The 115,343-nt window shown below is 37.8% G+C and carries 98 protein-coding genes (1 of these 98 running past the window's edge); 56 read left to right on the top strand and 42 right to left on the bottom strand.

The window, feature by feature from the left end; translation table 11 throughout:
- Nucleotides 1-243: 243 nt before the first annotated feature.
- Both ACN0TV_RS10210 and ACN0TV_RS10215 read right to left on the bottom strand, forming a co-directional pair.
- Nucleotides 244-1,623: a RagB/SusD family nutrient uptake outer membrane protein gene (locus ACN0TV_RS10210; protein ID WP_417362705.1), complete on the bottom strand. Its 1,380-nt coding sequence runs from the start codon at nt 1,621-1,623 to the stop codon at nt 244-246.
- Nucleotides 1,624-1,629: 6 nt separating this feature from the next.
- Nucleotides 1,630-4,677 (bottom strand): SusC/RagA family TonB-linked outer membrane protein, encoded by a 3,048-nt coding sequence (locus tag ACN0TV_RS10215; protein WP_417362707.1) that lies wholly within the window; start codon nt 4,675-4,677, stop codon nt 1,630-1,632.
- A gap of 472 nt (nt 4,678-5,149) precedes the next feature.
- Between ACN0TV_RS10215 and ACN0TV_RS10220 the strand changes: the two genes are divergently transcribed.
- The 5 genes from ACN0TV_RS10220 to ACN0TV_RS10240 all read left to right on the top strand — a co-directional run bounded on the left by ACN0TV_RS10220 (nt 5,150) and on the right by ACN0TV_RS10240 (nt 12,175).
- Nucleotides 5,150-6,427, top strand: coding sequence for a serine hydrolase domain-containing protein (locus ACN0TV_RS10220; RefSeq protein WP_417362709.1), 1,278 nt, complete (start codon nt 5,150-5,152; stop codon nt 6,425-6,427).
- A 294-nt stretch (nt 6,428-6,721) separates the two neighbouring features.
- Nucleotides 6,722-7,180, top strand: a complete 459-nt coding sequence (locus ACN0TV_RS10225; RefSeq protein ID WP_417362711.1) for a (2Fe-2S)-binding protein — start codon at nt 6,722-6,724, stop codon at nt 7,178-7,180.
- A 36-nt stretch (nt 7,181-7,216) separates the two neighbouring features.
- On the top strand, nt 7,217-9,475 hold the full coding sequence (locus ACN0TV_RS10230; RefSeq protein WP_417362713.1) for a molybdopterin cofactor-binding domain-containing protein: 2,259 nt from the start codon (nt 7,217-7,219) through the stop codon (nt 9,473-9,475).
- A 276-nt stretch (nt 9,476-9,751) separates the two neighbouring features.
- On the top strand, nt 9,752-10,741 hold the full coding sequence (locus ACN0TV_RS10235) for a formylglycine-generating enzyme family protein (protein ID WP_417362715.1): 990 nt from the start codon (nt 9,752-9,754) through the stop codon (nt 10,739-10,741).
- A gap of 90 nt (nt 10,742-10,831) precedes the next feature.
- On the top strand, nt 10,832-12,175 hold the full coding sequence (locus tag ACN0TV_RS10240; RefSeq protein ID WP_417362716.1) for a Gfo/Idh/MocA family protein: 1,344 nt from the start codon (nt 10,832-10,834) through the stop codon (nt 12,173-12,175).
- 163 nt (nt 12,176-12,338) lie between these two features.
- Here the strand turns inward: ACN0TV_RS10240 and ACN0TV_RS10245 are convergent, their stop codons facing one another.
- Nucleotides 12,339-13,286 (bottom strand): aldo/keto reductase, encoded by a 948-nt coding sequence (locus tag ACN0TV_RS10245; RefSeq protein WP_417362718.1) that lies wholly within the window; start codon nt 13,284-13,286, stop codon nt 12,339-12,341.
- 400 nt (nt 13,287-13,686) lie between these two features.
- Between ACN0TV_RS10245 and ACN0TV_RS10250 the strand changes: the two genes are divergently transcribed.
- Nucleotides 13,687-14,994 carry a dipeptidase gene (locus ACN0TV_RS10250; RefSeq protein ID WP_417362720.1) on the top strand — a complete coding sequence of 436 codons (1,308 nt, stop codon included), beginning with the start codon at nt 13,687-13,689 and terminating at the stop codon, nt 14,992-14,994.
- 14 nt (nt 14,995-15,008) lie between these two features.
- Here the strand turns inward: ACN0TV_RS10250 and ACN0TV_RS10255 are convergent, their stop codons facing one another.
- The 8 genes from ACN0TV_RS10255 to aroC all read right to left on the bottom strand — a co-directional run bounded on the left by ACN0TV_RS10255 (nt 15,009) and on the right by aroC (nt 22,896).
- Nucleotides 15,009-15,467, bottom strand: a complete 459-nt coding sequence (locus tag ACN0TV_RS10255; protein WP_417362722.1) for a universal stress protein — start codon at nt 15,465-15,467, stop codon at nt 15,009-15,011.
- A gap of 132 nt (nt 15,468-15,599) precedes the next feature.
- The gene (locus tag ACN0TV_RS10260) at nt 15,600-16,292 is read right to left on the bottom strand and encodes a hypothetical protein (RefSeq protein ID WP_417362723.1); all 693 of its coding nucleotides are present in this window, start codon (nt 16,290-16,292) and stop codon (nt 15,600-15,602) included.
- Between the two features lie 165 nt (nt 16,293-16,457).
- Nucleotides 16,458-17,756, bottom strand: coding sequence for a carboxypeptidase-like regulatory domain-containing protein (locus ACN0TV_RS10265; protein WP_417362724.1), 1,299 nt, complete (start codon nt 17,754-17,756; stop codon nt 16,458-16,460).
- A gap of 436 nt (nt 17,757-18,192) precedes the next feature.
- Nucleotides 18,193-18,576, bottom strand: a complete 384-nt coding sequence (locus ACN0TV_RS10270) for a hypothetical protein (protein WP_417362726.1) — start codon at nt 18,574-18,576, stop codon at nt 18,193-18,195.
- The gene (locus tag ACN0TV_RS10275) at nt 18,569-18,964 is read right to left on the bottom strand and encodes a hypothetical protein (RefSeq protein ID WP_417362728.1); all 396 of its coding nucleotides are present in this window, start codon (nt 18,962-18,964) and stop codon (nt 18,569-18,571) included. Before ACN0TV_RS10275 ends, ACN0TV_RS10270 begins: the two co-directional genes overlap by 8 nt.
- Before the next feature lie 196 nt (nt 18,965-19,160).
- Nucleotides 19,161-20,312 (bottom strand): flavohemoglobin expression-modulating QEGLA motif protein, encoded by a 1,152-nt coding sequence (locus ACN0TV_RS10280; protein ID WP_417362730.1) that lies wholly within the window; start codon nt 20,310-20,312, stop codon nt 19,161-19,163.
- A gap of 14 nt (nt 20,313-20,326) precedes the next feature.
- Entirely contained in the window at nt 20,327-21,763 is a 1,437-nt protein-coding gene (locus ACN0TV_RS10285; protein ID WP_417362732.1) for a dicarboxylate/amino acid:cation symporter, read from the bottom strand.
- A gap of 59 nt (nt 21,764-21,822) precedes the next feature.
- The gene (aroC, locus tag ACN0TV_RS10290; protein WP_417362734.1) at nt 21,823-22,896 is read right to left on the bottom strand and encodes a chorismate synthase; all 1,074 of its coding nucleotides are present in this window, start codon (nt 22,894-22,896) and stop codon (nt 21,823-21,825) included.
- A gap of 361 nt (nt 22,897-23,257) precedes the next feature.
- On the opposite strand from aroC, the gene ACN0TV_RS10295 reads away from it, so the two are divergent.
- Nucleotides 23,258-24,091 carry a UDP-2,3-diacylglucosamine diphosphatase gene (locus tag ACN0TV_RS10295; RefSeq protein ID WP_417362736.1) on the top strand — a complete coding sequence of 278 codons (834 nt, stop codon included), beginning with the start codon at nt 23,258-23,260 and terminating at the stop codon, nt 24,089-24,091.
- A gap of 122 nt (nt 24,092-24,213) precedes the next feature.
- Nucleotides 24,214-24,516: a ribosome hibernation-promoting factor, HPF/YfiA family gene (gene hpf, locus ACN0TV_RS10300; protein WP_417362737.1), complete on the top strand. Its 303-nt coding sequence runs from the start codon at nt 24,214-24,216 to the stop codon at nt 24,514-24,516.
- Nucleotides 24,517-24,610: 94 nt separating this feature from the next.
- Here the strand turns inward: hpf and ACN0TV_RS10305 are convergent, their stop codons facing one another.
- The 3 genes from ACN0TV_RS10305 to ACN0TV_RS10315 all read right to left on the bottom strand — a co-directional run bounded on the left by ACN0TV_RS10305 (nt 24,611) and on the right by ACN0TV_RS10315 (nt 27,905).
- Complete coding sequence (locus tag ACN0TV_RS10305) at nt 24,611-25,300, bottom strand: OmpA family protein (RefSeq protein ID WP_417362739.1); 690 nt, start codon at nt 25,298-25,300, stop codon at nt 24,611-24,613.
- 31 nt (nt 25,301-25,331) lie between these two features.
- Nucleotides 25,332-25,823 carry a lipocalin family protein gene (locus tag ACN0TV_RS10310; RefSeq protein WP_417362741.1) on the bottom strand — a complete coding sequence of 164 codons (492 nt, stop codon included), beginning with the start codon at nt 25,821-25,823 and terminating at the stop codon, nt 25,332-25,334.
- Between the two features lie 108 nt (nt 25,824-25,931).
- Complete coding sequence (locus ACN0TV_RS10315; RefSeq protein ID WP_417362987.1) at nt 25,932-27,905, bottom strand: alpha-ketoacid dehydrogenase subunit alpha/beta; 1,974 nt, start codon at nt 27,903-27,905, stop codon at nt 25,932-25,934.
- Between the two features lie 170 nt (nt 27,906-28,075).
- Here ACN0TV_RS10315 and ACN0TV_RS10320 point away from each other — a divergent pair, with 170 nt between their 5' ends.
- The 5 genes from ACN0TV_RS10320 to ACN0TV_RS10340 all read left to right on the top strand — a co-directional run bounded on the left by ACN0TV_RS10320 (nt 28,076) and on the right by ACN0TV_RS10340 (nt 32,237).
- Nucleotides 28,076-29,026, top strand: a complete 951-nt coding sequence (locus tag ACN0TV_RS10320; protein ID WP_417362742.1) for an isopenicillin N synthase family dioxygenase — start codon at nt 28,076-28,078, stop codon at nt 29,024-29,026.
- Between the two features lie 39 nt (nt 29,027-29,065).
- A complete protein-coding gene (locus ACN0TV_RS10325) occupies nt 29,066-29,395 on the top strand; it encodes a translation initiation factor (protein WP_417362744.1) in 330 nt (109 codons plus the stop codon).
- A gap of 112 nt (nt 29,396-29,507) precedes the next feature.
- A complete protein-coding gene (locus ACN0TV_RS10330) occupies nt 29,508-30,440 on the top strand; it encodes a DUF1835 domain-containing protein (RefSeq protein ID WP_417362746.1) in 933 nt (310 codons plus the stop codon).
- Complete coding sequence (locus ACN0TV_RS10335) at nt 30,441-31,316, top strand: nucleoside phosphorylase (protein WP_417362748.1); 876 nt, start codon at nt 30,441-30,443, stop codon at nt 31,314-31,316.
- Nucleotides 31,317-31,385: 69 nt separating this feature from the next.
- Nucleotides 31,386-32,237, top strand: coding sequence for a substrate-binding domain-containing protein (locus tag ACN0TV_RS10340; protein WP_417362750.1), 852 nt, complete (start codon nt 31,386-31,388; stop codon nt 32,235-32,237).
- Here the strand turns inward: ACN0TV_RS10340 and ACN0TV_RS10345 are convergent.
- The 4 genes from ACN0TV_RS10345 to ACN0TV_RS10360 all read right to left on the bottom strand — a co-directional run bounded on the left by ACN0TV_RS10345 (nt 32,224) and on the right by ACN0TV_RS10360 (nt 36,098).
- Nucleotides 32,224-32,889 carry a uracil-DNA glycosylase gene (locus ACN0TV_RS10345; protein ID WP_417362752.1) on the bottom strand — a complete coding sequence of 222 codons (666 nt, stop codon included), beginning with the start codon at nt 32,887-32,889 and terminating at the stop codon, nt 32,224-32,226. The two genes, ACN0TV_RS10340 and ACN0TV_RS10345, sit on opposite strands and share 14 nt — an antisense overlap.
- 33 nt (nt 32,890-32,922) lie before the next feature.
- A complete protein-coding gene (locus ACN0TV_RS10350; protein WP_417362754.1) occupies nt 32,923-33,750 on the bottom strand; it encodes a lysophospholipase in 828 nt (275 codons plus the stop codon).
- Between the two features lie 72 nt (nt 33,751-33,822).
- The gene (locus tag ACN0TV_RS10355; RefSeq protein ID WP_417362756.1) at nt 33,823-34,782 is read right to left on the bottom strand and encodes a glycoside hydrolase family 43 protein; all 960 of its coding nucleotides are present in this window, start codon (nt 34,780-34,782) and stop codon (nt 33,823-33,825) included.
- A 17-nt stretch (nt 34,783-34,799) separates the two neighbouring features.
- Nucleotides 34,800-36,098: an anthranilate synthase component I family protein gene (locus tag ACN0TV_RS10360; RefSeq protein WP_417362758.1), complete on the bottom strand. Its 1,299-nt coding sequence runs from the start codon at nt 36,096-36,098 to the stop codon at nt 34,800-34,802.
- A 328-nt stretch (nt 36,099-36,426) separates the two neighbouring features.
- Between ACN0TV_RS10360 and ACN0TV_RS10365 the strand changes: the two genes are divergently transcribed.
- The 12 genes from ACN0TV_RS10365 (at nt 36,427) to argH (ending at nt 48,466) form a co-directional block, all read left to right on the top strand.
- Nucleotides 36,427-37,083 carry a GNAT family N-acetyltransferase gene (locus tag ACN0TV_RS10365; protein WP_417362760.1) on the top strand — a complete coding sequence of 219 codons (657 nt, stop codon included), beginning with the start codon at nt 36,427-36,429 and terminating at the stop codon, nt 37,081-37,083.
- Entirely contained in the window at nt 37,080-38,267 is a 1,188-nt protein-coding gene (argG, locus tag ACN0TV_RS10370; RefSeq protein WP_417362762.1) for an argininosuccinate synthase, read from the top strand. The genes ACN0TV_RS10365 and argG overlap by 4 nt, the downstream gene beginning before the upstream one ends.
- On the top strand, nt 38,264-39,238 hold the full coding sequence (argC, locus tag ACN0TV_RS10375; RefSeq protein ID WP_417362764.1) for an N-acetyl-gamma-glutamyl-phosphate reductase: 975 nt from the start codon (nt 38,264-38,266) through the stop codon (nt 39,236-39,238). The genes argG and argC overlap by 4 nt, the downstream gene beginning before the upstream one ends.
- Nucleotides 39,239-39,256: 18 nt before the next feature.
- Entirely contained in the window at nt 39,257-40,045 is a 789-nt protein-coding gene (proC, locus tag ACN0TV_RS10380) for a pyrroline-5-carboxylate reductase (protein WP_417362766.1), read from the top strand.
- A gap of 66 nt (nt 40,046-40,111) precedes the next feature.
- Complete coding sequence (locus tag ACN0TV_RS10385; RefSeq protein ID WP_417362768.1) at nt 40,112-41,260, top strand: aspartate aminotransferase family protein; 1,149 nt, start codon at nt 40,112-40,114, stop codon at nt 41,258-41,260.
- Entirely contained in the window at nt 41,253-42,449 is a 1,197-nt protein-coding gene (locus ACN0TV_RS10390; protein ID WP_417362769.1) for a glutamate-5-semialdehyde dehydrogenase, read from the top strand. The genes ACN0TV_RS10385 and ACN0TV_RS10390 overlap by 8 nt, the downstream gene beginning before the upstream one ends.
- Nucleotides 42,450-42,529: 80 nt before the next feature.
- The gene (gene proB, locus ACN0TV_RS10395; RefSeq protein ID WP_417362771.1) at nt 42,530-43,312 is read left to right on the top strand and encodes a glutamate 5-kinase; all 783 of its coding nucleotides are present in this window, start codon (nt 42,530-42,532) and stop codon (nt 43,310-43,312) included.
- 116 nt (nt 43,313-43,428) lie between these two features.
- Entirely contained in the window at nt 43,429-44,214 is a 786-nt protein-coding gene (gene proB, locus ACN0TV_RS10400) for a glutamate 5-kinase (RefSeq protein ID WP_417362773.1), read from the top strand.
- A gap of 70 nt (nt 44,215-44,284) precedes the next feature.
- The gene (locus tag ACN0TV_RS10405) at nt 44,285-45,223 is read left to right on the top strand and encodes an N-acetylornithine carbamoyltransferase (RefSeq protein ID WP_417362775.1); all 939 of its coding nucleotides are present in this window, start codon (nt 44,285-44,287) and stop codon (nt 45,221-45,223) included.
- 15 nt (nt 45,224-45,238) lie between these two features.
- Nucleotides 45,239-46,024, top strand: coding sequence for an acetylglutamate kinase (gene argB / locus ACN0TV_RS10410; protein WP_417362777.1), 786 nt, complete (start codon nt 45,239-45,241; stop codon nt 46,022-46,024).
- A 6-nt stretch (nt 46,025-46,030) separates the two neighbouring features.
- Nucleotides 46,031-47,095, top strand: coding sequence for a M20 family metallo-hydrolase (locus ACN0TV_RS10415; protein ID WP_417362779.1), 1,065 nt, complete (start codon nt 46,031-46,033; stop codon nt 47,093-47,095).
- Between the two features lie 90 nt (nt 47,096-47,185).
- Nucleotides 47,186-48,466, top strand: a complete 1,281-nt coding sequence (gene argH / locus ACN0TV_RS10420; protein ID WP_417362781.1) for an argininosuccinate lyase — start codon at nt 47,186-47,188, stop codon at nt 48,464-48,466.
- Between the two features lie 80 nt (nt 48,467-48,546).
- Here the strand turns inward: argH and ACN0TV_RS10425 are convergent, their stop codons facing one another.
- Nucleotides 48,547-49,086 carry an NADPH-dependent FMN reductase gene (locus ACN0TV_RS10425; protein WP_417362783.1) on the bottom strand — a complete coding sequence of 180 codons (540 nt, stop codon included), beginning with the start codon at nt 49,084-49,086 and terminating at the stop codon, nt 48,547-48,549.
- A 110-nt stretch (nt 49,087-49,196) separates the two neighbouring features.
- On the opposite strand from ACN0TV_RS10425, the gene ACN0TV_RS10430 reads away from it, so the two are divergent.
- Nucleotides 49,197-50,081: an aldose 1-epimerase family protein gene (locus ACN0TV_RS10430; RefSeq protein ID WP_417362785.1), complete on the top strand. Its 885-nt coding sequence runs from the start codon at nt 49,197-49,199 to the stop codon at nt 50,079-50,081.
- A 169-nt stretch (nt 50,082-50,250) separates the two neighbouring features.
- Here the strand turns inward: ACN0TV_RS10430 and lpdA are convergent, their stop codons facing one another.
- Nucleotides 50,251-51,654: a dihydrolipoyl dehydrogenase gene (lpdA, locus tag ACN0TV_RS10435; RefSeq protein WP_417362787.1), complete on the bottom strand. Its 1,404-nt coding sequence runs from the start codon at nt 51,652-51,654 to the stop codon at nt 50,251-50,253.
- Between the two features lie 364 nt (nt 51,655-52,018).
- On the opposite strand from lpdA, the gene ACN0TV_RS10440 reads away from it, so the two are divergent.
- Nucleotides 52,019-53,443, top strand: coding sequence for an L-serine ammonia-lyase (locus ACN0TV_RS10440; RefSeq protein WP_417362789.1), 1,425 nt, complete (start codon nt 52,019-52,021; stop codon nt 53,441-53,443).
- 23 nt (nt 53,444-53,466) lie between these two features.
- On the opposite strand, the gene ACN0TV_RS10445 is transcribed toward ACN0TV_RS10440, so the two are convergent.
- The 4 genes from ACN0TV_RS10445 to ACN0TV_RS10460 all read right to left on the bottom strand — a co-directional run bounded on the left by ACN0TV_RS10445 (nt 53,467) and on the right by ACN0TV_RS10460 (nt 56,312).
- A complete protein-coding gene (locus ACN0TV_RS10445; RefSeq protein ID WP_417362791.1) occupies nt 53,467-54,222 on the bottom strand; it encodes a LytR/AlgR family response regulator transcription factor in 756 nt (251 codons plus the stop codon).
- A gap of 53 nt (nt 54,223-54,275) precedes the next feature.
- A complete protein-coding gene (locus ACN0TV_RS10450) occupies nt 54,276-54,590 on the bottom strand; it encodes a 2TM domain-containing protein (protein ID WP_417362793.1) in 315 nt (104 codons plus the stop codon).
- 1 nt (nt 54,591) lies between these two features.
- Nucleotides 54,592-56,025, bottom strand: coding sequence for a 2TM domain-containing protein (locus ACN0TV_RS10455; protein ID WP_417362795.1), 1,434 nt, complete (start codon nt 56,023-56,025; stop codon nt 54,592-54,594).
- A gap of 110 nt (nt 56,026-56,135) precedes the next feature.
- Nucleotides 56,136-56,312, bottom strand: a complete 177-nt coding sequence (locus ACN0TV_RS10460) for a hypothetical protein (RefSeq protein WP_417362797.1) — start codon at nt 56,310-56,312, stop codon at nt 56,136-56,138.
- A gap of 154 nt (nt 56,313-56,466) precedes the next feature.
- Between ACN0TV_RS10460 and recG the strand changes: the two genes are divergently transcribed.
- The 4 genes from recG (at nt 56,467) to ACN0TV_RS10480 (ending at nt 62,325) form a co-directional block, all read left to right on the top strand.
- Nucleotides 56,467-58,569, top strand: coding sequence for an ATP-dependent DNA helicase RecG (gene recG / locus ACN0TV_RS10465; RefSeq protein WP_417362798.1), 2,103 nt, complete (start codon nt 56,467-56,469; stop codon nt 58,567-58,569).
- Between the two features lie 234 nt (nt 58,570-58,803).
- Entirely contained in the window at nt 58,804-61,230 is a 2,427-nt protein-coding gene (pheT, locus tag ACN0TV_RS10470; protein WP_417362800.1) for a phenylalanine--tRNA ligase subunit beta, read from the top strand.
- A 150-nt stretch (nt 61,231-61,380) separates the two neighbouring features.
- Nucleotides 61,381-62,082 (top strand): hypothetical protein, encoded by a 702-nt coding sequence (locus ACN0TV_RS10475; RefSeq protein ID WP_417362802.1) that lies wholly within the window; start codon nt 61,381-61,383, stop codon nt 62,080-62,082.
- Between the two features lie 21 nt (nt 62,083-62,103).
- On the top strand, nt 62,104-62,325 hold the full coding sequence (locus tag ACN0TV_RS10480; RefSeq protein WP_417362804.1) for a putative signal transducing protein: 222 nt from the start codon (nt 62,104-62,106) through the stop codon (nt 62,323-62,325).
- Between the two features lie 49 nt (nt 62,326-62,374).
- Here ACN0TV_RS10480 and ACN0TV_RS10485 read toward each other — a convergent pair whose 3' ends face one another.
- Nucleotides 62,375-65,263 carry an FAD-binding and (Fe-S)-binding domain-containing protein gene (locus ACN0TV_RS10485; protein WP_417362806.1) on the bottom strand — a complete coding sequence of 963 codons (2,889 nt, stop codon included), beginning with the start codon at nt 65,261-65,263 and terminating at the stop codon, nt 62,375-62,377.
- A gap of 80 nt (nt 65,264-65,343) precedes the next feature.
- On the opposite strand from ACN0TV_RS10485, the gene ACN0TV_RS10490 reads away from it, so the two are divergent.
- Together ACN0TV_RS10490 and ACN0TV_RS10495 are read left to right on the top strand one after the other, a co-directional pair.
- A complete protein-coding gene (locus ACN0TV_RS10490) occupies nt 65,344-65,838 on the top strand; it encodes a hypothetical protein (RefSeq protein WP_417362808.1) in 495 nt (164 codons plus the stop codon).
- A gap of 129 nt (nt 65,839-65,967) precedes the next feature.
- Nucleotides 65,968-67,071 carry a redoxin domain-containing protein gene (locus tag ACN0TV_RS10495; protein WP_417362810.1) on the top strand — a complete coding sequence of 368 codons (1,104 nt, stop codon included), beginning with the start codon at nt 65,968-65,970 and terminating at the stop codon, nt 67,069-67,071.
- Between the two features lie 375 nt (nt 67,072-67,446).
- Here ACN0TV_RS10495 and ACN0TV_RS10500 read toward each other — a convergent pair whose 3' ends face one another.
- Together ACN0TV_RS10500 and ACN0TV_RS10505 are read right to left on the bottom strand one after the other, a co-directional pair.
- Nucleotides 67,447-68,133, bottom strand: a complete 687-nt coding sequence (locus ACN0TV_RS10500) for an SIMPL domain-containing protein (RefSeq protein WP_417362812.1) — start codon at nt 68,131-68,133, stop codon at nt 67,447-67,449.
- Nucleotides 68,134-68,187: 54 nt separating this feature from the next.
- Nucleotides 68,188-68,835, bottom strand: a complete 648-nt coding sequence (locus tag ACN0TV_RS10505; RefSeq protein ID WP_417362814.1) for a rhomboid family intramembrane serine protease — start codon at nt 68,833-68,835, stop codon at nt 68,188-68,190.
- Between the two features lie 278 nt (nt 68,836-69,113).
- Between ACN0TV_RS10505 and ACN0TV_RS10510 the strand changes: the two genes are divergently transcribed.
- On the top strand, nt 69,114-70,001 hold the full coding sequence (locus ACN0TV_RS10510; protein ID WP_417362816.1) for a lysophospholipid acyltransferase family protein: 888 nt from the start codon (nt 69,114-69,116) through the stop codon (nt 69,999-70,001).
- An 11-nt stretch (nt 70,002-70,012) separates the two neighbouring features.
- Here the strand turns inward: ACN0TV_RS10510 and glmM are convergent, their stop codons facing one another.
- Together glmM and ACN0TV_RS10520 are read right to left on the bottom strand one after the other, a co-directional pair.
- On the bottom strand, nt 70,013-71,401 hold the full coding sequence (glmM, locus tag ACN0TV_RS10515) for a phosphoglucosamine mutase (protein WP_417362818.1): 1,389 nt from the start codon (nt 71,399-71,401) through the stop codon (nt 70,013-70,015).
- A 152-nt stretch (nt 71,402-71,553) separates the two neighbouring features.
- Nucleotides 71,554-72,195 carry a protein-L-isoaspartate(D-aspartate) O-methyltransferase gene (locus ACN0TV_RS10520; RefSeq protein ID WP_417362820.1) on the bottom strand — a complete coding sequence of 214 codons (642 nt, stop codon included), beginning with the start codon at nt 72,193-72,195 and terminating at the stop codon, nt 71,554-71,556.
- Nucleotides 72,196-72,429: 234 nt separating this feature from the next.
- Between ACN0TV_RS10520 and ACN0TV_RS10525 the strand changes: the two genes are divergently transcribed.
- From ACN0TV_RS10525 to ACN0TV_RS10545, 5 genes are all read left to right on the top strand, one after another.
- Nucleotides 72,430-73,395 carry a Gfo/Idh/MocA family protein gene (locus tag ACN0TV_RS10525; RefSeq protein ID WP_417362822.1) on the top strand — a complete coding sequence of 322 codons (966 nt, stop codon included), beginning with the start codon at nt 72,430-72,432 and terminating at the stop codon, nt 73,393-73,395.
- A 33-nt stretch (nt 73,396-73,428) separates the two neighbouring features.
- Nucleotides 73,429-74,316 carry a 3-hydroxyacyl-CoA dehydrogenase family protein gene (locus ACN0TV_RS10530; RefSeq protein WP_417362988.1) on the top strand — a complete coding sequence of 296 codons (888 nt, stop codon included), beginning with the start codon at nt 73,429-73,431 and terminating at the stop codon, nt 74,314-74,316.
- 108 nt (nt 74,317-74,424) lie between these two features.
- Nucleotides 74,425-75,042: an ACP phosphodiesterase gene (locus tag ACN0TV_RS10535; RefSeq protein WP_417362824.1), complete on the top strand. Its 618-nt coding sequence runs from the start codon at nt 74,425-74,427 to the stop codon at nt 75,040-75,042.
- A 24-nt stretch (nt 75,043-75,066) separates the two neighbouring features.
- Nucleotides 75,067-76,749, top strand: a complete 1,683-nt coding sequence (gene ggt / locus ACN0TV_RS10540) for a gamma-glutamyltransferase (protein ID WP_417362826.1) — start codon at nt 75,067-75,069, stop codon at nt 76,747-76,749.
- Nucleotides 76,750-76,766: 17 nt separating this feature from the next.
- Nucleotides 76,767-77,468 carry a hypothetical protein gene (locus ACN0TV_RS10545; protein WP_417362828.1) on the top strand — a complete coding sequence of 234 codons (702 nt, stop codon included), beginning with the start codon at nt 76,767-76,769 and terminating at the stop codon, nt 77,466-77,468.
- A 73-nt stretch (nt 77,469-77,541) separates the two neighbouring features.
- Here the strand turns inward: ACN0TV_RS10545 and ACN0TV_RS10550 are convergent, their stop codons facing one another.
- The 8 genes from ACN0TV_RS10550 to ACN0TV_RS10585 all read right to left on the bottom strand — a co-directional run bounded on the left by ACN0TV_RS10550 (nt 77,542) and on the right by ACN0TV_RS10585 (nt 87,069).
- The gene (locus tag ACN0TV_RS10550) at nt 77,542-78,390 is read right to left on the bottom strand and encodes a DUF2911 domain-containing protein (RefSeq protein WP_417362830.1); all 849 of its coding nucleotides are present in this window, start codon (nt 78,388-78,390) and stop codon (nt 77,542-77,544) included.
- A 186-nt stretch (nt 78,391-78,576) separates the two neighbouring features.
- Nucleotides 78,577-80,400 (bottom strand): 30S ribosomal protein S1, encoded by a 1,824-nt coding sequence (gene rpsA, locus ACN0TV_RS10555; RefSeq protein WP_417362832.1) that lies wholly within the window; start codon nt 80,398-80,400, stop codon nt 78,577-78,579.
- 192 nt (nt 80,401-80,592) lie between these two features.
- Nucleotides 80,593-81,288 carry a (d)CMP kinase gene (gene cmk, locus ACN0TV_RS10560; protein ID WP_417362834.1) on the bottom strand — a complete coding sequence of 232 codons (696 nt, stop codon included), beginning with the start codon at nt 81,286-81,288 and terminating at the stop codon, nt 80,593-80,595.
- A 65-nt stretch (nt 81,289-81,353) separates the two neighbouring features.
- Entirely contained in the window at nt 81,354-83,804 is a 2,451-nt protein-coding gene (lon, locus tag ACN0TV_RS10565; protein ID WP_417362836.1) for an endopeptidase La, read from the bottom strand.
- A gap of 310 nt (nt 83,805-84,114) precedes the next feature.
- Entirely contained in the window at nt 84,115-84,768 is a 654-nt protein-coding gene (locus ACN0TV_RS10570) for a response regulator (RefSeq protein WP_417362989.1), read from the bottom strand.
- A gap of 2 nt (nt 84,769-84,770) precedes the next feature.
- The gene (locus ACN0TV_RS10575; RefSeq protein ID WP_417362838.1) at nt 84,771-85,553 is read right to left on the bottom strand and encodes a sensor histidine kinase; all 783 of its coding nucleotides are present in this window, start codon (nt 85,551-85,553) and stop codon (nt 84,771-84,773) included.
- A gap of 111 nt (nt 85,554-85,664) precedes the next feature.
- On the bottom strand, nt 85,665-86,402 hold the full coding sequence (locus tag ACN0TV_RS10580; protein ID WP_417362840.1) for a hypothetical protein: 738 nt from the start codon (nt 86,400-86,402) through the stop codon (nt 85,665-85,667).
- A 16-nt stretch (nt 86,403-86,418) separates the two neighbouring features.
- Complete coding sequence (locus tag ACN0TV_RS10585) at nt 86,419-87,069, bottom strand: hypothetical protein (RefSeq protein ID WP_417362842.1); 651 nt, start codon at nt 87,067-87,069, stop codon at nt 86,419-86,421.
- Between the two features lie 341 nt (nt 87,070-87,410).
- On the opposite strand from ACN0TV_RS10585, the gene ACN0TV_RS10590 reads away from it, so the two are divergent.
- Both ACN0TV_RS10590 and ACN0TV_RS10595 read left to right on the top strand, forming a co-directional pair.
- On the top strand, nt 87,411-88,478 hold the full coding sequence (locus tag ACN0TV_RS10590; RefSeq protein ID WP_417362844.1) for a S66 peptidase family protein: 1,068 nt from the start codon (nt 87,411-87,413) through the stop codon (nt 88,476-88,478).
- 40 nt (nt 88,479-88,518) lie between these two features.
- Nucleotides 88,519-89,019, top strand: coding sequence for a GNAT family N-acetyltransferase (locus tag ACN0TV_RS10595; protein WP_417362846.1), 501 nt, complete (start codon nt 88,519-88,521; stop codon nt 89,017-89,019).
- Between the two features lie 31 nt (nt 89,020-89,050).
- Here the strand turns inward: ACN0TV_RS10595 and recQ are convergent, their stop codons facing one another.
- Nucleotides 89,051-91,252, bottom strand: coding sequence for a DNA helicase RecQ (gene recQ / locus ACN0TV_RS10600; RefSeq protein ID WP_417362848.1), 2,202 nt, complete (start codon nt 91,250-91,252; stop codon nt 89,051-89,053).
- An 86-nt stretch (nt 91,253-91,338) separates the two neighbouring features.
- Between recQ and ACN0TV_RS10605 the strand changes: the two genes are divergently transcribed.
- The 5 genes from ACN0TV_RS10605 (at nt 91,339) to ACN0TV_RS10625 (ending at nt 94,841) form a co-directional block, all read left to right on the top strand.
- Nucleotides 91,339-92,304, top strand: a complete 966-nt coding sequence (locus ACN0TV_RS10605; RefSeq protein WP_417362850.1) for a KpsF/GutQ family sugar-phosphate isomerase — start codon at nt 91,339-91,341, stop codon at nt 92,302-92,304.
- Nucleotides 92,304-93,149 (top strand): twin-arginine translocase subunit TatC, encoded by an 846-nt coding sequence (gene tatC / locus ACN0TV_RS10610; RefSeq protein WP_417362852.1) that lies wholly within the window; start codon nt 92,304-92,306, stop codon nt 93,147-93,149. The genes ACN0TV_RS10605 and tatC overlap by 1 nt, the downstream gene beginning before the upstream one ends.
- Before the next feature lies 1 nt (nt 93,150).
- Nucleotides 93,151-93,501: a carboxymuconolactone decarboxylase family protein gene (locus ACN0TV_RS10615; RefSeq protein ID WP_417362854.1), complete on the top strand. Its 351-nt coding sequence runs from the start codon at nt 93,151-93,153 to the stop codon at nt 93,499-93,501.
- An 83-nt stretch (nt 93,502-93,584) separates the two neighbouring features.
- Entirely contained in the window at nt 93,585-94,331 is a 747-nt protein-coding gene (lptB, locus tag ACN0TV_RS10620) for an LPS export ABC transporter ATP-binding protein (RefSeq protein WP_417362856.1), read from the top strand.
- Nucleotides 94,332-94,349: 18 nt separating this feature from the next.
- A complete protein-coding gene (locus ACN0TV_RS10625; protein WP_417362857.1) occupies nt 94,350-94,841 on the top strand; it encodes an META domain-containing protein in 492 nt (163 codons plus the stop codon).
- A gap of 53 nt (nt 94,842-94,894) precedes the next feature.
- On the opposite strand, the gene ACN0TV_RS10630 is transcribed toward ACN0TV_RS10625, so the two are convergent.
- On the bottom strand, nt 94,895-95,644 hold the full coding sequence (locus ACN0TV_RS10630; RefSeq protein ID WP_417362859.1) for a CDP-alcohol phosphatidyltransferase family protein: 750 nt from the start codon (nt 95,642-95,644) through the stop codon (nt 94,895-94,897).
- A gap of 303 nt (nt 95,645-95,947) precedes the next feature.
- Between ACN0TV_RS10630 and lnt the strand changes: the two genes are divergently transcribed.
- Complete coding sequence (gene lnt / locus ACN0TV_RS10635; protein ID WP_417362861.1) at nt 95,948-97,531, top strand: apolipoprotein N-acyltransferase; 1,584 nt, start codon at nt 95,948-95,950, stop codon at nt 97,529-97,531.
- Between the two features lie 22 nt (nt 97,532-97,553).
- On the opposite strand, the gene ACN0TV_RS10640 is transcribed toward lnt, so the two are convergent.
- Nucleotides 97,554-98,591, bottom strand: coding sequence for a VPS10 domain-containing protein (locus ACN0TV_RS10640; RefSeq protein ID WP_417362863.1), 1,038 nt, complete (start codon nt 98,589-98,591; stop codon nt 97,554-97,556).
- 112 nt (nt 98,592-98,703) lie between these two features.
- Here ACN0TV_RS10640 and ACN0TV_RS10645 point away from each other — a divergent pair, with 112 nt between their 5' ends.
- From ACN0TV_RS10645 to ACN0TV_RS10685, 9 genes are all read left to right on the top strand, one after another.
- Nucleotides 98,704-99,918: an RsmB/NOP family class I SAM-dependent RNA methyltransferase gene (locus ACN0TV_RS10645; protein ID WP_417362865.1), complete on the top strand. Its 1,215-nt coding sequence runs from the start codon at nt 98,704-98,706 to the stop codon at nt 99,916-99,918.
- Nucleotides 99,919-99,934: 16 nt separating this feature from the next.
- On the top strand, nt 99,935-100,747 hold the full coding sequence (locus tag ACN0TV_RS10650) for an endonuclease I family protein (protein WP_417362990.1): 813 nt from the start codon (nt 99,935-99,937) through the stop codon (nt 100,745-100,747).
- A 236-nt stretch (nt 100,748-100,983) separates the two neighbouring features.
- Nucleotides 100,984-101,670 carry an SGNH/GDSL hydrolase family protein gene (locus ACN0TV_RS10655; RefSeq protein ID WP_417362867.1) on the top strand — a complete coding sequence of 229 codons (687 nt, stop codon included), beginning with the start codon at nt 100,984-100,986 and terminating at the stop codon, nt 101,668-101,670.
- A 206-nt stretch (nt 101,671-101,876) separates the two neighbouring features.
- The gene (gene purL / locus ACN0TV_RS10660; RefSeq protein ID WP_417362869.1) at nt 101,877-105,557 is read left to right on the top strand and encodes a phosphoribosylformylglycinamidine synthase; all 3,681 of its coding nucleotides are present in this window, start codon (nt 101,877-101,879) and stop codon (nt 105,555-105,557) included.
- A gap of 127 nt (nt 105,558-105,684) precedes the next feature.
- Nucleotides 105,685-107,457 carry an AMP-dependent synthetase/ligase gene (locus ACN0TV_RS10665; RefSeq protein WP_417362871.1) on the top strand — a complete coding sequence of 591 codons (1,773 nt, stop codon included), beginning with the start codon at nt 105,685-105,687 and terminating at the stop codon, nt 107,455-107,457.
- A 153-nt stretch (nt 107,458-107,610) separates the two neighbouring features.
- A complete protein-coding gene (locus tag ACN0TV_RS10670; protein ID WP_417362991.1) occupies nt 107,611-108,048 on the top strand; it encodes a MarR family winged helix-turn-helix transcriptional regulator in 438 nt (145 codons plus the stop codon).
- 54 nt (nt 108,049-108,102) lie between these two features.
- The gene (locus ACN0TV_RS10675) at nt 108,103-110,508 is read left to right on the top strand and encodes a 3-hydroxyacyl-CoA dehydrogenase/enoyl-CoA hydratase family protein (RefSeq protein ID WP_417362873.1); all 2,406 of its coding nucleotides are present in this window, start codon (nt 108,103-108,105) and stop codon (nt 110,506-110,508) included.
- A gap of 25 nt (nt 110,509-110,533) precedes the next feature.
- Nucleotides 110,534-111,721 (top strand): acetyl-CoA C-acyltransferase, encoded by a 1,188-nt coding sequence (locus ACN0TV_RS10680; protein WP_417362875.1) that lies wholly within the window; start codon nt 110,534-110,536, stop codon nt 111,719-111,721.
- Nucleotides 111,722-111,736: 15 nt separating this feature from the next.
- Entirely contained in the window at nt 111,737-113,536 is a 1,800-nt protein-coding gene (locus tag ACN0TV_RS10685) for an acyl-CoA dehydrogenase family protein (RefSeq protein ID WP_417362877.1), read from the top strand.
- A 456-nt stretch (nt 113,537-113,992) separates the two neighbouring features.
- Here the strand turns inward: ACN0TV_RS10685 and ACN0TV_RS10690 are convergent, their stop codons facing one another.
- Both ACN0TV_RS10690 and mnmA read right to left on the bottom strand, forming a co-directional pair.
- Nucleotides 113,993-114,967 carry an NAD(P)H-dependent flavin oxidoreductase gene (locus ACN0TV_RS10690; protein ID WP_417362879.1) on the bottom strand — a complete coding sequence of 325 codons (975 nt, stop codon included), beginning with the start codon at nt 114,965-114,967 and terminating at the stop codon, nt 113,993-113,995.
- Between the two features lie 69 nt (nt 114,968-115,036).
- Nucleotides 115,037-115,343 carry the end of a tRNA 2-thiouridine(34) synthase MnmA gene (gene mnmA / locus ACN0TV_RS10695; protein WP_417362881.1) on the bottom strand. Its footprint extends 881 nt past the window's final position, so 307 of the gene's 1,188 nt are visible here — the last part of the coding sequence; the start codon falls outside the window, past its right edge; the stop codon is at nt 115,037-115,039.

Below are 115,343 nucleotides of genomic sequence, written 5' to 3' on the forward strand. Positions count from 1 at the left end.
CGCGCCGTAAACCGTGTTGAAAAATCGAATGCTATGTGTTGCGCTATTGCTCATCTAGCTTCAGGTTTAAAACCCAACCCATCGCTATGCGTGGTTGGGTAGTTTATAAGCAGTCATAACATGTTAATACAAAGAAAGAGAACTACAAGTATGCTCAATAAGGTAGTACGCAATCAAAAGAGCGCTCGATTTAATTAATGGAGCGCTCTTTCATTGCTAATTCAAATAAATATAATTCAAATTTTAAGGGTTAGGTTCCATATTGGAGTTGGCATCAAGTTCTGCATTTGGAATTGGATGAATTCTACGCTTGTCTCCATAAGGAATGGTAGCATTAATATTTTGTTCCGCATCTACTTCAACGATATCATATCCCATCCGTTGTAAATCCCAATAGTAATGGCCTTCAAAAAGGAACTCCTTTCTTCGCTCTTCAAGGATGTTTTCTTGGGTTACTACAGTATACAACGTAGCTCCTCTGTTTTCAGGGATGGAATTTAACCATGTTAAACTTTGCGCATCCCCGAGTTCGAATAAAGCCTCGGCGTAATTTAGAATGACTTCCTCATATCGAATGAGAACAATATTGGAGGATCTCGATGGATATTTACCCATATTTCTCAATCGGGTATTAGAACCAACAACTTCAGTTCCAAGAATATCGGCTCTAACATCACCATCTTCGTACAGTTCGTAAAATACAGTAGGGGTCACAGAAATATCCCCATAAGAAGTTCCACGATAGATATATTCCAATCCATTAATACCCTCATTATCCGTGTCGTCATACGCCAGTTCAAATATGGAATTGCTTGGGTTGTCAACACCAAAAGATGAAACAAAAGTCGACTGATCTATAATACCATATACCTGAGCGTCAATTACTATTTTCGCGGCATCTCTAGCATCTTCCCAACGTTCAAACCAGATGGCCATTCTCGATTCGAATGCTTTCGCAGCATATTTTGAAATAAAAGTCTTTGAATTGGCATCGAAGAAATCAGTACTCATCATAGTATAAGCGGTCCGAATATCATTCATTATGCTCTCTTGATTTTCCTGAATCGAGGCTCTTGCTGGAATTTCATTCTCTCCTTTAAATTCGGAGATATACGGAACTCCTAGTGTTCCACCAATGTGTTTCTGACCAAACGTCTTTAGGAGATCAAAATGAGCCAAAGCTCTCAAAGCATAGGCCTGTCCTTGTAGGTGCTTTGCATAAGCTGCGTTTTCAGCATTATCCTCGAGCATACCAATATCCGCACCAATTATAATATTGGCACTCGCAATCAATGCATACGCATTGTCCCAAATATAGAGACTGTTGGCGTTGTATGCGAATCCGGCTTCAGTGGTGAAGCGGCCTGAATTTCCATTTGCCCACGTATTTGGCGTGCGTACCTCATTGGTGATGATGTAATCTCTTCCGTAATACTCAGAGGTCGTGATCCGGTTGTAGGCACCTTTTAAAATACCCTCTATATCGGCCGAGGTCTTAATAGCCTCGCTAGCTTCTTTGTTTTGTTCCAATGATGGATCGAGATCATGCGTTGAACAAGAGCCCAAACCAAGAATAAGTATAAAGAAAAAGAAGGAATAAAACGTTCTATTTATTTTTAGCATAATTACTTAAATTTTAAAATTAACACCTAATACAACAGATTTGGTTGGAGGGGTAAATATCTCAAGAAACCCACTAGCATCTACTTCAGGATCCCAAACCAAATTATCATCTTTTACCCAAGTCGCAAGGTTAGTACCTTTAAGATAGATCCTACCATTGATGATATTGAGTATTTTATTTACGCTCTCTGGTAAATTATATCCAATGGTGACATTCCTTAGTCTTGCAAAATCTCCATCAAAAAGATATTTGGAATTTAACTCCCAAGGTTCGAAGGCAGAAGTAACTTTTGCCTCTCTAGTAATATCTCCTGGATTCTGCCATCTGTCGAGAACAGTATTTATCCCTTGATATGCATTAAAGGAATAGGCGTTACCTTGACTTGTATATAAATGCCATCCTTCGTATATCTTATGTCCGCCTTGATAGAAAACATCAGCGTCTATATAGAAACCTTTATAATCGATATGAAAATTGATCCCACCTGAAATGGTTGGTAGCGCACTTGCTCCTTGCCAATCTTTTTCTGCGTCATTGTAAACGGTGGTGGTTTCTCCTTCAGAACCACTGATGTAATATGTATTGACTCCTGTATCAGGGTCAACTCCGGCCCAAGTAGGTAAATACCACTCATAAGCTGCGTGTCCAGATTCCACCCTTTGAGATCCGGATGTAATATTAATTTCCTTCCCAGCACCATCTTTGGCTAGTTCTAAGACCTCGTTATCATTGGTAGCGAAATTTCCACCGATTCTCAGGTTGAAATCATCTGATCTTACAATATCAAACTCAAGCTCAACTTCAAATCCTTTGTTTTCCATACGTCCAACATTCTTAGTCTGACTGCTGAAGCCTGTAGTACGAGAGAGAGGAACATTAAGCAAAAGATCTTCTGATTCTCGGGTGTAGTATCCAACTGATCCACTGATGCGGTTTTGAAATAAGCCAAAATCTAATCCGAGATCTAGGGTACGGTTCGTTTCCCATGTCAGATCATCATTTCCATAAGTAGATGGGAATGCCGCTGCAGTACCTGCGTAATTGGTGCTGTACTGGAATAGCACTTGATAAGTGTTAAGATCTATATTAGCATTTCCAGTAACTCCATAAGAAGCTCTTAATTTCAACAAGTTGATATTATCACTTGAGAGAAAATCTTCACGGTGAAGATTCCAAGCTGCACCTACTGACCAAAAGTTCCCCCAACGGTTTTCAGAGCTGAACCTAGAGTTTCCTTCCCTTCGATAGGTTCCGTTAAATACGTATTTATCATCAAACGAATAAGAGACGGTTCCCATATAGGAAGCAACAGCCCAATCCGTAAATGATGAAGAGGCAGATAGGGGACTTCCTGCTGAGCTAAGGTTGGTTAATCCATCTGTTCCAAACTCATTAGCCTCGGCTAATAAAAAATAGTTACGATTCTCTTGAAATTCCTGTAAGGCTTTCAAATCGATCTTATGTCTGTCAAACTCCATGGTGTAATCCAAGGAATTCTGGAAGACATAACTAACTGAGCTATTATGAGTCTGCCATCCATTTCCATTGGTAGCAGCTCCATCTCCGGAAATTCTGTTTCGATAGTTCTTATAGTTGATAACTTGATAATCTATGGAAGCCGAGGTCGTGAAAATAAGATTTTCAATCGGGGTATCCCAGGTCAAAGAATTATTAGACAATATCCTATTAAACTTGTTGTCGTCGATTTCCTCTTTAGCTATCCAAAGTGGGTTAGGAAGTCTGGTACCTAAGTTTATAGTACCATCTTCATTATAAGGCTGGTAAATGGCCGGCATAAAGAATTCTGCTGCCCTAGGAGCAGAGAAGTAGGCGCTTCCTTCCAACATTCCATCTTGGAAAGTATGGGAAACGTTATTGATGGTATTAAAGGTTAGTTTATCGCTAAAATTCTTGGAGAAATTCAAGGAACCGGAAATTCGCTCATACCTTGAACCTATAGCAGTTGCCTCTTGTTTGTAATATCCAAGTGAAGCATAAAAATTATGATCGACCCCACCGCCATTAGCAGAAATATTGTACTGCTGTATGGGAGCGTTTTTGTTCTTAACAACGTTTTGCCAATCTGCCTCTGGGCGTCCAGCAGCATTCCATTGGGTGTAATCACTTCCAAAACTACTAGGGTAGGTTTGATAAAAATCTTTGGCCTCGCCTAAGCTAAATTCATAATCTTCCCCATAATCATTATAGAGCGCTTCATAGAATAACATTTCCTGTTCGGCTGCAGTGAGTACGATTGGACCGTCGACTGCATTGTTTGCAAATCCATAGGAAGTACTAACATCAAATACCGTTTTACCAGCACGTCCAGATTTGGTAGTAATCACAATTACACCATTGGCACCTCGAGCACCATATGCAGCAGTAGAAGAAGCATCCTTAAGCACAGTGATGCTTTCAATATCACTACTATTAAGACTTGAAAGTGCAGTAAGGGATGAACCTGAGGAAGATCCACTTACATTGGGATTGACAACTGCCACCCCATCAATTACATATAAAGGTTCGTTCCCGGCTGTGATGGAACTCCGACCACGAATTCTGATATTAGAAACAGCGCCCGGTGTACCTGACGCAGAACTAATATTTAAACCAGCCACCTTTCCTTGTAGCGCCTGATCGACCGAAACAGTAGTGGCTGCCACTAATCTTTCAGAATCAAGTTGTACAACGGATCCTGTAATATCTTCCTTTTTCTTGGAAACATACCCCATAACGATGACTTCTTCTAATTCCGAAGCATCTAGGGAGAGCTTAACATTCATTTGGGTAGCATTTCCAACTGTTCGGGTTTCAGTTTTGAACCCAATATAGGAGAAGGTCAAAACATCGGCGCTTACTACATCGATTGCGTATTGTCCTTCAAAATCAGTTTGGGTTCCTTGATTGGTGCCTTGAACTAGAATGTTTACACCGGGAAGTGCAAATCCATCCTCATCAACAACAGTCCCTGTCAATTGCTTAACTTGAGCAAAAGAGACCTGCACCAGTAACGCTAAAAACAGCACTAAAAAAGTTTGTGATTTTTTTTTCATTTAAATAAGGTTTTAAGTGTTAGAAGATTATTAACTACAACCTATAAATGGCTATATGTTAATAAAACCTTAAAATTAATAGTATTATGTATGATTTCAATAACGTTTATTAACCCTTTATGGTACTAAATTACCATTTATAAGGAAGAATTTTCTGATAATAGTACATTATACTATCACAAATAAAACTTAAAAAATAAATTAATCTCACAGATAAAAACCTCCTACATAAAGGCTTGTATATTATTAGCTAAGATTTAAAGCAAATCTAATTCAACAAACCTCACAGTAAAGTAAGTAGGGGCGAGGTAGAATTTTTATTGTCAGTGAAGAAAAAACAAATTGACAAGCACTTCATTAATAGTGATTGATTTTATTTAAAGAGGTAATCAATATAAATAAAGACAATCCCTTTTATAACAATTACAAAACCATTTAATTTGTATTTACTAACTATTAACTTTAATTAAAAATGACTCTCCAAAAGAAACTTTCCACTGCATTATTAATTTTGGCTGTTCTAGTCCAAAGCAGTATTTATGCCCAGTCCTTTACCGAAACACAAGCAGAAGATGTGGGCTTTTCCAATCAAAGACTTGAGTACCTAACAAAAACTTTTGAGGGGTTTGTTCAAGATGACGCTCTTCCTGGGTCCGTACTTCTGGTAGCACGAAATGGAGAAATTGCATATTATAAGGCCTTTGGTAAAAGGGATATTGAAGCCAATGAGCACATGGAAAAAACGGATATTTTTCGTATCGCATCGCAAACCAAAGCAACGGTAAGTGTCGGAATTATGATCCTACAAGAAAGAGGTCTCTTAACTATTACTGATCCAGTTGGGAAGTATATCCCTGAATTTAAGAAAACAACTGTCGCAGTTTCTAATGAGGATGGTGGTTACACCGTTGTAGATGCCAAGCGACAAATTACCATCCGTGATTTACTCACTCACTCCGCTGGTGTTGGCTATGGGAATGGTATCGCTGCTGATAAATGGAAGGAAGCAGGAATTCAAGGTTGGTACTTTGCAGACCGTAAGGAGCCTATTTTGGAAACTGTAAAAAGGATGGCAAAACTTCCTTTTGATGCGCAGCCAGGAGAAAAATTTGTTTATGGGTATTCTACTGATATCCTTGGTGCTCTTATCGAGGTGGTTTCAGGTGAGAGTTTAAAAGATTTTTTAACTAAAAACTTGTTCGAACCACTTCAAATGAATGACACGCACTTTTATCTACCAAAAGACAAGAAAGATAGACTTGCTGTAGTGTATTCAGCAACGGAAACTGGAATTGAAAAGGCTCCTAATCCAGGTACAATGGCAGGGCAGGGAGCTTACCTTAAAGGACCTCGTGTAAGCTATTCAGGAGGAGCCGGCCTTTTGAGTACCGCATATGATTATGGACGCTTTCTTCAAATGATGTTAAACCAAGGAATACTCGATGGCGAAAGAATCCTGTCTCGAAAATCCGTGGAACTCATGACCGTGGATCATATTTCTAATATCAAGTATCCTTTAAATAATGGAACTGGTTTTGGATTAGGGTTTTCTATTATAAAAGATCTAGGTGTTAAAGGCACTATGGGCTCTGTTGGTCAATTTGGTTGGGGAGGTGCATATCATTCAACCTATTGGGTTGATCCTTCTGAGAATATGGTTGTAGTATATATGACTCAAGTGATTCCATCAAAAACCCCAGAGGACCATCAAAAATTACCATCGTTAATATATCAGGCTATTGTTGATTAATTCAACGCATCCATTCTAAAAAATAATTTGGCTTCTTATTTTCAAACCAATATCTCATGGTTATTGAAAATGAGGAGCCATTTTCGTATTGGTATTTGATTCCCATAATGTACGGCTTGCCAAAAAGACTCAGATGAGATGGCATCAGTTGACTTCAATTCTCATTTCACCTACAAATAATTAACCTCGATTCTTGGCAATCATTGATTGATTTAAATGTAAAATAATTGCTAATTTTTTACATTTCATTTCAATATTTAATACAATCTCAGTACCTTTTACAAAAATAACATTATGGCTACATTTAATCTAACAATCAATGGGGAGTCACGTCAGGTCGATGTGGATCCTACAACGCCTATGCTATGGGTGCTCCGAGATCACTTTAATCTTGTAGGAACTAAATTTGGATGCGGTATTGCACAATGTGGTGCATGCACAATTCATATTTCTGATGTTGCAGTTCGATCATGTCAGTTACCCGTATCAGCCGTAGGAGATCAAAAAATAACAACCATTGAAGGCTTGTCTGAAAATGGAGATCATCCAGTTCAGAAAGCATGGTTAGAGCAAGATGTCCCGCAATGCGGGTACTGTCAAGCAGGACAAATAATGTCTGCATCTGCATTGTTGAAATCCAATCCTAATCCAAGTGATGAGGAAATTGATCAAGCTATGAATGGCAATATATGCCGTTGTGGAACCTATATCAGAATCAAGAAAGCAATCAAGACGGCTTCGTCTTCAATGTAAATCGGCATTACTACTTAATTACTAAAATCAAGAACTGTGACTTTAATCAAAACATCATACGGAAGAAGATCATTTCTCAAGACATCAGCACTAGCTGGTGGTGGGCTCGTTGTAGGTTTCAGCTGGCTAGCGTCTTGCAACCCATCTACTAAGGAAGTTGCAAAGATGCCAAAAGAGTGGTTTGAAATAAACGGTTATTTAAAGATCGGAGATAATGGACTTGCAACAATAATGTCTCCAAACCCCGAAATAGGTCAAAATGTTAAAACCTCTATGCCGATGATCGTAGCTGAAGAGCTCGATATCGATTGGGATAATGTTATTGTGGAGCAGGCTCCTTTAAACACAGCCATTTTCACACGACAACTTGCAGGTGGGAGCCAATCTATCCGACAAGGATGGGATGGACTTCGTATGGCTGGAGCAACAGCAAGGCATATGCTTAAGCAAGCAGCAGCACAGCAATGGGAAGTTCCCATTACTGAAGTAACAACGGAAAAAGGGGTTATAAGCCATAAGGCCAGCAACCGAACTGTTGGATATGGTGAGGTTGCTTCATTAGCAGGGACATTAACTGCTCCAAAAGAAGTTGAACTCAAAAATTATGATGAATTCAAAATAATAGGGACGCCAACAAGAAACGTCGATGGTTTAAAATTGGTAACAGGTAAACCTTTATTCGGTATAGATCAATACCAAGATGGAATGCTTACGGCAATGATCGTAGCTCCACCAGCATTTGGATTAAAGCTCAAATCCTATGATGACTCAAAAGCACGAGCAATGGCTGGTATTAAGGATGTTTTTACCATAAACACCTATGAAAATGTAGAAGCTAAAAGTATGTTTGATGTCGATGCTTTTCCAGAATTAATCGTGGTCGTCGGAAATTCGACATGGGAAGTAATGCAGGCTAAAAAAGAAATCGTAGCGGAGTGGGAGCCCTTTGAAGAATACCAGGAAAACTTCGCTGATTTTTCAGGCGAAAATATAATTTCTCAAAAGGTACCTGCTGGAAGAGAAAATAGTGAAGATCACTATAAGATAATGGAGGCCATGTCTCTAAAAGCTTCTAAAATTGCGCGAAAAGATGGTGACCCGGAATCTGCCTTTAAAGAGGCAGCTAAAATTATTGAACGTAGTTATACAGCACCGTTCTTATCTCACAGCACCATGGAACCTATGAATTTCTTTGCCGACGTAAGGGCCGATAAAGCAATTCTTAGCGGGCCAACGCAAACACCAGAGTATATGGAAAAATCCGCTGCTGCAAGATTAGGACTTCCATTAGATAAAGTGGAACTTAAAATGACCCGACAGGGTGGTGGTTTTGGGCGAAGACTATATGGCCATTTTGTGGTTGAAGCCGGTGTGATTTCTCAAAAAATGCAAACACCTATAAAGCTTGTATACACCCGTGAAGATGATATGGCCTTTGGAACCTATCGTCCCACATATCATGCACGATATCGCGCAGCGTTGGATAAAGACAATAACCTTATCGGATTTCACGTAAGGGCAGGAGGTATACCAGAGAGTCCACTATTCGCTAATAGATTCCCAGCAGGTGCTGTGGATAATTATCTCGCTGAATCTTGGGAAGTGCCTTCTAATATTACCGTAGGGGCATTTAGAGCTCCTCGTTCGAATTTTATCGCTGGTGTAGAACAAGCCTTTTTAGACGAAGTCGCTGAAGAAGCTGGAAAAGATCCAATTGAATTTAGATTGGAATTATTTGAAAAAGCTAAAAACAGTCCAGTAGGAGAGAACAATGATTATGATCCGGATCGTTATGCAGGCGTTCTAAAATTAGCTCGTGAGAAGTCAGGATGGAATAAAAATTCTGACGAAGGAGTATATAGAGGTGTTTCTGCTTATTACTGTCATAATTCGTATGTAGCTAATATTTTGGACATGGTTGTTGAGAATGAGCAACCTGTGGTCAAAAAAGTGTATGCCATTGTCGATTGTGGAATCGTTGTCAATCCAATTGCTGCCACCAATATGGTAGAAGGTGGAACTGTTGATGGGATTGGGAATGCCATGTATGGTGGACTAATCTTTAAAGATGGAGCACCATTTCAGCATAATTTTGATCGATATCGTTTAATAAGACATAAAGAGAGCCCTAAAGAAGTAGAAGTTCACTTTGTTGAAAATAAGGAGCATCCAACAGGTTTAGGTGAGCCACCATTTCCACCCGTGATGGGAGCACTGGCAAATGCACTATACAGGGCTACCGGTAAGCGGCATTACGATCAACCATTCATCACCAATAAAAAAATTGTAGGATAGCAAATAAAACGATATAAATTGTATCGTAAAACATAAAAGTGTAAAGGAATAAGGGGCAATGAAATTAAGATTTGATGTCCCTATTTCTTTTTTTAGGGGTTATAACAAAATTCAACCAAAATGTTCGTTTGCTAAAAATTAACATATAAACTTTCGGGTTTGCATATGCCTAGATTCAATTTTTTGTTACCTTGTTATTTAATAGCTAAAACGGCTAAATTGTAGGAAAAAAGTTCAAAAAACTAACAAAACGTAAATATTATACATAAAACACGAATGAAAATTACCTTCAGATTACTACTATCATCACTTGCGCTATATTCTGTTAATAGCTATTCACAAAAACAAAAACCACAAGATTACACTCAAAAAATCGCTGGAAGCGAATTAACAATACATATGATCGGAATTCCTGCTGGAGAATTTCTAATGGGGAGTCCTGAATCGGAAGATAAAAGATTAGAAGATGAAGGCCCACAACACAAGGTTAAATTAGATGCCTTTTGGATAGCATCTCATGAAATTACTTGGGAGCTTTATGACCTTTATTTACAACGAGCTCTTGATGATGTTGATAATCCTGATAAGTCCAAGGATGTCGACCTCGACATTGATGCCGTTGCTGGTGCAACCATACCATATGTAGACATGAGTTTAGGAATGGGTAAAAGTGAAGGTCTTCCTATTGGAAATGTTACGCCTTTAGCTGCTTCTAAATTTTGCGAATGGCTGTCCGCAAAAACTGGCCATTTTTACAGGCTTCCAACGGAAGCAGAATGGGAGTATGCCGCTAGAGCAGGTTCTCAAACTGCTTATCATTTTGGAGACGATCCGTCACAGTTAGCGGACTATGCCTGGTTTATGGATAATAGTGATGATCATTATCACGAAATAGGACAAAAGAAACCGAATCCATGGGGATTGTATGACATGTACGGAAACGTAGCTGAATGGACCTTGGATCAATATCTTCCAAAAGCGTATAAAGACAGAAAGAAAGTCACTAAAAATCCACATGAAGTCGCAACTGATCCATATCCATGGTCACTTAGAGGCGGGTCATACTACGATCAGGCTGAGTATTTGAGAAGTGCATCACGTTACGGTTCTACAGAAAACTGGAGAATGAGAGATCCACAATTCCCAAAAAGCTTATGGTGGAATACAGATGCGCCGTTTGTTGGGTTTAGAATTGTCAGAGATCCAAATCCACCTGCAAAAGAAGATTATGAAATATATTGGGGGGAAAGTAATCCTTCAAAATAGAACTTAAAATATTTTAAATAATAAAGAGAATTATTAACCTAAATAGCTAAGATCGTTTAGCGATTAAAAAACTATACTAATTATTTAATTATGGGAAATTCGAATAAAAAACCACTCCTTAATATAAGTGGTTCTAGAAGGAGTTTTGTCAAAAGCACGGCATTATTTTCAGCTGGAATGATGTTACCGGCAACAGAGATGAATGCAATGTTTAATACTTTAAATGACAAAACCTTAAAAATTGCTTTAGTAGGTTGTGGTGGTAGAGGTACTGGTGCAGCAAATCAAGCACTCAAAGCAGATGAGAATGTTCAACTCGTCGCTATGGCTGATGCTTTCGAAGATAGACTTAATGGAAGTTTACAGCACCTTGAAAAGGAATTTGAAGGCACTAAAAAGGTTAAGGTTAAGGACAAAAATAAATTCACAGGATTTGACGCTTACAAAAAGGCAATAGATCTAGCAGACGTAGTTATTCTAACAACGCCTCCCGGATTTAGACCTTATCATTTTGAATATGCTGTAAATGCAGGCAAGCATGTTTTCATGGAAAAACCATTAGCAGTAGATGTTCCGGGTATACGAAAAGTTCTGGAAATGGCTAAGGTTGCTAAGGCTAAAAAATTAAATGTAGTTGTTGGTTTACAACGTCGCTATCAAAAGAATTATATTGAAATAGAAAAACAAATCCGTTCAGGAGCTGTTGGAAAAATCACTTCCGGTCAAGTATACTGGAACAGTAGTGGAGTATGGGTACACCCTAGAAAACTTGGACAGTCTGAACTTGATTATCAAATGAGAAACTGGTATTACTTCAACTGGCTTTGTGGAGACCACATCTTAGAACAGCACATTCACAATATCGATGTGGCTAACTGGTTCATCGGTGAACACCCAATCTCTGCACAAGGAATGGGGGGACGCTTAGTGAGGACAGGACCTGAGCACGGTGAAATATTCGATCACCATTTTGTAGAATTCAAATACCCAAGTGGTGCCATTATTTCCAGTCAGTGTAGACACCAACCTGGAACGTGGTCTAAAGTTGGTGAAGATTTCCAAGGTACTAAAGGTATCGTAGACACCAATGATGCTGGTGCTGCCAGAATATTGGGTTATGATAACGAAGATATTTTCTCTTATAGAAGTAGAAATGATCCAAATCCTTATCAACAAGAGCACGATGAGCTTTTCAAATCTATTCGTGACAATGGTGTCATTAACAATACAGAATATGGCGCTCATAGTACCATGAGTGCTATCATTGGACGAATGGCTACTTATTCAGGGCAAGTTATCAACTGGGATGAAGCTATGAAATCAGAACTTCAAATTATGCCTGCAGAGGTTACTTGGGATTCCACACCACCTTCATTACCAGGAGCAGATGGAAATTATCCAATTCCAATGCCAGGAAAAACAAAAGTGATGTAGGGAGGGACTTATTCCAATTCCAATTGCTTAAGGTAATACATTATACTAAAAAAGGGCTTCAAGTTTTAAGTAATTTGAAGCCCTTTTTACAAGGGGTGAAGTGGCCAAATTTCTTAAGAGAGATCATTATGCACCCAGAATATTCTATAAAATGCTTTCGAGATTACTTGCTTACGCTATCCAACAAAGTCAAGTCTGCATCATCTAAACTCAATGATACACTGGACAAAACTTCACTTAACTGTGCTTTGGAAGTAGCACTGGCAACTGGTCCACCGATATTTGGTTGAGCAGATAACCAAGCTAGGGAAACTGCAGCTGGAACGGTATTGTGTTTTTTTGCAATATCATCTAAAGCATACAAAATATTATGTCCCTTGTCGTTCAAATACTTTGCAACTCCTTGTCCTCGAGGACTTTTTTTAAAATCATCCTCTGAGCGGTATTTTCCAGTCAAAAACCCTGATGCTAAAGCATAATATGGGAAAACCGTCAACTTATGTTCAGCTACAATAGGTGCATAATCTGTTTCATAACCTTTGCGTTCTACCAAATTGTACAACGGTTGTAACGCTTGGTATTTTGCTAAATTATTTTTATCTGAAAACTCCAAGGATTCTATCAAACGCTCAGGCGAAATATTAGAAGCTGCAATATGTTTTATCTTTCCAGCTTTTATCAATTCATCAAAGGTTGTTAATATATCTTCGACAGGCGTTTTTCCGTCATCATAATGCAGGTAATACAGATCGATATAATCGGTTTGCAATCTTTCCAATGATTTTTCAACGGTCTCTAAAATATGCTTTCGGCTGTTATCAATCCCATGTACACCAGTTGGACCACCCACTTTGGTGGCGATAATCAAATCGTGCCGATTACCTCGAGCTTTCATCCATTTCCCGATAACAGTTTCGGACTGTCCACCTGGACCTCCGTCAATCCAGTACGAATACATATCAGCTGTGTCGATAAAGTTGAAGCCAGCCTCTACAAAAGCATCTAATATTTCAAAAGATTTTTCCTTGTTTAATGTCCATCCAAAAACATTTCCTCCAAAGTTAAATGGACTAATTTCCAAATCAGTTTCTCCGATTCTAATTTTTTTCATATTCATCTTTATTTATTAATAATACTAACTCAAACTGCACTACAATGTCTTTAATATCACAAATTTATCAATAAAAGAATCAGCGTTGGTAGTATTATATATTAATTGTATTGTACTGGGGAGCGATATTAATTAAAACACGCAAAATTCTGTAGATCTTCAATTTCGTTTATATATTAAATGAACCATAATTTATATTATGTAAAATAGGAAATGTAAGAACCCTCCTTGACTACAAAATTCTCAGAATTTATATAAAATTGATGGCTTGCAAGAATTACATAATTCTTACAGTGAACGACTTCTCCTCTAAATCTTTTAATATAGAGGGAGAATTTCGCAATTTTTAGTTAAATTATTATATTTACTATTGATCAATCTTATTTAATGCAACGATTTTATGAATATTACTAAATTCTTTAGCCTAATTATTTTATTGTCAACTATTGTTATTTATGGACAAACTGAGCTAACCAAATACACTGATACCGAGTTAACGCAAAAAGCAAAAGAAATTCAAGATCAAATCATAACTATAGATACACACTGTGATTTTGACCTAAATAATTTCACTTCTCAGGTCAATTATACGCAAGACATTAATTCACAGGTGAATTTACCAAAAATGAGAGAAGGCGGATTAGACGTTGCCTGGTTGATCGTTTATACCGGGCAGGACTCTCTTAATGCCAATGGCTATAAAGTTGCTTACGAAAATGCCATGAATAAATTCAACGCAATTCATCGTCTTTGTGAACAATACGCACCTGATGAAATAGGTCTCGCTTTAAATTCAGATGATGTAAGACGCATTCATAATCAAGGCAAACTAGTAGCTATGATCGGTATTGAAAATGGATATTCTATAGGAACAGATATCAATAACGTAAAGGAATTTTATGATTTAGGCGGCCGTTATATGTCCTTAGCACATCAAGGCCATAGTCAACTCTCAGATTCCAATACCGGAGAATCTGATGGTACCTGGTTACATAATGGCCTAAGTCCTTTAGGAAAACAAGTTATAGCAGAAATGAATAAATACGGGATGATGATAGATATTTCACATCCTTCTAAAGAAGCTATGCGTCAAATCATTGCACTAAGTAAGGCACCTATTATTGCTTCCCATTCCTCTGCCCGAGCCCTGAGTAATCACAGCAGAAACCTCGATGACGAGCAATTAGAATGGATTAAAGAAAATGGCGGAGTAGTCCAGACCGTGGCCTTTGCAGGCTATGTTGATGTCGAAAAAAATGCGAAATTTCAAGAACTTGCAAACGAAATATTCTACAAACAAGCTGAAAAAGAAGACTTTAAGGTACTTAATAATGAAGAGTACAAAAAGCTAGGCACCACTGAAGCTGAACTTTACTATAAAAACTTTAAAAGAATACGCCAGACCATTAAACCTCAAATAGATGAACTCCAAAAAACTGCGGATCCAGTGAATGTAGCTGATTTTGTGAATCACATTGACTATATGGTAGATAAAATAGGAATTGATCACGTAGGAATTAGCTCTGATTTCGATGGCGGTGGTGGTATATATGGTTGGGAAGATGCTTCTGAAACTTTAAATGTCACCAAAGAATTGGTAAAACGAGGCTACTCAAAAGAAGAAATAGAAAAATTATGGGGTGGCAACCTATTGACTGTTATGGATAAAGTACAAGCAGTTGCCAAAAAAATACAGTCTGGGAAGTAAGACGTAAAATTTTCTTATTCAATTTTTACAGGAATCATGTGAACTGGAATTGTCGTTTTTTCAAGCACTCCGTTTGCTACTGTGCCAATTAAGAACTTTTCTAGCGCACTATGACTATGAGTTCCCATGACAATGAGATCTGCTCCCCACGCTTTAGCGTAGTCCAATATTGCTTTTGCAGTATCTCCCTCAGCAACATGAGTCTTTAATGTTTCATCTCCAATATGTGAAGCCACAGTTGAAACATACTCTCTGGCTATGTTTTTCATTTCATCATGAATCTTGGGATCATAAGAAAGATTCATAGATTCAAAGCCCATAAAAGCTGGATATTGTGATCCATAATACTGCAAATTCGTAATCACATGCAGTAAACAAACTTCTGCGCCCATACTTTTGGCGAGTTTATATCCATCCATAACCACTTTTTCGGAAGATGGATTGTAATCTAAAGCAATCAATACTTTTTTCATTGGACCATTTTTTAAAATTCTTATTGCTTATTATTAGTGTTCAACAATATAACAATCAGCTTCTTAAAGATACCTAATTTTTCAGAATAAGTAAAGATTTTAAGTTAGAATTAATGTTCGATAATGGTCTAGCTATTCTTCTTTAATGACCATCAAAGAGGCCTTGACATTGGTGGATAAATTCCATTCATTCGATGAAATTATATTTCCCTGATCGTCAAATACAGCGAACTGAGCCGTATTTGGTGTATATGCACCTTCATTTAAGGCTCTAAATTCAATTTTATTGAATCCTTTCTCAAGTTCAAAATAGAAACCTCTAAAGGTTCCTGTCAGTAAAACATTAGGTACCACTACTCTATCATTAATTATAATATTAACGCGGTCACCATCCACGCTTCCGTGGTCCCTGCACATTATTTTTACGTTTTTAGATTTGGTTCGAAATTCACCGAAATACTGTGTTGTTGTAGCCCCAACCTTTTCGCTGTCACGAACTCTAAAGTCTTTGTTCATTCTTTTGACGAAACTGTCCCCAGCGTTTAAAAATGCCTCATTGCTTTCCATTAGGTTGACATCTTTATTAGCCATCTCTAAGGCAGATTTATTTGGTGACTCAGGTGTCTTTGGAGCTTTAATATCCGGAGCAGCCTCAATATCTAGTGGTATGGGATCTTCAGCCTCAGGGCTTTCTATAATAATCGGGTCGAGTCCTTCTAATTCTATAGGAGTATTGGGCAGTTCACCTTGTGCATAACCTATCGAGCCAATTAATAAAATAAACAGAGAACTGTAAAATTGTATTAGTTGTTTTCTCTCAATCATATAATTCAATCATTTGCTGGTAAAAATACAAACCAAAAGCATGCCAAATCATTTCAAAAAAGTTAATTTATATTCTAATATCAAAAAATAAAGCCAATTTTTTAAACATTTGTGCATTTAAAAAATTGGCTTCCTTGGTTGGTCAATCAAGTAATCATGTAAAAATTAACTTTTATCTCTTTCCAACTGTCTTTGAATTTTGCTGATCGCGGATTTAATAGACTTTTCAGGTTCAATCACATTATAAGCTCCCCAAAATTCCGGGTCCGAAAACCCTGATGCCTCGTCAGCTATAATAATTGACGGTTTCATACGGTCACGCCATCGGACATTACTCCCGGAACCATTCTGATGCCAGTCTGTGATGGCCATTTCACTACTGACATAATATTTTGAATTGAATAACTTCCCTTTTCTATTTACAACAAATGCTAGTTGCACATTTCCATAGCCATAATACCACTTTCCGTTCTGTATACGATAGTCAACCCTATAAGACGCATCGGTTGGATATACTTCAATATCATGAGGCTTATGTCTTACCAATAAATTGCTGGCGCGATCACGATCTTCTACATTTAGATTAAATACAGCACTCGCAAGGGCTTTAGTGGCCGAGTCAATATATAGCTTTCCATAGAACAGTGGTTCTTCTACTTCTTCTTTCTGTTTAAAACTAATCACATAAACCGGTTTGCCGTTAATGGTAGACCCTTTAAGAAAGGAAAAGTCGTAATATGAAATCAAATCTTCACCAAATATATATTCAGGATACTTCATAACGTCAACAAAGAGAGGTGTAAAGGGACCGCCTTGTAATTTTAAAGCCACAGTATCCAGTCTTGAATAATTACTGCTCTTCCTTGATTTATATAAGTCTATAATGTCTTTTCTCCCTGAACTATTTGGCTGCTTGTATATATAAGCTACAGCTTCAGCCAACGAGGCATTTTTACTCCGCTTTTTAATCGTCTCTCTGTAAAATGCAGTCATTTTAACTGGATTCTCTAGATAATTTTCACCCTTGTTGTTAAGCATCTGCTTTACCAGTTCCAAGGCGTCCTTGGGAACGACCAAGTCTATTTGTTTTAAGTTAATAGAAATTGGTTCTAAGCTGATGATATTATTACGGCTCTTTAGGGATCTGATAGGTATAATTTTTTTCTGATAGCCTAAAAAGGATACCGCGATGTCCTTGTTGATTAGAGAGTCAGGAATCTTTATTGTAAATTCACCTTCAGTATTGGTAACAGAACTAATATTGGTGTTGTCCACAGTTATGGTTGCAAATACAAGTTCACCATTAGTTTCGGCATCCACAACCAATCCGTGATACTCTTCAAATTGGATTGTATCTTGAATCTGAGGCAATACAATACCGGATGTGCCCGCCTGAACATCCAAGGACAATAAATTCAAAAGTAAACCTAAAACTAACACTATTTTAGTGGCATATTGTCTCATAGCTACTTTTATTTTCGTTTAAAACCTACAAAAGTTACAATTTTTTTAGCAATTATAAGTACAAGAAAAACTATTTAACACAGAAAATCCCTTTGTTTTGTAAATAGACTTAGCTGGAATTGGTTGTTCGCAATCTTGCTTCTACCCTGCTCTATTGCAATCTATAAAATATGGGCACAACTAATTGAGTATGCCGCCAAAGAACAAGATCCAAAAAAAATCTCCCATCATAAGCATCAGGGAGATTTAAGTACAAAGTAGGATTCAGGTAAGACTTGAGGCAAACCCTTCAAACATTGTTGAACCTATAGAATTTGGGGCTCTCTATAATTTCAAATTAAAAGTAACCCAATTCTCTGGGGTTAAAAACTTTTTGTTGTCAATTACAATTTTTTGTATGTGAAAATGTAAGTAATAATCTATTGGTATTTTACGATTATTCTTTATTAACACACTCCTTCTTATTTATGAGCTCAACAACGATATTCTCCAAATCAGATAAACTGACTGGACTTGATAGATACCCTTCAACTTGTATATTGTTATTGTCAATGACCAGTTGTTGCCTTTTGTTTGAAAGTATTGCAACCATAGGTGTTTTAATTCCGATAATAGCTCTTATTTCAGAAAGAATTCCAATGGTATTTAGGTTATTGGAATGCAAACCTATAAGAACTATATCTGCACCAAGTGTTCGCAACCCTTGGAAATTAGAATTACTTAGATGGTGGACATCAAACTGAAGTTTTCTCAATCGGAATCGAACTAAAGATGCTACCATCTTGTCCTCTTCAATGAGCGCACATTTATATTTAGTCATCGAGACATTCGATTTGATTATACAAGCTTGTTAGCACTAATTTATACTCCGTTTTAAATTGATTCAAAATATCTTGAATTTTCCAATATGTATCCAAATGCTGACATTCCTTTTGAATTAAATCCACATAATGAAGTAAAACAGGAGCTTGAACCATCTCTAAACCATTTTTTATTTTGTGTGCTCCTCGAGAAATAGAGAACCTGTCTTTGGCTTTAATACATACCTCAGTAGTATCGTAAAACTCTTCGATATTATCGTTTAGAAGTACAATGATTTCATTGAGATACTCTTTGTCTCCTAGACACTCAGTAACGAGTTTTGAAATATCGACGTTTTTTGTATTTGATTCTTTCTTCACTGTAAATAAATTAATATGACTCTTCATTGCTTAACTTTTAAATCAATGCATTTGAGAAAGTTCTACATGTATTACTACTGTGATTTGGCGCATTAGAGTCTTTTAGCGGTACTTCCACTTAAACTCTAATACAAACATATTTGTAAAGTATTTGAAAGAAAACTTTTTGTTGTGTAAGGATGGTTTTTGTATGTGAAACCAGCTCAAAAATTTAAGTCGAGAATTACCTTAAATTTTCTAGAATAAAGTCAATAGTTTTATTAGTGTTGTAATTGTGATTATAGGACTGGGTAAGATGAATTGGATTATGAACCAACCCTAAATCTAGCATCCGCATTATACTGCTCTGGTGTTCCAAAGAAACCTTGCCGGTTAAAAACACGGATAGGTCTTGGTGCTTTATATAATAGTCATACACCTTTTTAAGCCCGGTCAAGTACAGAAAATCTTTGGTGAATCCTCCTCCTCTATGGACGCGTAGGGTAATGATATAGGCTTTATCTCTATCGAGTTTATATTGGTTGTGTAATAAATCAAAGGTATCTGCGAAGTCGTAACCATCTGTCAGCGAATCTGCTGCAATAACCCTATACGCCAATGTCTTTAAACGATCAAGTGTCAATGCCCCACTCATATACTCGCTAAATACTGCCAAACCCTCCTGAGTTTCAACATTTTTAGGAAATCCATTGGAGAAAATCTTCAATGGTTGGTTTATTCCGTTAAAAGTTGTCACCATATGAACCCCAATTTCATGGTTTGCAAGGGTTTTAAGTTGGTTCGAACTAAATCGAGCATTCTTTTTAACAAAAAGTGTCTGTAATTTATTGGAAACCATCGCATCGGCGGCGATACTGTTTGACAACTTAATGTTCATCTGAAAATCATAACCCTTGACGAATTTTTCAAAATAAGCAATGGCATCATTAGCTGAGTATATTTTTGGATCCTCCTGGTGATGATTTTTAAAGTGTATAATAAACTTTGCGTTCTGGACATCCCTTTCCTTGGGTGCGCCATAAAGCCGAAGGCTATTGTAAAAGAATTTCCTTTTCTCCCCTATAACATCTGAACACTGTAACACATTAGAATAATAATAGATTATGCTTTGGTACAGCGCCCTTATATCGTCATCTTGAATTTCTTCAAGATTGTTTAAAAACAGTCCTTGCTGTAATTTAAAGGCATTAAAATTGCGTTTCGGATATCTGAACTTCGGACCTTCTGTAAACTTTGAAGCATAAAACTTCTGCTTCTCTTTCTCTGAGTTTAACGGATTCAGATAGGTGAGTAATTCAATGCCCTTATTTAAGCGATCTAAATTCCTATCAATAGCAAACAATCCCTTATATTGATCTATTAATGCATTCTTCATTTGCACTAATTTAACTAAGATTCAACAACTTCTTTAGGTTCCTCCTGATCATAATACATCATTTTCTCACTTTTCGCAATAACTGAACACACCGTAACATCCCCTGTCACATTTACGACAGTTCTCATCATATCTAAAATTCGATCCACAGGTATAATAATAGCAATCCACGCTGGATTTAAACCAACGGATTGCAGTACAATGATAAGCATGACTAGACCTGCACTAGGCACCGCAGCAGATCCTATAGAGGCTAAAGTTGCCGTAAGCACAATGGTTAATTGTTGCCCTAAAGTAAGATCTATCATGTGAAGTTGAGCCAAAAACACCACTGCAACACTTTGATAAAGACAGGTACCATCCATATTTACCGTGGCACCTATTGGCAATACAAAGCTTGTTATTTTTTTGTCTACTTTTAAATTATCTTCAACACATTCCAAAGTTACAGGCAAAGTGGCTGCACTACTTGAGGTTGAAAATGCCAGGGTTTGTGCAGGTCCAATAGCTTTAAATAAATCAAAATATGGTACAACTTTAACGAAAAGCTTCATAAAGAGAGGATACACCACGAGAATCATCAGCATCAAACCTAAAGCTACCGTAAGAGAGTACCAGCTCAACCCTTTAAATATCTCAACAACTTTACCGACATCATTCCCTGCCATTGTACTTACTACTCCTGCAAGTAACGCAAAAACAAAAAACGGCGCAGCCTTCATAATCAGATCGACCATCTTTAAAAAAACCTCCATTACGCCATCAACAAATTTTGTAACCGGTTCTGATTTTTCATTTGGAATAAACAGAAGTGCTATACCAAAGAATATTGCAAAGAAAATTACCTGAAGCATCAGTCCATTATCACCTAAGGACTTAAAAATATTAGATGGTATAATATCAACTAACGGCTTTAATGGTCCAGCTCCTTTAGTTTTATCAGCCTCTTGCATTTTTTCACTAACCGTGGCATCTTCTAATTCTGATTTGGTAAGATTTGTAATCTCTAAAGCGCGTTCCTTAAATTTCGGATCATGTAAGTAGTTAATACCATCTTTGATTTGTAAATCTTCACCTTCTGCCCACAACTCATAGGCAATCCGATTATCAATTCTACTTTGTTGATCTATGAGCTCTCCTGGTTTAATAATATTCACCAGCAAAAGCCCTAATCCAACCGCAAAAATTGTTGTTAGCAAATAAGCCAAAAGTGTTTTTGCACCCATCCTTCCCAAGTTGGCAGGATCTCCAATCCCAGCGACACCATTTATAATTGAAAATAGCACCAATGGCACTGCAATGAGTTTTAGTAGGTTTATAAAAATGGTACCAAATGGAGCAATCCAATCAATGGTGAATTGGCTCCAACCCAGTGTGCTAGAGAGAAGAGCCCAAACGATACCCAGTACTAATCCTATGACGATTTGCCAGTGTAGTGCGATTTTTTTCACTTAAAATGTGTTTAGTTAGATAAATTAGCTGTTGTAATAATAAATGTTTTTATAGATCCTTAAATTTCATTGTGATTTCTTGCTTGATTTATGAGTTTGTAGTCTGCTAATACTAGTGCTGCCATTGCTTCCACTATAGGCACCGCTCTTGGTACTACACAAGGGTCGTGCCTTCCTTTACCATGCATTTCCACAGCATTTCCTTCATTATCAATAGTGGGTTGCGCTTTCATGATAGTTGCAACGGGCTTAAAGGCTACTTTGAAATAAATGTCCATTCCGTTACTGATACCACCCTGAATTCCTCCAGAATTATTGGTTATAGTCGTCCCATCAGGATTGTAAAGATCATTATGCTCACTACCTCTCATGACGGTACCGGAAAATCCACTGCCGTATTCAAATCCTTTTACCGCATTGATGGAAAGCATCGCCTTACCTAATTCGGCATGTAGTTTTTCAAATGCAGGTTCACCAAGGCCGACAGGCACATTTTCAATAACACAAGTAACTGTTCCTCCGACGGTATCCCCGTCTTTCCTAACCTCTTTGATAAAGGCCTCCATTTGTTTTGCTTTTTGAGGATCAGGACAACGAACAATATTCTGTTCTGCCAAATCGATATCTAAGGAAGTATACGGCTTGTCCAAAGTAATATGTCCTACAGAAGAAACAAAGGCTCGTATTTTTATATCTTTTAGGAACTGTTTGGCGATTGCTCCAGCCACTACTCTACTAGCAGTTTCTCTTGCAGAACTACGTCCTCCTCCTCTATAATCCCTAAAACCGTATTTTTGATTGTATACATAATCCGCATGAGAAGGTCGGAAACTATCCTTGATATGAGAGTAATCATGCGATTTTTGGTCTGTATTCTCTATTATAAAACCAATGGGCGTACCTGTAGTTTTACCTTCGAACAGACCCGATAGAAATCGGACTTCATCTGGCTCTTTCCGCTGTGTCACTATAGCTGATTGCCCAGGTTTTCTTCTATCCAAATCTAATTGGATTTTATCGAGATCAAGTTGAATACCCGCTGGGCATCCATCAATTACACCACCTAATGCTGGCCCGTGTGATTCACCAAATGTGGTTAAACTAAAAAGATTTCCGAAGGAATTTCCTGCCATGAATTTTATGATTTTGACAAATGTAATTTTTAATAAAGAGATACAAAAATTAATTTTCTCATTCCCCAGTAGTTAATCCTATAAAAATCACTAACACCTATGAATTAAAATTCCGATACTCGGTTCAATTACGACATTAATATCTCCAACACAGGAGGCAGCCTATATACAGCATAATAAACTTAACTCATTTTGTTATAGACCTTTAGTATACAAACAAATTATTTTGATCGTAGTAAAAGTAAAAGTCACCTTAAATAAGGTACCCTAACTGGCTTAACAATAATATGATGTATACTTAATTTTTTAAAAATATACTTCTGAGTTTTAGTTCTTTCATTTACACTATAAAAATTATCTTTTGAGAAAACGTAAATTAGAAGTCGTAGTCATTTCAGATGTCCATTTGGGAACCTTTGGTTGCCATGCAGGGGAACTACTCTCCTATCTGAATAGCATCTCGCCAGAAAAATTAATTCTAAATGGTGATATCATCGATATTTGGCATTTTAGAAAACGTTACTTTCCAAAGACACATCTTCAAGTTATCAAAAAGATTATTGATTTGTCCACCAAAGGGACAGAGGTATATTACATAACTGGAAACCATGATGAAATGCTCCGAAAATTTAGCGACGTGAGCATGGGGAACATACATATCCTCAATAAGTTGATCATGAACCTAGATGGGAAGAAGGCATGGATATTTCATGGAGATGTCTTCGATGTTTCTATTCAACACACCAAGTGGATCGCCAAATTGGGAGGCTGGGGATACGATTTCTTGATACTACTCAATAGAGTGATCAATTGGGTATTAATCAAAATGGGAAGGGAAAAATATTCCCTTTCCAAACAAATAAAGAACGGCGTAAAAAAGGCGATAAAGTATATTGATGATTTTGAAAGCGTCGCTGCAGACCTTGCTATTGAAAATGGCTATAAATATGTAATATGCGGCCATATACATCAACCACAGATGCTTAGAAAGGTAAATAAGAATGGGACCTGTTTGTATTTAAATTCCGGAGATTGGATCGAAAATTTAACCGCTTTGGAGTACCATAACAAACGTTGGGATCTTTATCATTTTAACGAGGATAAACTTAGCTCATTTTATGCCGATGAGGATCTAAAATCCATGAATTATAAAGAATTGCTTGCTGCTATTACCATAACCTCTAAAAAAATATAACTCCAGAGCTCTTAGCTGAATCCTAAACGAACTTAACCGAGTTCTTAAATTGCTATTAAAACTAACGCAGTTTCATAGATCATACAGAAAATTTTCATATTTTTAGTACAAACATATGTACTATGCAAATAAACTTTGAATACGATGGTGTTTCCGCTAGTTCCCGTCTGGAACAACTGGTTAAGAAAAGATTAGACAAACTGGAAGATAAGTATGATTTTATCGTCCGTTTCGATGTTTTTTTTCAAAATGAACGAAGCTCCACCAGAGAGGATGGAAAAATTTGTAAAATAAAATTACGAGTTCCCGGCTCACTATTATTTTCGGAAGCTTCACATGAAAAATTCGAGATGTCTATCCAAGAAGCCGCAAATGATTTAGAACGTCAGTTAGAAAAAAAGAAAGGCAAGCTAAAGGCTAATTAGTCATCTAGTACCCAAAAAAATAAGGTCTGATTTTTAAGTCAGACCTTATTTTTTAGCATTTAGAAATACTAAAAACAATACTTTTTAACCAAGCTTATTGTTGTGCTTTAGCATCTTGTATCATTTCTTGATTGGCTACAATTCCGAGCTCAACCCTTCTGTTTTTAATACGACCATCAGCTGTCGCGTTATCATATTTTGGTTGTGTTTCACCGTACCATTTGGTAGTCATTCTAGAAGTAGACACACCATTAACAGATAAGAAATCACGAACAGATTTAGCTCTTTTTTCAGATAATGAATAGTTGTAATCATCAGCACCTGATGTATCTGTATGCCCTTCAATTAGAACATTGGTATCCTCATATTCTCTAAATACTTCTGCCATTTTGGTTAAGGTTGCCTTACCTTCAGGAGAGATTTCAGCGGAATTGATTTTAAATTTAACACCACTATTCTCATCAAAGGTTACATTGATACCTTCACCAATTCTTGTAACTTCCGCACCTGGAACTGCCTCTTCAATTGCCTCAGCATTACGATCCATTTTATTACCAATTCTATTTCCAACAACCCCACCTACAGCGGCACCAATAATAGCTCCAAGAACGGTATTGTTTCCATCACCGACATTGTTTCCGATCACTCCACCAATTACGGCTCCGGATCCAGCACCAATAGCGGTACCTCTTTGACTACTATTTGAGTTTTTTATTGCTTCACAACTGAACATTAATAATACAGATGCGAAGATTAAACTTCCCTTATACACTGTTCTTTTCATAAGATTCTTATTTAATTGTATTTATTTTAATTTACATACTAATTCTGTTGAACTGATATACTACTGTGATACTTTCACCGTCTACATCCGCTACAGAACTTATTACCATTTGGTTTTCGCTTAAACTTCTTATATCAAAGACATAGCCAAAGCCTCCGCTAATATCCTTTTTCTTTTCATCAATAAATTTAAATTGAAATTTATATGGATTCCCATTAGCATCATCTTGAACTGACCAACGAATAAATCGTTGACCTGGTGCACAATCACCCGGATCAATGATGTTATAATAGCCAGTGCTATTATTAGAGCGGAAGAACCATTCGCTTCCTCTGAAACATTTTGAGGCTACATCATTAAATAATAATGATTTGAAGTACCCTTCATTGTTCTGATAATCAATATGGCTTAATTCCCAAGTCCCGTTTAATGTTTTTCGAGAATCCCTATTGGCTTTACTTAACCCACAGGATGACGCTACCACTGCAACTACCAATAATAACAAATATGCTTTTTTCTTCATAATTAAATAGTTTTAATTAAACTGATTTTTGGGGTCAAAATTACTAAATATTCCAAGTAAATCAAGAGCCACCTTTTAAATTAATAATAATTTTATTACAATAAACTGTTAATATTCTATTAGTTTTAACAATTCCTCTCTAAGCCTGGTTTTAGGCAGGTAATTTTTTTCTAGGGATTTAGCGAAAGGTATGGGGGTTTCGATGCTGCCCACTCGAATTACTGGGGCATCTAAGTACTCAAAACAATGTTCCATGACTAAGGCAGCTATCTCGCTTGCCAGTCCACAGAACAGCGTATCCTCATGCAAGATAAGTAATTTTCCTGTCTTTTTCACAGAGCTATATATAGTTTGTTCATCAAGCGGCATAAGAGTCCTTAAATCAATAAGTTCGGCATCGATATGAAGCTCATCGATTACTTCGACCGCCCAGTGGACGGCAGCTCCATAAGTAACAATACTAACTGTATCACCTGATTTTAATAGGGCTGCTTCGCCAATTGGTGTATTGTAATATCCTAATGGAACGTCTTGATATTGCGTTCTATATAAGGCTTTATGTTCGAAAAATAATACAGGATTCGGATCTTCTATAGCACTGATTAACAGCCCCTTGGCGTCCATGGGGAAAGCCGGATATAGAACCTTTAATCCAGGGGTTTTTAAAAACCAAGCTTCGTTTGTTTGTGAATGAAATGGTCCGGCACCCACACCAGCTCCGCATGGCATTCGAATAACCACATCGGCTTGCTGCCCCCAGCGATAATGTGACTTGGCCAGATAGTTTACAATAGGATTAAATCCACTACTGACAAAGTCTGCAAATTGCATTTCTACAACGGTTTTGAAATTTTGTATGGCAAGCCCCATTGCTGTTGAAACAATTCCAGACTCACATATTGGCGTGTTGCGAACACGCTTTTTGGAGAATTCCTCTACAAAGCCTTGCGTAACCTTAAACACACCACCGTATTCTGCGACATCCTGTCCCATAATTACTAGATCTTCAAATTTCCGCATACCTTCTCTTAAACCATCAGAAATCGCATCCACCAGACGCATATTCTCTGTTTCTTCTCCTGGAAGCACCTCGGAATGTTGATGTCCTTTATATACGTCCTGAAGCTCTTCTTGGATGCTACTCTCTAATTCCTGCTCGCTGAATGCTCTATTTAGACCCTGCTCAATCTCTCTAGTAATATTTTCTTTTATGATATTCACCTGTTGGGATCCGAGAACTCCTTCGTCATTTAAAAATGCTTCGAAGTTTAGTACCGGATCCTTTCTTTTCCATTGTTCTAACAAGGCCTTAGGAACATACTTGGTTCCGCTTGCCTCCTCATGCCCTCGCATTCGGAAGGTTTTAAACTCTAAAAGTACAGGTCGTGGATTTTCACGTACACTCTTGGCTATACTGCTTACTTTAGAATACACTTCAAGGATGTTATTCCCATCAATAATATGTGATTCCATACCATACCCCTTCCCTTTATCTGCAATATGTTCACAGTTGAATTGTTCTTCAGTTGGGGTAGACAATCCATAACCGTTATTTTCAATACAAAACAACACAGGTAAGGACCAAACTGAGGCTATGTTTAATGCCTCGTGAAAATCACCTTCACTAGTCCCTCCTTCTCCACTAAAAACGGCACAAACCTTGGACTCTCTCTTTAATAAATAACCTAAACCGATTCCATCGGCTACTCCCAGTTGTGGTCCCAGATGTGAAATCATTCCGACAATATGGTGTTGGTGGGTTCCAAAATGAAAACTTCGATCCCTTCCCTTAGTAAAGCCGATACCTTTACCTTGCCATTGTCCAAAGAGTCTATAAAGCGGAATTTTTCTAGTGGTAAATACACCTAAATTGCGGTGCATGGGAAGTATATACTCATCTTGTTCTAGGGCAGCTGTAACCCCTACTGAGATTGCTTCCTGACCAATACCACTAAACCATTTTGAAATTTTACCCTGTCTTAGTAGGACTAACATCTTTTCCTCAATCATCCTAGAGGTGAGCATGTTCTTATACAACTCCAATTGTGTTTCACTAGAAATAAGGCGGTTATCAAAAACCATCACATTGGAAATTAATGGGTGTTCCATGGATTGCATTTTCATCAAATGTAGAAAAAATAATAGAATTTTGATTTTTTTTACATAAAAACAAAGCAATTAAAAAGTTACCCTTTCCTTTTCAGAAATCCTTACATTTGTTAGATGTAACCATTAGTGTAAAATACGAAAAGATGAACAAGATACCTAGTGTTGATCTTACTGATTTTATATCAGAGGATCCGAAGAGAAAGCAAAAATTTATTGATGAAATTGGTAAAGCATACGAAGAGATCGGTTTTGTAGCATTAAAAGGGCATTTTTTATCTGATAGCTTAATCAAGAATTTATACGGAGCAATAAAAGATTTCTTTGACCAACCACAGAAGGTTAAAGATCAATATGAAATTCCAGGAATTGGGGGCCAAAGAGGCTATACCTCCTTTGGGAAAGAACATGCTAAAGGTAGAAAGGAAGGAGACTTAAAGGAATTCTGGCATTTTGGACAATATGTGGAGAACAATACAAAATTAGAAGCAGAGTATCCAGACAATGTCATGGTTAAAGAGGTTCCAGAATTTAACACCTCTGGAAAGGAAGCATATAAACAATTGGAAAAGACAGCCAAATATGTACTTAGAGCATTGGCTTTACATTTAGACCTTGAAGAGACTTACTTTGATAAATTCATCACTAATGGTAATTCCATTTTAAGACCTATTCACTACCCACCAATTAAGGAAGAGCCAAAGGCAGCAGTTAGAGCAGCGGCACATGGGGACATTAACCTTATTACCTTGCTCATGGGAGCCCAAGGGAAAGGCTTACAAGTTCAAAATCATGATGGACAGTGGATCGATGCAATAGCACAAGATGATGAACTCATGATTAATGTAGGTGACATGTTATCGCGTTTAACGAATAACAAATTAAAATCAACCATTCATCAGGTAATCAACCCTCCAAGAGAATTGTGGAACACCTCACGTTATTCCATTCCTTTTTTCATGCACCCGATAAGTAATATGCCACTTAATGTACTAGAAAACTGTGTGGATGAAAACCATCCAAAATTATACGAAGATATTACAGCAGGTGAGTTTTTACATCAGCGATTAATAGAACTTGGACTTATTAAGGCCTAAAACAAAATAGCATAATAGAAATAGCTGAAATTAGTAACAATGGACTTACAAGATCAATTAAAGAATTTATTTCCTGAGCATGAATTTGAACAAGAACCTCAAGTAGAACCATCGGAGGATTCGATTTGGCTTCAAGAAGAACCCCTACTCTGTAAGTACGAAAAGAGAAAAGGAAAACCTATTACCATTATTGATGGTTATAATGGTGCCGATAAAGATTTTAAAATCCTCGCAAAAGAGCTAAAAACTAAACTGAGTGTTGGCGGGTCATTTAAGAAGGAATCTATAATAATTCAAGGAGATTATCGTGATCAAATCATGGCGATCCTACAAGAAAAAGGGTTCAAAGTCAAACGTGTAGGGGGTTAGTTGTTAATTTCTTTCAGATTTAAATTAACATCAAAAATTATGGTAATTCATTACATAATTTATACATTTACCCTTTAATAAACCAATTGTTTCTTCCAAATCTATAAATTAAATGGCTAAAACACTGCATATTACAAACGGAGACGGCTTTACCGAGGTTTTGAGGACGCTAGGCATTCCCGGCGACATCATTACCTGGCGTGAGATGCTTTGCGAAGGTAAAACCACCCACGAGGTCGGTAGTGAAACCTTTTGGCGACAACGGTATGAATACTTAAACCGAGCCTATAAGGTAACAAAAGATACTTTTATTAATAAAACACTAAAGGAGTATCGAAATCTGTGTAATCAAAAATCCCAAGAAGATATTGTGCTTTGGTTTAACAAAGATCTTTTTTGTCAGATTAACATGATTGCTGTGCTGAGTTGGATAAAGAAAAACAGAACTAATGCAAATATATATTTTATAGGTTCTGCCAATGAAAATGAAACGCACCACACTGCTCCTCTATCGACTTTAGACAAACCAGCACTTGAAGCGCTATATCAAAATAAACTTCTACTGAATAAGGACGATATTGAATTTGGAGATTATATTTGGCAACTATACTGCGAAAACAGTCCCATCCGCATACAGGCTGCTATCAAACAAAACAATAGTCAACTGCAATACCTCTCCAAAGTTATTCAAACACACCTACACCGATTCCCAAGTTTAAAAAATGGCCTGAACGAATTGGAAAACAAAATGCTTAACAAGGCATTACACCAAAATATAAAAAACAAAGACTTATTGGTTGAAGCTATGCTTGAAGATCCTGGATTTTATGGATTCGGAGACATACAGTATTATAAAATAGCTTCTAAACTAAGACCCTTATTTCGTTCATTTACACCAACTAAACTTACTAAAACTGGTGTAGCAGTGGCAGAAAAACTTGAGAATTACTATCCGCATATAAGAAACGAAAATGAATTTTTGGGAGGAACTCCTAAATACTCGTACTTATTCGTTGAAGATTCTGCACAATTGCTTAAATTATAAATGACAACCCTTGATGCATCTGAGCTTATCCTTAACGGAGACGGCAGTATTTATCATTTAAATTTAGTCCCTGAAGAACTAGCACCTACGGTTATTACTGTAGGTGACCCAGATCGTGTATCAGAGGTTTCTAAACATTTTGAAAGCGTAGAAGTTCGAAAAGGGAAACGCGAGTTCATTACCCACACTGGATGGTGCAATGGTAAACGACTTAGTGTAATCTCTACGGGTATTGGTACTGATAATATCGATATCGTACTCAATGAACTGGATGCCTTGGTCAATATTGATTTTAATACACGAACTGTAAAGAAGAATAAGACTTCCTTAAACATAATTCGTATAGGCACCACTGGATCCATTCAAAATGAATTAAAGGTCGATAGTATGTTGGCCAATAATTACGCCATAGGCTTAGACGGTTTATTACACTATTATCAGAGTGAAGCAGTACAAGAGCATGACTTTCAAGATGCATTCTCTGCACAAATAAACTGGCCTTCTACTCATCCTAAGCCCTACATAATTACTGCCGACAAGGAGTTATTAGCGATTTTTAAGGATGCTGATTTACACCTAGGCATCACAGCCACAAATGTTGGATTTTACGGGCCGCAATCTAGGGTTTTACGTCTGCCGTTAAATAACTCAGCACTAATTGACAGTCTTAGTTCATTTCATCATAAGGGTCAAAAAATTACAAATTTAGAAATGGAAACTTCTGGAATCTATGGCCTTTCAAAGCTATTGGGGCATAAGGCAGTTTCTCTAAACAGTGTCGTAGCCAATAGAGCCAATGGCACTGTGTCTGAAGATCCAAAATTAGCCATGAAAAAATTGATTGTTTTCGCCTTGCATAAAATTTCTAAAATTTAATACCACCACAGCCAACCGACTTTAATTAATTGTCTATTTTTATTTTCAAATATTCTTTGAACACGAACTATGAAAAAAATAAGAATTTCTGGAGTCCCTGAACATTTTAACCTGCCTTGGCATTTGGCTATTGACGATAATGCCTTTGAAGATAGGGGTATTGAATTACAATGGACTGACGTTCCTGAGGGCACCGGTAAAATGTGTCAACTTCTTCGCGATGATGAAACAGATCTTGCAGTACTACTTACTGAAGGTATTGTAAAAGACATTGTTGCTGGAAATAACGTAAAAATAGTTCAAAAGTTTGTAGATTCTCCTTTGTATTGGGGAATACACGTGGATGCGAGTTCTTCTTTTATGGGACTTCAAGACCTAAAAGGAGCCAAAGCCGCTATTTCTAGATTTGGAAGTGGTAGCCATCTAATGGCCTACATCAACGCCAATGAACAAGGATGGGACACTAAAGATCTAAGTTTTGAGGTTGTCAATGACATCAATGGTGCTGTAACCGCTCTCGGTAATGGTTCGGCTGATTATTTTATGTGGGAACATTTTATGACTAAACCACTAGTGGACCAGGGCGTTTTTAGAAGAATATCAGATTGCCCTACCCCATGGCCATGTTTTGTAATAGCTGCAAGTGATGCTGCCATTAAAAAACATTCAAATCTCATAAAACATATACTAGAGGTCATCAACATCTACACCACAGATTTTAAGGACATTCCAAGTATTGATCGAATGTTGTCTAATCGCTATGGTCTAAAAATAGATGATGTTCAAGAATGGATGTCAATCACTCGTTGGAGTCAGGAAAATATTACACCTATGATGATCAAAAACGTTCAGCAACAATTGTTAGCATTAAACATCATAGATCAAACGATTCCTTTTGATGAGCTTGTCACCAATCTATAGGCTTTAATTTTCTGGAACTCAAGATTTCATTACAGCGACTAAAATGTTTATTCCCAAACCAATACCCTCTATTAGCGCTTAAAGGAGAAGGATGGCCGGAAGTCAGAATGTGATGCTTTCCGGCATCTATAAGTTTCACTTTGCGCTTGGCATAACCACCCCAAAGCATAAAAACCACATCGGATTTGCCTTTGGAAATGGTTTTGATAAGGTGGTCTGTAAAAGTCTCCCAACCTTTGTTTTGATGACTCCCAGCTTGACTTGCTCGAACGGTTAAGGTAGCATTAAGTAGCAACACTCCTTGTTTAGCCCAATGTTCCAGATTTCCACTCAAAGGATAGGTTTTATCAACGTCTGTACCTAACTCTTTGAAAATATTGATCAGTGAAGGAGGATGCGATGTTCCATCGGAAACTGAAAAGCAAAGTCCGTTTGCTTGAGTGGGGCCATGATAAGGATCTTGACCTAAAATAACGACCTTACACTGATCAAAGCTGCAATGATCCAATGCAGAAAATATGAGCTCCTCAGGTGGGTAACAAGTGTTGCTTTCATATTCTTTTTCTACAAATTGTTGTAACTGCTTGAAATAGTTCTTTTTAAATTCACCTTTTAAATGAACCTTCCAATCTGAATTAAGATTTAATTCCATGGTCCTATCGCTTTTTAGTTGATCGCCTTATTTCTACCCGATTTGATCATTTAACCAATCAATCACAGTTTTGTACAGATCTTCTCGTTCTAGGTCATTGTGCAATTCATGATAGCCCCCATCATATAACCTTAAATCAATCAGAGTTGACTGTTTAGCAAAAGCTTTACTTGCCCAGTGGCTAGTTATATAATCTCCAGTTCCGTGAAACATCAGGGTTTTTATCGTAAGCTTTTCAGGATTTTGCATAATCCAATGGCCACTTTCCATAACTGGAAACGTATAGACCGGGCTTACTTTATTGTGTACCAGTGGATCATCTTTATACTTCACCACTTCCTCTTCGAGTCTAGAGATGAGCTTTGGGTCTATACCACTGGGAAGGGTTATCGTAGGATATAAATAATGACACAGTCGTCCTAAATATAATTTCCAAGCTGGTGGATCAAAAGCTAATTTTAAGTATGGGCTTGAAATAATCAAGCCTTTACATGGGAGCGATCTAGTCATGGTAAAGTTCAATACCACATTTCCTCCTAGACTATGACCATATAAAAACAAGTCCAGTTCCGGAAAGATCTCCGCCTTTTTGCGACATACTACCTCAAGACTGTTTAGCACGGCTTTGTAACTTGGACAGCAGCCTCTTTTGCCCTCACTGTGTCCATGACCAAATAGATCGTATCCAAACACTGCAAACCCAGCATCTACTAACTCAGGAACCAATGATCCTGAATAGCGTCCACTGTGTTCTCCCATACCGTGTACTAAAACTATAGCCGCTTTAGGATTTTCGTTATACCAATACTGGCCGAAAAGTCGTCTATTATGACAAAAAAAATGATATCCTTGATATTCCATTTCACAAAATAAAGAGATCGTTCACTGCTCTAAAATCGCAAACCATAAGTAGATGCCCTACCGAATTGTGTATTATTTTATCAGAGGATGTGCTTTAACTCCTTCTGTAGTGATCTCTACAGGTTTAATAAAACCATTTTCATCGAATTCCATTTTTTCGATACAAGTTTCTCGAGAATCCCTTGCAGTAATCCCATTTGGTCTTCTGTGATAAACGATATAGTATTGTTCAGCGTTTGGATATTTAATAACCGAGTGATGACCAGCACCTGTGGCAATCTCTGGTGTAAATTCAAGTATTTTATCAATTCGTTTAAAAGGCCCCATTGGTGAATCCGCGATAGCATATGCCACGTTATAATCTGGACCTGTCCATCCCCCTTCAGACCACATAAAATAGTATTTACCATCTTTAATAAACATAAATGGTCCTTCTGTATAGCCCTCAGGAGTAATTTCCTTAAACACAGTTCCATCCTCATAAGGCACAAAGCCAGTAAAATCATCCTTGAGTTTGGCGATGTTGCAGTGGCCCCAACCACCATAGATCAAATAGTATTGGCCATCTTTGTCATGAAATACAAATTGGTCAATAGGTTGAGCACCATTGTGAAATTTCCCAACCAATGGCTTACCTATTAAATCTTTAAAAGGGCCAGATGGTTTATCAGCAATAGCAACACCTATACCTCCTATTTCTTGATCACTCTGAATATCATTCGCACCAAAAAAGAGGTAATATTTCTTATCTTTTTTAACAATTGCAGGTGCCCATACTGCCCGATTTGCCCATTTAACACTAGAGGTATCTAATACCTTTGGGTGCTTTGTCCAATTCACCAAATCCGGTGAAGAAAATGCGTCAAAAAAGACCTGGTCCTCATAGGCGGCTGAATAGGTTGGATATATCCAATAGGTGTCATCAAAAACAATACCTTCGGGGTCCGCATACCAACCCGGAAACACTGGGTTGTTTTGTGCAGAAATAGTTAGGCAAGCCCAGAGGGAAAAGAATAATAACGTAGGTTTCATAAAATTTGGATTTCAGTTTAATGTTCAAGAACATCCCGCATAGCTTTCGCCTTAACAAGACATTCCTCATATTCATTTTCAGGGATTGATTTTGCTGTAATAGCGCTCCCGACGGAGAAAGATACATATCTTTTTTCAGAATTATATAAAATGCTTCTAATGATTACATTGAAATCAAAATCTCCTTGGGGAGTGATATACCCCACGGCACCACTGTACAAGCCTCTTTTGAATGTTTCTTGTTCTTCTATAATTTTCATAGCAGTGTACTTCGGTGCGCCAGTCATACTCCCCATAGGGAAAGTACTTTTTATTAAATCCACTGAATTGGTTTGCTCAGGCACCTGTGCGACAATGGTGGAAATCATCTGATGTACTTGTAAAAAACTGTAGACCTTACATAATTCCTCAACTTCAACGCTACCCTTTACTGCAATTTTCGAAAGGTCGTTTCTAACAAGATCAACAATCATAACATTCTCCGACAACTCTTTAGGATCGTTTTTCAAATGTTCGATTAACATAGCATCCTCAGCTATATCCTTTGATCTTTTGGAAGTCCCTTTAATGGGTTGTGAGATGACGCTATTGCCCTGTCTTTGCAAAAACCGTTCAGGAGAGGCACATAACAAATGATACGCATCGAATTTGAAGTAACTCGCAAACGGGGGTTTGGATATGGTATTGAGATTTACGAATGTTTTTAATGGATCTATAGTCGAATCTTCGGCATAAAATTCTTGACAAAAATTAACCTCGTATATATCACCTCGATGTATGTGGTCAATGATTTTTTGGAAATGCTCGAAGTACTGATCTTTTTGCATCCGAAGTTTTATCTTAAGTGGATTCCCCTGATACGCTTGTTGATAAGAAATCTCTTGGGATTCAATATCTTGAAAATCTAGATCAAGTTCATCATCTACCATAGCCAGGTAGTGGAATTCCACAACAGTTCCATTTATTAAAAACAACTTTTTAGGTTGAAAGAAATAAAGGTCAGGCAAATTCAAGCCATCAAAATTTTTTGAACTTAGATCCTCAACTGCATTCTTTAGGTCATAAGTAAGAAAGCCGAATATCCAGTCTTTCATGGCAATTTGGTACTCCTTCAGTTCGTTAAAGGCATGAAAATAATCAGTCCTTATGCTTGTAAATGCATCTACAGCAAGTATGGCCTCATAATTGCTTTTAGTGTCTTGGTGCTGGTTGCTATCCAACCAGGCCACCTCTTGAAATTGCTCCGACCATTTTAAAAGCTGGGTTTTAAACAGCTCAACATTGGAAATATTGAATTGTTTAACAGTTCTACGCATATTGTGGTTAGGCTTAAGATTAGTATGTTACAAATTTAACAAAGAATACACATTTTAATCTAATAATAATTCCTAATATTGCAGTGTAGAATTAATACAACACGAATTTTTGCACAATGCAAACAGAACAACAAAAATATAGTTCCACTTCAAAAGCGTCGTTAAGCACAACAACGCCGTTATTTGCTTTGGTACCTGTTCGTCAAGTTCGCTTTCCACGTCGTCGTCGCCCGTAAGGGTGCGATCATATTATTGGAGTTAGGTGTGTCCGACTCCCCTTCAAAGAATCCATTTTTATATTTTCATTAATTTTTAATCAGGTAATTGAATGCAAATACTAATTGCAAACGATAAGCATATTCATTATGCTAAGGAGATATGTAATACCATAGACGAGTCCGCTAAGCAAAGAGGGACCGGTATTGCTAAAAGAACTCCTGAATACATTACCACCAAAATTCAAAATGGGAATGCGGTAATTGCCATCGAAGGCAATAAATTCGCCGGATTTTGCTATATCGAAACTTGGGGGCATGGGAAATTTGTCGCGAATTCTGGCCTAATTGTCCATCCTGATTTTAGAGGACAAGGTTTAGCCACTGAAATCAAAAAGAAAGTATTTCAGCACAGTCGAACAAAGTTTCCGGACGCTAAAATTTTTGGGATTACTACGGGACTCGCAGTAATGAAAATCAATTATGATTTGGGTTATGAGCCTGTAACTTTTTCTGAACTTACAGATGATCCAAGTTTTTGGAACGGATGTAAAACCTGTAGAAATTACGACATATTAATGCGTAATGAAGGAAAAATGTGCTTGTGCACAGGGATGCTGTATGATCCTGTTGAAAAGGAAAAGAACAAAAAATCACAGCATAAACACACTTATGACTCTAAAGTCTTTAAACGGTTAAAAAGTATTAAAGAATCCTTATTTCTATCAAAGGACAAACTAGACAAACTAGATAAAATATTCAAAAAATGAAAAAATTAGTATTAGCTTACAGCGGAGGGCTCGATACTTCCTATTGCGCAAAATCACTTTCTGAACAAGGATATGAAGTTCACGCGGTTAGTGTTAACACTGGAGGTTTTTCTAAAGAAGAAATTGCAGAAATTAAAGAAAAGGCTCTTGCTTTAGGAGCCAAAAATTACGTGTCCATTGATGCCGTAGAGAACTTTTACAACAAGGTTGTGAAATATCTAATCTTCGGAAATGTACTTAAAAACAATACCTACCCGCTTTCAGTAAGTGCTGAACGAATCGTCCAGGCTATTGAAATCGTAAATTACGCCAAAGAAAATGGCGCTAGCTACATTGCACATGGTAGTACAGGAGCCGGAAATGATCAAGTTCGATTCGATATGATCTTCCAAATTCTAGCACCGGAAATTGAAATCATCACGCCTATTCGTGATCAACAACTCTCAAGACAACAAGAGATTGATTATCTAAAGAGTAAAGGCATCCATATGTCTTGGGAAAAAGCTAAATATTCCGTGAACAAAGGACTCTGGGGTACTAGTGTTGGTGGGGACGAAACCCTTACCTCTCACCTACCTCTTCCTAGCGAAGCCTATCCTAGCCAGCTGACGAACATGGGAACTCAAAGGCTAAAACTAAGCTTCACCAAGGGTGAGCTAACCGCCATTGATGGAAAAAGCGATTCTCCTGTAGCATTAATCGAAAAACTTAATTCAATAGCTTCGCAATTTGCCATAGGTCGTGACATCCATGTGGGTGACACCATTATTGGGATTAAAGGAAGAGTTGGATTTGAAGCCGCTGCTCCACTAATCATTATCAAGGCGCATCATACCCTTGAAAAACATGCGTTGACCAAATGGCAACAACAACATAAAGAATACCTTTCGAATTGGTACGGAATGTTACTTCACGAGGGGAACTACCTAGATGAGGTCATGCGAAATATTGAAACTTTTCTAACTGACACTCAAAAAAATGTAACCGGAGATGTTTTTGTGAGCCTTCACCCTTACCGTTTTATTATAGAAGGAATACAATCAGCTCATGATTTAATGAACGCAAAATTCGGTAGCTACGGTGAGATGAATAAAGGGTGGACCGCCGAACAGGCCAAAGGCTTTATCAAGCTCAGCGCAAATGCCGTTAGAATCCATCAATCCGTAAACAATTCAGAAAAATGATCAAAGCAGGAATTATAGGAGGTTCAGGTTATACAGGAGGCGAATTAATTCGTCTTCTGCTAAACCACCCCAAAGTAGAGATCGATTTTGTATACAGCACAACCAAAGCTGATCAACCTATTGTACTCACACATGAGGATCTGTTAGGAAGTTGTGACCTTAAATTTGTCGGATCCATAAACACTGATATCGATGTCCTTTTCTTATGTCTTGGGCATGGGAATTCAAAGAAATTCTTGGATACCCATGAGTTCTCAGCAAAAACAAAAATTATAGACCTTAGTAATGATTTCAGATTAACACCTGATAAAAGTTATGGTGGAAGAACCTTCGAATACGGACTTCCGGAATTGCAAAAAGAGACCATTAAAAATGCCCAAAACATTGCGAATCCAGGATGTTTTGCGACAGCTATACAACTTGGTCTATTGCCTTTGGCTAAGGCTGGACTTTTAACGGAATCTATTCATACTAATGCTACAACAGGAAGTACCGGTGCTGGTGTAGTCCCATCACCTTCTACACATTTTAGTTGGAGGAACGATAATTTATCTTGGTACAAACCATTTACACACCAACATTTAGGAGAAATCAATCAAAGTATTGAGAGTCTTCAGAACAACCAACCAAACATTTTTTTATTGCCACAGCGCGGTGATTTTGCAAAAGGTATTTTTGTAACATCCTATATGAAATTTGAAAAAGGTTTGGAAGAAACTTGGAATTTGTTTCAAGATTATTATGTTATGGAACCGTTCACGCATGTTTCAACCAAAGAAGTCCACTTAAAGCAGGTTATTAACACCAATCATTGTTTTATTCACCTTCATAAGCATAATGACGTATTGCTTATCACTAGTATCGTTGATAATTTAATCAAGGGTGCTTCTGGTCAAGCCGTGCAAAATATGAACTTACTCTTTGGTTTTACAGAAACGGACGGACTAAATTTAAAAGGAAGTTATTTCTAAAAACTAAAAACAAAACACATGAAAGTTACCGTTATTGGATCAGGAAACCTTGGAAAATCTATAATTGCAGGACTAGCGTCCAGCTCGTTATTTGATCCAAAGAACATTTTAGTAGCCGACAAGTCAAACGAAAATTTGCAATTCATTAAAGAGTCATCTGGAGTCTCCGTGACCCCTGATAACAATATTGCCGTTAAAGACGCCAAGTGGATTATCCTTTGCGTCCAACCAAGGGTATTAAAATTGGTTTTGGATGAGATTAAAGATCAACTCAATCCGGATCAGATTTTAATCTCTACTGTCACCGGAGTGTCCATCGAAGAAATTAATAAAACTGTTCCTCAAAACAAGATCATAAGGGCAATGCCTAATACGGCAGCCATAAAACAACAATCCATGTCTTTTATCACCTCGTTAGACAATGAGCACGAGGATGTAAGCTTTGTTGAAAAAATGTTTGGCACTATTGGAAAGACCATGATTATTGAAGAACATCTCATGCAAGCAGCAACTGTTTTAGGGGCTAGTAGCACTGCATTTTTCTTACGTTTTTTACGTGCCTTAACTCAAGGGGGAGTTCAAATGGGGTTTCACCCTCATGAGGCTCAAGAGATTTCAGCGCAAGTAGCCATCGGGGCAGCTGCATTAATCGAAGATGGAACACATGCAGAGGTCGAGGTGGATAATGTCACCACACCACGAGGTTGTACTATTGAAGGTTTAAATGCCATGGAACACAACGGACTTAGTTCCGCTGTTATTAAAGGTGTTATGGCAGCATACCAACGAATAAATAACATAAACTAGGGTATTTTGTTGTATTTCTTAAGAATTCCATTAAAATACCAAAATAATAAACTCTGTACACAATAAATGAAACTGTTCGATGTTTATCCATTATACGACGTTACTCCGCAGCGAGGGAACGATGTATTTGTTTACGATACTAACGGCGATGAATATTTAGATCTCTATGGAGGTCACGCTGTAATTTCAATTGGTCACGCCCACCCTACATACGTAGAAAGCTTGACTGAGCAGATTAAAAAACTAGGCTTTTACTCCAATGCTGTTCAAAATCCACTTCAGGTGGAACTGGCAGAAAGGTTAGGAAGACTTTCTAATTGTGAAGATTATCATTTATTTCTTTGCAATTCAGGAGCAGAAGCTAATGAAAATGCACTTAAGCTAGCCTCATTTCATACCAATAAATCACGGGTAATTGCTTTTAAAAATGCATTTCATGGAAGAACATCAGCAGCAGTTGCAGCAACAGATAATAGGGCTATCAATGCGCCTATTAATAACCAGCACAGCGTCACCACTTTCCTTCCTTTAAACCAACTTCACTCTTTAGATTATGAATTAGCGTTCGGTGACGTTTGTGCGGTTATATTAGAACCCATCCAGGGTGTCGGCGGATTAGACCAACCGACCACAGAATTTTTACAAGGAGTGGCTCAATTGTGTAAAAAACACAATGCAGTCCTCATAATGGATGAAATTCAATCCGGGTACGGAAGAAGCGGTAAATTCTTCGCCTTCCAACATCACAATATAGAACCTGACATAATTACAGTCGCCAAAGGTATGGGGAATGGATTCCCTATGGGAGGAGTTTTGATCCATCCTAAATTTCAGGCAAAACACGGTATGCTCGGTACTACTTTTGGTGGGAATCATCTGGCATGTGCTGCAGGCCTTGCGGTACTGGAGGTTATAGAAAAGGAAAACTTAATAGAAAACGCGGCAAAAATTGCTACATATTTCAAGGAAAAAGCCAAGGGAATCAACTCTTTACAACAAATAAAAGGTAGAGGACTCATGCTTGGAATGGAGTTTGAGCAAGCTATATCAGAAATACGAAAAGCACTTATTTACGAGAAACACATTTTTACTGGCGGCTCGGCAAATAAGAACTTATTAAGAATTTTACCGCCGTTAACGATTAAAAAACATCACATAGATCAGTTTTTCACTGCACTAACTGATGTTTTAAAAAATCAAAAACATAATGAATAAATTATTAACAATTACAGAACGAAACAATGTATTAACCACTATGGCCGAACTGATTCGAAAGGAAAAGGACGCCATAATAAAAGAAAACCAGAAGGATCTAGATGCCTATGATGGGGGTGACCTCGCTATGGAGGATCGCTTGAAGGTCGATGAAGAGAAAATCCAAGTGATGATCACATCACTAAACGAACTTACTGCCAAGGAAGATCCTCTTGGAGTGGAACGTTTCCATTTTCAACATGACAACGGTATGCATGTTTATAACAAAACCGCACCATTCGGAACCGTAATGATCATTTATGAGTCACGCCCGGATGTTACCGTTGAGGCTGCCGGAATTGCTTTTAAGTCTGGAAATAAGATTGTTCTAAAAGGTGGGAAAGAATCAATTAATTCAAATCTGAAAATTGTAGAATTATGGGATCGTGCTTTAAAACAACACGGTATCAATGAGCAATGGGTAGAGTATCTGAAATTTGACAGAAAACAAACCCAGGCCTTTTTAGAAAAACCAACACAACCAATTGATTTAATAGTGCCTCGAGGGGGCGAACGCTTAATTGAGTTTGTTAAACAAAATGCCAGCTGCCCGGTTATTGTCAGCGGAAGGGGAAACAATTTTGTCTATGCACACAAGGATGCTGATCTCGATCTGGCGCTTAATGTTATTATAAATGCTAAGACAGCTAAAATTTCAGCCTGTAATGCCTTGGATAAAGTTTTGATCGATAAAAACTTACCCAACTACAATGCTTTTGTAAAAAGACTATTAGAAAGACTTTCTGAGTTCAATGTTGAAGTTTTTGTCGATAAAGAGCTGAGTGATTTTGATGGTGTCAAAAGCATTACCGATCAGGATATCTGGTACGAAGAGTTTTTAGATTATAAAATTGTAGTTGGATTGGTTGACTCTGTAGAGCAAGCTATTTCAAAAATTAATAAATATTCTGGAGGTCACTCCTCCTCTATCATAACTAGAGACCAACAAACCGCAGATCAATTTATGACCACAGTAGATACAGCAGCAGTATATCATAATGCTTCTACTCGATTTACAGATGGTGGGCAATTAGGTCTTGGCGGTGAATTGGCCATTAGTACAGATAAATTACATCAACGTGGTCCCATTGGACTTGAACACCTAGTCACCAATAAATGGTATATCCACGGAGATGGACAGATCAGATAACTCAAGTATAATTAATTAAATTTTATAGTCCGTATTTCGAAGAATTCGAAATAAATAGAGAAACAAATAAAAACAAAAAAATGAGTAAGCCAAAAAAGAAGAAAAAAAGAATTCTATTAAAAATAGGTTCCAATACGCTTACAAAAGAATCCGATCAAATATCAAGAGGTAAAATTGAAGATATAGGTCGACAAATCGCAGTGCTCCAAGACGAGTATGAATTTGTGATTGTCAGTTCCGGAGCGAAAGTTGTTGCAAAGCAATTTGTCAATTTGGAAAGTACTTATAGCGAAGAGATAAATGTAAAACAAGCATTAACCTCAATAGGTCAACCCCATCTCATTAGAATTTTTCAAGAGAATTTCAGGGAATTGGGCCTCCTAGCCTCACAATGTCTACTTTCTTATTCCGATTTTGAAAAAGAAGAATCTAAGAAAAACATTGTGAACACCATTAACATTCTTGTAGATAACGGATACATTCCAATTATCAATGAAAATGATACGGTAGCCACGGACGAAATTCAGTTCGGGGATAATGATAAACTCGCAGCACTAACTGCCGAACTATTAAAAGTTGATCTTTTAATAATAGCCACAAATACCTATGGGATTTACACTGCTAAGTCTTTTAAAAATGGACATCCGGAAACAATAACTGACGTTCAAAATTTTTCAGACTTAAAGAAGGAAGTTGTAGATAGCGATAAGTCCAAACATGGTACCGGAGGTATGAGTTCTAAAGTAGTAGCATTAGAAATAGCCAATAAGGCAAATATAGAAACATGGATTGTCAATGGATTAAAAGACAATTTTATTATAAATGCGATCAATCAAAAAACACCATTTACAAAAATTGAATAAAGCGTAAGATAATCCTGAAAGTATCAGCACCCAAAATGACTTTTAAGCAAAGTAAACACAGCGAAAAGTTGTACATTTTGGGTGTTTTTAGTCGTATATATCATCCTTGAAAATAAATGAATGCAACCAACAAAAAAAGAATTGTTCTTAAAATAGGGTCTAATACCCTAACAAAAGAATCCGATCATATTTCCCGAGGGAAGATTGAGGATATCGCCAACCAGGTAGCCTCTCTTAAAGATCAATATGAGTTCATAATTGTAAGCTCAGGCGCTATTGCTGCAGCAAAACAATTTGTAAGGCTAGAGGGCAACGGAAAAGAAATTAATGTAAAACAAGCACTTGCTTCTATAGGTCAATTGCATTTGATGCGAATTTATCAAGAGAACTTTAGAGAGCTGGGACTTTTTATATCGCAATGCCTTTTGTCCTACTCTGATTTTAAAAGTGATTCTACTAGGGAGAATATCGTAAATACGATAAACATTCTGTGCGAGAATGACTATATACCGATTATCAACGAAAATGACACCGTGGCCACAGATGAAATTCAATTTGGGGATAACGATATGCTAGCCGCCATGACAGCTGTATTACTCGATGCTGACCTATTGATCATCGCCACCAATACCAACGGAATTTATACCAGAGACTCTATCAAAAACAAACAACTAAGAACCATTACCAATGTGGCTAGCATAGAAGAGCTAACAAGTGAAGTAGTAGATGGAAAATCATCACACGGTACCGGCGGTATGCTCTCTAAGGTAGAAGCCGTAAAAATTGCCAACCAAGCAAATATTGAAACTTGGATTCTTAATGGTTTAGAAGATGACTTTATTGTCAAAGCGGTTAATGAATCTAGCGTTTTTACCAAGATTTTAAAAACAGTAACACATTAATATCGTGTAATATACTATAGCTTAGTGAGATTATAAGTTTATATGTAGCGGTAAATTAAACGATCAACACATGAAACAGTATTTAGATTTAGAGGACATCAATGATTTAGATGGTCTGATCCAAAAAGCCATCGCTTTAAAAAGCAACCCGTTTAACCATCAGGACTTAGGTAGGAATAAGACAATTGGGTTGTTGTTTTTTAACTCCAGTCTTAGAACGCGTCTAAGTACTCAAAAAGCAGCACAAAACCTCGGGATGAACGTGATGACTTTAGATCTTAAGACTGATAGCTGGCAACTGGAATTTGAAGATGGAAGCATTATGGATGCCAATACAGCAGAACACATTAAGGAGGCGGCTGCGGTAATTTCACAGTATGTCGATATTATGGCACTAAGAGCTTTTCCTACCCTGACTGACAAGGCGCAAGATCAAAAAGAAACAATCTTAAAAAGCTTTCAAAAATACGCTAGTGTACCGGTGGTAAACATGGAGAGTGCTACCGCACATCCACTACAGGCACTAACTGATGCCATTACCATTGTTGAACACAGTACCATCAAAAGACCAAAAGTTGTCTTGACTTGGGCACCTCACCCTAGAGCACTACCTCATGCTGTTCCAAATTCATTTGCTAAAGCAATGCAAATGATGGATGTGGATTTTTGTATCACTCATCCAAAAGGTTATCAGCTCAATCCGGAGATCACTAGAAATACACGGATCATTTACGATCAGGACGAAGCTTTAATGAATGCTGATTTTGTTTATGCTAAAAACTGGAGCAGCTATGCTGACTACGGAAAAGTTTTGTGCAACGATCAGAGCTGGATGATAACTTCAAAGAAATTAAACAATGCTAAGTTTATGCATTGTCTTCCTGTTCGTCGAAACGTAATCGTTTCAGACCAAGTATTAGACAGTGATCAATCTTTAGTTATCCAACAAGCCAATAATCGAACATACGCCGCTCAAGCTGTTTTAAAAGAACTACTTGAAAGTATGTAATGTAATTAATTAAGAATGAAAGTATCCGTAGTTAAAATAGGTGGAAACCTTATTGAAGATGAGGCTGATTTAGAGCAAGCCCTAAATAATTTTGCTCAAATAGAAGGATTGAAAATTCTGGTTCACGGAGGTGGTAAATTAGCAACTCAGTTAGCGCAAAAACTAGGAATCGAAACCAAAATGGTCGATGGGCGAAGAGTTACCGATGCGCAAACCCTGGAAATAATCACCATGGTATATGGAGGATTGGTTGGTAAAACCATCGTCTCTAAACTCCAAGCAAAGCAATGTAACGCTGTTAGTTTATCGGGTGCCGATCTAAACAGTATACAATCGGTAAAACGCCCTGTTAAAGACCATGACTTTGGCTTTGTGGGAGATATCAAAAAGGTGAATGCAGAGAGTTTTAGTACACTTCTAAAAGCACAGATCACTCCTGTTTGCTGTGCAATTACCCACGATGGAAATGGACAGCTACTCAATACCAATGCTGACACTATTGCCTCAGAGATCGCTATAGCTCTCTCCGAGAAGTATGAAGTATCTCTCTACTACTGCTTTGAGAAGAAAGGAGTACTTCGAAGTATTTCCGATAAGAATTCTGTAATTACAGACATCGATCGCACCTCTTATGATAAATTGATTGAAGAAGGTATCATCGCTGATGGTATGTTGCCTAAGTTGCACAACTGTTTTCACGCACTTGAAAATAAAGTACAACATGTCTATGTCGGAAGTATTTCGATGCTTGCAAACCCGAACGAACAAAAAACAACCCTACATTTAAACGAATTCAACTAGAATATAATGACCATAGAATCCCTAAAAAAAGAGGCTCTCGAACTCTTAAAATTACTTATAAGGACACAATCCTTTTCATCAGAGGAGGACAAAACTGCGCTTTTAATTACCGAGTGGTTCACTCGTTACAACATACCTTTTAAAAGACAAGGCAATAACATCTGGGCATTTAATAAAGATTTTCAATCAGGCAAACCTTTGATGTTGCTCAATTCACATCATGATACTGTAAAGCCAAACAGTGCTTATACAAAGGATCCTTTTGATGCTCATATTGAAGATGGCAAACTTTATGGCCTGGGAAGTAATGATGCCGGAGGATGTTTAGTCTCGTTGATTGCGACTTTCACCTACTTCTACCAGAAGACCAATTTAAATTACAATCTAGTGATTGTAGCCTCTGCAGAAGAAGAAAGTTCAGGTCCTAATGGACTTAAATCAGTATTAAGCGAACTTCCAAATTTGGATGTTGCTATTGTAGGAGAACCTACACTTATGAATCTCGCTATTGCAGAAAAAGGCTTAGTGGTTTTTGACGCTGTTGTAAAAGGAACACCTAGTCACGCAGCACATCCAAATGATGACAATGCCATTTATAAAACCATTAATGTTCTAGAGTGGTTCAGAGATTATAAATTTGAAAAAGTATCTGAGGTATTAGGTCCCGTGAAATTAACAGTCACTCAAATAGAGGCTGGGAACCAACACAATGTGGTACCTGCTGATGTTCGTATGGTTATTGATGTCAGAGTGAATGACAAGTACAGCAATCAAGAGATTTACGACACCTTAAAAAACGAAGCACCATGTGAGCTAACTCCTAGGTCCCTTGGATTAAACTCTTCTGCAATTCCTGCAGATCATCCTTTAGTCAAAGCAGGCCTTGAACTCGGTAGAACAACCTATGGTTCTCCTACTCTTTCGGATCAAGCCAATTTGTATTGTCCTTCCCTTAAACTGGGACCAGGTGACTCAACACGTTCGCATTCGGCAAATGAATTTATTTATGTGACCGAAATAGAACAAGGAATCGAATTATACATTGAACTATTGACTAAAGTCCTAGGTTAGATTCAACTAAAATAATTTTTTAATATCATAAAGCAATTAACAAAACAACCGCTAATTTTACTGCGTTAGAATTCAAAAAATAAGATCGCTATGAAACTATGGGATAAAGGTTTTTCAACAGATAAGAAAATTGATGTTTTTACCGTTGGTTCTGATAGAGAATTGGACCTGGTAATTGCAAAATACGATGTACTTGCATCCAAAGCTCATGCAAAAATGCTCAGTAAAATCGGACTAATTTCCAAGGAGGAAGCCCAACAATTGACTGCTGCATTAGATACTATAGGAGAGGATATTCAAGAGGGTAACTTTACCATAGAAGACAGTTTCGAAGATGTTCACTCTAAAATAGAATTTTTGTTAACTGAGAAACTTGGAGATACCGGTAAGCGTATACATACTGCACGTTCTAGAAATGATCAAGTTTTAGTCGCCGTTAATCTCTACCTCAAAAGTGAACTCGCACAAATTAAACACAGTACCAAAGAATTATTTGACGACTTAATCAATTTGGCGGATCAATATAAAGATGTTTTACTTCCCGGTTATACGCATTTACAAATCGCGATGCCGTCTTCATTTGGATTGTGGTTCTCTGCTTATGCAGAAAGCCTCATTGACGATATGTACTTTGTGGAAGCAGCATATAAAACAGTAGATCAAAATCCGCTTGGAAGTGCTGCCGGCTACGGAAGCTCATTCCCAATTGATAGAGACTTCACCACAGCGGAGTTAGATTTTAAAGATCTTAAGTATAATGTGGTGGCTGCACAAATGAGTCGTGGAAAATCTGAAAAGTCTACGGCATTTGCCCTAAGTAGTGTTGCTGCGACCTTATCGAAATTCGCCATGGATATATGCCTTTACATGAGCCAGAATTTTGAGTTCATCACCTTTCCCAATGAGCTTACCACAGGATCGAGTATCATGCCACATAAAAAGAATCCTGATGTGTTTGAACTCATTCGAGGAAAATGTAATAAAATCCAAGCCGTTCCAAATCAATTGGCCATGCTGACCACTAACCTTCCTAGTGGATATCACAGGGATTTGCAATTGACTAAGGAGATCATTGTTCCAGCAATTCAGGAGCTAAAATCTTGCTTGGAAATGATGAGCTTTTCCATCAAAAACGTCATTGTCAACGAAAGTATTTTAGATGATACTAAATACGACTACTTATTCAGTGTAGACACATTAAATGACCTAGTTCTAAACGGAATGCCATTTAGGGATGCTTATAAACAAATGGGGCAGGCTATTGAAAATGGTGATTACAAACCCAAGAAAGATATTAAACATACGCACAAAGGCAGTTTAGGCAATTTGTGCTTAGATGAAATCAAGGCCAAAATGGATCAAATTCATTAAGGCTAAAATCTGGACAAACATAAAAACAAGGTGCTCACAACAATGGGGTACCTTGCTTTTTTTAAGAGTGTTAGTTTATTTTAATAAATCTTCTTCAAAAAGTTTTGCAATGCCTCCTGGTGTTTTTCTATCAACTCAGTATTGGTCATAACACCCTTTTTAACTGAAAAGTTCTCCTTAAAATTAGGCAAGGAAAAAATATCTTCTACTTGAGCGCCAAAACGTGGCAGTAATTTTTCGGTAACTCCAATGGATCCCGTTGCACCTCTGGCTCCGTTAGAAGTTCCTAAAACAAAAACATATTTTTCGTTCAAAAATTTACGATCTACTCTGGATAACCAATCAATTAGGTTCTTAAAGTATGCTGAGGGATTTCCATTGTGTTCATTAACGCTTATAATGACTCCATCAGCCTCTACAATGTCGTCTTTTAATGCTACCAAAGAATCTTGATAACCCTTTGCCCGCTCCAGGTCTTCACTGAACATTGGGAACTCAACCTTGGCCATATTTAATAATTGAATATCGAAATCATCGATTAAAGAAACGGTATATTTAACCAGTTCATAGTTTATTGAGGTACTTGAATTACTTCCGGCAAAAGCGATGAGTTTTTTCATAAATAAGACGCTAATAAATTTTGCAATTATCGTTAAATATAAGTAACTTTTTTTAATTAAATTATTCAAATCCTTACTTTTACAAATCAATTATTTATAGCTATTTTTCCATGTTAAAACCTAGTGAATTCACAATAAACAACGAGCATTTAACGGTAATTATTCAAGGTACAGGAGCAGAAATTTCCAGTATCAAAGACAGCAATTCTCAAGAGTATATTTGGCAAGCCGATCCAAAGATTTGGGGAAGTCATGCGCCTGTACTTTTCCCGATAATTGGAGCCTTAAAGAATGGTTCGTTTAGTTATAAAGGCAAGCAATATAGTGTGCCGAAACATGGGTTGATTCGCTATAATGAAAATCTAAAGGTTCTCAAACACTCTACAAGCGAACTAAAGCTTCATTATACCTTTAATGATGAGACCCTAAAAGATTATCCATTTAAATTTGAGTTTATCATTGGCTTTTCATTAAAAAACAAAAGCCTAGAGGTTCAACACCAGGTTTTAAATCACGGTGATGACCAAATGTTGTTTTCCTTAGGTGGCCACCCCGCATTTAAATGCCCACTGACAGACCAGGACAACTACCAAGACTATGTTTTAAAATTTAAACACAAGGAGACTTGCAAACGTCATATGATCGATGAGAATGGTTTGCAAAATGGGGAGTCTATTCCTTTTTTTAATGATGAAGATACCATAGAATTAAAGCACTCTTTATTTAGGGATGATGCATTAATTTTCAAGAACTTAAAATCCAGACTAGTTAGTTTAGAGCACAAGACCAAAGGAAAAGTGCTCAGTGTAGCTTTTAAAGATTTTAATTACCTAGGTATTTGGGCAAAAACTAACGGGAATTTTGTTTGCATTGAACCTTGGCTTGGTATAACTGATCATATTGATACCAGCGGTGATTTCACCAAAAAAGAAGGGGTTTTAACGCTTGGGCCAGGAGAGAATTTTAATGCTTCCTTTACTATTGAAATCCATTAAATCGTCTTGAATTAAATAATCCCTTATCTAACTTCCACAGTTATCATAAAAATAAAAGGGGCTGACTTTTATAAAAAATCAACCCCTTAAAATTTGGCCGCACTTTTAAGTTATAGTGCATATATCATTCTCTCAGATTGTCGATACTTAAGTTGACAAACTATTCCTTTTACACATGTAAAGCTCTATCATCTGTAGCGGCAAGTGCTGCTTCTTTAACAGCTTCCGCATATGTAGGGTGTGCATGACTCATTCTTGAAATGTCTTCTGCACTAGCTCTGAATTCCATAGCCGTAACAGCTTCAGCAATTAAATCAGCAGTTCTTGCTCCGATCATGTGGATACCAAGAACCTCATCTGTTGTCTGATCAGCGAGTATTTTTACAAAACCATCTATATCCATACTAGCACGAGCTCTTCCTAGAGCACGCATGGGGAACTGTCCGGTTTTATACTTCACCCCCTCTTGCTTGAGTTGTTCTTCAGTTTTTCCAACTGCTGCAACTTCTGGCCAAGTGTATACAACACCGGGGATAAGGTTGTAATTTATATGTGGTTTTTGACCCGCCAAAGTTTCAGCAACAAACACCCCTTCTTCTTCTGCCTTATGTGCAAGCATAGCACCTTTAATGACATCACCAATGGCATAGATGTTTGAGACATTGGTTTGCAAGTGTTCATTTACCTCAACCTGTCCTTTTTCATTTAGCTTAATTCCGGTCTTATCGAGATTTAGTCCCTCTGTGTAAGGTCTACGACCGACACAAACTAAACAGTAATCACCTTCAAAGCTAACTTCTTTGCCTTTTTTATCATCCGCTTTCACGGTAATCTTGTCCCCTTTACGGGTAACTTCTTTTACCTTATGCGAAGTGTAGAATTTCATACCGCCTTTTTTCAAGGAACGCTGTAACTCTTTAGAAAGACCGCCATCCATTGTTGGAATAATACGATCCATATATTCTACCACACTTACTTGAGCACCTAAACGGTTGTATACTTGTCCTAATTCCAATCCGATAACTCCACCCCCAATGATGACAAGATGTTTTGGAATTTCTTTTAGAGATAAGGCTTCAGTAGAAGTAATTATACGCTCTTTATCCAATTTAATAAAAGGTAATGTAGAAGGCTTGGAACCTGTAGCAATAAGACTCTGCTTAGCTTCTATTTCTTCAGTTTTACCGTCTTTTTCTATAAGGATATGAGTAGCATCTTTAAAACTTCCGAAACCGTGGTATACATCAATTTTATTTTTATCCATCAAAAACTCAATCCCTTTGGTAGTCTGATCCACTACTCCTTGCTTACGAGAAATCATTTTTTCGATGTTGACCTTTACTTCTCCTGGAATTTCAATACCATGGGCTTCAAAGTTTTTTACAGCCTCCTCATAGTGATGCGAAGAATCTAAAAGTGCCTTCGACGGAATACAACCAACATTTAAACAGGTTCCACCTAAAGTGTCATACTTTTCAATAATTGCAGTTTTCATTCCGAGTTGAGCACATCGAATTGCAGCCACATAGCCACCTGGTCCTGAGCCGATAACGGCTACGTCATATGTATTCATATAATTTTATTTGCGATGAATATTATAGTTAGATAACAAAAATACAAATGTTTTATGGTACTAGGGCTACGAAATAATTGAAAAAACGATGCTTTTAGGAAGCTCATAATTAAAGGTACATCGAATTATTTATTATCCTAAAAATTGCGGTCTATTTTCAGTATGTGCGACAATGCAATCTCGCCCTTCAAATCTTTCCGTAGAGATTTAAATTTTAGCATCCATAGACTTTTCTATAAACGCGGGGAAATCCATTAAAAATGGTGAAAACGCTAGGATTTCCTATACGAAAATATTTTAAATCTATTAACTTTTACCTTGTGGAACTATCCGTATCTTTGCAGTTACTTTAACGTTTTCGTCTATGGAGTGTATCAGTGTTTTTGACATGCTAAAAATTGGCGTTGGCCCATCTAGTTCTCACACCTTAGGACCCTGGCGTGCAGCTCAGCGGTGGATAGAAGAACTCAATGATGATCAATTATTCCACAGGGTGGAAAGCATCCAGGTTCACATGTATGGTTCCTTATCTCTAACAGGTAAAGGTCACGCCACCGATTTGGCTGTTTTACTTGGGCTCTCAGGAACTGATCCAGAATATGTTCCCATAGATCATATCAATTCCATAGTAAATAAAATAAAGGAAGAATTAGTATTGAACTTTAACAACCAAAGGAAAGTTGAGTTCAATCCTGAAAAAGACTTGATTTTTCACAGGGACTTTCTTCCATTCCATGCTAATGGTATGCGATTCACCGGTATTTTAGATAATGGATCTACCTATGAACAAACCTATTATTCTATAGGGGGTGGTTTTGTTGTGAAAGAAGAACTCTATCATCCTAAGGATAACCTTGATATTATAAAGCAGTTTCCTTTTCCAATTCAAAAGGGAACAGAACTTCTAAACTTCTGTCATGCAGAGCAAAAAACGATATCTGAAATTGTTTTAGAGAACGAACTTTCACTTCGAAGTGCAGAGAAAATTGATACGGAATTAAAACGCATCTGGGATACCATGCTTGAATGCATGTATTTAGGCTGTCATACCGAGGGTAATTTACCGGGTGGACTGAATGTACGAAGAAGAGCCTTTGACACACATCAACGTTTAAAAGGAGATCTAGAATATAATAGCCCTACAGAGTGGATTGGTGTGATTCGAAAAACAGAGGTAAAATTCAGACAAATTCTAAAATGGGTTAGCTGTTTTGCTATAGCCGTTAATGAAGTAAATGCCTCTTTAGGAAGAGTAGTCACCGCACCAACCAATGGAAGCGCTGGTGTTATACCTTCTGTTTTAATGTATTATTTAGTCATCGAAAATCATAATGCTGGATTTGAAGAAATTAAAAAATTCCTATTAGTGGCAGGAGAAATTGGTAGTATCTTTAAAAAAGGAGCTACGATCTCTGCAGCCATGGGTGGTTGTCAAGCTGAAATTGGAGTCTCTTCTGCCATGGCTGCCGGTGCTTTAACAGAACTTCTTGGAGGTAGTCCGGATCAAGTATTGATTGCAGCTGAAATAGCCATGGAACACCATTTAGGACTCACTTGTGACCCTATTGGAGGTCTTGTTCAAATACCTTGTATCGAGCGTAACTCCATGGGTGCTATAAAAGCAATAAATGCAGCTGAACTTGCTTTGGAAACTGATCCTAAGAACGTAAAAGTTCCATTGGATATGGTGGTTAACACCATGTGGGAAACCGCTAAGGATATGAACTCTAAATATAAAGAAACCTCAGAGGGAGGTCTAGCCGTTGGTGTTAACTTAAGTGATTGTTAAATACCTGGAAAACATTTAGTTACCTATCCTAACCAATCCTTAAAAGCTTTGACCCTTTGGCGGCTAACAATAACCTCTGCATCCTCTAAATGATTCATCTTAAGTCGCAGACGGTTATTGGTATAATTGAGTATATCTCCAATTTGATTGATATTTATAATGTAGCCCCTGCTAATTCTAAAAAACAAATCAGGTTGTAGTTCCTCGTAGATGCCGTCCATTGTGGTGTCCATTACATAACTTCGATTCTCCAGGGTGTGTAGAAAGGTGCCTTTATCTTTACTATAGAAGCAAACGACGTCTTCCATAGCAATCAATTTGATTCGCTGGCCCACGCTTACGCTAATTCGTTTTTTATAGCCCCGATCCACAGGGTTGATGAGTAATTTTTTGACCTCTTCAAAGTTTAAAGAAACCTGTCCGATTTCAGGTTTAAAATGGCGATACTTTGCAATAGCATTTTCAAGCTCCTGGTCACAAATGGGTTTTAAGAGATAATCAATACTATTGAGTTTAAAGGCCTTTAAAGCATATTCATCATAAGCCGTAGTAATGATTATAGCACTCTTGATTTCTACAGCTTCAAAAATTTCGAAGGACAAACCATCAGAGAGTTGAATATCTAAAAAAATAAGATCAGGATGTTGATGGGTTTCAAACCACTTAATGGATTGTTTTACATCGTGAAGCAACTGGTCAACCTCGACTCCGAGTTTGTGTAACATCCTTCCTAATCTCCTAGCAGAGGCCGCTTCATCCTCTATGACAATTACTTTCATGAAAAGTTATTCGTTTTTAATTGGTTGGTTTAAATCTCGTAAAATTTATGTTACTATTCCCATTTATGGCCAGTTTCTTTAGTGTAAGAGCCCTTTTCCCTTTCCATATATTCTCTAATTTTGCGCTGTTCCCAATCTTTGGTGAAGATTAAATTAAACCCAAAAACCTTCAAGGCATGGAAGACTATTCCAACGCCCCACCATATTGTTATCCACCAAAACCACGCATATTCAAATCCGTTGGTCATAAAGTTAATTAGTATAAAAAATAGGTTAACTATGATAAAGGTGGTCAATGAATTGTAAAACTTTTTCAATTCTGCAACTCGTTCTTTGGCATTGATGTATTTGTTGTCGTTAGATTCCATGCTATAGTTTATTAGGATTGTCTTTTTTCATGAGTTCTTTCAATTTTCGCTCCTCCCAATCTTTTCCTAGAATTGGGTGGTAATTGTAAGCTTCCATACCGTGAATTATCACCCCAATCCCCCATCCAACTACCGGGAATACTATCCATGGAAAACCTGCAGAGGTCGTATAGTTGATCCATGCTAAAAATGGTATCACTAAAATATAGGCCGTAAGATTTGCATAGAAATCTCTTATTTTTTTTGCCTTGGCCCTATCTAAGTTTTTACTCATAAACGGATGGTAGTCATATACTGACATGCCATGCATGACAACTCCTATCCCCCATCCAACGACTGGGAATACTATCCATGGAAAACCTGAGTTTGTGATATAATATATCCACACTAAAAAAGGTATCACTACTATATAGGCGGTAAGGTTTCCGTAGAATCCCTTCAAGTCTTCAACTCTTTTTTTAGCCTTAGCATAACGTTTGTTATCTATGTAATCTTCTTGAATCTGTTCCATTTTAATACGTTTTGTCAAAAGTGGTATTTTAACACTGAATTTAGCTTCCGTTTTTTCTACCTCAACCTTTCTCTCGGTGAGTAATGCATAGCGCTGTTTGATATTTACCAGTCCTACTCCAGTACTGTGTTTAATTACGGCTTTAGGCTTAAAATTATTGGTGACAACCAGGTTGTTTCCTTGTTGGAAAATCTTCACAGTTAAAGGTGAGTCTTGGGTTATTTGATTGTGTTTTATTGCATTTTCTAACAAGAGTTGTAATGAACAAGGCACCACTTTGGCTTCAAAATTAATATCCTGGGCTACTTCAAAAATTATACTGTTTTCAAAGCGCATACGCACTAGAGACATATAAATTTTAGCGTAATCCAACTCCTCTTCCACGCTGACTAATTCTTTGGATTTTTGTTCCAATACATAGCGATAGACCTTTGAAAGCAAGGTGGTGAACTTTTGAGCAGCTTCTGGATTTTCCTCAATCAGACTATTGAGCACATTCAAACTATTGAATAAAAAATGAGGATCCAGCTGACTCTTTAAAGCATCAAATTGGGCTGTCGCAGCTCCGGCGATGACTTTCTGCTCCTTAACCTTAGTTTCTTGCCTAGATTTATACAAATGGAAACCGCTAAATGCAGCGCCAAATAAAAAGCTGATGGCCAAAGGTACAGCGTAGTCCTCTATACTTTCATGGACTAAGAACCCTTTTACAGTCGCTCCCTCTATGGTCAAATAGGCTCCAAAATTTAAGAAAAATAAACAAACAAAACTCAACAACACCGCTCCTATGGTGCTTATAAGAAAGAGTACTTTGCCCTTTGCATTATATCTATTCTGCTTACGTGTCCATCTAAAGAAATTGGCATTGACAATAAACAAAACAATGGTGTATATCAAGGTTAAAATCAATCTATTTCTCAGCATATGGTTTAGAACAATCTGTTCCCCATTGCTATAATTGACTATCATAATAATCAAAAAGACAAGGATTCCTAAAATGAACCCTCTGATTATATCCCTTGTTAAATTAAGAATCATCCAAAAAGTAAATTATGATTCATAAAAGTAGTAAAAGTTTGGCAGACAGCTTCCTGAGTGATGCCAAACATTTCGAAATCTGAACCTAACTCTGCCCCGTGGATTCCTAAAATATTGGCTGAAAAAATTCCCTCAATAAAGTAATACGATAAATAATAAATTAACTGCATCATTATTTGATTGGTTTAAGATTTGATTCAAAAGTGTGACATAATAGCCTTTTATTAAAATATAAATTACCGAACTGTTGTATTTGATGGATGAATTGTTGATTATTAGTTTAAATGTCGCTTTTAAACTTTACCACGAACTGTTATCTTCGTAACCATGAATCCAAGTATACTACAAACACCTATAGAATATTTAAAGGGAGTGGGTGCCACCCGTGCGGATATTTTGCGCAAGGAATTAGGCATTCACAAGTATCAGGATCTTATTCAACTCTTCCCAAATCGCTATATTGATAAAACGCGATACTACAAGATCAATGAGCTTCAACAAAACGGAGCTGAAGTTCAGCTCATAGGGTACATCTCAAATTTCCGTATAGTAGAACAAAAAAAAGGTAAGCGATTGGTGGCTACTTTTAGAGATGACACCGGTGAGATTGAACTTGTTTGGTTTAGAGGACAAAAATGGATCTCCGAAAACACTAAGCGCGATCAACCCTATGTGATCTTCGGTAAATTAAATTGGTATGCTGGATTTTCCATGGCACACCCTGAGATGGAGCTATTCTCAGAACATGAAAAGAGCATACGTTCTGCTATGCAAGCCATTTACCCTTCCACTGAAAAGCTCGCCCAAAGAGGGATCAGCAATCGTGTGATTATTAAACTGATGGAGCAGCTTTTTATTACCACCAATGGACGTTTTGCAGAGTCACTACCCTTTGGGTTATCACAGGAGCTCAAACTCCTTTCTAAGAGTAAGGCCATGTTCAATATTCATTTCCCACAAAGTCAAGAATATTTGGCCAGAGCGCAGTATCGGTTAAAATTTGAAGAGTTGTTTTATATCCAGCTCCAATTGATATCGAAAAACCTCAGCCGAAAAACTAAAATTAAAGGCTATAAATTTGAAAAGGTTGGTGCTAACTTTACAACCTTCTACGAGAAACACCTTCCCTTTGAACTTACCTCTGCTCAAAAACGAGTTATTAAAGAAATCAGAAATGACTTGGGTACTAGCGCTCAAATGAATCGTCTTTTACAAGGAGATGTAGGGTCAGGAAAAACCATCGTAGCACTGATGAGTATACTTTTGGCTCTCGATAATGGATTTCAAGCTTGTTTGGTGGCCCCTACTGAGATTTTAGCCACCCAACACTACAATGGTATTGTAGATTTGGTTAAAGAAATGGAGATCGAAGTACGACTGCTTACAGGCTCAACCAAGACCTCTGCTCGAAAAGAAATACACCAACAACTTGAAAGCGGAGAACTTCATATCCTCATAGGCACTCACGCTGTTTTGGAAGATAAGGTCACCTTTCAAAATCTAGGACTAGCCATTGTTGACGAACAGCACCGATTTGGCGTTGCACAACGGGCGAAATTGTGGCGTAAAAACGATATACCACCTCATATTTTAGTGATGACTGCTACCCCCATACCAAGGACACTAGCTATGAGTCTATACGGTGATTTAGACATCTCTGTTATTGATGAACTTCCTCCTGGAAGAAAACCTATCAATACGGTGCATCGGTATGATAGTAACAGACTCAAGGTATTTCGTTTCATAAGGGATGAAATTCAAAAAGGAAGACAGATCTATATCGTATACCCACTAATCCAAGAATCTGAAAAATTAGATTACAAGGATCTGATGGATGGCTACGAAAGTATCGCACGAGAATTTCCTGCACCAGATTTTCAAATATCCATTGTTCACGGACAAATGAAACCTGCAGATAAAGACTATGAAATGGATCGCTTTATTAAAGGTGAAACTCAGATTATGGTGGCTACCACTGTAATTGAAGTTGGTGTAAATGTACCCAATGCCTCGGTAATGATTATCGAAAGCGCAGAGCGCTTTGGACTCTCCCAACTGCATCAGTTAAGAGGAAGAGTAGGTCGAGGTGCAGAACAGAGCTATTGTATCCTAATGACCAGCCACAAATTATCTGCAGACTCAAAAACCCGATTACAAACCATGGTATCTACCAATGATGGCTTTGAAATTGCAGAAGTAGACTTAAAACTCCGAGGCCCTGGAGACCTTATGGGAACACAGCAAAGCGGTATTCTAAACCTAAAGATAGCAGATATTGTAAAAGACAATGATATCTTAAAGGCTGCACGATACTACGCCACGGCTATTTTGAAGAAAGATCCTGGTTTAACCATGGAGGAACATCAGGTAATTCGTCAAAACTATCTTCAGCTTAACAAGGACAAAAAAATATGGAATTACATCAGTTAATCCCCTACATAGTTAGAATAAATCAAAAGCATACTTGATTTGTTCACTCCTACTAACCTTAGATAAACCTGAGATACCCCCTTTAGCGCATACCCAAATCAAACTCCAAATAACGGCCACTTTAAAATCACTGTGAAAAATGAAGAATTTCCCATGTGATTCTACATGGTAATATTTCCTATTTTCCATTGTGGATTACTATATTTGCAGTTCAATTCAAATTATTACGCACAGGTGAAAATATCATATAACTGGTTAAAGCAATTTATTCAACTTGATTGGGATGCTGAAAAAACATCAGCCTTATTGACTGATTTAGGATTAGAAGTAGAAGGAGTTGAAGAATTTGAGTCGGTAAAAGGTTCTTTAAAGGGTATTGTAGTAGGACACGTGCTCTCATGTGAGCAACATCCGAATGCTGATCGATTAAAACTTACAAAAGTGGATATCGGGTCACAAGAGCCTCTTCAGATTGTATGTGGAGCACCTAATGTAGCGACCGGTCAAAAGGTGCCTGTGGCTACCATTGGAACTACCCTTTATACAGAAAACGGAGAATCCTGGGTCATTAAGAAAGGGAAAATTAGAGGAGAGGAATCCTTTGGGATGATCTGTGCTGAGGATGAATTAGGTTTGGGTAAGGGGCATGAAGGTATCATGGTCTTGGATGAAAGCTTAACTCCTGGTACTCCATGTGCTGAATTATTTGAAATAGTTTCAGATACTGTTTTTGAAATTGGTCTAACGCCTAACCGAGCAGATGCCATGAGTCACTATGGTGTCGCACGTGATTTAAAAGCAGGACTGATACAAAATGATATACATTTAGAGTTCATCACACCTTCAGTTAGTAGTTTTCACGTAGACAACAGAACACTACGAATTGATGTGGATGTGAAAAATAAAGAGCTATGTCCTCGGTATTGCGGTATAACCATCTCCGGGATTAAAGTAGGAGAGTCTCCTTCATGGATTAAAAATCGCCTAGAAGCCATTGGAATCACTCCAAAGAATAATGTGGTGGATATTACCAACTATGTGTTGCACGAATTAGGGCAACCTCTACATGCCTTTGATGCCAATATGATAGCATCTAAAAAAATTGTAGTAAAAACTGCAGAACCGGGATCGAAGTTTACCACCCTTGATGGTGTAGAACGAGAACTCCATGCAGAGGATCTTATGATTTGTGATAGTGAAAAACCACTGTGTATCGCAGGAGTTCTAGGGGGAGTGAATTCGGGAGTTACTGAGCGAACCACAGCCGTGTTTTTAGAAAGTGCTTATTTTAACCCTGTTTCGGTTAGAAAAACAGCTAAAAGACACGCAATAAATACAGATGCTTCTTTCCGCTTTGAAAGAGGTATTGACATCAATAGTACAAAGTATGCCTTACTAAGGGCTGCTTTATTAATTAGAGAAATCGCTGGCGGAACCTTATCAAGTGATGCCGAGGATTTCTACCCTAAAAAGTTTGAGGATTTCCAAGTGTTTTTAACCTTCGAAAAGGTTAACTCACTTATTGGGCAAAACCTCTCCACAGACACCATAAAGTCCATTTTGAGCTCACTTGACATTAAGATTAACAATGTCACTGAAACAGGAATTGGACTTACCATTCCATCTTTTAGAGTGGATGTACAACGCGAGGTGGATGTCATTGAAGAGATCTTGCGTATTTATGGTTATAACAATATAGAGTTCACCAAAAAATTAAATGCCTCTATTGCCCCTACTTCTAAGTTTGAGGATTACAAAATCCAAAACGCTATTGCAAACCAATTAGCTTCTAATGGTTTTTATGAGATTATGACAAACTCACTTACTTCCCCAGCTTATGTGGAATTAACGGAGGATTTCAAAGAGGAGCACAATATTAATATCCTTAACCCTTTGAGTAGAGAACTCTCTGTCATGAGACAATCGATGCTCTTTAGTGGTCTAGAGGCTATTCACCATAACATCAACCGCAAGAGTAACGACCTAAAGTTTTTTGAATTTGGAAAAACCTATCATCAGTACGCTGACCAAAGAGAAGAACATAAACACTTAAGTTTGTTAATCACCGGTAATATTCACAAGGAGAACTGGAATACTTCAGAACATAAAAGTGATTTTTTCATTCTAAAAGGAGTACTTGATTCCATTATAGAGCGTCTAGGGCTTAAAGAGCCTAAAGCCAGTGCGGCAAAAGGCTCCATTTTCTCGGAAGGATTGCTATATAAGATCGGAGAAGAAAACATTGTATCCTTTGGTGTTGTGGACCCAAAGATTCTAAAACATTTTGATATTAAACAAGAAGTTTTGTATGCTGATTTCTATTGGGGCAATGTCATAGAACTCGTGAAAGAACAGGATATCAACTTTACATCATTCTCAAAATATCCTGGGGTGCGAAGGGATTTAGCTCTGCTTATTGATCAAAATATCAATTTTGATACCATCGCAGATATCGCTTACAATTGTGAAAAGGATCTATTGAAGGATGTGAATCTCTTTGATGTATATCAAGGTGATAAATTACCTGATGGTAAAAAATCATACGCTGTTAGTTTTACATTGCAGGATACAAACAAGACCCTAACGGACAAACAGATTGATAAAGTAATGCGCAAATTACAGGATAGTTTCGAGAAACAAATCAACGCGCAATTGCGATAATTGAATTTGGTTTTAAACTAAATTCACACATAGTCTAACAAGATATCCCAAACATTTTAGGGTGTTTAACTTTAACACCTTCATAGTTATGATTTGGGATAATTTGTTTAATTTTATAAAGACCTTATTTTAATTTAAGTGTTTTAGTCTATGTGGAACCGGGTTAACATTGAGGAAAAACTTAAAACATTCAGGGATAAAAACCATGAAGGGGAGCAACTATTAAATGAGGTATATGCGATTTTAAATCGAAAAGCCGACATTCAAAAAGAACTTCAATCCCCATCTGATGGTCATAATGAATTTCAATTTGACCTTTTAGACAGTGATAGAATCTATCACATTGACCATATCAAAGAAATATGTATTCAATATCGTTTACGTTTTTTAAGTTCAAAATATTTCAAAGGAAAATATCCCAAATCCGCAATTGAAGCTATAGAAAAACTGGAAGATGCGCATCGAGTTCAAATACAAGGATTTAAAATTGTTGCTCCTTCCAAACTTTTTAAGCTGGAAAATCCTGATGACCCTTTATTGTTTGCCCCAATGGGAAATGGTTATTTCTATCTCGTACACAAATGGGGAAAAGACTTGCATCCACTACGAAAATATTTAGTATTGCCGTTTAAAAGTTTTTTACACCTAGCAATTACTGTTATTGCTTTGAGTTGGATCGTTGCCAATATCATCCCTTTGGATCTTTTTACGCCAAAAGAGGATCGTATCTATTTTTGGATTATCTTTCTCTTTGTTTTTAAAATGATTGGAACAATCACAATATTTTATGGCGTGGCATTGGGTAAAAATTTTAACCCAGCTATATGGAACAATAAATACAACAAAAGTTAAACACTAATTCAGATTATAATAATGGAAGATCAAAACTATATTCGAATTTTCACCGGTAGCATTGTAATGAGTAAACAACTGGAGTATCGGCTTAAGGAAGCTGGTATTAATCCTGTTATCAAAAATGAAACCGAATCCGGAAGATTGGCTGGTTTTGGACCGGCCATTATAGATCAGGTGCAGGTATTCGTGCATAAAGACGAGTATGAACATGCTTTAAAAATTCAACAAGATATTAGCTGAAAGAAAAAGTTAAACGACCAAATCAATCCATAATCATACAGTTGTAACACTACACCAAGGCTTGTTTTAAAAGGCTTATAGGATGTATGGCACCTACTCCTGTCCCATCATTGATTTGATGTCGACAACTGGTTCCATTGGCCACAATGGTACACTGATCGGCAGCTTTTCTAATGGAAGGGAATAGGCGTAATTCTCCCATTTGCATACTCACATGATAGTGTTCCTTTTCATAACCAAAAGAACCAGCCATACCACAGCAACCTGAATTGATCAAAGTCACCTTGTAATTGGTTGGCAAATTCAGAATATCAAAACTTACCTTGGTATCTGATTGCGACTTTTGGTGACAGTGAACGTGATACTTTATGGTACGCTTCTCTTGGGTAAACTGATCTGAGGTAATCAAGCCTTTTTTAATTTCACTCGCTAAGAACTCCTCTATTATAAAACTACCCTTGGCAAGCTTGGCTGCAGTTACCTGATCATCAACCATCCTTACATACTCATCCCTAAAACTGAGTATTGCAGAAGGCTCTATACCTACTATTGGAATTTGTTCATCCAGATAGCCAATTAAGGCCTTTGTATTTTGATTGGCATACTTTTGAGCCTGCGCTAAAAATCCTTTGGAAATAAAACTCCGGCCACTTTCACCATAATACAGTATAGGACTATAACCCAGCCCAAGAAGTAAATCAATAGCATCCTTACCTATGGTAACATCCATATACTTAGTAAACTCATCGATAAACAGGACCACTTCTTTACCCCTATTCGGGGTCGGATACTTTAGCAGTGCCTTTTTTAGATAGGTATCAAAATTAAAACGCTGTACTTGTGGCAATCTTCTCTTGTCGGCAATATTCAGTGTTTTTTTTATAACATATCCCATTATTTTACTATTGGTTACCCAGGGTAAAATGCTTCCCATTTTATTGAGTTGAGCATTATAGGCAAAAACGCGATCTCGCAAAGTAGGTTTGTTACTCTTGTAATACTGATACAGAAATTCAGCTTTTAAGGTGGCTACATCGACGTTACTTGGACATTCACTGCTACAGGCCTTACAACTTACGCAAAGATCAAAGACCTCCTTGAGTTCCTTTTGATCAAACTTATTAGGTTTCTCAGATTGGGTTAAATATTCTCGTAAAGCATTGGCTCTGGCGCGTGTGGTATCTTTTTCGTCTTTTGTAGCATGGTAACTCGGGCACATTGAGCCACTGGAATGATGTGTTTTTCGACAGTCCCCACTTCCATTACATTTCTCTGATGCCCTTAGAATTCCCAGTGAATCTGAAAAGTCCAGAAGGGTGTTAATTTCAGGTTCCTTTCTATCAACTTCATATCGTAGATTGGTATCCATGGGATCTGCATCTATAATCTTTCCCGGATTAAAAATACCTTTGGCATCAAAGACTTGTTTGATACGTTTTAAAATTTGGTAGTTGGCATCTCCAATCATTAGCTTAATATACTCTGCCCTTACCCTTCCATCACCGTGTTCTCCACTCATAGATCCACCGTATTTTTTAACCAAATGAGCTACCTCGGTAGTTATTTGACGAAATAGCTTTACGTCTTCAGATTTTTTTAAATCTAAGATTGGGCGTAGATGCAGCTCCCCTGCACCAGCATGCGCATAATAAACTGCCGCCTGATTGTATTTTTTCATTATTTCAGAGAACTCGGCTATATAGGCACTCAGGTCTTCAATTGTTACTGCCGTGTCTTCTATACAAGCTACAGCCTTCTTATCCCCTACAATATTACCCAATAATCCTAAACCAGCTTTTCTAAGTTCAAGAGCCTGATCAATTTGCGAACCGTATAGGGACGGGTGAGCATAGCTTAGACTTTGATCCAAGGCTGCTATTAATTTCAGGCGCATCTCCTCTAATATGTCCTTATCATCTGCCCTGAGCTCTAACATCAGAATAGCTTTAGGATCACCTTCTATAAAAAATCGATTGGGCAATTGAGATTTGTTGTTTTTAGTACAATCCAATATCACCTTATCCATCATCTCACAGGTAAACAAATCATGCTGCATCACATTGTATACAGTGTCACAGCAGTCCGATACGCTGTTGAAATGCGCAGCAACCATGACGCCCGACTCAGGCATCAAGGTATCGAGTTGAAGAACTAGTTTAGTCATAAAGACCAAGGTTCCTTCACTACCAGCAATTAATTTACATAAATTGAATTTTCCTCCTTCTGTATCAAAGGGTTGAAACTTAAGGAGCTCATCTAATGCATAACCAGTATTTCTTCTATGAATTTCCGGTTTAGGAAAGTTATCGCGGATTTGTGATGCGATTCCCTCTGTTGTCAGTTCTTCAAAAATGGATCGGTATATATCACCCTCAAGCGTTTTTAATGTCAACTTTTGCTGAAATTCTTCGGCAGTTAGATCTCTAAATACGGCTGTGGACCCATCACTTAATATCGCGTGGATTTCGATGATCTTATCTCGAGTGACCCCGTACTTTATGGAAGTTGTTCCACTGGAATTGTTTCCGACCATCCCTCCAATCATACATCTGTTGGAAGTCGATGTATTGGGTCCGAAAAATAGACCATGTGGCTGTAGATATGCATTGAGCTCATCTCGAATTACTCCGGGCTCAACAGTAACTGTTTGTTTGTCGGCGTCTAATTTTAAAATACTTGTCAAGTGTTTTGACACATCTACTACCAAGCCTTCTCCTACACATTGACCTGCCAAAGAGGTTCCTGCAGTCCTTGGAATTATAGGTACATTATGGTGATGACAAAAGCGAATAACCTGAGTTATATCTTCTATATCTTTAGGATAACAAACCCCTAAAGGAAGCTGTCGATACACCGAGGCATCTGTAGCGTAAATGGTACGATGAAGATCATCCAAAAATAGCTCTCCCTTAATAGTTGAGGACAAGGCCTTTAACATGTTTTTAGAATTTTTTAACAATAGAACATAAACTTTTAGTTAATTTTCTACCGTATATAAGACAAACAAAAACCAAATTTATGAAAAAGCTACTATTATTTAGTGTTTTAGTTATTGGATTTGCATCGACTGCCGCTGCGCAGGAAATTTCTAAAAATGCATTAGGACTACGTCTTGGAGATGGTAATGGATTCGGAGCAGAAATATCATATCAAAGAGGCCTTTCTTCTAATAATCGTCTTGAATTTGACCTTGGTTGGAGAGATGAAGATCATTTTGATGCTTTTAAACTTACCGGACTTTATCAATGGGTGTTCCCTATAGAAGGTGGATTTAATTGGTATGTAGGTGCTGGTGGTGGTTTAGGAAGTTACGACGGCGACAAGGATTGGTTCGATAACAATAATTATGACCATAGCGGCACATTTTTATTCGTAGCAGGTGATATTGGGATCGAATATAACTTTGATATTCCTTTATTGCTATCTCTGGACTTTAGACCAGAATTAGGATTTAATGACTTCGATGACGATTTAGGCTTCGATATCGGTTTAGGAATCCGATACCAATTCTAAAATAACATTAGAAATTATATATAAAAGCCTTGAAACTATATTTTCAAGGCTTTTATTTGTTAATTCCCTTTTGGAATTGAACTGAAATTTTAACTTTGTAATTAGCAAAAATCAAATAAAAATAACTTAATGAAAAAAATTGGATTAATTATTGTCCTACTTGTAGGTCTAGTAGCGTGTGAAAAGGTTGCTGAGAATGCCTATAAAGTAACAGTTAATGCAGCAGGAGTAGAAGATGGGAAACTTGTGTATTTGCAAAAACCACAGACTGGATTACCACCCAGCATAATAGATACTTTAGAAATTAAGAACGGAATGGTAGAGTTCGCCGGAACTGCAGATAGTCCTCAGTTGCATTACTTACTTTTTGATGGAAACCGCGGAATTCTTCCAATAATCCTTGAAGAAGGTAACATTACCGTTACTGCTCATGTTGATAGTTTGAATACCTCTAAGGTTGTTGGTACGCCTTCTAACGACGATTTTAACTCGTTTATAGACGGAACTAAAAGCATAAGAGAAAAAATGGCTAGCATCCAAAAACAAGGGATGGAAGCCCAACAAAAAGGGGATACCGTTTCATTAAATATGCTTACTGAAACTTTTAGTGAAGTTCAACAAGAGGCCAGAGAGTATGAGCAGAATTTCGTAAAAAACAATCCTGAATCATACATTTCTTTAATGGTATTGCAGCAGATGGCCAACAGCCCTCATGCAGACAAAGCAGCAGAACTTTTCGAAGGACTGTCTGACGCTTTGAAAAACGATGAGATCGGTAAAGCACTAGCAAAGCAGTTTGAAGGCGTTAAGAAATTATCTATAGGTTCAATAGCTCCTGATTTTTCTGCTCCTACACCAGAGGGAGAGGTCATCTCGTTAAAATCTTCTTTAGGTAAAGTTACCATCCTAGACTTTTGGGCTGCATGGTGTAAACCTTGTAGAGTAGAAAACCCTAATTTAGTAGAACTATACAAAGATTACCACGAGAAAGGATTAAACGTAGTAGGTGTTTCTTTGGATAGAAAAGCTGAAGATTGGATTAAAGCTATTGAAGAAGATCAATTGCCTTGGCACCATATGTCGAACCTTAAATTCTGGCAAGATCCTATCGCAGAATTGTACAATATAAAGTCAATACCTGCAACCTACATCTTGGATGCTGAAGGTAAGATTATTGCAAAGGACCTTCGTGGCGAAGAGCTTTATGCAAAAATAGCTACGCTATTACCTTAAGAAATACGATTCGTATTAAACCATAGGCATTATTTCAGATTATACCATTTGAAAATGCTTAAGATATAGACCCAGGCGATTTTAAATAAATTTCCTGGGTTTTTTGTATCCATTTACCAAACGAATAAGACATATACCTTTTGCCCAGAAAACGATAAGGTACAATCCTAATATAGGTGAAGTCGATAGACAAATGTAAAGTAAAGGATTGTCAAATCTGATCAGGCCAATGATATCATCATGGAAATTACAATTACCAGAAAGAGAGCGTAAAACAATGGTATTAGATCAGTTTACCCCATAAAAAAAAGGGGCATCCGAATTGGACAACCCCTAACGATTATTAATAGAGCTTGGTAAAGACCTACACTTCAATTATTTTAGCTCAAATCTAATTGAAACTTCTGCCTTAATAGCCATTTCACCAACTGCGATAGTTTCCATACTACCTGAGTCACTAAAGCTGGCTTTAGCCATTTCCATTCTATAAACAGGCTGTGGAGCACTTACTCCTCCAGCTTCATTTATAAACAAAGCTTTACCTACACTCATTCCCAACGCAGAGGCAAACTCATCAGCTTTTTTCTTAGCGTCCTTAACAGCAGCAATGCGAGCCTGTGTTTTGTATTTCTCGATCTCAGTAGATCTAAATTCAACACCATCAATTCTGTTGATTCCCGCATTTAATAGTCCTTGCGTAAATTCAGTATAGTTGTCCAAATCCTTTAATAGAATAGAAATAGACTGATTGGCTACGTAATGGTATTCTTTAGTCTGATAATCGTAGTTTTTATTTAAATTGATGTACTCAGTATTGATATCTTTTTTAGCGACATCCATCGATTTGGCATATTTAAGAACCTGGTCAATGGCTTTATCATTAAGTTGTTTGACTTCCTGAGCAGACTTGCCTTGATTTTCGACTCTAACTTTGATAAATACCTGGTCCGGAACAACTTTAACAATACCTTCTCCACTGACTGATACATATGGTGATGTTTCTTGTGCTGTTAAACTCATGGTTGTAAATAATACGGTTAATACTAAAATTGCTTTTTTCATCTTGCTTTAATAAATTGGTTTTATAGTTGTATGTATAACAAACCTAGTGCCAAACTATAATTTGTTAGATTTTTCGAGTATAAATAAAATCACAATAGGAAGAGCTAATAGACCTACCATTAGGGGTTGTACCCAAATAAGTGACGGGAAGAACAACAGTGTGATCACATATCCTCCAATGGCTCCGCCAAAGTGAGCTGAATGCCCAATATTACCTACTCTGTTACGCATTCCGTAAATAGAGTACAGCAAATACCCAATTCCAAAAATATAAGCTGGAATTGGAATTGGTATAAAAAAGAACCCAAGTCTCATATCGGGTTGTAACAAAATTGCAGCATACAGAATACCTGTAACGGCACCGCTGGCTCCTACTGCACTATAGTGGTATTCACCTTTGTGAAAGTTCAAGGATAACAGGTTACCAGCTATTAGGCTAATTAAATAAACGATCAGAAACTTAACACTTCCAAAATAAGCCACCACAATGGGAGCAAAGAAATAGAGCGTTAGCATATTAAAAAGCAAATGCGTTACATCTACATGTAAAAAACCAGAGGTTAGAATTCTAATTCGTTCTCCCTTCTTAATAGATCCGATATGAAACTTATAACGCTCAAAAAAGCTGTAATCTTTAAATCCTATAAAGGATGGTATAACATTGGCTAAAATAACCACAATGGTAACGATATTTATATTCATAGTGCGACTTGAAAAATTCTAGTTCAAATATATGGCATTCCATTTTTATATGGTCAGAGTATTACTCCAAATTCACTAAAACACAATTTTTTCCTATATCGAATTCTAATTGGTTTTGAATCCAAATACAGCTAATGCCTGAACTGTTGCTCATACAAAATCACGATATACTAATTAATCACAACTATTATTTTCAATTGCAGGGATTGAAAGTATAGCCAACAAATGAAACAAAAATCCTGTTTATTTTTGTGTACATTTGCCAAAATTGATACTGAATGCAGTTACTCGTTTATTTGTTAAGCTATCCAGTACTTTGGATTATTTCCAAATTACCATTTGTGCTATTGTACAAAGTTTCAGATTTCTTACATATCATTCTTTTTCATGTGGTAGGCTACAGAAAAAAATTAGTCCTTCAAAATCTCCAACTTTGCTTTCCTGAGAAAAGTCATCAAGAATTATTGACCATTCGCAAGAATTTCTATCTCCACATGTGCGATCTATTTTTGGAAATGATCAAATCCATGACCATGACCAACGAGCAGATGAAAAAACATGCCGTATTTCATAATACAGAACTCCTGGACAAGTATGCTGAGCAAAACAAAAGCGTCGTACTACTTTGTGGCCATTACGCTAATTACGAATGGGTATTATCACTTGCTTCGCACATCAAACACGAAGGTTTCGGCATCTACTCCCCTCTTTCTAATAAATATTTTGATCGTCTGATAAAAAAAATAAGAAAGAAAAACGGCGGAGAATTGGTATCCAGATATCAAACTGCCAGAAAAGTACTTAAGAATCATCGAGACAACCGATTGTCATTATACGGCTTTGTAAACGATCAATCCCCACAATTAACGCATGCAGATTATTGGCGGGAGTTTTTCGGTGTTAAGGTCCCTGTTTTTACCGCTGCAGAAACCCTGGCCAAAAAGTTCGATATGGCCGTTGTATTCTTTTGTGTAAAAAAAGTAAAACGGGGATATTATGAAACCACCATTGTTGACATAACTTCAAACTCAGCAAAATACCCTGATTATGAAATCACTGATATTTATTGGGAACACCTAGAGCGAGAAATCAGAAATAAACCAGAGTATTACCTCTGGACTCACAACAGATTCAAGCACAAGGACAAGGCTCCAAAAGAGGATTAACACCTATCCAATTACACCAGTGCTATAGCTTTTAATTCAGCAATAAATTTATTCGCCAAGTCATCAGCATTTTGCTGCGTGGTTGCCTCAGTATAAATACGAATTATAGGTTCGGTATTGGACTTGCGAAGATGTACCCAACTGTCAGCAAAGTCAATTTTAACGCCGTCAATGGTTGTGATCTCCTCACCACTATAGGTTTCAACCACGTTTTCTAAAATACGATCGACATCTAAATCTGGAGTCAATTCAATTTTCTTTTTACTCATAAAGTAAGATGGATAGCTCTCTCTAAGCTCCTTTACAGTCATTTGCTTTTCTGCCAAATGGGTTAAAAACAGTGCTACTCCAACTAGAGAATCTCTTCCGTAATGACTCTCAGGATAAATAATTCCTCCATTACCCTCTCCTCCAATTATGGCTTGGGTTTTCTTCATAAGTGACACCACATTAACCTCTCCTACGGCTGATGCTTGATAGTTTCCTCCGTGTCTCTCGGTAATATCTCTTAGTGCTCTAGATGATGAAAGGTTCGACACCGTATTCCCTTTAGATTTACCCAAGACAAAATCAGCGCAGGCTACTAAAGTGTATTCTTCGCCAAACATTTCTCCTTCATTAGTGATAAAGGCCAATCGATCAACATCTGGATCGACTACAATACCCATGTCGGCTTTTTCCTCAACCACGAGTTTACAAATATCTGTAAGGTGTTCTTTTAAAGGTTCTGGATTGTGAGGAAAGTCACCCGTAGGGTCACAATACAATTCAATAACGGCTACGCCAAGCTCTTTTAGTAGCTTCGGTATAATGATCCCCCCACTAGAATTGACACCATCCACAACCACTTTAAAATTGGCTGCTTTTATTTTATCAACATCCACAAGTGATAATTCCAGTACCTCATCAATATGAATATCCATATAAGAATCATTGACCGTAATTTTACCTAGATCATCAACCTGTGCAAAATTAAAATCTTCATCTTCGGCAATTTTTAAAATTGCCAAACCATCTTGACCACTGATAAATTCACCTTTGTTATTGAGTAATTTTAAAGCGTTCCATTGTTTTGGATTATGGCTAGCGGTTAGAATGATTCCTCCATCAGCTTTTTCCATAGGTACTGCGATCTCAACGGTAGGCGTTGTGGACAAACCTAAATTTATAACATCAATTCCAAGTCCTACCAATGTAGAAACTACTAACTTTTCAATCATTTCTCCAGAGAGCCGAGCATCTCGACCAACAACCACCGTTAACTTATCTTTTGAAGATTGTCCTTGAAGCCAACTACCATACGCCGCGGCAAATTTCACAGTATCCAAGGGTGTTAGGTTATCTGCTGTTTTTCCTCCAATGGTACCTCGTATTCCAGAAATTGATTTTATAAGTGTCATATAATGATGCTGTTAAATTAATTTGTACTTAATTTTAATTGGTCTTGGACCATCAAAATAGCCCCTTGACAGACAAATATAACGCAAACCGATAGCGTATATTTGTATTATACTATAAATTTTTCGTTAAATCCGTTTAACGGAATTATTACTTAATTTTTGTCCTCTAACATGGGGACAAAACGAAATTCGCCATATTCAAACATCTCGAATTCCTTGGGAGATTTACGCGTATAGAGCGTCATCACTTGGACATCCTCCCCTACAGGAATCACTAACCTACCTCCTACTTTGAGTTGGGCCATCAATGGTTTGGGAACAAAAGGGGCTCCTGCGGTAACAATAATGCTGTCAAATGGTGCTTGAGCAACTAATCCCTTATAACCATCACCAAAGATCATTTGCTTGGGCTTGTAGCCAAGTTTGGGAAGGAACAAATTTGTCTTTTTAAACAATTCCTTTTGTCTTTCAATAGTATATACCTGGGCTCCTAATTCGAGAAGTACAGCAGTTTGATAACCACTTCCAGTTCCAATCTCAAGAACCTTATCTCCTTTTTTCACTTTCAACAATTCACTCTGAAAGGCAACCGTAAAGGGCTGGGAAATGGTTTGGCTCGCTCCAATAGGGAATGCCTTATCTTGGTAAGCATGCTCCTCAAAGCTGCTTTCCATAAATAAATGTCGTGGTATTTTTTTTATAGCGTTGAGTACCCTTTTATCTGAAACTCCTTTTTGTTCAACGATTTCAGCTAATTTTTTACGCATGCCCTGATGTCGGAAGGTATCTTTCAAAACTCTTGGAATATTAGGATGGTTTAGTTTTTTACAAAACTAGACAATTTCAACGTAATAAAGTAGTCGCAATATACCCCTAATTGACCTTATTGCTGATAACCAAAACATTGCTGTGCTTAATATTTTTCTAAAAACGACAGCCAAAAAATAATTCCTTAGATTACAGTCTTTTAAAAATTAAGGTTGAAAGAATGCTTCAATAATCTTATTTTTGTTTAAAAACATACTTATATGCTTAAAGCAGGAGTTCTAGGTGCTGGACACCTTGGGAAAATTCATTTGAAATTAATCAATCAATCTGATAAATATACACTCGTTGGATTTTACGATCCAGATGAAAAAACAGCCAAAAAGATCGTTGCAGAATTTGGGTATCATTACTTCGATACCATTGAAGCTCTTGTCGATGCCGTAGATGTCGTAGATATTGTTACACCTACTCTATCTCATTACAACTGTGCAGTACAAGCTATTAAAAAGGGAAAACATGTCTTTTTAGAAAAGCCAATCACCAACACTGTTGAGGAAGCTGACCATCTGATTGCACTGGCCAAAGAGCATGGCGTAAAAGGCCAGGTCGGGCATGTAGAACGTTTTAATCCTGCTTTTTTATCGGTAAAAGATAAGATAGAAAACCCAATGTTTATCGAGGCCCACCGTCTGGCAGAGTTTAATCCAAGAGGAACCGATGTTCCTGTTGTTCTGGATTTAATGATTCACGATATCGATGCCATTCTCAGTGTGGTAAATTCTCCTGTCAAGGAAATTCACGCCAGTGGAACCTCTGTAATTAGTCAGTCACCAGATATTGCCAATGCTAGAATTGAATTTGAAAATGGCTGTGTGGCTAATTTAACAGCAAGTAGAATCTCTTTAAAAAACATGCGTAAATCAAGGTTTTTTCAAAAAGACGCTTATATCTCGGTCGATTTTCTTGATAAAAAGGTAGAGGTGGTCAAAATGAAAAATGCCCCTAAGGATCCCGATCAGTATGCTCTAATCCTGCAAAATGCAGAAGGAGAGAAAAAACAAATATATTTTGAAAACCCCAAGGTTCAACAAAACAATGCCATCCTTGAAGAATTAGAAACCTTTGCGGAGGCCATTGAAAATGACAGTGTTCCTGCAGTTAGCCTAGAACAAGGTGCAGCTGCTTTAAAGGTAGCACTTAAAGTTGTTGAACTAGTCGGAAACTAATGAATTAGCGCTAAATTAACTTAAATGAAAAACATCCAAAACATTACAGTCATCGGAGCTGGTACCATGGGCAATGGAATCGCACACACCTTTGCGCAACACGGGTATAAAGTGTTTTTAAATGACATTTCCGGTTCAGCCCTAGACAAGGCTATAACAACCATAGAAACCAACCTAGATCGCTTGGTTGCTAAAGAAAAAATCACTCCTGAAATCAAAGCAAGTACCCTAGAGAACATTGTGACTACTGTTGATCTAGAACAAGCAGTTCAAAGTGCTGATTTAGTTGTTGAGGCCGCAACAGAAAACTTAGATCTTAAACTAAAAATATTTAAGTCTCTGGATGACTATTGCAAGGATACAACCATTTTAGCTACCAATACCTCTTCGATTTCCATTACTAAGATTGCGACGGCTTTATCAAGTCCCGATCGCCTAATTGGAATGCACTTTATGAATCCTGTTCCCATTATGCCTCTAGTGGAGGTCATCAAAGGTTATAATACCAGTGAATCGGTCTTAAAACAAATCATGGCGCTTTGTCAATCCATAACTAAAATACCCGTAGAAGTTAATGACTACCCCGGTTTTATCGCCAACAGAATTCTAATGCCGATGATTAACGAAGCAGTTGAATCCTTGTTTCAAGGTGTGGCAGGCGTCAAAGAAATCGATGGAGTTATGAAACTTGGAATGGCACATCCGATGGGTCCCTTACAATTAGCTGATTTTATCGGTTTGGATGTGTGTCTATTTATTATGAATGTTCTTTATGATGGATTTAAAAATCCTAAGTACGCCCCTTGCCCTTTACTAGTTAATATGGTTACAGCTGGCAAGTTGGGTGTCAAATCCGGAGAAGGATTTTACAATTACAGCACCACAAAGAAAGCAGAACATGTTGCAAAACAATTCAGTTGATCAAAAAAATGAGTATTTTACTGGCATCATCATCCCCAATTAGGATTGCCTTGGAATCACATTGAGTTCCGTTTTGATCCATTAATGTAGTTAAACCCCATAATAGGCATGAACTTTTTAGCACATATTTATTTATCAGGAGACAATCCTAAAGTTAAGGTGGGCAATTTTATGGCCGATAGCATTCGTGGTAAAAAATACCAGGAATATCCCCAAGAATACAAAAACGGAATCCTTTTACATAGAGCCATAGATACATATACGGATGCTCATCCTACGGTTCGAAAAAGCACCAGAAAACTCCATGCCAATTACAGTCATTATAGCGGTGTGATTGTGGATATCTTTTACGATCATTTTTTAGCAAAGAATTGGGAACGTTATTGTGATGTTCCTCTTGCTAATTATGTGGATGAATTTTATGACCTACTCCAAGACCATTATCATATTCTTCCTATTAATATCAAAAGAATGATGCCTTACATGATTGCTGATAATTGGTTGTTGAGCTATGCCAAACTTGAGGGGATTTCAAAGGTTTTAAACGGGATGAACCGCAGGACACAAAACAGATCAAAAATGAATTATGCCACCGAGGAGCTACAAGAACATTATGCTGAGTTTGAATCAGAATTCACTTCGTTCTTTGAAGAACTAAAGGAGTTTTCGTCAGATCAACTACAAAAGCTTAAACTCCTAAAACCAAAAGGTCCCCTAGACCTCTAAAAGATAAAAAAACGTAGCTATCATATGAAAAAAGCACTACTCTATTCTCTATTATTAGTTTCTTTTATAGCTTGCAAAACAAAGAATGTTACCACAGGTGTCACAGCAGATCATGCCATGGTGGTCTCGGCTAGAGTTGAGGCTTCTGAAATTGGTCTTGATATCCTAAAAAAAGGGGGGAACGCTTTTGATGCGATGATTGCGACAAAATTTGCACTTGCTGTAGCCTATCCCGTTGCGGGTAATATCGGTGGTGGCGGATTTATGGTATACCGTCTGAATGATGGTACAACAGGTTCATTGGACTTTAGAGAAAAAGCACCGCTTGCGGCATCCAAACAAATGTATCTCGATTCTTTAGGGAATGTTATTGAAGGGAAAAGCACCACTGGTGCATCGGCCGTCGGTATTCCGGGCAGTGTTGCCGGTATGTTTGCAGCCCATAAGAAGTTTGGCAGTCTCCCTATGGAAACCCTTATTCAGCCCGCAATTGATCTGGCTAAAAAAGGTGTTGTAGTAACTCAAAAACAGGCCAATTCATTAAATTATTTTCGAAAGAAAATCGTTGAAGTCAGCGGTGATACCATCTTATTTGCTAAACAATTTAATGCCAATGACACCATCAAGTATCAGGCTTTGGCCAAAACCTTAGAACACATAAGAGATCAAGGTGCTGCAGGATTTTATCAAGGTGAAGTTGCTCAGAAAATTGTAGATTTCATTCAGCTTAATGGAGGTATTATTAGTCTCGAAGACTTAAAACAATACCAAGCGATTTGGAGAGACCCCGTCGAGTTTCAATACCATAATTTAAAAATCATTGCCATGGGGCCACCTAGTAGTGGTGGAATTACTCTGGCACAAATCATGGAAATGGTTGAACCCTACTCCATTGGCAACTATACCCATAATGCCATTGAGCACATACAATTAATGACTGAGGCTGAAAGAAGAGCCTATGCCGATCGCGCTTATTTTTTAGGAGATCCTGATTTTGTCAACGTACCACAGAAAGAACTTTTAGATCAGGCGTATCTCAACAAACGAATGGAATCCTTCTCCTTTGACAGGGCAAGCAGTTCTGCAGATGTTGGCCATGGAGCCATAAAAGTGCTGGAACACGATCAAACCACTCATTACTCTATTGTCGATGCTATGGGCAATGCTATTGCAGTTACTACGACAATTAACGGTGCATTTGGCTCCAAGCTTTATAGCGAAGAACTCGGATTTTTCTTCAATAATGAAATGGATGATTTTAGTGTAAAACCGGGTACGCCAAATATGTTCGGGCTTACCGGTGGACAGGCCAACAGCATCGTGGCCGAAAAGAGAATGCTCAGCAGCATGACACCGACCATTGTAGAAAAAGACGGGGCCCTATCCATGACCTTGGGAACCCCAGGTGGTTCTACAATCATAACTTCTGTTGCACAGACCTTACTTAATGTATACGACTTCGGTATGGGAATGCAACAAGCGGTAGATGCTCCGAGATTTCATCACCAGTGGCTTCCTGATGAAATTTTAATGGAACCAGAAGGCTTTGATACCATAACCATCGAAACACTCAAAGGGAAAGGTTATAAGATCCAGCAAGGACGTTCTAGAATTATCGGTAAAGTGGATGGCATTTATATATTACCAGACGGTCGATTAGAGGGTGGTGCAGACCATCGAGGGGATGACACTGCAGTAGGTTTTTAACAATCTAAAACTAAGTTATGTTTGCTAAACTATTTAAATTTTTAATTGTAACGTTTATTGTGATCCTTTTGTTAGGTGCGGGCGTTTATTTCAGCTTTCACCAGCCTATTCCAGCTTCTAAAGCGGGACCTCAGGCTGAAGAATTAGCACAGAAAATGCTAAAAGCAATAAATGCTGTCAATTACCAAAAGGTAAGATATCTCGAATGGACTTACAATGATACACACCATTATAAATGGGACAAACTAAAGGATCATGTCCATGTAAAATGGGATGATATCTCAGTAGATTTAAACCTAAATAACTACGCATTAAGTGAGGTTTCTATGGGCGGCGTTAAAATGCATACAGACCCCAAGGAGGAACTTATTGAAAAAGCGACTTCCTTTTTTGAAAATGATTCCTTTTGGTTGGTAGCTCCTTTTCAAATTATGGATCCAAATGTTAAGCGTTATAGTGTAGAATTGGAAGATGGTAGTTATGGCTTGCTTGTCACCTATTTTGATAGTGATAAGCAACCAAAGGATTCCTATCTATGGCTTTTAAACCAAGATGGATTTCCAAACAGCTTTAAGATGTGGACCCAGGACAACCCTATAGGAGGATTACAGGCAAGCTGGGATGAATGGAAAGTCACTGACGGTAACATATTTTTACCTTCCAAACACAAGCTACTACTGAGAACCATAAGTTTAAGCAACCTCAAGGCCTACAAGTAAAACTTAAAAAACCACAACACCAAAAGAGATTATGCTTTGGTGTTGCGGTTTTTAAATTATAATAGGCTGTTGACTATCTACTAGCCTCCCATTTTTGAATAGAATTCTGGTTTAAACGAACATAGTCAGGATTTCCTGCTGCTTCTGCTGCTTTCATAGCCTGTTTTGCAGTCGCTATAGCCTTCTTTGTATTACCATTGGCTTGTTGAATAAGAGACTGCTGATAAAGCATCCAGTATGCTGGTTGTTCTTGCTCGGCAACCGCTTTATCCATCCACTGCTCAGCAGTTTTAAGATCTTTCCCATTTTCAAAGTAATACACTGCAGCTGCGAAGTAATCGGTAGCTGTTGGACCATTAAAAGTATCCTCGATACTCGCCATAGCCTTTTCTTCAGTAGGAACTTCAAAAGGAATACCCACATAGGTGTTCTCCCAAAGGATCCCTAAAACTGCTCCGGTATTATTTAGGTTGTCTAGAGAAAGGGTAAATGTCTCAATTTTAAAAGGAAAGCTAACAGGTGTTACCTTAAGTTGTGCAGCAACCTTAGAAGTATCCCAATTCTCTGGATTACCCCAATTGTCGGTAGTGGTATAAAAGTATACCACCCAACTGTCTTTTCCTGGTTGAGAGTATAAGGAGTAACTCCCTTTTGGCAAAGTTTGACCACCGATGATTACAGCATCACTGAAAGAGATCACCGTATTCTCGTTAGCTCCCGTTCTCCAAATCTCATCATAGGGTACCAACGCTCCAAATATCGCTCTTCCACGTAAGGATGGTCGCGAATACTCAATAGATACTTCTGTAAGACCGACAGTTTGCACAATGGTAGCACTAGGGCTTGGTTGTGGAGTTTGGACTTGAGCATTGATTTGAAATGCTCCAAAGACCATAAATACACCTAAAATAAATTTTTGCATGGTTGTTATTTTAAATAAGTTACGCTAGGGCAATTTACACAAAATCTCCATATCAAACCTACAACTAACCTAGCTTGTTTAGATCCTCATAAGAAAGATAAGACTCCACCCTAGAGCGTAAATTGATTCCAATAAAAAACCCTCCACAAAGGAGGGTCTTTATCATAAATTTCAGAAAAGTTTCAATTAAGCCTTCCCTTCCATTTTATCTTTCAATGCTTGAAGCTCTGCATTCGCATCACCAAGGGTAGTTTTTTCCGCTTGGTTACTACGTTTTGCTGCAGCTTTAACATTTTTCTCTTCTTCTTCTTTGAAGATAGCTGTATGAGAAGCAACAACTCTTTTGAATTCTTTGTTAAACTCGATAACTTTAAATTCAGCTGTTTCTCCTTTTTTCAGTTTCTTACCATCTTCTTTCTCTAAGTGTCTAGAAGGAACGAATGCTACGATATCCTCGTTGAGTTCAATAGTAGCTCCTTTGTCAACAATCTCAGAAATTTCAGCGGTATGAATGGTACCTTCTCCAAACTCACTTTCGTATTTATCCCAAGGATTTTCAGTAGTTTGTTTGTGACCTAGACTTAGTTTACGTCCTTCAACATCAAGTTCAAGAACTTCAACTTCTAATTTATCACCAACATTTACAAATTCAGATGGGTGTTTGATTTTCTTAGTCCAAGAAAGATCAGAAATATAGATTAATCCGTCAATTCCTTCTTCTAATTCTACAAATACTCCGAAGTTAGTAAAGTTACGTACGATACCTGAGTGTTTAGATCCAACAGGATATTTAGAAGTAATATCTGTCCAAGGATCTGGAGTCAATTGTTTAATACCCAATGACATTTTACGTTCTTCACGATCCAATGTAAGGATAACTGCTTCAACCTCATCACCAACATTTACGAAATCTTGTGCAGATCTCAAGTGAGTTGACCATGACATTTCAGAAACGTGAATTAGACCTTCAACACCTTCAGCAACTTCGATAAATGCACCGTAGTCAGCAATAACTACTACTTTGCCTTTAACTTTGTCACCAACTTTTACTTCTTCTCCAAGAGCTTCCCAAGGATGTTTCTGTAATTGTTTAAGACCTAATTGGATTCTAGATTTATTATCATCAAAATCAAGGATAACAACATTTAGTTTTTGATCCAATTCTACCACCTCGTTTGGATGGTTGATACGTGACCAAGAAAGATCTGTGATATGGATAAGACCATCCACGCCTCCAAGGTCGATAAATACACCGTAAGAAGTGATGTTTTTAACTGTACCTTCAAGAACTTGACCTTTTTCAAGTTGTCCGATGATTTCTTTTTTCTGTTCTTCGATATCAGCCTCGATAAGAGCTTTGTGAGAAACAACAACGTTTTTGAATTCGTGATTAATTTTAACCACTTTGAATTCCATTGTTTTACCAACATAAGCATCGTAATCACGGATTGGCTTAACATCAATTTGAGAACCTGGTAAGAAGGCTTCGATTCCGAAAACATCGACAATCATACCACCTTTAGTTCTACACTTAACGAAACCGTTAACAATCTCACCTTTATCATGAGCAGCATTAACGCGATCCCAAGCTTTGATTGTTCTCGCCTTACGGTGAGACAATACTAGTTGTCCTGATTTATCTTCGCGAACATCGATTAATACTTCAACCTTGTCCCCTACACTTAAATTAGGATTGTAACGAAACTCGTTTAAAGAAATAACACCTTCAGATTTGGCGTTAATATCGATGATTGCTTCTCTGTCAGTAAGGTGAACTACAGTTCCCTCAACAACTTCTTCATCAGCTGTATCAACGAAATTCTCTTCAACTAAGTTTTCGAATTCTTTTAATTTTTCGTCTTCAACTTGGTCAATTCCTTCTTCGTAATTGTGCCAGTTAAAGCTTTGAAGAAACTCCTCTGGAGATACAGTTTCTTTCACTTCGGTTTGTGCTTGAGCAGAAGTTGCTTCTGCTGCTTGTTCTTTTTGTGTTTCTTTAGCTTCAGCCATTTTGCTGAGAATAATTTGTATTCTGCATTAAATCAGGAGGTTAACAATATTTAATCACAGAAGATGTTGTTATTAATTTTTAGACATTCCCTTCTCCCTCCTGGGATAGTAAAAAGGAGTGCAAATTTACAATTATATTAATTGATTTACAAACAATTATAGAAATATTCATCTGGCAACCTCCAGGATAAACTACGCCAGAGCCTTTAATGTCTTCTGGACAAGTTCTAAACAGCGGGCAAAAGTTTCTTCTAAACTTAGTGTAGTACTGTCAATTTCAATAGCCTCAGCTGCTTTTATTAATGGTGAGTCTTTACGTGTGGTGTCAATTAAATCGCGCTTTTGAACATTATCCAATACATCTTGATAAGTTACCTGGTCACCTCGTTCACTGAGCTCCAAAAAACGCCTTTGTGCTCGGACATCTGCAGAGGCTGTCATAAAGAGTTTTAATTCAGCATCCGGAAAAATCACAGTTCCCACATCCCTTCCATCCATTACCACGGCTTTGTTTTTCCCCATGGCCTGTTGTTGTTCTACAAGTTTCTGGCGAACTTCAGAAATGGTAGCCACCTCGCTCACCACATTAGACACCTCAAGAGTTCGAATTTCCTTTTCTACAAGCACCCCATTGAGGTACATCTCTGGATCTCCTGTGGACTTGTTTAATTGAAATTTTAAATGTATATCATCTAAAGCCTGTATCAATAATTCCTTTTGGAGTTCTTGATTGCGATAAAAATCATGTGATAACGCGTAATAGGATACTGCCCTATACATCGCTCCTGTATCAACATATACATACCCCAAGGATTTAGCCAATCGTTTTGCTATTGTACTTTTTCCTGTTGAGGAATACCCATCAATGGCTATGGTGATTTTTTGCATGCTATTAGTTTTCAAATAACTCCACGTATTACAAGACTGCACTACGTGGAGTATAATTTAAATTATTATAATTTTTTGGCATTCTTCACCTTGACATTAGTGATGGCCAGATCAATGACCTCACTCATTTCCTTAACATAGTGGAATGTCAATCCTTTTAAGTATTCTTCCTTAATCACTTCAATATCTCGTCTGTTTTCTTCACACAAAATAATTTCCTTAATTCGTGCTCTTTTTGCAGCGAGGATCTTCTCCTTGATTCCACCTACTGGTAATACCTTCCCTCTTAGTGTAATCTCCCCGGTCATCGCTAAGCTCTTTTTCACTTTGCGTTGGCTAAACAACGACACTAAAGAAGTTAACATGGTAATCCCAGCACTAGGCCCATCCTTCGGAGTTGCGCCTTCAGGAACGTGTATATGAACGTTATACTTGTCAAAAATATTGGGATTAATCCCCAAAGACGATGCATTCGACTTAATATATTCCATGGCGATGGTAGCCGATTCTTTCATCACCTTACCTAAGTTTCCTGTAATTGTCAAGGCTCCTTTACCTTTAGATAATATGGATTCAATAAACAAAATATCACCTCCTACACTGGTCCATGCAAGTCCTGTAACTACTCCCGCTACATCATTGTTTTCATATTTATCGCGCTCCAATCGTGCTGGCCCAAGCACATCTTCTACGTCTTTCAAACTAACCTTAACATTATACTCCTGTTCCATTGCAATGGATTTTGCAGCATAACGAACCATTTTGGCGATTTGTTTTTCTAATCCCCGAACACCAGACTCACGTGTATAGCCTTCTACGATTTTTTCCATTTCCTTTTTGCCAACTTTTAATTGACTAGGTGTCATACCATGCTCTTCCAATTGTTTTGGTAACAGGTGTCGTTTTGCGATCTCTACCTTTTCTTCAATGGTATAACCTGAGACATTAATGATTTCCATACGATCTCGCAAAGCTGGCTGAATTGGCCCTATGTTATTAGCCGTAGCAATAAACATCACTTTGGAAAGGTCATATCCCATTTCTAGGAAGTTATCATAAAACTCACTGTTTTGCTCAGGGTCCAATACCTCTAGCATTGCTGAAGAAGGATCTCCACTGTGACTTACCGTAAGTTTGTCAATTTCATCCAAGATAAATACGGGATTCGAGGTCCCTGCTTTTTTCAAAGATTGAATGATACGTCCAGGCATAGCTCCGATGTAGGTTTTACGGTGACCTCGAATCTCAGCCTCATCACGTAAACCTCCTAGAGATATTCTAACATATTCACGACCAAGTGCCTCTGCAACAGATTTCCCCAAAGAGGTCTTTCCAACACCCGGAGGTCCGTAAAGACATAATATTGGAGATTTCATATCATTTCTAAGTTTAAGAACTGCCAAATATTCGATGATTCTCTTTTTGACATCTTCCAACCCATAGTGGTCTCTATCTAAAATTTTCTGGGCGCGTTTTAAATCAAATTTATCTTTAGAAAATTTATTCCAAGGTAAATCCAACAACAAATCTAGGTAGTTTCTCTGAATGGAATATTCAGCAACTTGCGGATTCATTCGTTGCAATTTCGCTAATTCTTTTTCAAAGTGTTCTTTAACATTAGCATCCCATTTTTTCCCTTTGGCTTTAAGGTGCATTTGTTCAACCTCTTCTTCATACGAACCGCCGCCTAGCTCCTCTTGAATGGTTTTCATCTGTTGATGTAAGAAGTACTCACGTTGCTGCTGATCCATATCAGATCGCACTCGGGACTGAATATCATTTCTGAGCGCCAATTTCTGCAGCTCTATGTTCATGTATTTCAATGTTGCCAAAGCGCGCTCCATCAGCTTGGAATTCTCAAGCAACTTTTGTTTGTCAATAACCTCCAAATTTAGATTGGAAGAAATAAAATTCACCAAAAATGAATTACTCTCTATATTCTTAATGGCAAAAGATGCTTCAGAAGGGATGTTTGGGCTCTCTTTTATGATTTGAAGAGCCAATTCTTTTACTGATTCAATCACAGTGCTGAACTCCTCATTTTCAATGTCTGGCTTTTCTTCAGGCAATCCTTTGATGGTTGCAGTGATATAAGGCTCTGTTTCTAAAATTCTATCAATTTCAAAGCGTTTTTTACCTTGAATGATTACCGTGGTATTCCCATCAGGCATCTTTAGAACTCTTAAAATTCTAGCGATAGTTCCAACTTTATTTAAATCCTTTACCTCTGGATCCTCAATAGATTCATCTTTTTGAGATACTACCCCAATAACCTTACTACTGTTAGAGGCATCCTTAATCAGTTTTATCGATTTATCTCTACCTGCTGTAATGGGTATTACCACTCCTGGAAATAAAACGGTATTTCGAAGCGGTAAAATTGGAAGACTTTCTGGTAAGGATTCATTGTTAATTTCCTCCTCATCTTCAGGGGTCATCAAGGGAATCAATTCAGCGTCGTCATCAATATGCTGCAGTGACAAATTGTCAATATTAAAAAAATTATTACTACTCATAGTTTTACGTGGGTCATTCTGTCATTAAAACAGTGGACATTTGACTTTTAATAATGTTATAAAGCGTTCTATTATTGCTTCCTAGCTATTATATCCAGAATAGCTTTTTTTCATTTAACTATATAGGCAATTGCTATGCCATTTTCACCCAAACAGGTAAAATAAAAGTCAGTCGTGTTGATTTAGATACTTTAAAAGATGTACGATAGCGCCATTAATTCCCTGGAGGAGATTTGAATATTTTTAACTGCTAGTGTAGGCAGTTTATGACAGCAGCTCAATTCGTAATACTAGTGTAACTATGCTATAGTTACACTTCAATATATTTGTGTTTTATTCCGTATAGCACAAGCCCTATTCTGCTTCTAACTTCCAGTTTATCGAATAGGCTCTCCCTATAGCCATCAACAGTTTTAGGTGATAGAAACATTTGAGTAGCAATTTCTTTATAGGTCATCTCAGTACAAGCCAATTTTAGAAACTCAATCTCTCTATCTTTTAATTTGATGCCGCTATTGGTATCGCCTTGTTCCTTACGATCTATGGTTTCGAGAAGTTTGTTGGTTATCTTGTCCGAATAATAAAAACCTTTATAGATGACATCATTTAAGGCGCCTTCAAATATTTTAGGGTGAATGTCTTTGAGTAAGTAACCCTTAGCACCTAATCGGAGCATTTTGATAATCGTCTCTTCACTATCATCCATCGAGAGTGCGATGGCCTTTTGCTCTGGAAAGTTGTCGTTTAACCACTCCATGGTTTCTATTCCAGTCATTATAGGCATATTGATGTCTAGTAGGACAATATCAGGTGCCCCGTATTCTTCCATGCATTCAATAAAATGTTGACCGTTTGTCGCGTGAAAGCTAACTTGATATCCTTTAAAGGATTCTATTAACGAAGTCAAGGACTTGGCAAACAACAAATGATCATCTACAACAGCTATGGTGTGTTTTTTATCCATCATCAGATTGGCTTGGTTGGATAGTTCAAAGTTACTGAAACTCCTTTATTTTTTCCAGTTTTGATTGAAAAATCTGCACCGATAAGTTCTGACCTGCGTTGCATGTTCATTATACCTGTCCCTTTTCGCTCGGATTCTAGATCAAATCCTACCCCATTATCAGTGGCATTAACATATAATTCCTCTGGAAGATAATTCAAATGGATGGTCAGTAATGAGGCCTTGGAATACTTAACCACATTAGAGAAGCATTCCTGAAATATTCTAAAGATAATGATCTCATCTTTTTTATTGATGTGATAGGGTTCACCCTGTACATTGTATTCAATGCGCAGGAAATTTAAGCGTTTAAAACGGTTGATTTCAAGTTCAAGAGATTCTTGCAATCCCATACTGGATACAAAATCATTATTCAAGGTGTGAGATAGCTGTCTGAGCTCCTTTAACCCTTGTCCCAACACGTCAGAGGCCTCCTTAAAGGATTTCATTTTATCCTCCGGAACCTCGTTCTGTAGCATATTCAATTGCAACTTTGCCACGGAAAGTAACTGACCAATATTATCGTGTAATTCCCAGCTGATATTCTTAAAGGTCTGTTCTTGAATTTCAGTTTGGGCCTTTGCCAACTCCTGCTCAAATTTTTGTTTCTCCTCAGCATTCTCGATGAGTAATTGTGTTTTTCTTCTTTGATAGGCTAAAAAAAAGCTTATAAAAAATGCCAGCAAAACTACAATTAGTATACTTACATATATAATTAGACTTATAATTTCCTTTTGGTTTTCCATAGGAGTGTAGGGAGCTGTTGAGTATTACTAATTAATTTAACAAATTAAGTACTCAAGTTAATAATTATGCAAAATTACGCCTTATGCTAATTTCTAAAAGGGTGTTTTTCCCTATTTTACACCATAAATGTTATAATTTTCCTCTGGTTCATAATATTTAACACTCACTATAAATCCTATTGCAAAACATCCATACATCACATAATTTGATATCACTAGTATATAAACATAGATAGAGGCTGAAAAGCTTAGTTGTTTGGCAAAAATGAAAATGGGCATGGTTACCAGATTAAAGAAAAGGATTCCTATGGTAATCCAAAACGGCAATGTCTTATAAAAACTTAGAATCTTATCGCTCTTGAGAATTGTCATAAAATAAAAACATATTGCCACCACAGTAAATACAACCCCTGCGAACATATGAGGCTGTAGCCAGGAGGTCAAAAGGTCCTGATAATGTAATAAACTGTGAATCACCAAAATCGAATAAATGACAATACAAGCATTCACAGCCTTAGCTGCTTTTCTATACCGCAATATCGATCGGTAATACCATAGATACACATAAAACGAGATTATGGAATACAAACTCCCAACCCAGATACTAGACGTTATTAGATTCTCGGGAAGGAGGTATCTCATCAATTTGAGAAAATTCCACTGTGGATAAAAGAGTGTCGCTGTAGGAAGTAGGTTAAGCAATTCTATTAAAAAAGTAAACCATAGAAAAGGCATAAAGATCCACGATTGTGAATCTTTATATTTTTTATAGGTAATCGTTGCAATTATCGCTGTTAAAAAGACAGCAAAAATTATGGTCTTCTTTAATAAAAATTCAAAACTAAGCATCAATTTACAAAATCAATTATTGAGGATAACTCGCAGCTGGCGGATTGCCATCGCTACCATACTCCAATGGATCTACTGCGGTGATATCATGTGAACTAGCATATAGTGGTAAACTTAATGGCAATATATTTCCTTTTTGTTTGGCATCACCCATTCTTCCTGTTGGAGTGATAAAGGTGGTCAAATAATTGTCCTTTTCGCCATGACCTTTTTTTGGAAAGACTCCTATATATACTCTGAAGCCATCTACCTCGCCTCCACTTGCTTCAACCTTTTCAACAGAGCTATCGATATAGGTTAACAATTGATCTACAGAATACCAATCGGAGACAGCAAGTTCAAATTTTGGCTTTTTAGGTTTAATGACCATTGGTGTTTTCAACTCCTCAACTTCTTTGAGGCTTGTTTTATTTTCCAAGGCTGCCATTAATTTAGCATTGAGGTCTTTGTAATAAGCTAAAGAATCAGATTGAGCAAATAAAATCTCCATATCACGGACATAGCGTTTGCTCATATTCTCAGCAGTTGTTGGCGGTAATTTGTGTTTTGACAGCTCTACAGGTTGATAGTTTAATACGCCTCCTTGTGTTTTTGTACAAGATGTACTAAATAAAGATCCGACAACGATAAGCGATGTCAGAAGTAGTTTCAGTTGGTTGGTTTCCATTTTAAATAAATTTAGTTATTAAGTTGGTTATACATTTTTGTCATGCAATATTTAAAACTTGGAACGAAGATACTCCAAAAAAACCGAGCATGCGCTTTCCCTTGCAGACAGAACTCAAATGTAAACATTTCAAAACTAATATATTAGGTTGATTTCACGGTAATTAGAAAGGGATTTTCCCTTATTAATTTCGATTAAAAGTAATAATTCAACGGTGTAATGTATTACTGATAATCAGGGAATTGCAATTGCACCTAATCGCAATTATTTCAAATTATTGCATTCAATAATTTTTAATTCGACGCCGCGTTCAGTAGATTTGAGTTCTAAATCCGAATTAAATGAATAGACGATCCTTTCTTTCAAAAGGTGCACAGGCTTCAATGTTATCTGTACTACCTGCAGCCAGTTTGACGGCTTCCACCCACAGAACTGAGCCACAAAAAACAGAGGAGCTACAGACCGTACTGCCTAAAAAATTAAAGGAAGGAGCTACGGTTGGCTTAATTGCTCCAGGTTATGCGCTATCAGCCAAGGCTTTAGAAAATGCGATAAGTAATGTTAAGTCTATGAGATTTAAGCCATACCATACTTCCAGAATCATAGGACATCACGGTTATTTAAGCAATACGGATAAGATGCGGGTAGAGGACATACATGAAATGTTTCTTGACCCTGAGGTTGACGGGATTATTTGTGCTCGAGGTGGATATGGATGTACTCGTATTTTAGATCAGATTAACTACGATTATATTGCACAAAATCCAAAAGTTCTCGTTGGTTTTAGTGACATTACAGCCCTGGCCAATACCATCCATGAAAAAACAGGACTCATCACTTTCCACGGTCCTGTAGGCACAACCCTGGACAATGAATACAGCCGAAGAAACTTAAGTAGGATTATTACAAAATCAACCCTTGAATTAAATATCTCTGCTGAGCACTACAGCCGGCAAACCATTCAAGCAGATGATACTTTCGAGCAATATGTCATCAATCCTGGGGTGGTCACTGCAAAACTCATAGGAGGGAATTTATCGTTACTCTCGGCCATGTGTGGAACCGAATTTGACTTGGATTATACAGGTAAGTTGGTATTCATAGAGGACATCGATGAAGACCCTTACAGCGTCGATCGCATGTTTACACAACTCCTAAGCGCTCCTACCTTTAAACATGCGGCAGGAATTGTACTGGGTGTATTTAAAGGCTGTAACGAACCTGAAAGAATGTCATTTTCGATAAAAGAGGTTATATTAGATCGTATTAAATCTTTGAATGTACCCTCGATTTATGGCTATTCCATCGGACATATCGATCGCAACCTAACACTTCCCATTGGAATCCAAGCCAGTTTAAACACTGAATCTTTTTCGATAACATTAAAAGAGAATGCCGTTCGAGATTAGTACGTTTCAATTCTCATAATTTTGTATTAAATTTGAGAATATGATTTTCAATACTCAGCGACTACAAATTCGACCTCTTGACATTCAAGATCTTGGTCTTTTTCACAAAATGCAAAACGACCAAGAAGTCATGCGCTATATTGGAGGCAAAATATCCTCACTCGCAGAGAACAAAAGAGACCTTGAAACCATTTTAAAATATTACAAAGACCCTGATAATGACTTCTGGGTTTGGGCTATTGAGTTAATTGACACGGAGCGCTTTATTGGCACTATTGCACTTGTCAAAAACCAAAAAGGTGAGTACGAAATTGGATATCGATTACTCAAAGACTATTGGAAAAAAGGCTATGGCAAGGAAGTCACCAATGGCGTCATTAAATATGCCTTCGAAAAATTGAAACTCAAGGAAATAGTAGCCTATGTAGATAAGGAAAACCTCACCTCAGTACGCATCCTTGAAAGCACCTTCAACTTCATAAAAGAAATATACAACGAACAAGATAACTGCATCGATCGCTATTACAAACTCTCTAATTAAAGTTCTTTTGAAATTTTAAAACCGTAGCTTTTTAATTAGCGACATCGCTAATGAATTTTATTCGGAATAAACGGATTTCATCATCCTCATAATCCCCGTCAAACTCTTCCATGGCGTGTGAAATTTTATCATCTTGCGCCTCTAAGAAATAATCCTGTAGCTCCTCTTGCTGATCTTCATCAAGGATCTCATCAATCCAGTAATCCAAATTGAGCTTGGTACCCATATAGACGATCTGTTCCATTTCTTTAATCAAGTCATCCATGGAAATTCCTTTGGAAGATGCAATATCATCCAATGGCAGTTTTCGATCTATATTTTGAATTACATAAAGTTTTAAGGCGGAATTTGCTCCAGTAGATTTTACCACTAGATCATCTGGTCTAATGATGTCATTATCTTCCACATATTGCTGAATAAGCTGTAGAAAAGGCTTTCCGAATTTTTTCGCTTTTCCCTCTCCCACGCCATGGATATTTAATAGCTCCTCAACATCCACAGGATATTTAAGTGCCATATCTTCCAGGGAAGGATCCTGGAAAATAACAAAAGGAGGAACTTCTAATTTCTTAGCCTGTTGCTTTCTAAGGTCCTTAAGCAGGACGAGCAATTTAGGATCTGCCACTGCAGCTCCAGCTTTGGATGCCGTTACAATTGTATCTACATTCTCATCAGAATAACTGTGGTCTTCTGTCATTTTAAATGATTCCGGATTATTCAAGAATTCAATACCCTTCTCATTTAAATGCAATACTCCGTACTGCTCAATCTCTTTTCTGATAAACCCCTGTACCAATACTTGACGTATCAGCGCCATCCAATAAGCGGCCTCATAATCCTTTCCAATCCCAAAGAATGGACGTTCATCTGTTTTGTGTGATTTTATAAGCGCATTAACCTTTCCAACTAAGGTGTTCACAATTTCTTTGGCTTTGTACTTCTGCTTGGTGCCTTTGATGACTTTGAGAATTTTAATCACCTCGTCCTTGGCCTCGTGCTTTTTCTTAGGATAACGAACGTTATCATCCATGGCACCACCTTCTCCACTTACAGGATCAAATTCTTCTCCAAAATAGTGAAGGATATACATTCTTCTGGACATAGAAGTTTCTGCATAGGCCACCATATCTTGCAGCAATGCATGACCTATTTCCTGTTCCGCGACCGGTTTACCACTCATGAACTTCTCCAGCTTCTCAATATCTTTATAGGCATAGAATGCCAAGCAGTGCCCTTCTCCCCCATCACGACCTGCTCTTCCAGTCTCTTGATAATAACTTTCGATACTTTTTGGAATATCGTGATGAATCACAAATCGAACATCAGGTTTGTCAATTCCCATACCAAATGCTATTGTAGCAACAACCACATCCACATCTTCCATTAAGAACATGTCCTGGTGCTTGGCTCTGGTTTTAGCGTCTAAACCGGCGTGATAAGGAACAGTCTTTATACCGTTTACCTCAAGGGTTTGCGCCAGCTCTTCCACTTTTTTACGACTCAAACAATATATAATTCCGGATTTACCGGCATTTTGCTTGACAAACCGAATAATATCCGCTTCAACGTTTTTAGTTTTTGGTCGTACTTCATAGTAAAGATTTGGTCTATTAAATGAAGCTTTAAAGACATTGGCCTCGCCAATGCCCAAGTTCTTGAGAATATCCTCTTGAACTTTGGCAGTTGCCGTAGCCGTAAGTGCTATAATTGGAATATCGTCCCCTAATCGTTGAATAATGGTGCGAATATTTCTGTATTCTGGTCTAAAGTCATGCCCCCACTCTGAAATACAGTGCGCTTCATCCACCGCTACAAAAGAAATTTTTACCGATCTAAAAAATTCGATATACTCTTCCTTTGTCAAGGACTCTGGTGCAACATACAACAGCTTCGTTACACCATTAGTGATGTCTTCTTTGACCTGACGGATTTCCGATTTATTTAATGAAGAATTTAATACATGCGCAATCCCCTTATCAGAAGAAATTCCTCTAATGGCATCCACTTGGTTTTTCATTAGCGCAATTAAAGGTGATATCACAATGGCAGTGCCTTCTTTAACAAGAGCAGGGAGTTGATAGCAGAGAGACTTTCCTCCACCAGTAGGCATTATAACAAACGTATTGCGATCGTTAACGATACTCTTTATTACTTTTTCCTGTAACCCCTTAAACTGACTGAATCCAAAATATTCTTTTAGCGCCCCCTGTAAGTCAATTTCAGCTGAACTCATCCTTTCGTTTTACTATTTTATATACATTTGCACTACTAAAGATACTAATTAATCTTTAGTTTATGCAAATATAAAATTTTAAAAATTTGAGCACCAAAAATGCGATTATTGCTAATGCTATCAAGGTCATTGATACTGAGAGCGATGCTATCAAAAACCTTGCCCAATTTGTGGACGATGCCTTCGCTGATGCCATAGAGCACATCTATAACTCAAACGGTAGAGTAATTATTACAGGCGTTGGAAAAAGCGCGATAATTGCCACAAAAATCGTAGCAACCTTGAATTCCACCGGAACACCTGCTGTTTTTATGCATGCTGCAGATGCCATACATGGAGATTTGGGCACCATATTAAAGGACGATGTTGTGATCTGCATTTCTAAAAGTGGAAATACCGCAGAAATAAAAGTTTTAGTACCATTTATAAAGGATGGGCCTAATAAACTCATTGCGATTACAGGAAATACTGAGTCTTACTTAGCACAGGAGGCGGACTATGTTATAAACTCCTTTGTGGAAAAAGAAGCATGCCCTAACAACCTTGCTCCGACCACGAGTACTACTGCCCAATTGGTTATTGGAGACGCTATGGCTATTTGTCTATTGAGTCTTCGCAAATTTAGCAGTGCTGATTTTGCCAAATATCATCCTGGGGGAGCATTGGGAAAAAAACTATATTTACGGGTGAAAGATATAGCCCGTATGAATCTTAAACCACAGGTCACCGAACAGAGCAGCGTAAAAGATGTTATTGTCGAAATCTCCGAAAAGCTCATGGGAGTAACTGCGGTTACTAGGGATGACAAAATCGTGGGGATTATCACCGATGGTGATATTCGTAGGATGTTGAGCAAATACGACTACATCAATGATTTAAAAGCCAAGGATATCATGTCCTTAAATCCTAAAAGAGTCAACGCAGATATTTTAGCTGTTGATGCGCTGGATGTAATGGATGAGTTTGGAATCTCTCAGCTTTTAGTGGAAAAAAATGAAAATTATTACGGAGTCATACATCTACATGACTTAATTAAAGAAGGTATTATATAATGACAAAGAAATTAGGAACTGGAGAGGAAGAAAAAGAAATGTCTTTCCTCGATCATCTGGAGGTATTAAGATGGCATTTAATTCGATCATCATTAGCTGTGGTCATTGTCGGAGTTGTCGCTTTTTTAGCCAAAGATTTTATATTTGACACCATTTTATTTGGACCGAAAAGAGCAGATTTCCCGACCTATCAATTTTTTTGTAATCTCACCAGGTCATTGGGAATGAATGAGGCATTTTGTACCGGTCCCGATTTTAGAATTCAAAGTAGACAAATGTCCGGACAGTTTTCTGCTCACATTTGGACCTCAATTTGGGCTGGATTTATTTTGGCATTTCCATATATACTTTGGGAAGTATGGCGATTCATAAGTCCAGGTCTGTATGAAAACGAACGAAAAAATTCAAGAGGATTTATCTTGATTGCATCCTTATTATTCTTTATCGGTGTACTATTTGGATACTATGTTATCGCTCCTTTATCCATAAACTTCCTTGCCAATTACCATGTCAGCCAGGAGGTCTTTAATGATATTGATTTAACCTCCTATATCTCGACAATACGATCTTCAGTCATTGCATGTGGACTTATTTTCGAGCTTCCAATCATCATGTATTTCTTGACTAAGATAGGTCTGGTAACCCCTGATTTCTTAAGAAAATACCGAAAAATATCGATTGTGATAGTGTTAATCTTATCAGCAGTAATTACTCCGCCGGACATCACAAGCCAAATTATCGTGGCAATCCCTATATTAGTACTCTACGAAGTAAGTATTTACATTTCCAAAGTTGTATTAAAAAGGGATGCACGTAAACTAAAGAAACAAAAAAGCAAAGCATAAAATGGCAAATCAAGTTGAAGAGTTTAACGACTACCGCAAAAAAATGAATGATCGCATTTTATCGGATGACAACAAGCTGATCAAACGCATTTTCAATCTGGACACCAATGCCTATATGGATGGGGCTTTAGATGTAGGAACAAAAGAATTACTCGGTTTGGTAGCCTCCACAGTCCTGCGTTGCGATGATTGCATAAAGTACCATTTGGAAACCTGCCATGAGTTAGGATATACCAAAGAGCAGGTTGTTGAAGCTTTAGGAATTGCAACTGTTGTCGGCGGAAGTATTGTTATTCCTCACTTAAGGAAAGCCTATGAGTTTTGGGATGCCTTACAGGAGCAGGAATACTAAAACTATTCTAATTTGAAGAGTTTTAAATTCTAATTCCATATTTTTGAAACCAAGCTAAATTATTAAGTGCCCAAAACATTAGAATGAAATTAAGAGCGGAGAATATAATGAAGTCCTATAAGGGACGTAAGGTGGTAAAAGGAATTTCACTTGAGGTAAATCGAGGTGAGATTGTGGGATTACTAGGACCTAACGGCGCGGGAAAAACAACGTCCTTTTATATGATTGTGGGGCTGATAAAACCCAATGGGGGAAAGATTTTCCTTGATGATAAGGAGATCACTAAGTTTCCTATGTACAAAAGAGCGCAACATGGTATTGGATACCTGGCCCAAGAAGCCTCTGTCTTTAGAAAATTAAGTATTGAAGACAATATCATGAGTGTGCTTCAACTTACCAAGCTCAGTAAAAAGGAACAGAAAATGAAGATGGAAGCGCTTATCGATGAGTTTAGTTTGGGACATATTAGAAAAAGCCGTGGAGATTTACTCTCCGGTGGTGAACGAAGGAGAACTGAAATCGCCCGAGCTCTAGCAACTGACCCTAGTTTTATTTTACTAGATGAGCCTTTTGCGGGAGTTGACCCTGTAGCGGTTGAAGACATTCAAAGGATTGTAGCACAGTTAAAAAATAAAAATATCGGTATCTTAATTACCGATCACAATGTACAGGAAACCTTGGCGATTACAGAACGCTCTTATCTAATGTTTGAAGGGAGCATTTTAAAGGCTGGAATCCCTGAGGAATTAGCTGCCGATGAGATGGTTCGAAAAGTATACTTAGGACAAAACTTCGAACTTCGAAAAAAGAAATTAGATTTCCATTCATAAACCTTAATAGCACATATTATGAAAACTCTTGGATTGCTTTTTACTTCAATTAGCCTTGTACTATCCCTAAGTTGTAATGGAGTGAACAACAAAAAGGGCGCCCAAAATGAGCAAACCACTACTTCACAAGAACAAGTAAATTCTGAGCCTGAAAACGCAGAAGCATCATTAGTGGATAAAAAATGGAAGCTTAGTAAACTTATGGGTCAACCCCTGTCTGAATTGGATAAAAGTGCACTAAAAGTATTTATCATCTTCGATGGACAAGACAAAAGACTTAGTGGAAATTCCGGATGTAATTCATTTGGCGGGACCTATACCCTAAAAGAAGGCAATCGTTTTGAAACAAGCCAAATGATGAGTACTATGATGGCCTGTGAAAACATGGACATCGAAGACCAGTTTATGGGGGTTCTTCAAAAAGCAGACACCTATATTATCAATGGGAACAAGCTTCAGATCACCAAGGCCAGGATGGCTCCTCTTGCCGAATTTGAATTGGAAAAATAATCCTCCAATAAACATTTATTTCATTCTCACTTTCTAAGATCCATTTTGGAAGGCTAGTTTGCTTTGCTATAATTCGACCATATTGACAACAAAATATATAGAAAAATAACCAGTGGAATTCCGGCATACTGTAATAGAATTAACAATAGTAAAGCAGCTATTAAAAATACATAGCGGATTGCATTTTCTTTGAATCCCCAGGTTTTAAATTTTAATGCAAACAACGGGATTCTGGCATTTAGGATATAGGTGGAAAAGATTGTCAATCCAATTAAAAACCATTTATTCAATATTACCACATCAAAGGATCCTGGCTGAAAATACAACATTAACGGCAAAGAAAGTATAAGCAATGCATTTGCAGGGGTTGGTAGTCCTATAAAGGAGGAAGTTTGCTGGTCGTCTATATTAAATTTAGCCAGACGATACGCGGAACCTAAGCTTACCAATAGTCCAAAAAATGGCAAAAGATGCATTGTTGCCAATCCTTCACCCGGGTGCGCCCCTAGTATGGTTGTGCCTGGAATAAAGTTTTCTCCCAGACTCAATTGAAACAACTGATACAATACAATTCCAGGTACAACCCCGGAGGTCACTACATCAGCCAAAGAGTCCAACTGCAATCCTAATTCTCCTTCAACATTGAGAAGACGAGCTGCCATCCCATCAAAAAAATCAAAGAATATTCCGGCAAACACAAAATAAGCTGCTAGGATCAGGTGTCCTTGTACCGCCAAAATGACCGCAATAATACCAGCTGATAAATTTAATAAAGTAAGGGCGTTAGGAATATATCTTTTCATGGTTTTTCACTTAGCTGTTAGTGCCGTAAAATTACAATTTAATTTTAATTTGACTCCCTAATTCTATGGAGCAGTCAACTTGTGCCTACTCAGCCGTCTAAGTATTGAATAGTAGAAAAAGAAAATCGATTGAATTCAAATCAGTGATTTTATGTGTGTCAATTAGCAAATCAACCTCTTGGTTCACTTCCGAACACCTCTACGCCATCCTTTTTAAGAACAAAAAATTAGTATTATCATACCAAAGTGATTCCCTATGTGGTTTCAATAATTATTTGGATATTCGTACTCTAATTGAATTTCATGAAGAAAAATATCATTCTTGCATTGCTCTCCGGGTTACTGTTAGGGTTGTCATGGCCCACCTATGGTGTGGCTCTATTAATCTTTATCGGATTTGTTCCCCTGTTATTAGCTGAAGAAAACATACGTAATTCCAACACCGGTAATAAGAAGCGTAAGGTATTTTTAACCGCTTATATGACATTTTTGATTTGGAATTCAATTACCACATGGTGGATTTGGTACTCCACCCCTTTTGGTATGTTATTCGCCATTTTAGTGAATTCCCTACTCATGACCATTGTGTTTTTATTGTACCACATTGTTGCTAAAAGATTACCCGCAAAAATTCACTTGATTTTCTTAGCGGTTATTTGGATGTCATTTGAAAAATTCCATCTCAATTGGGACTTTTCTTGGCCTTGGTTGAATCTTGGAAACGTGTTTTCAGAAAATATCAATTGGATACAATGGTATCAATACACAGGAGTCTTCGGAGGCAGTCTGTGGGTATGGCTGGTCAATATTGGACTTTTCAAAACCATGATACGGTTTAAATCTAATGCGAACACAAGACAATTAGGTATTGGAATCGGGAAGAATGTTCTAGTAATTGCTATTCCTATAATTATTTCATTATGGATTTTCCAAACCTACGAACCGGGAAAACAATACGTTCAAGTCACCTTGTTACAGCCTAATATTGATCCCTATTCTGAAAAATACAACATTCAAAACACCCAAATGGCTCAGGATTTAATTACCTTGGCTTCAACTGATATCAATGCACAAACTGATTATGTGATTGCCCCGGAGACTGCACTATCGCGCGGCACTTCGATTAAAAACTTTGATGTATCGCCAGAAAAACGATTACTACAACAGTTTGTCGGCAAATACCCCGATCTACACTTTATCACAGGAGTTGATTTTTACAAGCATTATCCAAATAGTAGTAGACCTACACCCACGGCAAACCTTTATCCTCAAGGCTGGTTTGATTTTTACAATGCCGCAGTACAAATTGACCATGCTGGAAGTAGTCAAAAGTATATAAAGTCCAAATTAGTCGTTGGAGTTGAAACCTTTCCTTTTAAAAGTATACTTGAGCCCCTATTGGGCAATGTTATGTTAGATCTAGGAGGAACTGTTGCTATGAGAGCTACTCAAAAAGAACGGTCCGTCTTTAGCAATACCACGGAAACCATAAAGGTGGCACCTATTATATGTTATGAGTCCATTTATGGGGAGTTTGTTACTGGTTATGTTCAAAAGGGGGCGAATTTCTTAACCATCATCACTAATGACGCTTGGTGGAGTGATACGCAGGGCCATCAACAACATTTGAGTTATGCCAGACTCCGTGCTATAGAAACGAGAAAAAGTGTTGCCAGAAGTGCAAACACCGGTATCTCGGCCTTTATCAACGAAAAAGGAGAAATTCTAAAGCAGCTAGGCTATTCTAAAAAAGGAACTTTATCTGCTGCAGTTAGCACAAATGATAAAAAAACATTCTATGTGAAATACGGGGATTATATCGCTAGAATTTCTGCGTTATTTGCTGGAATGATATTCTTATTTGCAATCGCTAAGAAAAAAAAGTAATCCTCAATCCAGGCGCCATATCTTAATGGAAGCTCAGTTTAGAGATCCTTCCGTTGCCAGCTGCAAAAGCAGTACTGTCGTTTATGAACTTTAACGTATAGAAAGATTCATCGGACAACTGCTTCCAATTTGCTCCAGAGTCATTGGTAAACGAAATCCCCTTAAAACCTACCGCAATCAGTTCATTTGCTTGGCTTCCCGGGACGTATTGTACACAAGAGCGATATCCTGGTTGTTGTCCGTCAGCCACTAGCTGCCAAGTTCTTCCTCCGTCTTTGGTGAAGGCCTTATTAGCCTTGTTGAGATTTGGTTTGGAATAATCCCCTCCAATAATAAATCCGGTTTTTTCATCGTAAAAAGCTATGGAGTAAATTCCTTGGTTTGCATCCCCTTGCACTATTGGCGTATCAAATACTTCCCAAGTCTTGCCTTTATCCGGAGAATAAAAAACGCGTGCTTTAGATCCTCCTGTGGCAATCCAAGTATGATCTCCAACAACGGCAATGTTTGTATTGCTAGCGGCAAAGGCATACTCGCCTTCAACTTGATCTGGCAAGATGTTACAATTAAGTTTATTCCATGTCTGACCTCCATCTCTGGTAATAATTATTGACAAACATCCATGAGTAGGATCCCCTACTGCAATTCCTTCTTGATCATTCCAAAATTGCATAGCATCGTAGAACACCTGTTCTCCTTCTTCTTTATAGACCACTTCCATATCGCCTTGATCTCCTGTTTTATACAACAATGCAGGACTTTCTATGGTGAGCATAAAAAAGTCCGTACTGGTTGAGGCGACAGCTCTAAATTCCAATTCAAGGCTATCTGGTCCTATTTGCTTCGAAACCGTTTTATTTGCTTGCGTATTGTAGATGCCAAAAGTGTTATTAGAACCTGCAAACCCAAGATTCCCTTGCATTAAGGTAATGGCTCTTATACTGGTGGTATCGAGATAAAGATCTTGAACATCTACTGCTGTATACTGGTGTGGGACATAGGGTTGGTTAACGCATGAACCTACAAGTACCCCTAACAAAATTAAAATAAGTTTCTGCATAATACGCGTATATTTCTTTGCATAAAAATAAGTTTAATAGTTCACAAAGCAATACCTTTGCACTCAAATTATACAACCGGCAATTGGTTGAACTAAAACATTCAAAATATTTATGCGACTTCACAGAAATCTTGTATATGCTGTCATTGACGGACTCCAGCTTATTTTTAATGAAGGTAAGTATGCAGATAAAGTTGTAGAACAACTCCTTAAGCGAGATAAACGTTGGGGTGCGCGAGATCGTGGTTTTATAGCTGAAACTACCTATGACATCGTCAGATGGAAACGATTATATGCGGAGATCGCAGAGGTAAAAGAACCTTATACCAGAGAAAACCTGTGGCGAATCTTTGCAGTATGGGCAGTACTGAAAGGTGTACGCCTGCCGGATTGGAAACAATTAGAAGGCACACCCAGTAGACGAATCAAAGGGAGATTTGACGAACTCAACAAAATACGCAAATACCGTGAATCCATTGCGGATTGGATGGATGCTTTAGCTGTTAAAGAACTCGGTGAAAACGTATGGGAAAAGGAAATTCACGCCTTAAACCAACAAGCAGAAGTTATTATTAGGGTAAACAGATTAAAAACTGATAAGAAAACACTTCAAAAGCTACTTCGTGAGGACAATATCGATACAGATTTTATAAAGAATTATCCAGATGCACTAGTCTTAAAGGAGAGGGCAAATATTTTTAAAACAGAGGCTTTTCAAAACGGACTCTTTGAAGTGCAAGACGCCTCATCGCAGCTTGTAGCTGAATTATTAGATGTTTCCCCAGGAATGCGTGTTGCCGATTGTTGTGCAGGTGCCGGAGGGAAAACGCTACACCTGGCTTCGAAAATGGAGAACAAAGGTCAGATCGTTGCTTTGGATATTTACAGCAATAAATTGAACGAGCTCAAAAGACGCGCTCGCAGAAACGGTGCTCACAACATAGAAACTAGAGCAATTGATTCAAGTAAGGTTATTAAAAAACTTCACAATTCAATGGATCGAGTACTAATCGATGCCCCTTGCAGTGGACTTGGTGTTTTGCGAAGAAATCCAGATGCTAAATGGAAGCTTCAGCCTGAGTTTCTCGATACTATTAGACAAACACAACAAGAGATTTTAGCGAGTTATTCCAAATTGCTAAAAGTGGGCGGTAAAATGGTTTATGCCACATGTTCTATTCTACCCTCTGAAAATCAAGAACAGGTAGCTTCCTTTTTGGAATCAGAAGACGGAAAAAACTACAAACTCATTAAGGATAAAAAAATACTTGCCTGCGAAGCGGGGTTTGATGGCTTCTATATGGCCCTCTTGGAAAAAACCAGCTAAAAAAGGTGCTCAACTTATGACTTTTATGCAATCAACCACACCAAGACTATTAGTTGCCCTTTTAGGGATTGTAGTGCTTTTCTTTGGTTGTAAAGACAGTGAAAAGAAACTTAAAAAAGTAACTAATTCTCAGTCTGATAGCAGTAATATAGCATTTCATATCCCATCAGATATACAGGACTATTACAAACAGATCAATTTTAATCAAACAGGCGATGCCTTGTATGATGACCTAGCTGCCACCACAATTGCCAAGCATGTCAATATTCAGAGTTATAGTGCGCGACATAAGCACCTTTACGATGTTGATGGTAATCCCAAATACGGAGACAGCGTTATTTTAATGTATTCGGGTGAAATCCGTTTTTGGAAGGAATACATCTCTGGAGGCAACCATTATAAGCCGCAGTCTTTTAATACAGAACATGTATATCCGCAGTCATTAATTATCAATACAGCTAAAGGTGATTTACATCATTTAAGAGTATGCGACAGACAGGTCAACTCCAAACGCGGCAATCTTCCATTCACGGACGGCCAAGGAGCTTATAAACTAAAAGGTAAATCATGGTACCCCGGAGAGCGTTGGGAAGGCGATGTCGCTAGAATGATCATGTATCTAAACTTGCGCTACGCTGAATCCTTTGAAGATGTTGGTTCTCTTGAACTCTTTCTTAAATGGAATGCTAAAGATCCCGTTAGTGAATTTGAAATTCAGCGAAATAACCGAATCGAAAAAGTTCAAGGAAATAGAAATCCATTCATTGACAATCCCTATTTAGCTACCATCATCTGGGGAGGAATTCAAGCCAATAATCGCTGGGATTAAGTTGTAAACCTACACTTTAGTTAGCTGTATGTATCTAGCTTTAAATGTGATTTTTAGAAATCACATTTATTCTGATTTGGAATCGACTAATTCAAAAATAACCAACATCTCACCTCACCAACTTTTCTACAAAAGACACCACACAACAAGTCTTATTCTTAACATATTTACTCCTGCTCCTATTTCCAATTTTAACTATCTTTGGTTGGACTTGAATATTCATAAACACCACTGAAATGAAAAAATTACTTTTAATGACCCTTATGCTTAGCTTCTTACAATCCTTTAGCCAACAAACAGCAACAGAGTTTGCCAACTTTAAAAAATACGCTGAACAAAACGCTGCACTTTCTCTTACCAAGGCCAAGGAGAATCGAGTGGTTTTCATGGGAAATTCAATTACCGAAGGTTGGATCAATGCCCGTCCGGAATTTTTTAAAGACAATCCATATATTGACCGAGGGATCAGTGGACAGACTACCTCACAGATGCTACTTCGCTTTAGAAGAGATGTCATTGATCTTAACCCTGAAGTTGTGACCTTTTTAGCTGGAATTAACGATATCGCAGAAAATACCGGCCCAATTGCCTTAGAAGATATTTTCGGAAATATCATCTCCATGGTTGAGCTTGCTCAGGCCAATAACATTCAGCCTGTAATTTGTTCCGTTTTGCCTTCGAACAACTTTCCTTGGAGACCTTCAATCAAACCAGCAGACAAAGTCATCGAGCTAAACAAAATGCTAAAAGAATATGCTGATAATAACCAAATCGTTTATGTCGACTATTATGCAGCTATGGTCAATGACCAAAAAGGCTTAAGCCCAGAATTAGCACACGACGGCGTACACCCTACTTCAGAAGGCTACGCGATCATGGAACCCCTTGTTGTTGCCGGAATTAAAAAGGCCTTGAAAAAATAAATCACTAAGAGCAATTTAAAAACATGCGCTCTTTTTCAGGTATTGTACAGCTGCTAACTCCCATGTGGTTGACAGCTGTATTGACGCGAACATTTTGAATTCAAAATCACCAAATATATGTAGTTCAAAATAGGATAGAATTACTTAAATTTGCACTTTATTTTATACAACTGGTCTCATTAAAAAGACATAAACACAGCAACCCTATGATTCTTTTCTTCGGAAACCCGAAAACTAAGGTTTACGCCGTTCAAACCAATAGCGAACTTTCTACGGAGGATAATTCAAAATTAGTTTGGTTATTTGGCGATCAGCCAAAAATAGATTCGGCGTCCATTGACGCTTTTTTTATTGGTCCTCGAGCAGCAATGATTACCCCATGGAGTACCAATGCAGTGGAAATCACTCAAAACATGGACATTCGAGGAATTATTCGAATCGAAGAATTTCTATCGTGTTCCAATGACACCAAGGATTTTGATGTAATGTTATCTCAAAAATTTGATTCCCTAAATCAATCCATCTTCCAAGTGGATATTAAACCGGAATCAATTCAAGAAATCGAGGATATAGAGGCCTACAATTTAAAAGAGGGGTTATCTTTAAATGAAGAAGAGGTTGATTATTTAAATCAACTGGCAAAAAAGTTAGGTCGTAAATTAACCGATTCAGAGGTTTTTGGTTTTTCTCAGGTCAATTCAGAACACTGTAGACACAAAATTTTCAACGGGACTTTTGTTATTGATGGTCAAGAAAAAGAGCTTTCGCTTTTTAAAATGATTAAAAAAACCTCGGAAGAAAATCCCAATACTATTGTTTCAGCATATAAGGATAATGTTGCCTTCTTAAAAGGGCCTAAGGCTACTCAATTTGCGCCTAAATCTGCTGAAAAACCCGATTTCTACCAAGAAAAAGAATACGACTCTGTACTTTCAATTAAAGCAGAAACCCATAACTTCCCTACCACAGTAGAACCTTTTAACGGTGCTGCTACTGGGTCTGGAGGAGAAATACGGGACCGTCTAGCCGGTGGAAAAGGTTCCTTACCATTAGCGGGATCGGCAGTTTATATGACTTCATACTCAAGACTCGATAAAGACAGAACATGGGAAAATAATATGTCCGAGCGAAAATGGTTATATCAAACCCCTATTGACATTCTTATAAAAGCTTCAAATGGAGCATCAGATTTTGGAAATAAATTCGGTCAACCCCTTATTAGTGGCTCAGTTCTAACCTTTGAACATGATGAGGCACATGATGAACTTGGAGAAAAGGCTAGAAAACTGGGCTTCGACAAAGTCATTATGCTTGCAGGAGGAATTGGATATGGAAAACTATCACAAGCTATAAAAGGAAAACCACAGGCCAGCGATAAAATTATCGTATTGGGAGGTGAGAACTACCGCATCGGAATGGGTGGTGCCGCTGTTTCTTCTGCAGATACCGGTGAATTCAGTAGCGGAATAGAACTCAACGCCGTACAACGTTCCAACCCAGAGATGCAAAAACGTGTTGCAAATACTGTAAGAGGTATGGTTGAAAGTGATGAGAATACGATTGTTTCCATCCACGATCACGGTGCTGGAGGACATTTAAACTGCCTATCTGAACTAGTAGAGGATACCGGTGGAAACATCGATCTGGACAAACTTCCGGTTGGAGACCCTACCCTATCTGCTAAAGAAATTATCGGTAACGAATCTCAGGAACGCATGGGACTTGTTATTGGAGAACAACACAAAGACAAACTAATCAAAGTAGCCGAACGTGAACGTACTCCACTATACGAGGTAGGTGAGGTGACCGAGGATCAAGTATTTAGTTTCCAATCTAAATCTAGTGGTGAAAAACCTATGGATTTAGCGCTTTCCGATATGTTCGGAAGTTCCCCTAAAACCATAATGACCGACAGAACAATTAAAAGAGCATATAAGGATCAACCCTATACCCTTGAGAATCTCAACAGCTATCTAGAGGCTTTATTACAATTGGAAGCCGTTGGAAGCAAGGATTGGTTAACCAATAAGGTTGACCGTTGTGTAACCGGACTTGTTGCTAAACAACAATGTGCCGGACCACTTCAACTTCCTTTAAACAACTGTGGTGTTATGGCCCTGGATTATAAAGGAAAACACGGGATTGCATCCTCCATTGGACATTCACCTATCTCAGCGCTTATTGATCCGGTAGCAGGAAGTAGAAACTCAATAGGCGAGGCGCTAACCAACATCGTTTGGGCTCCGCTTGAAGAAGGACTTAAATCTGTCTCCCTATCAGCGAACTGGATGTGGGCTTGTAAAAATGAAGGCGAAGATGCACGTTTATACAAAGCAGTAGAAGGCTGTTCTGAGTTTGCTATTGCCCTTGGGATTAACATCCCAACCGGTAAAGACTCCCTATCAATGAAACAAAAATATCCCGATGACGAAATCATCGCACCGGGAACAGTTATTATCTCTGCTGGAGGACATTGTAGCGATATTAAAAAGGTAATTGAACCTGTATTAAAACAAAATGCTGGTAGTCTTTATTATATCAACATGTCAGAGGATCAGTTTAAACTTGGAGGTTCTTCTTTTGGACAAATCATTGGTACCATTGGAAGTCAGGCGCCTACGGTAACCAATCCAGATGGTTTTAAAAATACATTCAACACCCTACAAGAACTCATTAAAAATGATCAGATTGCTGCGGGACACGATATCGGAAGTGGAGGTTTAATCACCACCTTATTGGAAATGTGTTTTGCAAACACCAATTTGGGAGCACAACTCAACTTATCAGCACTAGGAGAACAAGATTCTATAAAAGTACTCTTCAATGAGAATATTGGTGTCGTTGTTCAGGCTAATGATGATGCTGAAATTGAGGATACTTTTGAAAAGGCAGGGATTAAAGCGTACAAAATAGGCCAAACAATAGAAGGAGATCGACTTCAGATCGTAAATAATGACGATCGCTTCTCTTTCAGTGTAAGCCATCTTAGAGATGTATGGTTTAAGACTTCACATTTACTCGATCAAAAACAGACTAAAAACGGTCTTGCCACCGAGCGATACAACAATTATAAAGCTCAACCGCTACGCTATGATTTCCCAAAACACTTTAGCGGAAAAATTGAGCAATTTAATGGCAAACGACCAAAGGCTGCCATTTTACGTGAAAAAGGAAGTAATTCCGAGAGAGAAATGGCTCATGCCATGTATCTAGCTGGATTTGATGTAAAGGACGTTCACATGACCGATTTAATCAGCGGGCGTGAAACCCTAGAAGACATTCAGTTCATTGGATCTGTTGGAGGTTTCTCCAACTCGGATGTTTTGGGATCTGCAAAAGGATGGGCTGGAGCATTCTTGTACAATGACAAGGCTAATCAAGCACTTGAAAACTTTTTCAAAAGAGAAGATACACTTTCAGTAGGTATTTGTAATGGATGTCAACTTTGGATGGAACTCGGCTTGGTTTATCCAAATCACGAACAAAAACCAAAGATGCACCATAATGACAGTGGTAAACACGAAAGTATTTTTACTTCGGTTACCATTCAAGATAACAATTCAGTAATGCTTAAATCTTTATCGGGAAGTACCCTGGGGATTTGGGTTTCCCATGGGGAAGGTAAATTTAAACTTCCTTATGAAGAACAACGTTACAACATAGTAGCCAAATATGGTTATGAAGGCTACCCTGCCAATCCAAACGGTTCTGATTACAATACCGCTATGATGGTTTCTGATGATGGTAGACACCTGGTGACTATGCCGCATTTTGAACGATCCATCTTCCAATGGAACTGGGCAAATTACCCAGAAGGAAGAAATGATGAAGTTTCTCCATGGTTAGAAGCCTTTGTAAATGCCAGAAAATGGCTAGAAAAGAAATAGATACAATCATTTCACATACGATAGAAATAAAGGAGTTGTCACAAACAGCTCCTTTTTTTATGTCGAGTCTTGAATATAGTCAGCAAATTTCATATTTTGCATATTATAATTCTTATTACTTATAGTTATGGATAAGGTGACCCGTTTGTTTGATTTCCCGTATTATCAGCTGGACAAATTCAACCTAGATACCGCATTAGCAACGAAATACGACGGAAAATGGGAGACAGTATCCTCTCAACAGTATGTCGATCGCGCTAATCAATTAAGTCGAGGACTTCTTCGTTTAGGCGTGGAACCTAATGATAAAATTGCCATCATATCACATAATAACAATGCAGACTGGCATATTGCGGATATTGGAATACTACAAACAGGTGCTCAAAACGTACCTATTTATCCCACTATTTCAGCGGATGATTACTCCTACATTTTAAATCACTCTGAAGCGAAGTACTGTATCGTTAGTGATATGGAAATTCTGGAAAAATTAAACGCTATAAAAAGTGAGGTTCCAGGATTAAAAGAAGTCTACGCTTTTAGAGAACTAGAAGGCATTAAAAGTCTTTCGGAGATATACAGTCTTGGAGAAGACACTAACAATCAACAGGAAGTTGAGGCAAGAAAGGACGCGGTAACTGCTGATGATTTAGCAACACTAATTTACACCTCCGGAACCACGGGTAAACCAAAAGCTGTGATGCTTTCACACAATAATATTGTATCCAATGTACTCGGAAGTGAAGAGCGCGTACCATTATCCTCAGGTGACAAGGCACTTAGTTTTCTTCCCATTTGTCATATTTTCGAACGCATGGTGGTTTACTTGTATCAATATTGTGGTATTAGCATCTATTTTGCTGAGTCTATTGAAAAGATGAGTGATAACTTGAAAGAAGTCAAACCGCATGTTATGACTGTTGTGCCACGACTTATCGAAAAGGTATTTGACAAGATACACACTACTGGAAGCGGCTTAAGCGGGATTAAGAAAAAACTGTTTTTCTGGGCCATTGCATTAGGAGAAAAATTTGAGCCCTATGGAACTAACGGTGGTTGGTATGAATTTAAATTGAGTATAGTTCGTAAATTAATTTTTAGTAAGTGGCAAGAAGGTCTTGGTGGAAACCTAAAGATATTAGTCTCTGGTAGTGCTGCCCTTCAACCGCGATTAGCGAGAATCTTTGGAGCTGCAGGCATTCCTGTAATGGAAGGTTATGGACTTACAGAAACCTCCCCTGTTATAGCTGTAAATGACCAGAACAATCGTGGTTGGAAAATTGGAACTGTTGGACGTATGCTTGCCAATGTAGAGGTTAAAATTGCGGAGGATGGAGAAATCCTCTGTAAAGGGCCAAACATTATGCTAGGTTATTATAAGGATGAAGAAAAAACCCAAGAAGCCATGGAAGGTGGTTATTTTCATACAGGAGATATCGGCCAAATTGACCAGGATGGGTTCTTAAAAATTACGGATCGTAAAAAAGAGATCTTTAAAACTTCCGGAGGGAAATACGTTGCGCCCCAGATCATAGAAAATCAGATGAAACAATCACGTTTTATCGAACAGATTATGGTTGTTGGAGAGGGAGAGAAAATGCCATGTGCATTTATTCAACCAAACTTTGAATTTGTAAAACAATGGGCCAAACGCCGAAAAATAGAGTTCACGGACAATAATGATTTGGTAAAAAACCCTAAGGTCATAGAACGTATTGAAAAAGAAGTGTCTACCTACAACCAACAGTTTGGTCGCTGGGAGCAGGTTAAAAAGTTTGAATTAACTCCTGAGGAATGGAGCGTAGAAGCAGGCCACCTCACTCCTACTTTAAAACTAAAACGAAGAATTATCAAAGAAAAATACATGGGACTTTATAAGGCCATGTATCAACCCGAATAATACTATTATTCACTAGTATAGCGCTCCTCTTAGGGGCGCATTTTGTTTCTATTCCTTATAAAATAGCTCTTAAAATATTTACAAAAAATTAATTCATTTACTATGCATGCATAATAAATTTTTCGTATATTTGGGTATGACCACATTAGAATGATGAAGGATAAGACAATAGATTATGTATTAAGAGCTACATGGCAAGCTGTAGCAAAGATGTACAATGAAGAAGCTGCCAAAGAAGAAAGCACAATGGCCATTGGTTTTACCTTGTTGAGTATTGATCCCGAATCAGGATCCTCATCCACAACATTAGGTCCAAAAATGGGCATGGAAGGAACGAGCCTATCCAGAATTTTAAAAAGCATGGAAGAAAAAGGATTGATCGTCAGAAAGCCAAACCCAAATGATGGACGTGGGGTGTTAATATGCTTAACAGACTTTGGAAAACAAAAAAGAGATTACTCCAAGGAGGTTGTCTTTAAGTTTAATGACGCTGTTCGCGCTCATGTATCCCCGGAAGATTTAAAGGGATTCTATAAAGTGACCAGTATTATTAATGAACTGGTAACAGAAAAGAAAATATATTCCAATTAGAGATTTGGAACATTAGAAAATACCCCTGAAAAAATTAAAAAAACCAAACACAAAATGAAAAGACATATTAAAAAAGTAGCGGTTATCGGCTCAGGAATTATGGGGAGCGGAATTGCTTGTCATTTTGCCAATATTGGTGTGGAAGTTTTATTGTTAGACATTCTGCCAAGAGAGCTTAACGACAAAGAGAAGACCAAAGGCCTTTCTATGGAGGATAACGCGGTAAGAAATCGTTTGGTAAACGAAAACCTTCAAGCGGCATTAAAATCCAACCCCTCTCCTATTTACAACAAAAAATTTGCTGATCGGATTTCTACTGGAAATCTCGAAGATGATATTTCAAAGATAAAAGATGTAGATTGGATTATTGAGGTAGTTATTGAAAGATTAGATATCAAAAAGTCGGTTTTCGAGACAATCGAGAAACACCGAACTCCAGGAACATTAATCACTTCCAATACCTCAGGTATTCCTATTCATTTTATGAACGAAGGAAGAAGTGAAGATTTTCAGAAACATTTTGCTGTAACCCACTTTTTTAATCCACCACGGTATTTAAAATTATTTGAAGTTGTCCCTGGTCCTAATTGTAAAAGTGAGGTCACTTCCTTTTTAATGGAGTACGGAGAAAAATTCCTTGGAAAGACTACCGTCCTAGCCAAAGACACTCCTGCCTTTATCGGAAACCGTATCGGTATTTTCGGTATACAGAGCTTATTCCATCAAGTAAAAGAGATGGGGTTAAGCGTTACTGAGGTAGATAAGTTAACCGGCCCTGTTATCGGACGTCCAAAATCAGCGACATTCAGAACTGTTGACGTGGTAGGTCTAGACACCCTCGTTCATGTTGCCAATGGCTTGTATGAAAATTGCCCAGAAGACCAGGCCAGAGAATTATTCAAGCTGCCAAACTTCATCGAAACCATGATGACCAACAAATGGTTGGGTAGTAAGAGTGGACAAGGTTTTTACAAGAAGATTAAAGATAAGAGTGGTAAGAGTAGCATTCTAGAACTCAATTTAGACACCCTAGAGTACCAAGAAAGTAAAAAGGCACATTTTGATACGCTGGAACTTACAAAGACCGTAGATCGCGTCTCAGACAGATTCCCTATACTTGTTGGCGGTAAAGATAAAGCCGGTGAATTTTACCGAAAAAACTTTGCCTCTCTTTTTGGCTATGTGCAAAATCGCATCCCTGAAATATCAGATGAGTTATATCGTATTGACGATGCCATGAAAGCTGGTTTTGGATGGCAGCATGGACCTTTTGAGATTTGGGATTCCATAGGTGTAGAAAAAGGTATTGAACTCATGAAGAACGAAAACCTAAAAGTGGCTTCTTGGGTTACCGAAATGGTTGCTGGCGGAACGACCTCGTTCTACACAGTTAAAGATGGGGCCACCTATTATTATGATATTCCTAAAAAACAATACGTTAAAAAACCTGGACAAGACGCCTTTGTTATACTTGATAATATTAGAAAGACTAAAGAGGTGTTTAAAAACCCGGGAGTAGTCGTTGAGGATCTCGGTGATGGTATTTTGAATGTTGAGTTTATCTCAAAAATGAATACTCTTGGAGGTGAAGTAATTCAAGGGCTAAACAAGGCCATTGATATTGCTGAGAAAGATTTTCAAGGTTTGGTTATTGGAAACCAAGGCGCCAACTTCTCGGTGGGAGCCAATATTGGAATGATCTTTATGATGGCAGTAGAACAAGAATATGACGAACTGAACTTTGCCATTAAGACATTTCAAGACACTATGATGCGGATGCGATACTCGGCTATCCCAACGGTTGCCGCTCCACATGGCATGACATTAGGAGGAGGTTGTGAATTATCTATACATGCTGATAAGGTGGTTGCTGCGGCAGAAACCTATATTGGACTAGTTGAATTTGGTGTCGGAGTCATCCCTGGTGGTGGTGGATCCAAAGAGATGGCCTTAAGAGCATCTGATTTATTCAGAAAGGATGATGTTGAGCTCAATGTACTTCGGGAACATTTCTTAAATATTGGAATGGCTAAGGTTTCAACCTCTGCTTACGAAGCTTTTGATTTGAACATACTTCAAAAAGGGAAAGATGTCGTTGTGGTGAACAACGATAGACTTATCGCAGAGGCGAAGAAACATGCCTTACTAATGGCAGAGGCAGGTTATACGCAACCTGTTAAGCGCAAAGACATTAAGGTTTTAGGAAAACAAGCTCTCGGTATGTTCTTGGTAGGTACACATGCTATGGAAGCTGGTGGTTACATCTCTGATCACGATTTGAAAATTGCCAACAAACTGGCCTATGTAATGGCTGGAGGTGATCTATCTGAGGCCACTATGGTAACAGAACAATATCTGTTGGATCTGGAGCGCGAGGCATTTCTATCCTTGTGCACAGAGCGCAAAACATTGGAGCGTATACAACATATGTTGAAAACAGGTAAACCACTTAGAAATTAAATTTTCGAATCAATAAATTAAGAATATGAAAAATACAGCATATATAGTACAAGCCTACAGGACTGCGGTCGGAAAAGCACCTAGAGGTTTACTCCGTTTTAAAAGACCTGATGAATTAGCCGCCGAGACCATTCAACACTTGTTGAAACAAGTTCCTCAACTTGATATCAAGCGAATTGATGATGTGATCGTTGGAAATGCAATGCCAGAGGCAGAGCAAGGATTAAATATGGGGCGTTTGATTTCATTGATGGCATTGGGTATCGAAGAGGTGCCTGGTGTAACAGTGAATCGTTATTGTGCCTCTGGTCTAGAAGCCATAAGTATAGCAACGGCCAAAATACAATCGGGAATGGCTGATTGTATCATTGCAGGAGGAGCAGAAAGTATGAGCTACATTCCGATGGGAGGATACAAACCAGTTCCAAATTATGAGGTGGCCAAAAGCGGACATGAAGATTATTATTGGGGAATGGGTCTGACGGCAGAAGCAGTTGCTAATGAATTTAAAGTTTCACGCGAGGAGCAGGATGAGTTTTCCTATAACTCACATCAGAAGGCATTAAAAGCTATTAAAGAGGGGAAGTTTAAAGATCAGATTGTTCCGATTACTATTGACCAGGTATATGTCGATAAATCGGGTAAAAAAGCAACAAAACAATACACCTTTGACACTGATGAGGGACCAAGAGCGGATACCTCCAAAGAAATTCTGGCTAAACTTCGTCCTGTTTTTGCCCAGAACGGAAGTGTAACTGCGGGGAACTCTTCGCAAATGAGTGACGGTGCAGCCTTTACCATAGTGATGAGCGAAAAAATGGTAAAAGAACTAAATATAGAGCCTATAGCTAGGTTAGTTTCTTTTGCTGCTGTCGGTGTACCTCCTAGAATCATGGGGATAGGTCCTATGATAGCCATCCCAAAGGCAGTAGACCAAGCTGGTTTAAAATTAAACGACATCGATTTGGTGGAGCTAAATGAGGCTTTTGCATCGCAATCTGTGGCCGTGATTAGAGAGACTGGTCTAAATCCAGATATCGTGAATGTCAATGGCGGAGCTATTGCATTAGGACATCCACTTGGATGTACTGGAGCTAAGCTCTCTGTTCAGCTTTTTGATGAAATGAGAAGACGCAAGAATAAATATGGTATTGTTACCATGTGTGTAGGAACTGGGCAGGGTGCTGCTGGAGTATATGAGTTTTTAAACTAAAAAATAGAAGGTGTGATGGAAACTAAACAAGAAAGTATAAGAGGCGGTCAATTTTTAGTTAAAGAGACCAGAGCAGCAGATGTGTTCACTCCGGAAGATTTTACGGAAGAACAAAAAATGATGCGTGATGCAGTAAAGGAATTTGTAGATCGCGAAGTATGGCCAAATAAGCATAGATTCGAAAACAAGGACTACGCTTTTACTGAAGAAATCATGGGAAAAGCAGCAGAACTTGGGTTATTAGGAACTGCTGTCCCCGAAGAGTACGGTGGACTAGGAATGAGTTTTATCACCACCATGCTAGTATGTGACTATATCTCTGGTGCCACTGGATCATTGGCCACAGCATTCGGTGCGCACACTGGAATTGGTACGATGCCTATTCTATTGTATGGTACAGAGGAGCAAAAACAAAAATATGTTCCAAAACTGGCTACCGGTGAGTGGTTTGGAGCTTACTGTTTAACGGAACCTGGAGCTGGTTCAGACGCAAACAGCGGCAAGACTAAGGCAGTATTGTCAGAGGACGGTAAACACTATTTGATAAGCGGACAAAAAATGTGGATCTCCAATGCGGGGTTTGCCAGTCTTTTTATTGTATTCGCAAGAATAGAAGATGACAAATACATTACTGGTTTTATAGTAGAGAACGATCCTGAGAACGGTATTACCTTCGGAGAAGAAGAGCATAAGCTGGGAATTCACTCCTCATCTACCCGTCAAGTTTTTTTCAATGAAACTAAGGTTCCTGCTCAAAACATGTTGTCTGAACGAGGAAACGGATTCAAAATCGCGATGAATGCACTAAACGTTGGTAGAATTAAATTGGCTGGAGCTTGTTTAGATGCACAGCGCCGTGTCATTAGCGTTGCTACCAAGTATGCTAATGAACGTATCCAATTTAAGACTCCAATTAGTCAATTTGGAGCTATCAAAGCTAAAATAGCTCAGATGTCAACTGCAGCTTATGTCGATGAATCCGCCGTATATAGAGCTGCTAAGGATATAGAGGATAGAATTGCTATACGTATAAGCAACGGAGAAAGCCATCAGGATGCTGAACTCAAAGGTGTAGAAGAATTTGCAATCGAATGTTCTATTTTAAAAGTAGCTGCATCAGAAGACTGTCAAAATTGTACTGATGAAGGAATTCAGATCTTTGGAGGTATGGGCTTCTCGGCCGACACCCCTATGGAGTCTGCTTGGAGGGATGCTCGTATTTCAAGAATTTATGAAGGAACCAACGAGATCAATAGAATGCTCTCGGTGGGCATGTTGATCAAAAAGGCAATGAAGGGTCATGTAGATCTTTTAGGTCCAGCTATGGCTGTTAAAGAGCAACTTATGGGAATTCCTGATTTTGACACTCCTGACTATTCTCATTTGTTTGCAGAAGAAAAGCAAATCATCGCCAATCTCAAAAAAGTATTTTTAATGATTGCGGGATCAGCAGTACAAAAATTCGGTCAAGACTTAGAGGAGCACCAACAAATATTAATGGCTGCTTCAGATATTCTAATTCAGATTTATATGGCTGAATCCGCAATTCTTAGAACAGAGAAAAATGTAGACAGGTCTAGTGAAGAGTCACAAAAACATCAAGTGGCAATGGCTAAACTTTATCTTTTTAATGCTGTTGAAAAAGTAAATAACAAAGGAAAAGAAGCCATTATATCATTTGCTGAATCAGATGAGCAACGTATGATGCTTATGGGACTTAAACGCTATACCAAGTATACCAACTTCCCTAACATTGTTGAGCTAAGAAATACTGTGGCAGACAAGGTTATCGAAGAAAATGGATATTGCTTCTAAAAGGAATTAATACAATATTTTATAGAGGGTGAGAATAGCTGTTGTACACTTTAGTCAACAGCTATTTTTTTGTATCTAATTTCCTTACTTCGACTATGCGTCACCCGAATTGATGGCACAAAATTCGCAACTTAATGATCCTTTGTCAATTATAAAATGGCGTTAAAAAAGTGGCGAAGTCAGGAAAAAATGTTGCGTTAATTAGGATTTGATATCATCGTCAGTCGATAGCTCATAAATTGGTATTGATTTGCTTTAATCGCTCATCATTCATAGCAATACCTCTGATGATGTGTTCGTGCAAGCTATCTTAATGTAATTTTCTAAAATTTTCAAGTCCATAAGAAGTTCAGCAAAGTCGGGAATTTCTTCAATCAAAATTACTGTTGTATTATGTCCCGTAAAGTAAGTCGAGTATTTGTGCATAATATAAATTAGACCTGACTAGTTTAAAATTCACTGAACATTATCCAGGTCATATAAATCAAAAAAACCGTTTCTAATCTTCTGTAAACAATACTTATATTCTGATACAATCTCTTCCACAATAGCTGATGTAGGCTTTATAGAATTTATAAGCCCGCTGATTTGACCGATTTCAAGTTCGCCTTCCTCAAGATCACCTTCAAACATGCCTTTTTTTGCCCTAGCTCTGCCGAGGTGTTCAGCTAATGCTTCCCGTGAAGCGCCTTGATTATACAAGTCTTCTATTTCATGAAAGAATTTATTTTTAAGCAACCGAACTGGTGTAAGTTCTTTTAAGGTGAGTTTAGTATCTCCTTCTTTAGAGGCTACAACCATTTCTTTAAAATTTTGATGTACCGAAGCTTCTTCACTTGCCACAAATCGACTTCCTATCTGAACGCCTTGAGCTCCAAGAACCATGGCTGCAAGCATACCTCTACCAGTTGCAATACCTCCTGCCGCAATCAACGGAATATCTATTGCAGAACTCACCATGGGAATTAAACTCATTGTAGTGGTTTCTTCCCTCCCATTATGGCCACCAGCTTCAAATCCTTCTGCAACTACAGCATCTACACCAGATTGTTGAGCCTTTAGAGCGAACTTAACGCTACTGACTACGTGAACGACAGTAATACCATGGGCTTTTAAAAACGAAGTCCAGGTAACAGGATTACCTGCAGAGGTAAAAACTATTTTCACCCCTTGGTCGATCACTATTCTTAATAGCTCTTCAATATTTGGATAAAGTAATGGAATATTTACACCAAAAGGCTCCTTTGTGGCTTGCTTACATTTTATAACATGCTCCTTTAGAACTTCAGGATACATAGATCCTGCTCCAATGATTCCTAAAATCCCGGAATTCGAAGCAGCAGAAGCAAGTCTCCAGCCACTAGTCCATACCATACCCGCTTGAACAATCGGATATTTTATACCAAAAAGTTGAGTGATTCTATTGTCCATAGCTCAAAGATAAGAAAGCATTTTGAACCTAAGGACATTCTGATAACCGTAAAAAAAGAGCTACTTGATTTAGCCGATAACGCCTGATCCAATCAATTCCTCACCTAGATAGAAGGCCACGAACTGTCCTTCAGTAATCGCACTTTGGGGTTGATCGAAATCAACATACATGCCGCTCTCAACTTGATATAGTCTCGCCTTTTGAAGTGGCTGACGGTAACGTATACGTGCCATAACCTCAAGTTGTTGATCAGGAGCCAGTGTCAGATCCTCACGAACCCAGTGAAGTTCTTGATTACTCACAAACAACGCCTTTCTAAACAAGCCTGGATGATCTTTACCCTGTCCTGTATAGATTATGTTTTCGTCCACGTCG

The sequence above is a fragment of the Galbibacter sp. genome, assembly GCF_048266365.1.
In the GTDB taxonomy this organism is placed as follows: domain Bacteria; phylum Bacteroidota; class Bacteroidia; order Flavobacteriales; family Flavobacteriaceae; genus Galbibacter.

Coding starts and splice junctions, on each gene's coding strand:
- ACN0TV_RS10255 (WP_417362722.1), bottom strand. CDS start 15,467: ATGAAAAAAGTATTGATTGCTTTAGATTACAATCCATCTTCCGAAAAA.
- ACN0TV_RS10665 (WP_417362871.1), top strand. CDS start 105,685: ATGGATAAGGTGACCCGTTTGTTTGATTTCCCGTATTATCAGCTGGAC.
- ACN0TV_RS10320 (WP_417362742.1), top strand. CDS start 28,076: ATGAACAAGATACCTAGTGTTGATCTTACTGATTTTATATCAGAGGAT.
- cmk (WP_417362834.1), bottom strand. CDS start 81,288: ATGCAAAAAATCACCATAGCCATTGATGGGTATTCCTCAACAGGAAAA.
- ACN0TV_RS10425 (WP_417362783.1), bottom strand. CDS start 49,086: ATGAAAAAACTCATCGCTTTTGCCGGAAGTAATTCAAGTACCTCAATA.
- ACN0TV_RS10210 (WP_417362705.1), bottom strand. CDS start 1,623: ATGCTAAAAATAAATAGAACGTTTTATTCCTTCTTTTTCTTTATACTT.
- glmM (WP_417362818.1), bottom strand. CDS start 71,401: ATGACACTTATAAAATCAATTTCTGGAATACGAGGTACCATTGGAGGA.
- ACN0TV_RS10535 (WP_417362824.1), top strand. CDS start 74,425: ATGAACTTTTTAGCACATATTTATTTATCAGGAGACAATCCTAAAGTT.
- ACN0TV_RS10480 (WP_417362804.1), top strand. CDS start 62,104: ATGGAAGATCAAAACTATATTCGAATTTTCACCGGTAGCATTGTAATG.
- ACN0TV_RS10265 (WP_417362724.1), bottom strand. CDS start 17,756: ATGAGACAATATGCCACTAAAATAGTGTTAGTTTTAGGTTTACTTTTG.
- ACN0TV_RS10415 (WP_417362779.1), top strand. CDS start 46,031: ATGACCATAGAATCCCTAAAAAAAGAGGCTCTCGAACTCTTAAAATTA.
- ACN0TV_RS10690 (WP_417362879.1), bottom strand. CDS start 114,967: ATGGACAATAGAATCACTCAACTTTTTGGTATAAAATATCCGATTGTT.
- ACN0TV_RS10590 (WP_417362844.1), top strand. CDS start 87,411: ATGAATAGACGATCCTTTCTTTCAAAAGGTGCACAGGCTTCAATGTTA.
- ACN0TV_RS10585 (WP_417362842.1), bottom strand. CDS start 87,069: ATGGAAACCAACCAACTGAAACTACTTCTGACATCGCTTATCGTTGTC.
- ACN0TV_RS10280 (WP_417362730.1), bottom strand. CDS start 20,312: ATGAAGAATGCATTAATAGATCAATATAAGGGATTGTTTGCTATTGAT.
- ACN0TV_RS10525 (WP_417362822.1), top strand. CDS start 72,430: ATGCTTAAAGCAGGAGTTCTAGGTGCTGGACACCTTGGGAAAATTCAT.
- recG (WP_417362798.1), top strand. CDS start 56,467: ATGAATCCAAGTATACTACAAACACCTATAGAATATTTAAAGGGAGTG.
- ACN0TV_RS10630 (WP_417362859.1), bottom strand. CDS start 95,644: ATGAAAAGATATATTCCTAACGCCCTTACTTTATTAAATTTATCAGCT.
- ACN0TV_RS10235 (WP_417362715.1), top strand. CDS start 9,752: ATGAAAATTACCTTCAGATTACTACTATCATCACTTGCGCTATATTCT.
- ACN0TV_RS10685 (WP_417362877.1), top strand. CDS start 111,737: ATGGAAACTAAACAAGAAAGTATAAGAGGCGGTCAATTTTTAGTTAAA.
- ACN0TV_RS10510 (WP_417362816.1), top strand. CDS start 69,114: ATGCAGTTACTCGTTTATTTGTTAAGCTATCCAGTACTTTGGATTATT.
- ACN0TV_RS10350 (WP_417362754.1), bottom strand. CDS start 33,750: ATGGAATATCAAGGATATCATTTTTTTTGTCATAATAGACGACTTTTC.
- aroC (WP_417362734.1), bottom strand. CDS start 22,896: ATGGCAGGAAATTCCTTCGGAAATCTTTTTAGTTTAACCACATTTGGT.
- ACN0TV_RS10680 (WP_417362875.1), top strand. CDS start 110,534: ATGAAAAATACAGCATATATAGTACAAGCCTACAGGACTGCGGTCGGA.
- rpsA (WP_417362832.1), bottom strand. CDS start 80,400: ATGGCTGAAGCTAAAGAAACACAAAAAGAACAAGCAGCAGAAGCAACT.
- ACN0TV_RS10310 (WP_417362741.1), bottom strand. CDS start 25,823: ATGAAGAAAAAAGCATATTTGTTATTATTGGTAGTTGCAGTGGTAGCG.
- ACN0TV_RS10495 (WP_417362810.1), top strand. CDS start 65,968: ATGAAAAAAATTGGATTAATTATTGTCCTACTTGTAGGTCTAGTAGCG.
- ACN0TV_RS10405 (WP_417362775.1), top strand. CDS start 44,285: ATGAAACAGTATTTAGATTTAGAGGACATCAATGATTTAGATGGTCTG.
- hpf (WP_417362737.1), top strand. CDS start 24,214: ATGCAAATAAACTTTGAATACGATGGTGTTTCCGCTAGTTCCCGTCTG.
- argG (WP_417362762.1), top strand. CDS start 37,080: ATGAAAAAATTAGTATTAGCTTACAGCGGAGGGCTCGATACTTCCTAT.
- tatC (WP_417362852.1), top strand. CDS start 92,304: ATGACAAAGAAATTAGGAACTGGAGAGGAAGAAAAAGAAATGTCTTTC.
- ACN0TV_RS10550 (WP_417362830.1), bottom strand. CDS start 78,390: ATGCAAAAATTTATTTTAGGTGTATTTATGGTCTTTGGAGCATTTCAA.
- ACN0TV_RS10430 (WP_417362785.1), top strand. CDS start 49,197: ATGTTAAAACCTAGTGAATTCACAATAAACAACGAGCATTTAACGGTA.
- ACN0TV_RS10325 (WP_417362744.1), top strand. CDS start 29,066: ATGGACTTACAAGATCAATTAAAGAATTTATTTCCTGAGCATGAATTT.
- ACN0TV_RS10275 (WP_417362728.1), bottom strand. CDS start 18,964: ATGAAGAGTCATATTAATTTATTTACAGTGAAGAAAGAATCAAATACA.
- ACN0TV_RS10340 (WP_417362750.1), top strand. CDS start 31,386: ATGAAAAAAATAAGAATTTCTGGAGTCCCTGAACATTTTAACCTGCCT.
- lon (WP_417362836.1), bottom strand. CDS start 83,804: ATGAGTAGTAATAATTTTTTTAATATTGACAATTTGTCACTGCAGCAT.
- proB (WP_417362771.1), top strand. CDS start 42,530: ATGAGTAAGCCAAAAAAGAAGAAAAAAAGAATTCTATTAAAAATAGGT.
- ACN0TV_RS10315 (WP_417362987.1), bottom strand. CDS start 27,905: ATGGTTTTTGATAACCGCCTTATTTCTAGTGAAACACAATTGGAGTTG.
- ACN0TV_RS10580 (WP_417362840.1), bottom strand. CDS start 86,402: ATGCTTAGTTTTGAATTTTTATTAAAGAAGACCATAATTTTTGCTGTC.
- ACN0TV_RS10505 (WP_417362814.1), bottom strand. CDS start 68,835: ATGAATATAAATATCGTTACCATTGTGGTTATTTTAGCCAATGTTATA.
- purL (WP_417362869.1), top strand. CDS start 101,877: ATGATTCTTTTCTTCGGAAACCCGAAAACTAAGGTTTACGCCGTTCAA.
- ACN0TV_RS10245 (WP_417362718.1), bottom strand. CDS start 13,286: ATGAAAAAAATTAGAATCGGAGAAACTGATTTGGAAATTAGTCCATTT.
- ggt (WP_417362826.1), top strand. CDS start 75,067: ATGAAAAAAGCACTACTCTATTCTCTATTATTAGTTTCTTTTATAGCT.
- ACN0TV_RS10675 (WP_417362873.1), top strand. CDS start 108,103: ATGAAAAGACATATTAAAAAAGTAGCGGTTATCGGCTCAGGAATTATG.
- ACN0TV_RS10355 (WP_417362756.1), bottom strand. CDS start 34,782: ATGAAACCTACGTTATTATTCTTTTCCCTCTGGGCTTGCCTAACTATT.
- ACN0TV_RS10390 (WP_417362769.1), top strand. CDS start 41,253: ATGAATAAATTATTAACAATTACAGAACGAAACAATGTATTAACCACT.
- recQ (WP_417362848.1), bottom strand. CDS start 91,252: ATGAGTTCAGCTGAAATTGACTTACAGGGGGCGCTAAAAGAATATTTT.
- lptB (WP_417362856.1), top strand. CDS start 93,585: ATGAAATTAAGAGCGGAGAATATAATGAAGTCCTATAAGGGACGTAAG.
- ACN0TV_RS10365 (WP_417362760.1), top strand. CDS start 36,427: ATGCAAATACTAATTGCAAACGATAAGCATATTCATTATGCTAAGGAG.
- lnt (WP_417362861.1), top strand. CDS start 95,948: ATGAAGAAAAATATCATTCTTGCATTGCTCTCCGGGTTACTGTTAGGG.
- ACN0TV_RS10250 (WP_417362720.1), top strand. CDS start 13,687: ATGAATATTACTAAATTCTTTAGCCTAATTATTTTATTGTCAACTATT.
- ACN0TV_RS10215 (WP_417362707.1), bottom strand. CDS start 4,677: ATGAAAAAAAAATCACAAACTTTTTTAGTGCTGTTTTTAGCGTTACTG.
- ACN0TV_RS10595 (WP_417362846.1), top strand. CDS start 88,519: ATGATTTTCAATACTCAGCGACTACAAATTCGACCTCTTGACATTCAA.
- ACN0TV_RS10625 (WP_417362857.1), top strand. CDS start 94,350: ATGAAAACTCTTGGATTGCTTTTTACTTCAATTAGCCTTGTACTATCC.
- ACN0TV_RS10270 (WP_417362726.1), bottom strand. CDS start 18,576: ATGACTAAATATAAATGTGCGCTCATTGAAGAGGACAAGATGGTAGCA.
- ACN0TV_RS10345 (WP_417362752.1), bottom strand. CDS start 32,889: ATGGAATTAAATCTTAATTCAGATTGGAAGGTTCATTTAAAAGGTGAA.
- ACN0TV_RS10445 (WP_417362791.1), bottom strand. CDS start 54,222: ATGAAAGTAATTGTCATAGAGGATGAAGCGGCCTCTGCTAGGAGATTA.
- ACN0TV_RS10655 (WP_417362867.1), top strand. CDS start 100,984: ATGAAAAAATTACTTTTAATGACCCTTATGCTTAGCTTCTTACAATCC.
- ACN0TV_RS10475 (WP_417362802.1), top strand. CDS start 61,381: ATGTGGAACCGGGTTAACATTGAGGAAAAACTTAAAACATTCAGGGAT.
- ACN0TV_RS10650 (WP_417362990.1), top strand. CDS start 99,935: ATGACTTTTATGCAATCAACCACACCAAGACTATTAGTTGCCCTTTTA.
- lpdA (WP_417362787.1), bottom strand. CDS start 51,654: ATGAATACATATGACGTAGCCGTTATCGGCTCAGGACCAGGTGGCTAT.
- ACN0TV_RS10490 (WP_417362808.1), top strand. CDS start 65,344: ATGAAAAAGCTACTATTATTTAGTGTTTTAGTTATTGGATTTGCATCG.
- ACN0TV_RS10640 (WP_417362863.1), bottom strand. CDS start 98,591: ATGCAGAAACTTATTTTAATTTTGTTAGGGGTACTTGTAGGTTCATGC.
- ACN0TV_RS10385 (WP_417362768.1), top strand. CDS start 40,112: ATGAAACTGTTCGATGTTTATCCATTATACGACGTTACTCCGCAGCGA.
- ACN0TV_RS10570 (WP_417362989.1), bottom strand. CDS start 84,768: ATGGATAAAAAACACACCATAGCTGTTGTAGATGATCATTTGTTGTTT.
- argB (WP_417362777.1), top strand. CDS start 45,239: ATGAAAGTATCCGTAGTTAAAATAGGTGGAAACCTTATTGAAGATGAG.
- ACN0TV_RS10440 (WP_417362789.1), top strand. CDS start 52,019: ATGGAGTGTATCAGTGTTTTTGACATGCTAAAAATTGGCGTTGGCCCA.
- ACN0TV_RS10615 (WP_417362854.1), top strand. CDS start 93,151: ATGGCAAATCAAGTTGAAGAGTTTAACGACTACCGCAAAAAAATGAAT.
- argH (WP_417362781.1), top strand. CDS start 47,186: ATGAAACTATGGGATAAAGGTTTTTCAACAGATAAGAAAATTGATGTT.
- ACN0TV_RS10220 (WP_417362709.1), top strand. CDS start 5,150: ATGACTCTCCAAAAGAAACTTTCCACTGCATTATTAATTTTGGCTGTT.
- ACN0TV_RS10225 (WP_417362711.1), top strand. CDS start 6,722: ATGGCTACATTTAATCTAACAATCAATGGGGAGTCACGTCAGGTCGAT.
- ACN0TV_RS10450 (WP_417362793.1), bottom strand. CDS start 54,590: ATGGAATCTAACGACAACAAATACATCAATGCCAAAGAACGAGTTGCA.
- ACN0TV_RS10360 (WP_417362758.1), bottom strand. CDS start 36,098: ATGCGTAGAACTGTTAAACAATTCAATATTTCCAATGTTGAGCTGTTT.
- ACN0TV_RS10575 (WP_417362838.1), bottom strand. CDS start 85,553: ATGGAAAACCAAAAGGAAATTATAAGTCTAATTATATATGTAAGTATA.
- ACN0TV_RS10645 (WP_417362865.1), top strand. CDS start 98,704: ATGCGACTTCACAGAAATCTTGTATATGCTGTCATTGACGGACTCCAG.
- ACN0TV_RS10305 (WP_417362739.1), bottom strand. CDS start 25,300: ATGAAAAGAACAGTGTATAAGGGAAGTTTAATCTTCGCATCTGTATTA.
- ACN0TV_RS10335 (WP_417362748.1), top strand. CDS start 30,441: ATGACAACCCTTGATGCATCTGAGCTTATCCTTAACGGAGACGGCAGT.
- ACN0TV_RS10240 (WP_417362716.1), top strand. CDS start 10,832: ATGGGAAATTCGAATAAAAAACCACTCCTTAATATAAGTGGTTCTAGA.
- ACN0TV_RS10330 (WP_417362746.1), top strand. CDS start 29,508: ATGGCTAAAACACTGCATATTACAAACGGAGACGGCTTTACCGAGGTT.
- ACN0TV_RS10670 (WP_417362991.1), top strand. CDS start 107,611: ATGAAGGATAAGACAATAGATTATGTATTAAGAGCTACATGGCAAGCT.
- ACN0TV_RS10485 (WP_417362806.1), bottom strand. CDS start 65,263: ATGTTAAAGGCCTTGTCCTCAACTATTAAGGGAGAGCTATTTTTGGAT.
- ACN0TV_RS10455 (WP_417362795.1), bottom strand. CDS start 56,025: ATGCTGAGAAATAGATTGATTTTAACCTTGATATACACCATTGTTTTG.
- ACN0TV_RS10260 (WP_417362723.1), bottom strand. CDS start 16,292: ATGATTGAGAGAAAACAACTAATACAATTTTACAGTTCTCTGTTTATT.
- ACN0TV_RS10500 (WP_417362812.1), bottom strand. CDS start 68,133: ATGAAAAAAGCAATTTTAGTATTAACCGTATTATTTACAACCATGAGT.
- ACN0TV_RS10545 (WP_417362828.1), top strand. CDS start 76,767: ATGTTTGCTAAACTATTTAAATTTTTAATTGTAACGTTTATTGTGATC.
- proB (WP_417362773.1), top strand. CDS start 43,429: ATGAATGCAACCAACAAAAAAAGAATTGTTCTTAAAATAGGGTCTAAT.
- proC (WP_417362766.1), top strand. CDS start 39,257: ATGAAAGTTACCGTTATTGGATCAGGAAACCTTGGAAAATCTATAATT.
- argC (WP_417362764.1), top strand. CDS start 38,264: ATGATCAAAGCAGGAATTATAGGAGGTTCAGGTTATACAGGAGGCGAA.
- ACN0TV_RS10460 (WP_417362797.1), bottom strand. CDS start 56,312: ATGATGCAGTTAATTTATTATTTATCGTATTACTTTATTGAGGGAATT.